Here is a 115,343-nt window from a genome sequence, read left to right on the forward strand (position 1 = left end):
GCCACGGGTCCGGTCAACCCCAGCCCCAAATCGAGAAACGCCGAATAGGTACCGAGCGCCGATCCCTGATCCTGCTGCTGTACCCGCTTCACCGCTTCCACGCCCAGCGCCGGGAACACCAGCGAGAAACCGCCGCCGGTGAGGAAGGCGCCAATATCCACCAGCCAGCTGCTGTCCGCCTGCCAGATCAGCAGCAGACCAGCGCCCTCCAGCACGAAGGAGATCAGCGAGACCTGCAGCCCGCCGAAGCGCGTGATATAGCGCCCGCACGCCAGCCGCACCAGCACGAAGCCGAGGCTGAACAGCGTCAGCGCGAACGCCGCGCCGCTCCAGTCGCGACTGGCAAAATAGAGGGTAATGAAGGTGGAGATCACGCCAAAGCCGATGGTGCCAAATCCCAGCGCCAGGCCAAACAGCCAGACGCGGCTGACCACGCGATGAAACGGAATGCGCACGCCGGCGCTGACGCTGACCGCCGGCTTGCCGGAGGCCATCCAGAAGCCGATCGCCCCCATCAGCGCGACCAGACCGGCAAAGCCGCTGATGCCAAAAATCTGATTCAGCAGCACGCCCAGCGGCGCACCAATCGCCATGGCAAAGTAAGTCGCGACGCCGTTCCACGAAATGACTCGCGCGGTTTGCCGCGGGCCGACAATATTCATGCCCCACAGCGTCGAGCCGGTACTGCTAAAACTTTCCCCGACGCCGAGGAACAGCCGCCCCAGCGCCAGCAACGTCAGGCTCAGCAGCGGCGCACCGCTGCACAGCGCGGCAATGATCGACAGCACGCCGCTCATGCCGCAGCACACCAGCCCCATCATCACCACGCGTTTCGGGCCGTAGCGATCGGCCAGCCGGCCAGAGTGCGGGCGACTGAGCAGCGTGGCGAAATATTGCAGACTGATGATCAGCCCGGCGATAAACGAGCTGAAGCCCAGCTGGTTATGCACAAACCCCGGCAGCACCGCCAGCGGCAACCCGACGGACAGGTAGCAAAAGAAGGTGAAAACGATGACGGAGAGGATGCGTTTATTTAACTGAGCATTACTCAGTACAGCGGCGTCAGACATGGAAGATGGCGTCAGAAACGTGGTGAAAGCGAAGGTTCACTATACCGGTTAGCAGACTAAGGATCGCGGCTTTTTTTGTTATAAAACATGGCGGCAGCGCACACTTTCACCGGGTGATCGCTGGCGTGCCGTCAAAGCAAAGGACCTGGCGGTTCAGGTGCGACCGCTCAGGTTCAGATGCAGGACACCTGGGCCATGCGTGCGGCATGGCGTTCGATGGCGCTGGCGATCTCGGCGGAGACACGCAGCGTGCGGATCTCGCTGAACAGGCCGTCGGCCTCTTGGTAGGCTTTGCGCAGATAGCCCAGCCACTGCTTGATGCGCGCAACGTGGTAGTTGCCGGTATCACCCTGCTTTTCCAGCTGGGTGTAGCGCAGCAACAGCTCAACCACCTGCGACCACGGCATCGGGGCTTCGTTGTACTTCACCACGCGCCCCAGGTTAGGCACATTGAGCGCGCCGCGCCCGAGCATGACCGCGTCGCAGCCGGTAATGCGCAGGCAATCCTGCGCATCCTGCCAGTTCCAGATTTCGCCGTTGGCGATCACCGGAATTGTCAGACGCTGGCGAATCTCACCAATCGCCTGCCAGTTGATGCTCTCTGCGCGATAGCCGTCCTCTTTGGTCCGGCCATGCACCACCAGCTCGCTGGCACCGGCCTGCTGCACCGCATCGGCGATCTCGAAACGCCGCGCGCCCGAATCCCAGCCGAGCCGCACTTTCACCGTGACCGGCAGATGAGCGGGCACCGCCTCGCGCATCGCTCTGGCACCGCGATAGATCAGCTCCGGATCTTTCAGCAGCGTCGCACCGCCGCCGCTGCCGTTTACCAGCTTCGACGGGCAGCCGCAGTTGAGGTCAACGCCCCACGAGCCCAGCTCCACCGCGCGTGCGGCGTTTTCTGCCAGCCACTCAGGATACTGGCCCAGCAGCTGCATGCGCACGCGCGTACCGGAGGGCGTCCGGCTGTGATGGTGCAGTTCCGGACACAAACGATAGAAGGATTTTACCGGCAGCAGCTGATCGACCACGCGTAAAAACTCAGTGACGCACAGGTCATAGTCATTCACGCCGGAGAGCAGTTCACGTACCAGCGAATCCAGTACGCCTTCCATGGGCGCCAGTAAAACCCGCATACCGTTACGCGTTCCCGTTGCTCTTCGCTGCCGGACGACGTGAGCGCGCCGGTTTACCCGCGTTGCCTGCCGCCGGGCCGTTGTTGCCCGGACGACGCGGTGCACGCGCCTCGCCCTGTGGACGCGCGCCGCCGTTACCGGCGCTGGCACGCTGACCATTGCCGCCGCTGCGGCTGCGCGGTGCGTCAGCACCCTGCCCCGGCGCGCGGCCCTGGCCACGTCCGCGCGGCTGCTGCTGACGGCCATTCTGAATCGGCTCCGCCTTGATGCTCGGGTCCGGCTCAAAGCCCGGCAGCGCAATGCGCGGAATTTCCCGCTTCAGCAGGCGCTCGATATCACGCAGCAGCTTGTGCTCGTCCACGCACACCAGCGACAGCGCAGCACCGGTGGCCGCGGCACGACCGGTACGGCCGATGCGGTGCACGTAATCTTCCGCCACGTTCGGCAGCTCGTAGTTGACCACGTGCGGCAGCTCTTCGATATCCAGACCGCGCGCGGCAATATCCGTTGCCACCAGCACGCGAATGCCGCCGGTTTTGAAGTCGGCCAGCGCACGGGTACGCGCGCCCTGGCTCTTATTGCCATGGATCGCGGCGGCAGTGATGCCATCTTTGTTGAGCTGCTCAGCGAGGTGGTTAGCACCGTGCTTGGTGCGGGTGAACACCAGCACCTGCTGCCAGTTGTCGCGACCAATCATCAGCGACAGCAGTTCCCGTTTGCGCTTCTTATCGACAAAATGCACCTGCTGCGACACCTGCTCGGAAGCGGTGTTGCGGCGTGCCACTTCCACCTGTTCCGGGTTGGTGAGCAGTTTTTCCGCCAGCGCTTTGATCTCGTCTGAGAAGGTGGCAGAGAACAGCAGGTTCTGCCGTTTGGCCGGCAGTTTTGCCAGCACGCGGCGAATATCGTGGATGAAGCCCATGTCGAGCATGCGATCCGCTTCGTCCAGCACCAGGATTTCCACCTGCGACAGATCGACCGCATTCTGGTGCGCCAGATCGAGCAAACGCCCCGGCGTGGCGATCAGTACATCGACGCCGCCGCGCAGTTTCATCATCTGCGGATTAATGCTGACGCCGCCGAACACCACCAGCGAACGCATATTGAGGTACTGGCTGTATTCACGTACGTTTTCGCCAACCTGCGCTGCCAGTTCACGGGTTGGAGTGAGGATCAGCGCACGTACCGGACGGCGACCGCGCGCCGCTGCCGGTTTTTCTGACAGACGCTGCAGCAGAGGCAGCGTGAAACCGGCGGTTTTACCTGTGCCGGTCTGGGCGCTCGCCAGCAGGTCACGACCGGCCAGCACCACGGGAATCGCCTGACGCTGGATTGGCGTCGGTTCACGGTAGCCCTGTTCTGCTACCGCACGCAAAATATCGGCATTCAAGCCGAGAGAGTCAAAAGACATGCAGGTGTATTACTCCGAACCGCCCTGATCGCGCTGCGCGATGTAGTTTTCAGGGGGGATATGACGCAGCCTCAAGGCCTGCGTGTGAAAAGGGCACAAACTACCATGCGTAAGAGCGGCAGTGTAGCAGCTTTCCGCAAGAACCGCGACCAGCAAAACGTGAGGGTGATGGGCCGCTGCGCGTTAGCGCATAAAAAAGGAGCCGCAGTGGGCTCCTCTTTTCTTGCTGGCACGTCCGCTTAGCTGCGTTTTTTCTGCACGCGCTGCGGTGGCTCTTTGGCCAGCAGCGACACCAGCGCCGGGCCCACCAGCATTACCACGCCCAGACAACCAATCAGCAGATTGTTGTGAATGAAGCGTGAAATCAGGAACAGCGTCAGCATCGCCGCGCCGAAGTAGTATGTCGTCGTTACTTCTTCCAGAGAGTCACCAAAGCGGCGCAAACGGGCACTACGCTGCAGGGCCAGCATGGTGATAAACACCAGCGCATAAGCTGCCACCAGGGTACTGCTCACTTCGACCAGTGCCTTATGTTTCCAGCCCCACACCAGCGCCGCGATCACCAGCAGGTGGGTCGCAATATGCAGGCAGGTTTGACCGGTAACAATCTGAACACGATTAGACCATTTCATTCTCTTCTCCTGGCAGACCCAACAGGTCGCCCAAGTGTATCTGACCGCAGCCAGACGGATTTCCTCAATGTAAAGCAAATTTCGGATAACACCCTAATTTTCTGTCTCCAGCACCACCCATTTGTGACAAAGACTACACTTTGTTCTGTTGATGATGAAAAGGAGCGCGTCGCAGTATGCCACAAAACACGCAAGGATCTTCATTTAAAGTCCTGACGATCAATACCCATAAGGGGTTCACCAGCTTTAACCGTCGCTTTATCCTGCCGGAACTGCGCGACGCAGTGCGCGCGACTTCGGCGGATATCGTCTTTTTACAGGAGGTGATGGGCACGCACGCCATCCACTCCGCACACATTGAAAACTGGCCGGAAAATTCGCACTACGAATACCTTGCCGACACCATGTGGCACGATTTCGCTTACGGCCGCAACGCGGTCTATCCCGAGGGCCATCATGGCAACGCGATACTGTCACGCTTTCCGATCACCGAATACCAAAACCGCGATATTTCTGTCGCCGGCAGTGAGAAACGCGGCATGTTGCATTGCCAGATTAGCCTGCCGGATCGGCCGGAACCGATTCACACGTTATGCGTGCACCTCGGCCTGAAAGAGAAGCACCGTCTGGCGCAGATGCGCATGATGTGTGAACTGATTGAGTCGCTGCCACCGGATGCGCCCCTGGTGGTGGCCGGCGATTTTAATGACTGGCAGGTACGCGCTAATCGATTCTTACAGCGCGGAGCCGGTCTGCAGGAGGTGTTTAGCATGAAAAACGGTCGCCCGGCGCGCACCTTCCCGGCGCGCTTTCCGCTGCTGCGTCTCGATCGCATCTATATCCGAAATGCGTCGGTGAGCCAGCCGTGGGCGCTGCCGGTGAAACCCTGGTCACATCTGTCCGATCATGCCCCGCTGGCCGTGGAGATCTTTCTATGAATTTCAGCTGGCGCGAAGGTAACCAGCTGCGGCTGCTGGAAAATGGCGATCAATTCTTTCCGCGCGTCTCCGGCGCGATTCAGCGCGCCCAGCGTACGCTGCTGCTGGAGACGTTTATCCTGTTTGAAGATGAGGTCGGTAAGGCGCTGCACCGCGATCTGCTGGCCGCCGCGCAGCGCGGTGTTAAGGTGGAAGTGATGGTGGATGGCTACGGCTCGCCGGATCTTTCCACCCAGTACATTAACAGCCTGACCGAAGCAGGCGTGCGCTTTATCTATTACGATCCGCGCCCGCTGGTGATGGGCATGCGCACCAACGTGTTCCGCCGTCTGCATCGCAAAATCGTGGTGATTGATGAGGAGATTGCGTTTGTCGGCGGTATCAATTTCTCCGCCGAGCACAACACCGATTACGGGCCGGAAGCCAAGCAGGATTACGCCGTGGAGGTGAAAGGGCCGGTGGTGCTGGACATCGCACGCTATGTACAGCAGGCGATCGGCAGCGAACAGGTAACGCGCCGCTGGTGGGGCGCGCGCTCCCAGCGCCTGGCGGTGAACGCCCTGCCCGGCGATGCGCAGGTGCTGTTTGTCTACCGCGATAACGATGAGCACCGCGATGACATCGAACAGCACTATCTTGATATGCTGCGCAAGGCGAAGCAGGATGTGATTATCGCCAACGCCTACTTTTTCCCCGGCTATCGCCTGCTGCGGGAAATGCGCAGCGCGGCTCAGCGCGGTGTGCGCGTGCGGCTGATTGTGCAGGGTGAACCGGACATGCCGATTGTCAAAGTCGGCGCCGAGCTGCTGTACAACTATCTGGTGGATGCTGGCGTTGAAGTGTACGAGTACTGCCGCCGCCCGCTGCATGGCAAAGTGGCGGTACAGGATCAGCAGTGGTCAACGGTCGGTTCCAGCAACCTCGACCCGCTCAGCCTGTCGCTGAATCTCGAAGCCAACCTGATTATCCACGACCACGCCTTCAACCAGACGCTGCGCGATAACCTTGAGCAGCTGCTGGCTGCGGACTGCGTGCGCGTCGATGAAGACAAGCTGCCGCCGCGCACCTGGTGGCAGCTGACCAAAAGCGTCGTCGTGTTCCATTTCCTGCGCCATTTCCCGGCCATCGCCGGCTGGCTGCCTGCCCATACGCCCCATTTGTCTCAGGTCGATCCGCCGGTGCAGCCGGAAATGGAAACCCAGGACCGGGTTGAAGCCGATAACGAAGGAGCGAAACCCTGATGAGCAAAAAGAACCCGCGCTGGCAGTTAGCGAAAAAAATCCTTACCTGGCTGTTCTTCATTGCGGTGATCGTGCTGCTGGTGGTTTACGCACGCAAGGTGAACTGGGAGGACGTGTACAAGGTCATCGTCGGCTATAACCGCTACGTGGTGCTGAGCGCCGCTGCGTTAGTGGTGGTGAGCTACCTCACCTACGGTCTGTACGATTTGATTGGCCGCGCCTACTGCGGGCATAAGCTGGCGAAACGTCAGGTGATGCTGGTGTCATTCATCTGTTACGCCTTTAACCTGACACTGAGCACCTGGGTGGGCGGTGTGGCGATGCGCTATCGCCTCTATTCGCGCCTCGGCCTGCCCGGCGGCACTATCACGCGCATCTTTTCACTGAGTATTGCCACCAACTGGCTCGGCTACATTTTGCTTGGCGGCGTGGTGTTTGTCTCCGGCATGGTGCCGATTCCGCCCGGCTGGTTCATCGGCGAAGGCACGCTACGGGTGATTGGTGCGGTCCTGCTGGCGATGGTGGCGGTTTATCTGTGGGCCTGTGCTTTCGCGAAGAAGCGCCGCTGGACGGTGAAGGGCCAGCATCTGCAACTGCCCTCGCTGCGCATGGCGCTGTTTCAGTTTGCCGTTTCCTGCGCCAACTGGATGGTGATGGGCACCATTATCTGGCTGCTGCTGGCGCGTGAAGTGGATTATCCCATCGTGCTGGGGGTGCTGTTAATCAGCAGTATTGCCGGGGTGATTATTCATATTCCGGCGGGCATTGGCGTGCTGGAAGCGGTGTTCCTCGCGCTGCTCAGCGGCCAGCATGCTTCGCACGGTGAGATTATCGCCGCGCTGCTGGCTTATCGCGTGCTCTATTTTATTCTGCCGCTGCTGCTGGCACTGGTGCTGTATCTGTGGCTGGAGAGCCGCGCCAAGCATTTACGGCAGAAGAATGAGCGCAAGATGGCGGCACGATAAGGCGTGCCAGGCGCAGGCTGAATAACGCGTAATACATCACGCCGCTACGGAGAAGGTGAAACGGGCTGATAAGTACAGACCGTTCACCTCGCCGTAGCGGCGCGATTATTTTCACAGCCTTAATGGCTGGTTACTCTTAGCGACGATTACCGAAAATCCGCAGCAGCATCAGGAACAGGTTGATGAAGTCGAGATACAGCGTCAGCGCGCCCATGATGGAGAAGCGGCGCAGATTCTCTTTATCGTTAACATCAATGCCCTCACCGATGGCTTTCAGCTTCTGCGTGTCATAAGCCGTCAGGCCCACAAACACCACCACGCCGATATAGGTAATCGCCCACATCAGCGCCGGGCTTTTCAGCCAGAAGTTCACCAGCGACGCCAGCAGAATGCCGATCAGCGCCATAAACAGCAGGCTGCCGAAGCGGCTCAGGTCGCGTTTGGTGGTGTAGCCGTAAAAGCTCATGGCACCAAACATGCCCGCGGTAACGAAGAAGGTACTGGCGATCGACGAGTAGGTATAAACAAGGAAAATACTCGCCATTGTCAGCCCGGTCAGCGCGGAATAGAGCATAAACAGCCCGGTCGCCACGGCGCCGCTCATGCGCTGCACCATGCCGGAAAGCACGAATACCAGCGCCAGCTGCACGATAATCAGGCCGAAGAAGGTGATGCGATTGGCAAACACCAGTTCCATGACGGCAGGCGTGCGCGCGGCAAACCACGACACAAATGCCGTCAGCAGTAAACCGCAGGTCATCCAGCCATACACCTGCGCCATATAGGTTTGCAGCCCGGTCGACGCCTGCTGCACGATTGAACCATTACGTGGATATCGATCCATGATGCACCTCTTTAAAAGTTACTGATAACGTCAGTGTGAAGTGTACACCACCGATCGTCAACGGCGCGTCATACACTGCTGATATCGCCCGTCAACCCGCTGGGCAAACCACGCGGTGGTGAGATTACGGGTAATTTTCGGGCTCTCCAGCTTAATGCCCGGCAGCACTTCGCGCGGCAGACGTTTTCCCGCCATCTTATCGGCGAGGATAAAGGTCTGTTTCCACAGCGTGCTGTCGCTGAAGCTTTCGCTGTCGCCCTTCTCCAGATCGCGGCGAATTTCCCGCGGGCTCATGTCCAGCTGCTTCGCCAGCGTGCGCACCGCCAGTTCGGTGGCGCTCGCCTGTTCGCTGCCGTAGCGGATCAGGTCGCCGTCCAGCGCCAGTTTGATGCCGCTGGCACGCGCCACCGCAGCCTGGAACGCGGCGTTGCGGCTGGCGTACCAGCCGGCGTTGAAGTCGGCGAAGCGATACAGCGGCTGGCTGTAGTCTACCGGATAGCCCAGCAGGTGCAGCGTGCCGAAGTAGATACCGCCGCGCCGGCTAAACACTTCGCGCCGGATTGAACCGTCAATCGGGTATGGATAGCCCTGCGCATGCGCTTCGGCAAAGGCAATGCTGACCTGCATCGGCCCGCCGGTGTGGATTGGGTTGAGATTACCGAACAGCTTCTGCCCCATCGGCACCATATCGATAAAGTCATCGAAAATGGCGCTCAGCTCTTTCTCGCTGTGCACCTTATCGAGACGTGCCGCGTAGCTCTCGCCGTTGGAGGACTTGATCAGTAGCGCGGTGCGCACCAGAAACGCCGGCACGTGCACGCTGGCGGCGCGGCGGTCAATTTCCGCCCAGGCGATTTTTGGCAGACCCGGCACGGTGGCATCGGCGCTGAAGTTAGATTCCTGATCGGTCACGGCGATTACCGCGCAAATGTTGCTGGCGCTGGCGTCGATGTGCTGCACGCGCAGCGCGGTATAGATGTCGTCGGCCCAGGCCGATTTTTGCGTCACGTGCGCGGGCAGCAATTGCTGGATTTGCGCTTTCACATCAGCGGGCTGGCGAGCCGGCAGCTGCGGCTCCTTTTTGGTGCTGCATCCGGCCAGCACCAGCGCAGCCAGCAGCGCTGCGCCGCGTAATATCGTGGTGGTGTTCATCCTGCTCCCTGATAAGCCAGCAAAAACCGTACCTTACCGTTTTCGTGGTCTGGCGGCTATCGGCGCGGGCGGATTTTGCGCGCTAGTTCCAGCGTTCAGCGGCCTGGTGGTCGCTGTCGCGGGCATCGACCCAGCGATCGCCCTGCGCGGTGGCTTCGCGCTTCCAGAACGGCGCGCGGGTTTTCAGGTAATCCATGATGAATTCACTGGCGGCAAAGGCGCTGCCGCGATGGGCGCTGCTGACGCCAACGAACACGATCTCATCACCGGGGAACAGTTCGCCTACGCGATGAATCACCGTCACCTGCTGCAGCGCCCAGCGCTGACGCGCATCCGCCACAATCTCCGCCAGCGCTTTTTCCGTCATGCCGGGATAGTGCTCCAGCGTTAGCGCAGCCACGCTGTCGCCGAGATTGTGGTTGCGGACTTTGCCGGTGAAGGTGACGACCGCGCCGTCGCTGTCATGCGCCGCCAGCAGCGCATACTCGTCGCCAACATTAAACGGCGCGCTGCCGACGCGAATTCGGGTTGTCATGCTCAGCCTCCGGTAACCGGCGGGAAGAACGCCACTTCATCGCCGGCGCGCAGCGGATGATTCATCGGCACCAGCGTCTGATTCACCGCCGCCAGCAGCTTGCCGGACTCCAGCGCCAGCGCCCAGCGATCGCTTTTCTGCGCCAGCGCAGCGCGCAGCGTGGCGACGTCAGCATACTCTGCCGCCAGATCCAGCGTGGCGGTGCCGGTCAGTTCCCGCACCTGGGCAAAAAACAGCACCTTAATCATGGCGCACCGCCTGGAAATCACCGGATTTACCGCCGCTTTTGCTCAGCAGCCGCAGCTGGTCGATGACGATATCTTTCTGCACCGCTTTGCACATGTCGTAGATGGTCAGCGCCGCGACCGACGCGGCGGTCAGCGCTTCCATTTCCACGCCGGTTTTGCCGCTCAGGCGACAGCGCGAGGTAATGCGTACGCGGCTGTGCTCCGGCTCAGCCACCAGCGTCACCTCGACTTTGCTCAGCATCAGCGGATGGCACAGCGGAATCAGTTCCCAGGTACGCTTCGCCGCCTGGATGCCGGCAATGCGTGCGGTGGCGAAAACATCGCCTTTGTCATGGCTGCCGTCGAGGATCATTTGCAGCGTGGCCGGCTGCATCAGCACCAGCGCTTCCGCCTGCGCTTCTCGCACGGTGTCAGTTTTGCCGGAGACGTCCACCATGTGGGCTTCGCCGGCCGCGTTGATATGGGTTAACGAGGACATGCTTATAACTTCTTCAAATGTGAGACAAAATTACACGGACGCGTACGCGCATCCAGCTGGGCTTCAATGATCCGCTCCCATGCGCTGCGGCAGGCACCGGTTGAGCCCGGCACGGCAAACAGCAGCGTCTGGTTGGCCAGACCGGCCACCGCGCGTGATTGCAGCGTCGCGCTGCCGATCTCCTCGTAGGAGATCATGCGAAACAGTTCGCCAAAGCCGTCAATTTCGCGATCCAGCAGCGGCAACAGCGCTTCCGGCGTACTGTTTTTACTGTTAAAGCCGGTGCCGCCGTTAATCAGCACCACCTGCACATCTTCACTGGCAATCCAGCGCGACAGCGTGGCGCGGATGCGATAACGGTTGTCCGGGACGATGGCGTGATCGACCACCTGATGCCCGGCTTCGGTCAGCGCCTCACGCAGATAGTCGCCAGAGCTGTCACTGCTGGCGTCGCGGCTGTCAGAGACGGTCATCACCGCCGCATTTAAGGCGACAAAATCGCCGGAAGGTTTACCCATGGCCGTAACTCCTGTGTTTAGCCACCAATGAAGGAGAGGTTCTGCGTGATGCCGGTATTGCCCTGATGCAGGAAATGCGTCTGCTTTTTCTGCCCGAGGCTCTGAGCGATGCGCGCCTGCAGCTCGGCCTGCTGATCGTCGGAGGCCAGCAGATCGCGCAGCGGCACGCCGCCGTCGCCAAACAGGCACAGATGCAGGTTACCGATCGCCGATACGCGCAGGCGATTACAGCTGGCGCAGAAATCTTTTTCATACGGCATGATCAGGCCAACTTCCCCCTGATAATCCGGATGGCGGAACACCTGGGCCGGGCCATCACTGCGGCCGCGCGGCTGGCGCTGCCAGCCCTGCATGATCAGCTGATCGCGGATCACCTCGCCGGACACATGATGAAGGCGGAACAGATCGCCGCCCTCGCCGGTTTCCATCAGCTCGATAAAGCGCAGCTGAATCGGCCGGGTGCGGATCCACGCCAGAAAGGTCTCCAGACTGTGGCTGTTGACGTCGCGCATCAGCACGCTGTTGACTTTGACGGTGCTGAAACCGGCATCAAAGGCCGCATCAATCCCCGCCATGACTTCATGGAACTTGTTCTGCCCGGTAATGGCGTGAAACTGCCGTGCGTCGAGGCTGTCGACGCTGACATTGATATGGGTGAGGCCTGCCGCACGCCAGGCGCCGACGTCGCGCGCCATGCGGTAGCCATTGGTGGTCATGGCGATCTGGCGGATTGCCGCGTTGTCGCGCACGGCGGCAATGATATCGGTGAAGTCGCGCCGCATCGAGGGTTCGCCGCCGGTCAGGCGCACTTTTTCGGTGCCCGCCGCCGCAAAGGCACGCGTCACGCGACGAATCTCATCCAGCGAGAGAAAACTTTTGTTGTGCACGCCGTTCGGCCGGTAGCCGTCGGGCAGGCAGTAGGTACAACGGAAGTTACACACATCCGTGACCGACAGGCGCAGATAATAAAAGCTGCGCGCATAGGCATCTGTAAATTGTGGCACCTGAACACCTTTCCAAAGTACGGGAGATGCAGTCATTTCTTTCTGCACCCTGGCAGCTCGCGGCTGCGGCCAGGCATCCATATCACACGACTTAGGAACGCAAGGCTTGGGAGTCTGTTGTCATTGTGGACAACACGGTTAAAGCAAATGGTAGCGCGATTTGACGCTCGCATCCATCGGCATTTATCGCTATATATATTGATACATAACGTTATTTCACCGCATTTTCGCGACAGGATACGGTAAAATGCGCGACAGATATTGATACACATCAGTTGAACGCCGTCTGCACCGCACGTGCGGCGTTTTAAGGAGCAGCATGAATCGTACCCTGGCAGATTTAGATCGCGTGGTGGCACTCGGCGGCGGCCACGGCCTTGGCCGCGTGATGTCGGCGCTGGCGCCGCTGGGCTCACGCCTGACCGGCATCGTCACCACCACCGACAACGGCGGATCCACCGGCCGCATACGCCGTTCAGAAGGCGGCATTGCCTGGGGCGACATGCGCAACTGCATTAATCAGCTGATCACCGAACCCAGCGTGGCCTCTGCCATGTTCGAGTATCGCTTTACCGGCAACGGCGAACTGGCCGGGCATAATCTGGGCAATCTGATCCTGAAAGCGCTCGATCATCTCAGCGTGCGTCCGCTGGAAGCCATCAACATTATCCGCAACCTGCTGAAGGTGGATGCGTTTCTGATTCCGATGTCAGAGCAGCCGGTGGACCTGGTCGCGCAGGATAGCGAAGGCAATATGGTGTACGGCGAAACGGCGATTGACGAAATGAAGCAGGCGCCGGAAGAGCTGATGCTGCACCCCAATGTGGTGCCGACGCGTGAAGCGCTGGACGCCGTCGCCGAGGCTGATTTGATCCTGATTGGTCCCGGCAGCTTTTACACCAGCCTGATGCCGATTCTGCTGATGGAGGAGATGGCACGCGCGCTGCGCCGGACGCCCGCCACCATGGTGTTCATCGGAAATCTCGGGCGCGAACTGAGCCCGGCTGCGGCCAGCCTGACGGTCGCCGACAAGCTGGCGATGATGGAAAAAGCCATTGGCAAACGGGTGATTGACGCCGTAGTGGTCGGCCCGTCAGCAGACACGCGCGGCGTCACTGAGCGGTTGATCGTGCGCGAACCGCTGGAAGCCGCCGATATCCGCTATCGTCACGACCGCCAGCTGCTGCGCCGCGCGCTGGAACATGCCATTCAGGCGGTTTAGCCGGCGCGCAACGCGACCGCCGGCTTCACATTAAGAGGCGGCGATAAACAGTTCACGTAGCTCGTGCAGCTGGTCGCGCACCCGCGCGGCCTCTTCGAACTCCAGGTTCTGCGCGTGCTGCTGCATCTGCCCTTCCAGCTCGTGAATCTTCTTCTGCATGGCCTGTGGCGTGAGCGCCAGATAGCTGGCCTCAGCTTCGGCGGCAGTGCGTGAAGCCGTTTTACCTTTGCCGCGCGTTTTCACCACGTTTTTGCCCAGCTCAAGAATATCGGTGATTTTCTTGTTCAGGCCCTGCGGCACAATGCCCCGCTCTTCGTTATAGCGCTGCTGCTTCTCGCGGCGGCGCTCGGTCTCTTCCATCGCCCGCGCCATCGACGGCGTGATCTTATCCGCGTAGAGAATCGCTCTGCCGTTGACGTTACGCGCCGCGCGTCCAATGGTCTGAATCAGCGAGCGCTCGGAGCGCAGGAAGCCCTCTTTATCGGCGTCCAGAATCGCCACCAGCGACACTTCCGGCATATCCAGCCCTTCGCGCAGCAGGTTGATCCCCACCAGCACGTCAAACTCCCCGAGACGCAGATCGCGAATGATCTCCATACGCTCAACGGTATCAATGTCGGAATGCAGATAGCGCACCTTCTCGCCGTGCTCTTCAAGATACTCGGTGAGGTCTTCGGCCATGCGCTTGGTCAGCGTGGTAACCAGCACGCGCTCGTTGATTTCGACGCGCTTGCGGATCTCCGACAGCAGATCGTCGACCTGGGTCGCCACCGGACGCACCTCAAGAATCGGATCGAGCAGACCGGTAGGCCGCACCACCTGATCGATAACGTCGCCGCCCGATTTCTCCAGCTCGTAGTTACCTGGCGTGGCCGAGACATAAATGGTCTGCGGTGCCAGCGCTTCAAACTCTTCAAAGCGCAGCGGACGGTTGTCCAGCGCCGACGGCAGGCGGAAACCGTACTCCACCAGCGTCTCTTTACGCGCGCGGTCACCGCGATACATGCCGCCAATCTGCGGAATAGTCACGTGGGATTCATCGACCACCAGCAGGCCATCCGCCGGCAGGTAATCAAACAGCGTCGGCGGCGGCTCGCCCGGTCCGCGCCCGGAGAGATAGCGCGAATAGTTTTCAATGCCCGAGCAGTAGCCGAGTTCGTTCATCATTTCGAGGTCAAACTGGGTGCGCTGGGTGATGCGCTGCTCTTCCAGCAGTTTGTTGTTCTCCAGCAGCACTTTGCGCCGCACCGCCAGCTCATCCTTGATCTCTTCCATCGCCTGCAGAATACGCTCGCGCGGCGTCACGTAGTGCGTTTTCGGGTAGATGGTGAAACGCGGAATCACCGAGATCACCTGGCCGGTCAGCGGGTCGAACAGCGACAGGCGCTCAACCTCTTCATCAAACAGCTCTACACGCAGACCAATGTCATCGGATTCCGCCGGGAAGATATCGATCACTTCGCCACGCACGCGGAAGGTGCCGCGCTGGAAAACCTGATCGTTGCGGGTGTACTGCAGTTCGGCGAGGCGGCGCAGGATGCTGCGCTGGTCGATGATCATGCCGCGCGTCAGATGCAGCATCATTTTCAGGTAGAGATCGGGATCGCCCAGGCCGTAGATGGCAGAAACCGATGCCACCACAATCACGTCGCGGCGCTCCAGCATCGCTTTAGTGGCAGAGAGACGCATCTGCTCGATGTGCTCGTTTACCGCCGCATCTTTCTCAATGAAGGTATCCGAACTAGGAACGTAGGCTTCCGGCTGATAGTAGTCGTAGTAGGAGACGAAGAACTCGACGGCATTATCCGGAAAGAACTCTTTCATCTCGCCATACAGCTGTGCCGCCAGCGTTTTATTCGGTGCCATTACCATGGTCGGCCGGTTGAGATCGGCAATGACGTTGGCGATAGTAAAGGTTTTTCCTGAACCGGTAACCCCCAGCAGCGTCTGGTGCGCCAGTCCATCCTCCAGCCCTTCTTCAAGGCGACGAATCGCCTCAGGCTGATCGCCTGAAGGTTTGAAAGCGGAGTTGAGTTTAAAGGCTTTACTCATGGTATTACGGTTCCTGCTGAAGAAGTCGGCGGGCAGGCTGGTAATTCTACTCTGCTATGGCGATTTTGCCAGAAAAAAATACTGGATATAATTACAGATATGCTGCACGATGATGGGGAGATGCCGCGATTCGCTTCAGCGTAATTTATGCGGTAATCCGGAAGCGTTTGTTGCGCAAGGTTATCCCCAGACGAGCAACGCTTTTAACAATTGTCAATAGAGCGTCATTAAATTGCAGTCTGATGACAAGCCAGACAATTCTCAGGCTTGCTTTTAAATAACCTGCTGATTTAAAAGAGATTGGCTCAAAAGCCCAGTTTCGCAGCATTATGTATGCAACCCGCGTATTTCCTCGCTTGCGCCCGGTTTTCAGTCGCTAATGCACAAGGTTATCCACAGGAATAGTGGATAACTGAATCCAGCCCCACGTCCATCGGCTGTGTATAATTTTCCCCTCGCTTATCCTGCCGTGCGAAAAAATTTTTTTTGCGATTATTTTTCCATCATCCCGTGCGGCTTTAACTATTCTTTTGGCGTACCCCATCGTGCCGTAACGGGAAAAAGCCCAGCGTTAAGGCCACTTATTTCTTCAGTCCCTGCCTTATGACAGCACAGATGCACCAGAAACGTTAAGCAGTCAGCACCGTCAAAGTGCAGGCGAGTTATTACTGTGGGCAATTGTTAAGCTTTTCTCATCAATTATGGCGAGTTTCGCTGCCTTTTTCCCCGGTTGAGGTTGCTTTGGCGGATCTGGCCTGGGAATTGCAGTGAATTAACGGTGGAGTGACGAGTCCATGCCGGCAGGATGAACAAGCGCCGCCGGCGACAGCAGTGTCCCAATAGCCATTGTGCATGACTGTATGCCAGACGACACAGAGCGGGAGCATTCAGGCGAATAATCTGGAAGGAGAATGTCAGATGCTGAGTTTACGTTCGGTGAATCAATTTTACGGTCAGAACCATATTTTATGGGATGTGGATCTCGATCTGCCGCCAGGCACCTGCACCGGCGTGCTGGGCAGCCCGGGGATGGGCAAAACCACGCTGGTGAACTGTATTATGGGTCGCCTGCCCATTAATAGTGGATCGATGACCTGGCAGGAAGACGGCGCGCCGCCGGAAAACCTGCTGCTGCAGCCTGCTGAGCAACGCGCGCGCATGGGCATCGGCTACGTACCACAGGGACGCCACATCTTTTCCCAGATGAGCGTGGAAGATAACCTGCTGATTGCGCTGATGGCGGCACAGGACGATCGCAGCCGCGCCATTCCCGAGATGGTGTTCGATCTGTTTCCGGCGCTATACTCGCTGCGTCATCAGCGCAGCGGCGAACTGCCGATGGATCAGCAGCAGCAGCTGGCCCTGGCGCGCGCGCTGGTGCTGCAGCCGAAACTATTGATCCTCGATGAACCCACCGAAGGCATGTCGCCGTGGCTGGAGGAGGAGATGGGGAATCTGATTCGCCGCCTGAACCGCGACTATGGCCTGACGATTCTGCTGCTGGAACAGCATGTGTCGTTCATTCGCCGCGTGGCAGACTATTTTCTGCTGCTGCATCGCGGCCGCAACGTGGCGCAGGGCAGCGTGGCGCAGCTGGATGATGTCACGGTGAGTAAGTGGTTAACGGCCACCTAGCGTCGGTAGCGTGCGGCGCAGGGTGCTGCGCCGCCGCGCCATTTACTGTGGCAGGGTAAGGTAACGGCCGCAGTCGGCCTGCTGTGCCGCACTGCTCAGCCACGGAATCTCCCCGAGGAAAGGGGCTGCAATGCGCTGCTGCAGCGTTGTCAGATATTCCGCATGTCGCTTGCCCGGCGGCTGAATGTCGTTGGCAATCCAGCCCGCTAAGCGTAAACCGCGCGCTGTAACCGCTTCCGCCGTTAGCATGGCGTGGTTGATGCAGCCGAGCTTCACGCCCACCACCAGAATCACCGGCAGCTGCTCAGCGGCGACCCAGTCGGCATAGGTTTGCGTTGCGGACAGCGGCGTGAACCAGCCGCCTGCGCCTTCCACCAGCACCCAGTCAGCCTGCTGCTCCAGCGCGCGCAACCCAGCGGAGAGCTGCGAAAATTCAATCGGCCTGCCCTCTTCCGCGCTGACGATATGCGGCGACGTCGGTTCGATGAACGCCAGCGGGTTTACCTGCTCATAGCTCAGCGCCAGGCTGCTGTAGCGCTGCAGCGCCAGCGCGTCGCTGTTGCGCACGCCGTCGGGCGTGATCTCGCAGCCGGAGGCCACCGGTTTGTAGCCAGCAGTGCGTAATCCCGCAGCGCTGGCCGCCTGCAACAGAGCGCCGCTGGCGACTGTTTTGCCCACTTCGGTGTCAGTTCCGGTAATAAACCAGCGTGTCATTTTTGTAAAACTCCATACATCAGGTGATAACTGAGACGATAGCCGTGCGCATCCTGCGGCCAGTGCTGCTCCAGCTGCGCCAGCTGCGGGCGCGTCAGCAGGGCCGCGTGTCGCCCATCGTGCAGGTGCGTTGCGCCGATGCCTTTCAGCGAGCGCATGGCGCTCAGCGCACTGGGGAAGTGCAGCGTGACGATCTGCGTCTGGCTGCGCAGCGGCAGGCCCGCGGCAGCCTGGGCAAAGGCATCGCCGCTGAGGAAGCGATTGGCGTGACGCCGACCATCGATCTGCGCCCACGCCTGGTGCACCTCCTGCAGCGAGCCGTCGAGCAGCGTCGAGAACAGCACGCTGCCGCCCGGGCGCGTCACGCGCAGAAACTGCTGCAACGCGGTGCGCAGATCGCTGCTCCATTGCACCGCAAGGTTGCTCCAGACGCCGTCGACGCTGTTATCTGCCAGCGGTAACTGGTCGATATCGCCCTGTAAATAGTCGTGCGCCGAGTGCTGTTCGCGTGCCGCCTGCAGCATCGCCGGTGACAGATCCAGCGCGCAAACCTGGCGACCGCGATCTCGCCAGTAGCGGCTGAACCAGCCGGTGCCGCAGCCGGCATCCAGCAGCTGCGGGCCAAATCCGGCTGGCGCCAGAGCCAGCAGCGCCTCGCCGCTCTGGCGCTGCAGCTGAGCATGCTGTTCGTAGTGCGCGGCCGCCCGGCCAAACGCCTGCGCCACCGCCTGTTTATTCACCTGCAGCGTCATACAGTGCCTCCAGCAACGCGTCGATATCTTCGGGATGATGCGCGGCGGTGAGCGTAATGCGCAGCCGCGCGGTACCCGGCGGCACCGTCGGTGGCCGGATCGCGCTCACCCAGCAACCGGCCTGCGCCAGCCGCTGTGACAGCGCCAGCGCGGCACGGTTTTCGCCAACGATCAGCGGCTGAATGGCGCTGTCAGAGGCCATCAGCTGCCACGGCAACTGCGCCGCGCCCGCGCGAAAGCGGGCAATATTTTGCTGCAACCGCGCGCGCAGCGCGTCGCCCTGCTGGATCTGCTGCAGTGCCGCCAGCAGCGCACAGCACTGCGCCGGCGGCATGGCGGTGGAATAGATTAAATGGCGCGAGAACTGCTCGACGTAATCTGCGGTGGCGTCATCACACAGCAGCGCGGCGCCGCTCACGCCAAATCCTTTACCAAAGGTCACCACCAGCAGCTCCGGTTTCACCTGCTGCTGCCAGCAGCTGCCGCGCCCCTGCTCACCGGTGACGCCAATGCCGTGCGCATCGTCCACCAGCAGCCAGCCGCCCGCGCGCCGGGTTTCGGCGGCAAGTTCAGCCAGCGGCGCACTGTCGCCATCCATGCTGAATACGCCCTCGGTCACCACCAGCGTGCCGCCTTCCGCGCGCGTCGCCAGCAGCTTCGCCAGGCTGGCCGGCTGGTTGTGGGCAAAACGGCGCAGCGTTGCCGGACTGTGGCTGGCGGCATCCAGCAGGGAGGCGTGCGCCAGTTTGTCAGCGATAATGCGATCCGACTTTTGCGCCAGCAGATGGATCACTGCCTGGTTGGCGGCAAAGCCGGAGATAAACAGCAGCGCGCGCGGGTAGCCGAGCCAGGACGCCAGCTGCTGCTCCAGCTGCGCATGGTGACGGCTGTAGCCGGTAACGTGGCCGGAAGCGCCGGCACCGACGCCCGCCTCGCGCACGCCCTGCTGCCAGGCGGCCATCACCGCCGGATGCTGGCTCAGCCCGAGGTAATCATTGCTGGAGAAGTGGCGATAGCGCTGCCCGTCGAGGGTAATTTCACGCACGCTGTTGTGCTCAATGCGCCGCCGCTGCCGCCAGCCGTCGGCGGCACGCTGCGCCGTCAGCGCCTGCGCAATACGTTCAGACCACATTTACACGGCCGCGTTATAGAACTGCGCGCTGTCGGCGTGCAGCAACTGCTCGCTGAGCTGATGCTGCTGTTCGTTATCGCCTGCCGTCGTGGCGGTGTGCTCCGGATTCAGGCCCAGCTTGCGGAACAGGATCAGATCTTTGTCCTCTTCCGGGTTCGGCGTGGTCAGCAGCTTGCAGCCGTAGAAAATCGAGTTGGCACCCGCCATGAAGCACATCGCCTGGGTCTGTTCGCTCATCTGCTCGCGACCGGCCGACAGGCGCACGTGCGAGGTTGGCATCATGATGCGCGCCACGGCAATGGTGCGGATAAAGTCGAACGGCTCGACGTCATCGTTATCCGCCAGCGGCGTGCCTTTGACTTTCACCAGCATGTTAATCGGCACGCTCTCCGGCGGCGTGGGCAGGTTGGCCAGTTGCACCAGCAAACCGGCGCGGTCGTTGACCGTTTCGCCCAGCCCGACAATGCCGCCCGAGCACACTTTGATGCCGGCGTTGCGCACTTTATCCAGCGTATCAAGACGTTCCTGATAAGTACGGGTGGTGATGATGCTGCCGTAAAACTCCGGCGAGGTGTCGAGGTTATGGTTGTAAAAATCGAGCCCGGCGCTGGCCAGCCGCTGCGCCTGATCGTGGTCGAGCGTGCCCAGCGTCATGCAGGTTTCCATGCCCATGGCTTTCACGCCCTGCACCATCTGCTCCAGATACGGCATGTCGCGCTCGTGCGGGTTTTTCCACGCCGCGCCCATGCAGAAGCGGCTGGAGCCGGCTGCTTTGGCCTTGCGCGCCGATTCCAGCACCGCTTCCACCTCCATCAGGCGCTCGGTTTCCAGCCCGGTTTTATAACGCGCGCTCTGCGGACAGTATTTACAGTCTTCCGGACAGGCGCCGGTTTTGATCGACAGCAGCGTGCTGACCTGCACCTGACGCGGGTCGAAGTGCTGGCGGTGCACCTGCTGTGCTTCAAACATCAGCTCGAGAAAAGGTTTATCAAACAGCGCCTGAGCCTGAGCCAGTGTCCAGCGATTAGCCATTGCTTACTCCAAAAAAGGGGGTTCATCCTGACGATTAACGTGGTTATACTTGTAAACTAAATCTTTTCAAAATGGTTTACAAGACAGATGTTCACACAGGATGACCTCCGCTTTGACCGCCAGCATATCTGGCATCCTTACACCTCAATGCGCGATCCGCTGCCGTGCTACCCGGTGGTGGCCGCGCACGGCTGCACGCTGCAGCTGGCCGATGGACGTGAGCTGGTCGACGGCATGTCGTCGTGGTGGGCAGCGATCCACGGCTATAACCATCCGCGCCTCAATCAGGCGTTGCAGCAGCAGATGGCGCAGATGTCACACGTGATGTTCGGCGGCATCACCCATCCGCCAGCCGTGGAGCTGAGCCGCCAGCTGATCGCCATGACGCCCGAGGCGCTGGAGTGCGTGTTCCTCGCCGATTCTGGCTCGATCGCCGTCGAAGTGTCGATGAAAATGGCGCTGCAGTACTGGCTGGGACGCGGAGAGACGCGGCAGAAATTCCTCACGCTGCAGCGCGGTTATCACGGCGATACGTTTGCCGCCATGTCGGTCTGCGATCCGGAAAACTCCATGCACAGCCTGTGGCGCGGCTACCTGCCGGAGCATCTGTTCGCCCGCGCGCCGCAGTGTGGCTTTGACGATGACTGGGATGACAACGATATTGCCGATTTCGCCCGGCTAATCGAGCAGCACCATCGCAGTATCGCCGCGGTGATCCTCGAACCTATCGTGCAGGGTGCCGGCGGCATGCGTTTCTACCATCCACGCTATCTGCAACAGGTGCGGACGCTGTGCGATCGCTACGGTTTATTGCTGATCGCCGATGAGATCGCCACCGGCTTCGGCCGCAGCGGCAAGCTGTTTGCCTGCGAACACGCCGGCATCACGCCGGACATTTTGTGTCTCGGCAAGGCGCTGACCGGCGGCACCCTGACGCTCTCCGCCACCCTGACCACGCGCGACGTCGCCGATACCATCAGCCGCAGCGCGGCGGGCTGCTTTATGCACGGTCCGACGTTTATGGGCAATCCGCTGGCCTGTGCGGTGGCAGTCGAAAGCCTGAAGCTGATCAACGAAGGGCACTGGCCGGCGCAGGTGGCGGCGATTGAACAGCAGCTGCGTGCGGAACTGCTGCCGCTGCGCGACCATCCGATGGTGGCGGATGCGCGCGTGCTGGGGGCGATTGGCGTGATTGAGACCCATCAGCCGGTGAACATGGCGGCGCTGCAGCAGTTCTTCGTGGAACGCGGCGTATGGATTCGCCCGTTCGGTAAGCTGATTTACCTGATGCCACCTTATCTGATTTCTGCCGCACAGCTGACGCAGCTGACGGCGGCGCTAAGCGCTGCACTGGCGGTGGACGGCCACTTTCAGCCCTGACACCGCTGGCACTCGCCGCCATTTTCCACCATCATGGAAAGCAGTACACAACAGGAAAGGAGAGATCATGCGCGTAGTGAGCCAGGATTTTAACGATGGCGATAAAATGCCCGAGCGCCACGTGTTTAACGGCATGGGTTACCAGGGCGATAATCTGTCGCCGCACCTGGCATGGGATGAAGTGCCGGCCGGCACCAAAAGCTTTGTGGTGACCTGCTACGATCCGGATGCCCCGACCGGCTCCGGCTGGTGGCACTGGGTGGTCGCTAATATTCCGGCTGAGGTGACCGTGCTGTCACAGGGCGCCGGTTCCGGCGTGGCGGAACTGCCAGAGGGTGCCATTCAGACGCGTACCGATTTCGGCCAGAGCGGTTACGGTGGCGCAGCGCCGCCGCAGGGCGAATCGCATCGCTACATCTTTACGGTGCATGCGCTGGACGTGGAGAAAATTGAGGTGGACGAAGGTGCCAGCGGCGCGATGGTCGGCTTCAACGTGCACTTCCACGCGCTGGCCAGCGCATCGATCACGGTGACATACGCCTGATTACATAAGGTGCGCATCGCTGCGCACCCCAGCAGAGGTCGCCGTAGATGGCGACCCTGCATGACCGAATAGTGTTCCTCAGTCCAGCGCGTGAATCACTACCCACATCGGCCCCTGACCCACGGCGTAACGCGCCAGCGGTTGCAGCAGGCCACGCTCGCCGATGCGATAGACTTCAATGTGATGCGATTTCTGCCCCGCCGCCACCAGATACTGACCGCTGCCATCAATGTTAAAGCCACGCGGCTGAGTTTCGGTCGGCTGATAACCTTCAATCGTCAGCACCGAGCCGTCCTCACTGATACTGAACACGGTCAGCGTGCTGCTGGTGCGGTCACAGGCATACAGGAAGCGACCGTCCGGGGTGATATGGATATCCGCTGCCCAGCGCGTATCGCTGAAGCCCGGCGGCATGATATCAAGACTCTGCACGCGCTCGACCTGGCCGTTAACATTGTTCAGTGCCCAGACGTCGACGGTACTGTCCAGTTCGTTAACCACATAGCCATAGGCACCGTTCGGGTGGAACGCCATATGACGCGGGCCGGCGCCTTCTACGGTGGTCACCTGTGGCTGCGCGCGCGGTGCCAGCGTGCCGTCGGCCTGCAGCTGATACAGGCAGATGCGATCCTGCTTTAGCGCCGGTACAAACAGCGTCTGGTTGCTGAGGTCGATATTCGCCGAATGGCAGCCTTCCAGCCCGTTAATTACCTGCAGCGGCGCCTGCGGCAGGCCGTCGCTGCCAATCGGGCTGATGCTGACGCAGGCATCGTTATAGGAGCCGCAGAACAGATAGTTGCCCTGGCGGTCGGTAGAAATGTGAGTCGGGCTGCCCGGCAGCGGCGCTTCACCGGCCAGGCTTAACGTACCGTCGGCCGCAATGCGGTACGCCAGTACGCGAAAATTCGGACGCACGCCGACATAGAGAAAATCTTTCTTCGGGCTCACCACCATCGGCTGCACCTGGCCGGCCACATCCGTGACCTGCAATAACGTCAGTGCGCCATCTTCCTGCATTTGCCAGGCGTGGATCTGCTGGCTCTCGGGACTGGCGGTATACACGACTTGTTTCATGCGTTTTCCTTATTCGCTGCCTGATGAAAAACAGTAACTGTAGCGCGTTTCACCGCCGCGCGCTGGGCTGATTTGTGCCCTGCTTTTTGTCTCAGGGCCGCTGGCGGGTGTAGACTTAATGCTTTGCTAACTCCGGACGGAAAGTGTAATGAGCTACCGCGTAATCGCCCTTGACCTCGACGGCACCCTGCTAACCCCAAACAAAACCATCCTGCCAGAATCCCTTGAAGCCTTAGCCCGCGCGCAACAGGCTGGCGTTCAGGTGCTGATCGTCACCGGTCGCCATCACTGCGCGATTCACCCGTTTTATCAGGCGCTGCAGCTGACAACGCCCGCCATCTGCTGTAACGGCACGTACCTGTACGATTACCAGGCGCAACGGGTGCTGGCGGCCGATCCGCTGGAGAAAAGTCAGGCGGCGCGGGTGATTGAGATGCTCGATCAGGAGAATATTCACGGTCTGCTGTATGTCGATGATGCGATGCTGTACCAGGAAGCGACCGGCCATGTGACGCGCACCCTCAACTGGGCGCAGTCGCTGCCGAAAGCGCAGCGCCCGCTGTTTGTACAGGTGCCGAGTCTGGCGCAGGCGGCACACGACGCGCAGTCGATCTGGAAATTTGCCCTGTCGCATCCGGATACCCGCGCGCTGCAGCAGTTTGCTGAACGCACCGAACGCGAGCTGGGTCTGGCGTGTGAATGGTCGTGGCACGATCAGGTCGATATCGCTCAGGCCGGCAACAGCAAAGGCAAACGCCTGGCGCAGTGGGTGGCGAGCCAGGGTCTGAGCATGCAGGACGTGCTGGCGTTTGGCGACAATTACAACGATCTTAGCATGCTGGAGCAGGCCGGGCTGGGCGTGGCGATGGGCAATGCCGATGACGCCATCAAAGCACGCGCGCGCAAAGTGATCGGTACCAACCTTGAGCCGGGCATTGCGCAGGTGATCTACCAGGAAGTGCTGTAACGCCAGGCTGATCGCGGCACAAGGTATCTGTAGGGTGACCGGAAAAAAGCGCGCCGCTCCAGAGGGTGCAACGGGTGATTACTGCAGCGGTACATGGCACATCCGGCAGCGGCGCGATTAATCGCGCTGATCCGCAGACCGGACGTACCGCGCTGTCGTCCGGTTTGTGTTACGCGGTAATCGACACGCTCTTGATCTGCGCATACAGCCACTGATCGGGCCGGATATTCAGCTCGTCGCGCGCCCACGGTGAAATGCGCGCCCACAGCTCGCTGACGCCGATGCGCAGCTTCACTTCGACCTGGTCGTCAAGCTCCAGCAGCTCCACCACCTGCGCCGGTAAAATATTGCGGATCGAGGTATTTTGCGGCGGCTGCAGCGCCAGCGACACGTCCGCCGAGGCGATACGGATGCGCAGTACGCTTTTCACCGGCTGATTCACCCGGCTGACCCAGATGTGCTGATCGCCAAGCGACAGCGCGGTCATCGGGTAATCCGGATGCTGCTCCAGCACCTGCACGCGCAGCACACTGCTGCGCTCGGCCGCCGGCAGCCAGGGCCGCATCGCGCTGCTGCCCCACACTTTTTCCAGCGCGCCGAAGGCTTTGACGTTACCGTTATCCAGCACCAGCACCTGATTCGCCAGCTGGACAATCTCCTCCAGGCTGTGGCTCACGTACAGCAGCGGAATCTCCACCTGCTTCGCCAGCTTCTGCAAATAGGGCATCAGCTCGCGCTTGCGTGGCAGATCGAGCGACGCCAGCGGTTCGTCCATCAGCAGGATATCCGGCGCGCTCAGCAGCGCCCGGCCCATCGCCACGCGCTGCTTTTCGCCACCCGACAGCGAGGCCGGATAGCGATCCAGCAGCGCGTCCAGTCCCAGCAGCGTCACCAGCGCCCCGAACTGCGCTTTCATTTTGGGCGCCATGCCATACTGCAGATTGCCGCGCACGCGATAATGGGGAAACAGGCGCGCATCCTGAAACACGTAGCCGATGCGGCGTTTTTCCGGCGGCAGATTGATGCCGCTGTCGCGGTCAAACAACAGACGATCGTTAAGCGCAATCTGGCCGCTCTGCGGCTGCGTCAGGCCGCTGATAGCATTGATTAATGAGGTTTTTCCTGCCCCGGACACGCCAAAGATCGCGGTGATGCCGCTGGCCGGAATTTCCACATCGACGTTGAGCTGATGCTCACCGAGCTGTTGCGCAATGTTGATTTTCAGCATCAGGCCGCTCCCAGCCGCTTGCGGCCCCAGCGCGCCAGCAGCTCTGAGGCCACCAGCGACAGCAGCGCCAGCGCAATCGCCACCGCGCACAGCCGCGCCGCAGTGCCTTCCGCGCCGGGCGTTTCAATCAGGGTAAACATGGCTGACGGGATGGTGCGGGTTTCGCCGGGAATGTTGGAGACAAAAGTAATGGTGGCACCAAACTCGCCGAGCGAGCGGGCAAACGCCAGCACGGTGCCCACGATGATGCCCGGAAAAGTCAGCGGCAGCGTGATGGTGAAAAACACCCGCCAGCGGCCCGCGCCTAAGGTCCGCGCCGCCTGCTCCAGCCGGCTGTCTACCGCTTCCAGTGCCAGACGAATGGCGCGCACCATCAGCGGAAACGCCATCACCGCGGAGGCCAGCACCGCACCGCGCCAGCTGAAGGCGAAGGTGATACCGAACCAGTCATATAGCCAGCTGCCAATCAGACCGCGCCGTCCCAGCGTCAGCAGCAGCAAATAGCCCACCACCACCGGCGGCAGCACCAGCGGCAGGTGAATCAGGCTATCGAGCAGGGTTTTGCCGGGAAAGCGACAGCGCGCCAGAATCCAGGCCATCAGGATGCCAAACGGCAGGCTGCACAGCACCGCCACGCAGGAAACTTTCAGGCTGAGGAACACGGCCTGCCATTCGGGATCGCTCAGTATCATCTCTTCGGCGTAAATCCATACTGTTTAAACACGGCAGCGGCATCCGGCCCCTGCAGATAGTCATAGAAGGCCTGCACCGCTGCGTTCTGGTGATCGCTGACCACCGCCATCGGGTACTCTACGGGTTTGTGACTCGCTTCGGGGAAGCGTCCGACCACCTGCACCTTATCACTGGCTACCGCGTCGGAACCGTACACGATGCCATACGGCGTTTCGCGGCGTTCCACCAGCGCCAGCGCGGCACGCACGTTGTTAGCCGGTGCGAGCCGTGAAGCCAGCGTGTCCCACGCGCCCAGCTTTTGCAGCGCTTCTTTGGCATAAATACCTGCCGGCACGTGATCCGGATCGCCCACCGCCAGGCGCTCGCCCTTAAGCAGGTTCTGCCATTGGGTCTGCGCATTGATGGTCACCGGCTGCGCGTTAGCGCTTTTTGCCGCCACCAGCACCAGATCATTGCCCAGCAGCGTGTGACGCGTACTGCCGATCACGCTGTTTTTCGCCGCTGCATCGTCCATCCACTGCTGATCGGCAGAGATAAACAGATCCGCCGGGGCGCCCTGCTCGATTTGCCGCGCCAGCGTCGACGAGGAAGCGAATGAGGATACCACTTCAACGCCGCTTTTTTGCTGATATTGCGTGGCAATCTGCTGCATCGCGTTGGTCAGCGAGGCCGCAGCGAACACAGTAATTTTCTCCGCCGCCAGCGCCTGACCCGACAGCGACACGGTGACCACGGCCGCGGCCGCCCAGTGATAAAGCGTATTTTGCATAGAGAACTCCAGGTTACGTTATATAGTTGATAATACAACGCGAGCCTGAAAGCTGTCATGAGCTTTATATCGGCAAAAACGGCGGGAAGTTAAGGGCAAAACGCCCGCAGCGTGCGGGCGTTAAAAATCAGTGGTGTGAGCTATTGGCGGGACGGTCGTCGCGGCGGCCAAATTTAGAGATGACGTTAAAGACTTCACCCAGGCCGTAAATCAGACCCAGCATAATCGCCATCACGATGGGCACCATGATGATGGCGACCGCCAGGCTTTTTAACAGTTCCAGCATGGAAACCTCGCGCAAAGAGTAAAAAAGTGATTGTAACGGCTGGAGAAAAAAAGGCACTGCCCTTTTCGTGCTTTTACTTTAGGCCTTACAATTGGCGCATTCACCTAAGGAGCTGACATGCAGGCAGAACTCTCTCTTCACATCCGTCTTCAGCAGAAACTGTTTGCCGATCCGCGCCGTATCGAACTGCTCAGGCGCGTGCAGGAAACCGGCTCCATCAGCCAGGGCGCCAGACTGGCGGGCATCAGCTATAAAAGCGCCTGGGACGCCATCAATGAGATGAATCAGCTGGCGGATCAGACGCTGGTCGAACGCGCGACCGGCGGCAAAGGCGGCGGCGGTGCCCGGCTGACGCGCTACGGCGAGCGATTGATTCAGCTGTTTCAGCTGATGGAGCAGATCCAGCAAAAAGCCTTTGACGTGCTGCAAAACGACAGCCTCCCGCTCGACAGCCTGCTGGCGGCGATCGCCCGCTTTTCCCTGCAAACCAGCGCGCGCAACCAGCTGTTTGGCACGGTGCAGGCGCGCGATCGTCAGCAGGTGCAACAGCACGTTGAGGTACTGCTGAACGACGGCGTGACGCGCCTGCAGGTGGCCCTGACCGAACGCAGCGCGGAGCGGTTGCAGCTCGACAGCGGTAAAGAGGTGCTGGTGCTGATCAAAGCGCCGTGGATCCGCCTGACGCATGACGCCGCAGAGGGCGATAATCAGCTGCCGGGCCTTGTCCACACCATCGAACCCGGCGAGACGCAGAGTGAAGTGCTGATTGCGCTGACGGGCGGTGAAATGCTGTGCGCCACCGTCCCCAGCCAGGTGCTTCGCCAGCATAATCTGCAGCCCGGCAGCGCCGTGACCGCCTGTTTTAATGCCGAACACGCCATTATCGCCACACTGCTCTGATCTGGCCGCCATGATTTGACTTCATTTCGCTGGCTCGCTACAACTGAGCGACTTGATGCAGAAAACGGAACAAATCATGGCCTCATTGCAAATTTCGCAAGGCATATTTCACCTGAGCGATAGCCGTACCTTGACCCTGCCGGACTTAACCCTGCACAGCGGCGAAAGCTGGGCCTTTGTCGGTGCAAACGGCAGCGGTAAATCCTCGCTGGCGCGCGCGCTGTCCGGCGAGCTGACGGCGGCAAAGGGCGAGCTGCGGCAGGATTTTCAGCGCCGCACCCGTCTGTCGCTGGAGCAGCTACAACAGCTGGTGACGCAGGAGTGGGAGCGCAACAACACCGATCTGCTGAGTGAAGGCGAAGATGACACCGGCCGCACCGCACTGGAGATCATTCAGGATGAAGTAAAGGATGAGGCGCGGGCGCAGGCGCTGGCCCAGCAGTTTGACATCAGCGCTTTACTGACTCGCCGCTTCAAATACCTTTCTACCGGCGAAACGCGCAAAACGCTGCTGTGTCAGGCGCTGATGGCGCAGCCAGATTTGCTGATCCTCGACGAACCTTTTGATGGTCTGGATGTGGCATCGCGCGCCAGTCTTGCCGATACGCTGCATCAGCTGCATCGCGACGGCTACACCGTGGTACTGGTGCTGAACCGCTTTGACGATATTCCGGATTTTGTCCAGCAGGTCGGCGTGCTGGCGGAGTGCACGCTGACGCACGTGGGCGCGCGCCAGGCGATTCTCGCCGAAGCGCTGGTGGCGCAGCTGGCGCACAGCGAACGCCTGCAGGGCATGGCGCTGCCGGAGCCGGACCAGCCGGATCAGCTGCCGCAGCTGGCGGCAGATGCGCCGCGCGTTATCCTGCGCAACGGCGTGGTGTCGTATAACGATCACGCGGTGATCGACGGCCTGAACTGGCAGGTCAATCCCGGCGAGCACTGGCAGATCATCGGCCCCAACGGCGCGGGTAAATCGACCCTGCTCAGCCTGGTCACCGGCGATCATCCGCAGGGCTACAGCAATGATTTAACGCTGTTTGGTATTCGGCGCGGCAGCGGTGAAACCATCTGGGACATCAAGCAGCATATCGGTTACGTCAGCAGCAGCCTGCATCTGGATTACCGCGTCAGCTGTAACGTGCGTACGGTGATCCTCTCAGGCTTTTTTGATTCGATCGGTCTGTATCAGGCGGTATCGGATCGGCAGAAAGCGCTGGCGCGCCAGTGGCTGGCGCTGCTTGGCATGGACAATGCGCTGGCCGATGCTCCGTTTCATAGCCTGTCGTGGGGCCAGCAGCGGCTGGTGCTGATTGCGCGCGCGCTGGTGAAGCACCCGACGCTGTTAATCCTGGATGAACCGCTGCAGGGGCTCGATCCCATTAACCGCCAGCTGGTGCGCCGCTTTGTTGATGTGCTGATCGGCGAAGGTCGTACCCAGCTGATGTTTGTTTCCCACCACGCCGAGGACGCGCCGCAGTGCATCACCCACCGCCTGAGTTTTGTAAAACAGGGCGCGGGCTATGCTTATCAGCAGGAGGCGTTGCGTTAGTTTTCATTGATGAGCGGGTCGCCATCCATGGCGGCCCGGCGATAACAGTACGCACCTGACAGATTTCCTTCCCTAAAAATGTAACCGCTACCACTAGCCTGCCGCATTATTCAGCAAACGCTGCGCATAAACCCACAAAATGAGAATCGTCACCTTGTGTAAACGATACCATTTATCCAGACTGGATCACGCTTTCAGCGCCACCGTTATGCTACGTTGAAGGCAGTGATTTTCTTCTGTTTGCCGATTACCAGGACTTGTTATGCAAAAATTTAACCCGGTCGATCATCCGCATCGCCGCTATAACCCGTTGATCGATCAATGGGTGCTGGTGTCACCGCATCGCGCCAAACGTCCGTGGCAGGGTGCGCAGGAGACGCCGGCGCTGGAGCAATTGCCCGCACACGATCCGGACTGCTTCCTGTGCGCCGGTAACACCCGTATCACCGGCGACAAAAATCCCGACTACAAAAGCACTTACGTATTCACCAATGACTTCGCCGCGCTGATGACCGATACGCCGGACGCGCCGCAGAGCGATGATGTGCTGATGCGCTGTGAAGGCGCGCGCGGTACCAGTCGGGTGATCTGCTTCTCGCCAGATCACAGCAAAACCCTGCCCGAACTGCCGCTGCACAACTTGCAGGATATCGTGCGCACCTGGCAGGAGCAGACCGCCGAACTCGGCCAGCACTATCCGTGGGTGCAGGTGTTTGAAAACAAAGGCGCAGCGATGGGCTGCTCAAATCCGCATCCGCACGGTCAGGTGTGGGCCAACAGTTTTCTGCCGAATGAAGCGCAAAAAGAGGATGACAACCAGCGCCGCTACTTTGCTGATAAAGGTACGCCGCTGCTGGTGGATTACGTAGCGCGCGAACTGCAGGACGGCAGCCGTACCGTGGTTGAAACCGATCACTGGCTGGCGGTAGTGCCGTGGTGGGCGGCCTGGCCGTTTGAAACCCTGCTGCTGCCTAAAACGCACGTGAAACGCATTACCGATCTCAGCGAGGCGCAGCGCACCGATCTGGCGCTGGCGCTCAAGCAGCTCACCAGCCGTTACGACAATCTGTTCCAGTGCTCGTTCCCCTATTCGATGGGCTGGCACGGCGCGCCGTTTAACGGCGAAGCCAACGATCACTGGCAGCTGCACGCGCACTTCTATCCCCCGCTGCTGCGCTCCGCGACGGTACGAAAATTTATGGTTGGCTACGAAATGCTGGCCGAGAGCCAACGTGATTTAACGGCGGAACAGGCAGCAGAACGTCTGCGCTCTGTCAGCGCTATCCATTTCCGCGAGGAACAATAAATGTCTTTAAAATCGATCACTCAACAGGTTTTCGCTGACACCTTCGGCTATGCGCCGAGCCACAGCATTCAGGCACCGGGCCGGGTGAACCTGATCGGCGAGCATACCGATTACAACGACGGCTTCGTGCTGCCCTGCGCCATTGACTATCAGACCGTGATTGCCTGCGCCCGCCGCGACGATCGCCAGGTGCGCGTGGTGGCAGTGGATTACGACAATCAGCAGGATAGCTTCTCGCTGGATGCGCCGATTGAGCCGCTCAGCGAACCGATGTGGGCCAATTACGTGCGCGGCGTGGTGAAACATCTGCAGCAGCGCGACGCCAGCTTTGGCGGCGTGGATATGGTGATCAGCGGCAACGTGCCGCAGGGTGCCGGTCTCAGCTCGTCCGCCTCGCTGGAAGTGGCGGTGGGCACCGTGTTCCAGCAGCTGTATCAGCTGAAGCTCGACGGCGCAGCAATTGCCGTTAACGGGCAGGAAGCGGAGAACCAGTTTGTTGGCTGCAACTGCGGCATCATGGATCAGCTGATTTCAGCGCTCGGCCAGCAGGATCACGCCATGCTGCTGGACTGCCGCACGCTGGGCACGCGCGCCGTATCCATGCCGGAGGATGTCGCGGTGGTGATCATCAACTCGAACTTCCGCCGTAATCTGGTGGGCAGCGAATACAATACCCGCCGCGAGCAGTGCGAAACCGGTGCGCGCTTCTTCAACAAAAAGGCGCTGCGCGACGTGACGCTGGAGGAGTTTGCGGCGGCAGAACAGCAGCTCGATCCGCTGGTGGCCAAACGCGTACGTCACGTGATCACCGAAAATGCCCGGACGCTGGAAGCGGCGGACGCGCTGAGCAGCGGCGATCTGCAACGCATGGGTGAGCTGATGGCCGCCTCGCACGCCTCAATGCGCGACGATTTTGAGATTACCGTCGCGCCCATCGACCAGCTGGTGGAGATCGTCAAAGCGGAGATCGGCCCGCGCGGCGGCGTGCGTATGACCGGCGGCGGCTTCGGTGGCTGTATTGTCGCCCTGATGCCAACCGATCTGGTCGATCAGGTGAAAGCGGCGGTGGCGCAGCAGTACGAAGCGCAGACCGGCATCAAAGAGACCTTTTACGTGTGTAAAGCCTCAGCAGGAGCCGGCCAATGGTAAGCGACGTCAACTCTCATGCGCCGGACGGCCAGCCGTGGCGCATCACCGTGCTGCGCAACCGCAACGGCATGGTCGCCACCTTTATGGACTGGGGCGCCACCTGGCTGTCGGCGCGCGTGCCGATGCAGGACGGCAGCGTGCGCGAAGCGCTGCTCGGCTGCGCCACGCCGTCCGACTATCTGCATCAGGATGCTTATCTCGGTGCCACCATCGGGCGTTACGCGAACCGCATCGCCTTCGCTGAGCTAAAGCCACTTAACCGGCTGCTGGCGGCCAATCAGGGTCCGCACCAGCTGCATGGCGGGCCGCAGGGTTTCGACAAGCGCCGCTGGCAGATCCTCAGCCAGAGCGACAGCGAAGTGCACTATCGTCTTGATTCGCCGGACGGCGACCAGGGCTATCCCGGCAATCTGATTGCCGATGTAATTTATCAGCTCGATGACGATAACTGCCTGTCGATTCGCTATGAAGCGCAGACCGATCAGGCCTGTCCGGTCAACCTGACCAACCATGCTTACTTCAACCTTGATGCGCATCATGGCGACGCGCGCCAGCATCGCTTACAACTGCAGGCCGATCGTTATCTGCCGGTGGACAGCGCAGGCATTCCCAATGCGCCGCTGAAAGCGGTGGACGGCACCAGCTTTGATTTCCGCCAGCCGAAACGCGTGGCGGATGAGTTCCTGGCCGACGACGATCAGCGCGCGGTAAAAGGTTACGATCACGCGTTTCTGCTCACCACCGCCGGTGACAGCAGCCAGCCTGCTGCGCAGCTGTGGTCAGCGGACGACAAACTTAGCGTGAGCGTGTTCACCGCCGCGCCGGCGCTGCAGTTCTACTCCGGCAACTATCTGGAGGGAACGCGCGCCCGTGAACAGGGCAGCTATACTGCTTTCCAGGGCATCGCTCTGGAGAGTGAGTTTTTACCGGATTCGCCCAACCATAGCGAGTGGCCGCAGCCTGATTGCTGGCTGCAGCCCGGCGACACATGGCACTCCGTGACGCGTTATCGCTTCACCCCGCACTAAGCGCCGGTTGAAAAACGCGCACTGCGGTGCCGACAGGCTTACGCCGTGCGCTGTTTTCCGCTATGGTATGGCGCTATCAGTGTGCCGCTGAAATCAGCGGCCGCAGCCGGTTTCTATCATCATCGAAACATTAAGCATTAAGGAGTAAAGCTATGGCCGTAACTAAGCTGGTTCTGGTGCGCCACGGCGAAAGCCAGTGGAATCAGGAAAACCGCTTCACCGGATGGTACGACGTGGATCTGTCCGACAAGGGTCGCACCGAAGCCAAAGCAGCCGGTCAGCTGCTGAAAAAAGAAGGTTTCGTGTTTGATTTTGCCTACACCTCAGTGCTGAAGCGTGCCATCCACACTCTGTGGAACGTGCTGGATGAGCTGGATCAGGCCTGGCTGCCGGTCGAGAAAACCTGGCGTCTGAACGAGCGTCACTACGGTGCGCTGCAGGGTCTGGACAAAGCGGAAACCGCCGCCAAATACGGCGACGATCAGGTGAAACAGTGGCGCCGCGGCTTTGCCGTTACGCCGCCAGAGCTGGATCGTAACGACGAGCGTTTCCCGGGCCACGACCCGCGCTACAAATCCCTGACCGACGCGCAGCTGCCGACCACCGAAAGCCTGGCACTGACCATCGATCGCGTGATCCCATTCTGGAACGAGAGCATTCTGCCGCGCATCAAGAGCGGTGAGAAAGTGATCGTTGCCGCGCACGGTAACTCACTGCGCGCGCTGGTGAAATACCTCGATAACATGAGCGAAGATGAGATCCTCGAACTGAACATCCCAACCGGCGTACCGCTGGTGTATGAGTTCGACGAGAACTTCAAGCCAATCAAACATTACTATCTGGGTGATGCCGACGAGATCGCAGCGAAAGCCGCCGCCGTTGCTAACCAGGGTAAAGCGAAGTAAGTTCACGCTGAAACGCAAAAGGCCAGACGCGAGTCTGGCCTTTTTTTATGCCGTGCGCTGCCGTTAGCCGCGACGGGTTTTGATCGCCTGCGCCAGCTGACGCAGCGCTTTTTCCGTGTCGTCCCAGCCAATACAGGCGTCGGTGACGCTCTGGCCGTACACCAGCGGTTTACCGCTGTCGAGGCTCTGGTTGCCTTCCACCAGGTGGCTCTCAATCATCACGCCGGTAATCGCCTGCTCGCCGCCAGCAATCTGCTGTGCCACGTCTGCGGCCACCACCATCTGACGCTGGAACTGCTTGCTGCTGTTGGCGTGGCTGAAATCGATCATCACCTGTGGACGCAGGCCCGCTTTTTCCAGCCCGGTTTTCACCGCCGCAACGTGCTCCGCACTGTAGTTTGGCTCTTTGCCGCCGCGCAGAATGATGTGGCAATCTTCATTACCGCTGGTTTCGACAATCGCCGAATGACCATATTTGGTGACCGACAGGAAACAGTGCGGCGCGCTGGCAGCGCCGATGGCATCGATCGCCACTTTGATGGTGCCGTCGGTACCGTTTTTGAAGCCGACCGGACAGGAGAGCCCGGAGGAGAGCTCGCGGTGCACCTGCGATTCGGTGGTGCGCGCACCAATCGCGCCCCAGCTCATCAAATCCGCCATGTATTGCGGCGTGATCATGTCGAGGAACTCACCGGCAGCCGGCAGTCCGGTGTCGTTGATATCCACCAGCAGCTTACGCGCCAGGCGCAGGCCGTCGTTAATCTGGAAGCTACCGTCCATGTAAGGATCGTTGATCAGCCCTTTCCAGCCCACCGTGGTACGCGGTTTTTCAAAGTACACGCGCATCACCACTTCCAGCTCACCCTTCAGCTCCTCGCGCAACGTCAGCAGGCGAGCGGCATACTCTTTGGCTGCCTGCGTATCGTGGATGGAGCATGGCCCAATCACCACCAGCAGGCGGTCATCTTCACCGTGCAGAATGCGGTGAATGGCCTGGCGGGCCTGGGCAACGGTTTGAGCAGCGTTATCGGTGGCGGGGAATTTTTCCAGCAGCGCAACAGGGGGCAATAACTCTTTGATCTCTCTGATGCGTAAATCGTCGTTCTGGTAATCCATACTTATTCCATTCAAATTTCTGGCCCTGCGTACGCCGGGCGCAACCCGTCCAATGTATCCCTTCAGGCACCAGGTGTAAATTATGTCCTGTGCGCCAATGGCTCGCTCAGATTTGCATTTATTCGTTTATGAACTAAGCTTTTTAAACGTAAGCACTGAGGAATGAGGTGCTTTCGCTATTTATATTCATGCCGAACACTCATGACGGAATTAAATTCCGTCGCGGCACGCTTTTTTCGTCAAACAGCACCAGCGGGTGTCACGCGGCAACTATCCATTTATTACAGGAGCATAATGATGAATAAGTTTGCATTGATTTTTCTGACGGCAGCGATGACTTTGGGCAGCGGCGCAGCACTGGCTGCAGATAACAACAACGGCCAGGCGAATGCGTCAGCAGAAGCCGGCGCAGCCGCAGGCGGCGCGAAAGAGAATCTGCCGCCAAATAATGTCGATAATAGCAACATTAATAACGGCAGCATGAACACCAACGGTGCCGCGACTTCTGGTACCAGCTCCGGCAATATGTCGGCCAGCCAGGAACACAAAAATACCATGTGTAAAGATGGTCGCTGCCCGGATATGAATAAGAAAGTTGAAACTAAGGAAGGCGGTGGTCACGTTAAACACAAAACTGACGGCACCACGCAGTAATCCACGCGGAGCGTGATGCAGGGCGAGCTTCGGCTCGCCCTGTTGTTTTTCCCCTGCTCTATTTCCGCTATGCTAACGCTATGAAATTCACAGGAACTGTTTCATGGCTTCGCTGCTGCTTATCGATGATCACCCGTTAGTTGAAGTCGCGCTGGAAGCGGCCTGCCTCAACGCCCCCATTCCGTTACAGCTCTACGCCGCCGGCGACGAAGCTCAGGCGCGCCTGCTGCTGCAACAGCATCCTATTGACCTGATTGTGCTGGATATCGGCCTGCCGGACAGCGATGGTCTGGAGCTGCTGCGCCGTCTGCGCGCGCGCCATCAGCAGTGTCCGGTGCTGATTTACTCGGCCCAGCAGAGCCGCCACACGCTGCTCAGCGCCGCTTCGTTCGGCGCGGCCGGCTATGTGGTGAAGAGTCAGAGCATGGCGCAGCTGCTGAGCGCGATTCTGGCGGTGCTGGGCGGCCAGCAGGCGTTTCCGCCGCTGCCGGAGCGCATCGCGCTGCCGCTTACCGAGAAAGAGCAGCAGATTGTCGCGCTGCTGGTGCGCGGGCTGTCGAATATTCAGATTGGCGAACAGCTGCACATCAGCAACAAAACCGTCAGCACGCACAAGAAAAATATCCTTGAGAAGACCGGCGTGCAGTCGGTGGTTGAGCTGGCAGAACTGTGGAAAGCGCAGCAGTGACACGCTGGCTGCCGTTGCTTTTCCTGCTGTTTAGCCTGCTGGCGCGCGCCGGGCTGCAGCCCGCCAGTAGCGTGATGCTGCCCGCCATGATGCCCGCGCCGCACGCCGAGCCGTGGCCGGGACCGGTGCTGCGCGTGGCGGTGCCGGCGCAAAATAGCGCGCCCTGGGCAATGCGCATTGGCGATCGCATCTGGGGCATTGATGCCGACTATCTCAGCGCCCTCAGCCAGCTGAGTGGCAGCGCATTCAGCCTGCACGGCTACCCTGACTTTGCCGCCCAGCTGGCGGCGCTGCAGCGCGGCGACGTGGATATGGTGCTGAGCACCCGCCAGCGCAATCTGCCCGCCGACGTACTGACCAGCGATAGCTGGTTCACCAGCCCGATGCGCATCTACCGCAATCGTGACAATCAGCGCGCGGTGATGTTCAACAGTGACAACGCTCAGCTGACCATCGCCGCCGACACGCTGGCGCAGCTGCCGCAAAACTTTGCACATCGCCACCGCTGGCAGACGCTGCCCGGCAATTTACAGGCGCTGTATGCGCTGCTGAACCAGCAGAGTGACTATCTGGTGGCCGATGAAGCCAGCGCCGGTTTCCTGCTCAGCCAGCTGCAGCAGGGACAGATTTATCAAATCACTGCCGATCCCGGTGCCGGCGAGCTGTCGCTGCGCGCACTAACGCGCGATCCGGCGCTGATTGCCTGGCTCAACCGCCAGCTGCGTTTGCTGCCAGCGGAGTTCAGCAATCGCGTGCAGCAGCGCTGGAGTCCGCCGCTGCTGCGCTATCAGGATACGCAAACCCTGATGCTGACGGGCGCAGAGAAACAGTGGCTGGCGCAGCAGGATGCCATCCCTTATGCCGCCGAGAGCGATAACGCGCCGTGGAGCTATCGCGATGCCAGCGGCAACGCGCGCGGCTTCGGTATTGACCTGCTTAACGCCCTGAGCCAGAGCACCGGCCTGCGTTTCACGCCGCGCTGGGTCAATAATCCGCAGCAGGCCGCCAGTCTGTTGCAGCAGCAGCAGGTGATGCTCAACCTGTTACAGCCGCTGTACGGGGACGATGCTAACCGCACCGCGCTGCCAGTGTGGCGCGCCATCTGGGGCATTTACACGCTGTCCGACAGGCAGCCGATGGACTGGTCCGCGCTGCACGCTCAGCGCGTCGGCGTGCTGCGTGGCGATCTGGCGCAGCGTCTGCTTCCGGCTGAGATCGCGCCCCAGCTGTTCGACGATCGCGCCCAGCTGTGGCAGGCCCTCAACACTGGCCAGATTGATGCAGTGGTGGATAACGTGCTGTCGGCGCGCTGGCGCATGGCCAGCCATGAGGGCAACCGCGTGCATCTCGCGTTTGTGGCCAGCGATATCGCCTGGCCGCTGGCGCCGCAGGTGAGCGCACAGCAGCCGCAGCTGAGCGCCCTGCTCGACCATGCGCTGCAGCAGATTCCGGCGGATACGCTGAACCAGATGCGCGTCAGCTGGTCGCAGCCGCCGCAGCCCGGCACCACCATGACGATGCGCAATGTGCCGCTGCTGATTTTGATTGCGGCCGCCGTGATCATCCTGCTGTTGCTGGTATTGCTGCTGCGCCGCTATCTGCAGCAGCGGCGTGAGCGGTTACAGCGCGAGCAGGCGGAGCGCGCCAACGCCGCTAAAAGCCAGTTTCTCGCCACCGCCAGCCACGAGCTGCGCACGCCGATGCAGGCGATTCTCGGTCTGCTGGAGCTGGAGCAGCAGCAGCATCCGAGCGCGCGGCTCGATCTGATGCACAGCAGCGCACGGTCGCTGATGACGCTGCTGAACGATTTGCAGGATCATGCGCGCATTGAGAATCACAGCTTCCGCCTGACGCCGCGCCCGCTCGATCTCAGGTTGTGGCTACAGCAGCAACAGCAGTTTTACCACCCGCTGATGCGCGATGGCGGGCCACAGCTGCACGTAGCGGCGCTGACCCCGCTGCCGGCCAGCGTGATGCTCGACAGCGATCGCCTGCAGCAGGTGGTGAACAATCTGGTGGCCAATGCGCTGAAATTTACCCGCCACGGCGAAATCCGCCTGACGCTGGCGGTCACCGGGGATATCGCGCTGACGGTGAGCGACAGCGGCAGCGGCATTCCGCTCAGCGAGCAGGCGCAGCTGTTTGAACCGTGGTATCAGGCGCCGTCGGGCAAGCGCCATGCGGTGCAGGGCAGCGGCCTCGGGCTGTTTATCTGTCGCGAGATTGTACAGCGCATGGGCGGCACGCTGTCGCTGGACTCCGCACCGCAGCAGGGCACCACGGTGAGCGTGCGCCTGCCGCTGGAACCCTGTGCGGCGACGGCGACAGATGACGCCACGCACTGGCCACACTATCCGCAGCTGCGCGTGGCGATTGTCGACGATCACCCGACCAATCTGCTGGTGATGCAGCAGCAGCTGGCAAGCTTTGGCATTACTGCGGCGGTGTTTGAGGATGGCCGCGAACTGCTGCGGGCCGATGCGCAGCAGCCGTTTGATGTGCTGTTTATCGACCAGATGATGCCACGCCCGGATGGCCTGACGCTGCTGCGCATCCTGCGCCGCCGTCAGCGCCAGCGCGTGCAGCCTGCGCTGCGCATACTGTGCTCCGCCGACGTACAGCTGCTGAAACTGCCGCTGCAGGCGCACGAAGCGCAGCTGGTCAAGCCGGTGACTCTGCGGGATATTGCACCGCTGCTGGCGCAGGCGGTGCGCGATCCGTTGCAGGTGTTGCCGGACAGCCTGCAGATTCTGGCGCAGCACAATCCGGCTTTCATCCCGCGTATTTGCCATACCCTGCAGCGTACGCTGCAGCAGGATCATGATGCGCTGCTGCAGGCGAGCTCGGCCGCAGACTGGCCCCAGCTGGCGCGCGCGGCGCACCGCCTGAAAGGCAGCTGGCTGATGCTCGGCATTGACGACGTAGCCGCCCGCTGCCAGCAGCTGGCCGACGCGGCAAAACAGCATCAGCCTGACCGTGACAATCTCAATTTACTGATATCATTAACGAACAGGCTACTTAACCAACTGGAACGTTATGGCACACACTCATTCTCACAGTGAGCACGGCGGCAACCGCACGCGTCTCGCCGCCGCGTTTGGCGTCACCGCGCTGTTTATGGTTGCCGAGGTCATCGGCGGGCTGGTGTCCGGTTCGCTGGCGCTGCTGGCCGATGCCGGACATATGCTCACCGACGCCGCCGCGCTGCTGATGGCGCTGCTGGCCGTGCAGTTCGCCCGGCGCAAACCGAATGCGCGTCACACTTTTGGCTTACTGCGTCTGACCACGCTGGCAGCGTTTGTGAACGCCATCGCGCTGCTGGTGATTACCGTCCTGATCGTCTGGGAAGCGCTGCGCCGTTTTTACCAGCCCGAGCCGATTGAAGGCGGGCTGATGCTCGGCATCGCCATTGCCGGCCTGCTGGCGAATCTGCTGTCATTCTGGCTGCTGCACCGCGGCAGCGAAGAGAAGAATCTCAACGTGCGTGCTGCCGCGCTGCACGTGCTGGGCGATCTGCTGGGTTCGGTGGGCGCAATCGTGGCGGCGGTGATCATCATGCTGACCGGCTGGACGCCGATCGATCCGATTCTGTCGCTGCTGGTGGCGTTGCTGGTGGTGCGCAGCGGCTGGGCGCTGCTGCGCGAGAGCCTGCACGAATTGCTGGAAGGCGCACCGACGCATATCGACGTGGATAAGCTGGCGCGGGCGCTGACGCGTCACATTGATGAAGTGCGCAATGTGCATCATGTGCATGTGTGGCAGGTGGGCGAAAAGCCGGTACTGACGCTGCACGTACAGGTGATTCCGCCGTACGATCACGACGGCCTGCTGCGACGTATTCATCAGTATCTGCACCAGCATTATCAGATTGCCCATGCCACGGTGCAGATGGAGTATCAGCCCTGCGTCGGCCCGGACTGCGAGTTATGCGAGGAGAGCGGCACGCAGCACGAGCACGCAGCGCTGGAAGGCCACGCGCATCACCACCACTAATGGGACAGCGCGCGCGAACCTTGTTCCCGTGCGCTCTGCATCCACAGGCGCGTGCCGTTCAGCGCGATCAGCGTCAGGATGGCGTACTCCAGCGCCATGGCATATACGCCCTGACGCGCAAAGATCATCACGCTGATAACGTTGATCACCACCCACAGCAGCCAGTTCTCGACGTATTTGCGCGTCATCAGGATCATCGCCACAATCGACAGCACCATCATGCAGGAATCCCAGAACGGGAAGGCATCTGGCTGCAGCTGCGGCATCACCACGTTAAGGCCGAGCGACTGCATCAGACCCACCGCGGTGCGCGTGAGGAAAGCAAATACCGGGTCGATATAGCGCGTCATCAGCGCAATGGCGATTACGCAGGCGGCGCCCCAGCCGATGGCTTTCGGCAGCGGCAGCCAGCGGATTTTCAGCGCCGCTTCATGGCTGCTGGTCTGCCGGCTCCACGCGTACCAGCCGTACACATTGGCAACAAAGAAGAACAGCTGCAGCAGCAGGCTGGCATACAGCTGAATCTGAAAGAAAATCACCGCAAACAGCGTGACGTTAATCAGCCCAAACAGATAGTTGATAATTTTTTCCTGGCTGGCGAGCCAGATACACAGCAGGCCGGCCAGCGTACCGATCGCCTCAATCCATGACAGATCGTAGCCGCCGACGCCAATCGGAATATGAACCAGAATATTGTGTGTGCTAAAGAAGTCCATCATCTGCACCTGTATGAAAACCGCCTCAGGCGTTCCCTTTCAGCGTAAGTTTGAGTTGTGCTGCAAAGTCTAGCATGCGGTTGAGCGGCAGTAACGCCGCCTGACGCAGCGCCGCATCGACGTGAATTTCATGCTGCGCGCCGCCGTGTGCCAGCCCTTCAGCGATAGCCTGCAGGCCATTCATCGCCATCCACGGGCAGTGCGCGCAGCTGCGGCAGGTCGCTCCTTCGCCCGCGGTGGGCGCTTCCAGTAACTCTTTATCCGGTACCGCCTGCTGCATTTTGTAGAAGATGCCGCGATCGGTCGCCACAATCATCTGCGGATGCGGCAGCGTTTTGGCGGCCTGAATCAGCTGGCTGGTGGAACCGACCGCATCGGCCAGTTCGACAATCGCCTGCGGTGACTCCGGGTGCACCAGCACCGCCGCGTCAGGATAGAGCGCTTTCATGCGCTGCAGCGCCTGGGTTTTGAACTCATCATGCACGATGCAGGCGCCCTGCCAGCACAGCACATCAGCGCCGGTTTGCTGCGTAACGTAACGGCCCAGATGGCGGTCCGGTGCCCAGATAATTTTCTCACCGCGACTGTCGAGATATTCAATCAGCTCAACCGCAATGCTGGACGTCACTACCCAATCGGCGCGTGCTTTTACCGCTGCCGACGTGTTGGCATACACCACTACAGTCCGATCCGGATGCGCATCGCAGAAGCGGTTAAATTCGTCAATCGGGCAACCAAGGTCAAGCGAGCACTCTGCCTGCAGCGTGGGCATCAGCACGGTTTTTTCCGGGCTAAGGATTTTGGCGGTTTCGCCCATGAAACGCACGCCGGCCACCAGCAGCGTTTGCGCCGGATGCTGGCTGCCAAAGCGTGCCATCTCAAGGGAATCCGCCACGCAGCCGCCGGTCTCTTCGGCCAGCGCCTGGATTTCCGGATCGGTGTAGTAATGCGCCACCATCACCGCATCGCGTGCTTTGAGCAGACGTTTAATTTCTTCGATGTAACCGGCTTTTTCCTGCGGGCTGAGGCGCGCCGGTTTCGGCGGGAAGGGATAAATGGCGCTTTCAGCATCAAACATTGCATTCATGACACGGCTCTCGTTTTATCGATTTAACAAAATCGCCCATCAGGACGATGATGCGGCATTAAATCCGCCATCGTGTTTTATATGCTAAACACAATAGCGGATTACACCGAGCCTGTCGTGTGATTTTTATGCGGGAAGTACCAGCTGCGCGCCGGCTTGCGCCTGTTGTGGGCTTTCCAGCTCAAGCAGAAACGCTTTTACCGCCAGGCCGCCTGCAAAGCCGGTGAGCTTACCGTTGCTGCCGATAACGCGATGACAGGGCGCCATGATCGACAACGGATTTTTACCGTTGGCAGCGCCGACGGCGCGTACCGCTTTCGGGTTGCCGATCTGCTCCGCGATTTGCAGATAGCTGCGGGTTTCACCAAACGGAATGGTGAGCAGCGCCTGCCAGACCTTTTTCTGAAACGCAGTGCCAACGGTGTCGTAAGGCATGTCAAACTGCTGACGCTCGCCGGCAAAGTACTGGCGCAGCTGGCGTTCGGCCTCACAGAGAATCGGATGCTGGTCGTTACGCGCGATCGGTTTCAGCGGCACGCGCTGCGCCCCTTCGTTTTCCCATAAAATGGCTGACAGACCGCGATCCGTGGCAATGAGCGTCAGTTCTCCGACGGGCGTGGTAATGATTTTAGCGTGATACATGTTGCACCTCCGGCGTGGGCTATGCGGATGATTATCGCACTTTTGCGCGGCGAAACTGGCTGTTTTCGGCCATGAGCATAAACTGGTTAGCTGTCCGAAAGCAGCCAGTTTTCCATCCGCACCTGCGCGACGATGGTGTTTATTTGCCGGAGACGATGATGTTAGATCCTGAAATTGCCTATCAGGCGCTGACGGCGCGCGACAGCCGTTTCGACGGGGTGTTTTTTGTCGGCGTGACCTCCACCGGTATTTACTGCCGTCCGATCTGTCCGGTGAAAGCGCCGATGCAGAAAAACTGCCTGTTTTTCACCAGTGCCGAAGCGGCTGAAAAGGCGCACTTTCGCCCCTGCCTGCGCTGCCGTCCCGAGCTGGCACCTGGTTCGGCACCGGTCGATAGCCATCATCGCATCGCCGACCGGCTGATTCGCCGTATCGAAGAAGGCTTACTGGAAGAACAGGAGACGCTGGCTGAGATCGCCAGCGAGTTTGACCTGAGTGAACGCCAGCTAAGACGGGTGATTCAGCAGGAGCTGGGCGTGTCGCCACTTGAACTGCGGCAAACCCGGCGCATGCTGCTGGCGAAGCAGCTACTGACTGAAACCGCATTGCCGGTGACCGAAATTGCCTATGCCTGCGGTTTTCGCAGCCTGCGCCGTTTTAACGACGTGTTTCAGGCTCGCTATCGCATGACGCCTTCGCGTCTGCGTAAGCAGATTCAGACGGAAGCCCTGAATGGTGAGCAGGAGAGCGCCGAACTGCGCCTTAGCTATCGGCCTCCTTATGACTGGGACGCCATCCTCGATTTCCTGCAACAGCGCGTGATGAAGCAAGTCGAGTGGGTCAGCGAGGGCGTTTATCATCGTACTGTGGCGCTCGGTCAGTGTCGTGGCTGGGTACGCATTAGTCATTTGCCGGAGAAGCAGGCGCTGAAGGTGCAATTTACCACCACGCTGACGCCGGTGCTGCCTGCCCTGCTGCGCCGTTTGCGCGATCTGTTTGATCTGGATGCCCAGCCACAGCGCATCAGCGAGCAGCTCAGCCAGGATCCGCTATTAGCTGCGAGTCTGGCACGCTATCCGGGTTTGCGCGTTCCTGGTGCGTTTGACGGCTTCGAGCTGGCGGTCCGCGCCATCCTCGGCCAGCAGGTGACGGTGAAAGCCGCGACGACGCTGAGCAGTCGCGTGGCGGAGCGTTTTGGCGCACCCCTCACCACACCGTGGCCTGCGCTCTCCCGCTTACCGCCAGAGGCCGAATCACTGGCTGCTGCCACCCTCGATGATATCGCCAGCCTCGGCATTGTGAGCGCCCGCGCGCAGGCGATCCAGGCACTGGCCGCGGCCTGTGCCTCAGGAGCGCTGCGCTTCAATGGTGCGGTTAATCCGGACGTGGTGCAGCAGCAGTTGCTGGCGCTGAAGGGGGTCGGGCCATGGACAGCGAGTTATATCGCCATGCGCGCCCTGCGCTGGCCGGATGCCTTCCCGAAAGAGGACATTGCGATCCGCAATAATCTCGGCGGCGTGAGCGCAAAGGTCGCAGAGCAGATGTCGCAGGTGTGGCGCCCATGGCGCAGTTACGCGGTGCTGCATATCTGGAAGAGCCTGACGCCGGATAAGGTAAAAAAGTAGATCAGCTTGAAACCTTGCAGCCAGCCGAAAGAACCGGGCGGTTCCGTAAAGTCGCCGTAAATACGTCCCTGTAGGCTCTGCCGGCGGTTTACTCGCCTCATCCCTGAGGCTCGCCCACTTTGTGGGCCAACGCTACGCGTTGTTCAAAAATGCTCCCGGCATTTTTGTCCATGCGCCGGAAGCTTTACTCCACCGCCCCGTACCCTTCGGCTTCATGTTAACTCTCTGCGCCTTGCTGAAAGCGCTGCAAAACTACAGCAGCTGAAATGCCTGACAGCCAGAAAAGGCGGGGGCGGAGGAGCGAAGCGTCCGAGCCATGGATGGCGAGGCCGATCCACAGGGATGTGAGATTCCTTTGTGATCCGCCCCGCCTTATCTGGCCTGAGTACGATCTCAAAGCAACATACCGAACTTCGTAAAAAAGCAAAAAGGCGCCTTTAGGGCGCCTTTCTACATAACTGGTGGGTCGTGCAGGATTCGAACCTGCGACCAATTGATTAAAAGTCAACTGCTCTACCAACTGAGCTAACGACCCGCTCGGGAAGTGGCTTACAACTTTCGACTTGATGGTGGGTCGTGCAGGATTCGAACCTGCGACCAATTGATTAAAAGTCAACTGCTCTACCAACTGAGCTAACGACCCATCAAGGTTGTGAAGCAAACTGAAGTGACATCAAAACTGAACGGTTGAGATGGTGGGTCGTGCAGGATTCGAACCTGCGACCAATTGATTAAAAGTCAACTGCTCTACCAACTGAGCTAACGACCCATCTTCAGTGCTGCCGATACTTGTTAAGATATGTCCCGGCAACGGCGGCATATATTACTGATTTAGCGGGAGGGCGCAACCCTTATTTTCCGCTAAATGTCTCAACTGCTTACCTTTCATGCGGCAAGACCAGAAATCAGACGAAATCCGGTCTTAACTGCAGCAATTACATCGCAGCGAGCCGTTTTTGTGCCTGCTTAGCAGACTCAGAGTTAGGGAACTGTTTGATCACCTGCTGGTAGACCGCTTTCGCTTTCGCTGTATCGTTCTTCTCCTGCATGATCACCCCAACCTTAAACAGCGCTTCCGCCGCTTTTGGCGATTTCGGGTAGTTTTTAACTACAGTGGCAAAATAGTAGGCCGCATCGTCCTTTTTGCCTTTGTTGTAAAACAACTGACCCAGCCAGTAATTGGCATTCGGCTGATAGGTGGAGTCCGGATACTTCTTCACCCACGCCTGCAGCGCAGTAATCGCCTGGTCGTACTGTTTCTTCTCAAGAATCAGCGCGACGGCAGCATTGTAATCGGTGTTGGCATCGCCGGTTTGTGCGGGTGCAGCGGCAGCCGTATTGCTGCTCCCCGCATCAGCGTTTCCCGCTGCGGCACCAGCTGCTGCATCAGCACCACCGCTGGCCTGCGCACCATTACTGCTGCTCAGACTGTCGATCTGCTGATAAAGCTGCTTCTGCCGCTCAATCACCTGATTAAGCTGATAACTGTTCTGCTGGATCTGCCCGCGCAGCGAATCGATATCGCTTTGGTTATCACTCATCTGCTGCTGCAACTGCTGCAGAAGCTGAGCCTGGGCATTGGAGATACGTTCAAGAGTGGTGACACGGTCTTCGACCGAGCCTGAGCCAACGCTACTGATTGACGCCTGGGCATTAGCGGCCCAGGGGGCCGCTACGCCAACCAGTAACGACAGACTCAACAGATGAAGTCTGAAGTTACTAATCATGTGATTCTCTTAGTAAACCAGTACGGCACGACGGTTTTTAGCGTAAGCCGCTTCGTCGTGGCCCAGTACAGCAGGTTTCTCTTTACCGTAAGATACGATAGACATCTGGTCAGCAGACACGCCTTTACCCTGCAGGTACATTTTAACGGCGTTAGCACGACGTTCGCCCAGGGCGATGTTGTACTCTGGGGTGCCGCGCTCATCCGCGTGACCTTCGATGGTCACTTTGTAAGATGGGTTGCTGCGCAGGAAAGCAGCGTGCTGATCCAGCATCTGAGCGTATTCAGACTGCACGTCATACTTGTCCAGACCGAAGTAAACGATGTTGTTCTGCTGCAGCTGCTGCATCTGCAGACGCGCCTGCTCGTCAGAAGACATGTTGCCGTTCTGGCCAGCGCCAGCGCCGTATGCACCGTCAGCACCCATACCGGTCTGATCGTTGTTGTTGTTTTTGTGAGAGCTACATGCAGCTACCGCGATAACCGGCAGAGCCAGCATCAAACCCTTCAGCACTTTGTTCAGTTGCATTTCTTTATCCTATTATTTTGTTTGCCATACATTTTACTCCCCCGCCAGGCGAGGGAGCGATGCATCACAGATACGGCGACCAGGCAGGGAATTTGACCTGTCCATCAGTTGCCGGAAGACGCGCTTTGAAACGCCCATCGGTTGAAACCAACTGCAACACGGAACCCATCCCCTGAGTAGAGCTATAGATTACCATCGTGCCGTTAGGAGCCAGACTTGGCGTCTCATCCAGGAACGTGTCCGTTATTGTCTGAACGGCTCCCGTTTCCAGATCCTGTTTGGCGACGTGCTGCGCGCCACCGGCGCTGCTGATCATCACCATCGTTTTACCGTCAGATGACACATCCGCATCCTGGTTCTGAGCCCCTTCCCAGGTAATGCGCTGTGGCGTTCCGCCGTTAACGTTAACTTTGTAAATCTGTGGCGCACCGGCCTGATCCGAAGTGTAAGCCAGCGTCTGGCTGTCCGGGAACCAGGTAGGTTCGGTGCTGTTGTAGCGGCCATCGGTCACCTGACGCGTCTGACCGGAGGCCAGATCCATCACGTACAGGTTCAGGCTACCGGTTTTCGACAGGGCGAAGGCCAGCTTAGAGCCGTCCGGCGAGAAGGCCGGCGCACCGTTGTGACGCGGATAAGAAGCCACCTGACGGATAGCGCCGTTGGCCAGCGTCTGCACCACCAGCGCCGATTTACCGCTTTCGAAGGTCACGTAAGCCACTTTGCTGCCGTCTGGCGACCAGGCCGGTGACATCAGCGGCTGCGGCGAACGGTGTACCACAAACTGGTTGTAACCATCGTAGTCAGACACGCGCAGCTCGTACGGGAACTGACCACCGTTGGTCTGCACCACATAGGCGATACGGGTACGGAACGCGCCTTTGATACCGGTCAGCTTCTCAAACACTTCATCGCTGGCGGTATGTGCAGCATAGCGCAGCCACTGTTTGGTGACTTTATAGGAGTTCTGCGCCAGCACAGTACCCGGTGCGCCACCGGTATCCACCAGCTGATAAGCCACCTGGTAGCTGCCATCGGCGTTCGGCGTAACCTGCCCGACGACCACGGCATCAATACCCAGTGCGCTCCACGCGGCAGGCTGAACTTCCTGTGCGCTGGTCGGCTGCTGTGGCAGACGAGAGCGATCCAGCGGGTTGAATTTACCGCTGTTACGTAAGTCTGCTGCGACGATGCCACCAATATCTTCGGGTGCAGCGCCCGGACCGGCCCACTGGAACGGCACCACACCAATTGGGCGCGCGGTATTCACGCCCTGCGTAATTTCAATGCGTACTTCCGCGTGCAGCATCGCTGCCCACAGCAGTACAAAAAAACCTAAGGTTACACGAAGTGCCTGCTTCATCTTATCTCCCTTATCTGAACCTGAGTTCATGATAATTCGCACAGTTCCTGAAAAAACACGAGTACTCATAGAGTACGGCAAGCTAACCTTAGTTCAACCTGCCGTACGTTACTGCATTATTCTGGTTTGAAACGCATCGGTGCGTTCTTAAACACTTCATATACGGCCTGCGAAGGCGGCTTTGGAATGCGTGCCTGCTTCGCTGCGGTAATCGCCGCCTGACACAGCGCCGGATCGCCGCCTTCAGCTTTCACGTCAATCAGCAAACCATCCGGTGCCAGTTTAATCCGCAGATCGCAGCTTTTACCGCGATACAGATCGGCATCGTAGAAGCGGCTCTGAATCGCACTGGTGATCTGACCCAGATACGCATTCACCTCAGCACCTGAGGCACCCGCCTTCTTCTGATTGCCCTGACCTGCCGCCGCGCCACCACCGGAAGCGGCACCGCTTTTCGGCGCATTCTTACCGGAAGAGAGACCGCCTAACAGATCATCCACATCGCTCTCGTTCTTCGCCGCTTCGGCAGCCGCTTTCTTCTTCGCCTCGGCGGCCGCTTTAGCTTTGGCCGCCGCATCCGCTTTGGCTTTGGCTGCTGCCTCAGCTTTCGCTTTGGCTTCGGCGGCCGCTTTCTCTTTCGCGGCTTCCGCAGCTTTCTCTTTGGCTTCCTGTGCAGCTTTGGCTTTTGCATCTGCCGCGGCCTGAGCTTTGGCTTCTGCCTCCGCTTTGGCTTTTGCTTCAGCTGCGGCTTTCGCCTGCTGCGCGGCTTTCTCTTTCGCCGCTTCGGCTGCGGCGGCTTTCGCCTGCTCTTCCGCTTTCTTCTTCGCGTCGGCAGCGGCCTGCTTCGCCTGCTCTTCCGCTTTGGCTTTCGCGTCCGCTGCGGCCTTCGCCTGAGCATCGGCCTGCGCTTTGGCATCGGCTTTGGCTTTCGCTGCGGCCGCTTCTGCAGCTTTCTGCTGCTCCTGCGCCTGCTTCGCTGCTGCTTCAGCCGCCTTCTGCTGCTCTGCCTGCTGCTTCGCCTGCTCTTTGGCTTCCTGCTGCGCCTGCAGACGCTCTTTTTCCAGCTCTTTCAGCCGCTGCTGTTCAGCGGCCTGTTTCTGCTGCAACTCTTCCGCCTGCTGCTGTGCCTGCTTCTGGCGCTGCTGCTCGGCGCGCTGACTATCACTCTGCTGATTCTGCTGACGGTTATACTGCTCAACCACCGCGCCAGGATCGACCATCACCGCGTCGATATCACTGCCGCCACCGCCGCCGCTGGCTTCGATATGTTCGTTAAACGAGCTCCAAATCAGCAGGGCGATCAGCACGATGTGCAGAATCACCGAAATGATTATCGCGCGTTTTAACTTCTCGTTCTGCTCGGTTGCCTTCGACACTCTCGGTTCCCAAAAACGGTTCGCGTTAAATCGGCTGCGTCATCAAACCGACGGATTTCACGCCAGCCTGATGCAACAGGTTCAGCGCCTTGATGATTTCGTCGTAAGGCACATCTTTCGCCCCACCAATCAGGAAGACCGTCTTCGGATTGGCTTCAATACGGCGCTGCGCTTCGCTCACCACCTGCTCCGGCGGCAGCTGCGTCATACGATCGTGATCCACCACCAGGCTGTACTGCCCTACCCCGGCCACTTCCACGATCACCGGCGGATTATCGTCGCTGGAAACGGTTTTCGAATCGGTTGCGTCCGGCAGGTCCACTTCCACGCTCTGCGTAATAATCGGCGCGGTTGCCATAAAGATGAGCAGCAACACCAGCAGCACGTCCAGCAGCGGAACAATGTTGATTTCCGACTTAAGGTCGCGACGCCCGCGACCACGGGTTCTGGCCATCGTTTACCTCGACTTACTTGCTGTTGTCAGTAGAGAAAGCCTGACGATGCAGGATGGCGGTGAACTCTTCCATAAAGTTGTCGTAGCCCTGCTCCAGCTTGTTCACGCGCTGGTTCAGACGGTTATACGCCATAACGGCAGGAATAGCCGCGAACAGACCGATTGCGGTGGCGATCAGCGCTTCGGCGATACCGGGCGCAACCATTTGCAGTGTGGCCTGTTTCACCGCACCCAGTGCGATAAAGGCATGCATGATCCCCCACACCGTACCAAACAGACCGATATACGGGCTGATGGAACCGACGGTGCCAAGGAATGGGATATGATTTTCCAGCGCTTCCAGTTCACGGTTCATCGAGATGCGCATGGCGCGACCGGCCCCTTCGACCACCGCTTCCGGCGCATGGCTGTTGGCGCGGTGCAGGCGGGCAAACTCTTTGAAGCCAGAGTAGAAAATCTGTTCGGACCCGCTCAGCTCGTCACGGCGCGCCTGGCTCTCCTGATAGAGACGCGACAGCTCGATACCGGACCAGAACTTGTCCTCGAACGCCTCGGCCTCACGCCCCGCCGCGTTAAGAATGCGGGTGCGCTGAATGATGATTGCCCAGGAGGCAATAGAAAAGCCGATCAAAATCAACATGATAAGTTTGACCAGAAGGCTTGCCTTCAGGAACAAATCAAGAACGTTCATGTCAGTCACTGCTTGAACTCCGCGACAATAGACTTGGGAAGCGCAATCGGCTTCATTAGATGTGGGTTGATGCAGGCAATCAGGACGTCTGCTTCATTGAGCACTTTGCCTTCAGCATTCACGATACGCTGCGAGAACGTCATGGTTGCGCGCGTCATTGCTGTCACTTCGCTCTGGATCTCCAGAAGGTCGTCGAGACGTGCCGCGGCAATAAAGTCCACCGTCATGCGCCGTACCACAAAAGCCACCTGCTCTTCCAACAGGGCCTGTTGATTGAAATGGTGCTGGCGCAACATCTCGGTACGTGCTCGTTCATAAAAAGCAAGATAGCTGGCGTGGTAAACCACACCACCGGCGTCAGTGTCTTCGTAATAGACCCGAACCGGCCAGCGAAACAGCGTTGTACTCACTCTACATCCCGGTCTCATTTTAAACGTTGCTACTATACGCAAGTGAGATCGGCTTGGGAATGGTCCGCCAGAGCCAGGAGAAAATAATTATCAGACGTTAACAACTGGAAGGATTTTTGGGAGATTTCCTGACCAACCGCTGACAAAAACTCACGTCAGCAGCGGTAAAACAGCCCTTGCGGGCTGAGACAGAACTTAATGGTAGAACCAGTAAATTCCCAGCGCCAGCACGATCAGCGCCGGCAGCGGGGCAAATAGCGCCTGCCAGCGGGCGCGCTGTGGCCGGAAACCGGTGCCGTGAATCACGCCGCTGCACACCGCCCAGATTAACAATAATCCGTGCCAGATAGCGAGCTCACTGGTGCGTGCGGCAAAGCGCGCCGGCTGCCAGATGACGCATCCGGCCAGCCACAGCGCCAGAATCAGTGAAAGGGCCCGTAGCGGGCCCTTATCCATCAGACGATACAGCGTCTGTATCAGGCTGCGCATCAGAGCTTGTCGTCCTGCGCGCCGCCCTCTTCCACATGCTCGATCGCCAGTGCCGTGACCACGCCAAACGCACAGGCCAGCAAGGTGCCAAGAATCCAGGCAAAATACCACATGCTTAATCTCCTCAATCAGTACAGGGAGTGCGTATTGCGCTCAATGTGTTCTTTGGTGATGCGGCCATACATCTTGTAGTAACACCAGCTGGTGTAAGCCAGAATAATCGGCACAAAGATGATGGCAGCCACGGTCATGATCTGCAGCGTCAGCAGGCTGGAGGTCGCGTCCCACATGGTCAGGCTGGTGCCTGGCACGGTGCTGGATGGCATGATGAACGGGAACAGCGCAATGCCCGCCGTCATAATGACGCACGCCAGCGTCAGCGAAGAGAAGATAAACGCCCATGCGCCCTTCTCCATGCGCGAACACAGGATGGTCAGCAGCGGCAGCAGCGCGCCGAGCAGCGGGAACAACCACAGCACCGGCATCTGTTCAAAATTGACCAGCCAGGCACCAGCTTCACGCACCACATCTTTACCCAGCGGGTTAGACGCCGCGTGATGATCGATTGCGCTTTTCAGCACATAGCCATCAATGCCGTACTTCACCCACACGCCAGCCAGTACAAAGCCCACCAGCATCACCAGCGCGCTGATTTGCGCCGCGGTGCGGGAACGCAGGTGCAGTTCGCCGCTGGTGCGCATCTGCAGGTAAGTCGCGCCCTGGGCCAGAATCATCGCGACGCTGATCACCCCAGCCAGCAGGCCAAACGGATTAAGCAGCTGGAAAAAATTACCGGTGTAGAACAGGCGCAGGTACTCATCAGCATGGAACGGCACACCCTGCAGCAGGTTACCGAACGCCACGCCAATCACCAGCGGCGGCACAAAGCTACCGATGAAGATGCCCCAGTCCCAGGCACCGCGCCAGCGCATATCTTCAATCTTCGACCGGTAATCAAAGCCGACCGGACGGAAGAACAGCGAGGCCAGCACCAGAATCATCGCCACGTAAAAACCGGAGAACGCGGCGGCATAGACCATTGGCCAGGCGGCGAACAGCGCCCCGCCGGCAGTGATCAGCCAGACCTGGTTACCGTCCCAGTGCGGCGCGATGCTGTTAATCATGATGCGACGCTCGGTATCGGTGCGACCGAGGATGCGGGTCAGCATTCCCACGCCCATATCGAAGCCGTCGGTGACGGCAAAACCGATCAGCAGAATGCCAATCAGCAGCCACCAGACAAAACGCAACACTTCATAGTCAAACATGGTCGCTCTCCTTATCCGCGCGCCGGTTGAGTCACAGCTTGTACTGTTTCATGGTGATAGCGGCCGGTTTTCAGGCTGCTTGGACCAAGGCGGGCAAATTTGAACATCAGATACATCTCCGCCACCAGGAACACGGTATACAGGCCGCAGATCAGGATCATCGAGAACAGCAGATCGCCGACGGTCAGCGACGAGTTAGCCACTGCGGTTGGCAGCACCTCACCAATCGCCCACGGCTGACGGCCATATTCAGCGACAAACCAGCCAGCTTCGACGGCAATCCACGGCAGTGGAATACCGTACAGCGCCGCTTTCAGCAGCCAGCGATTCTTACCGATGCGGTTACGAATCACGCTCCAGAACGACAGCGCAATGATGCCCAGCAGCAGCACGCCACACAGCACCATGATGCGGAAGGCGAAATAGAGTGGTGCCACGCGCGGAATGGAATCCTGCGTTGCCTGCTGGATTTGCGCTTCCGTGGCGTTCGCCACGTCCGGGGTATAACGCTTGAGCAGCAGACCGTAGCCGAGATCCTGTTTATGCGTCTCAAACTCACTGCGCACCGCCGGATCTTTACTGCCGGCACGCAGCTCGTTCAGCAGCGCATAGGCTTTCATACCATTACGGATGCGCACTTCATGCTGCGCCAGCAGATCTTTCAGGCCGGTGACCGGCGTATCGACAGAACGGGTGGCGATCAGGCCGAGCAGATACGGGATCTGGATGGCGTACTTGTTCTCCTGCGTCGCCTGATCCGGCACGCCAAACAGCGTAAAGGCCGCTGGCGCCGGCTGGGTTTCCCATTCGGCTTCGATGGCGGCCAGCTTGGTTTTCTGCACGTCGCCCATTTCATAGCCGGATTCGTCACCCAGCACGATGACCGATAGCACGGCAGCCATACCGAAGCTGGCAGCGATCGCAAAGGAGCGTTTAGCAAACGCGATGTCGCGCCCTTTCAGCAGATACCAGGCGCTGATGCCCAGAATGAACATCGCTCCGGTGGTGTAGCCCGCGGCCACGGTATGCACAAATTTCACCTGCGCCACCGGGTTCAGCACCAGCTCGGAGAAGCTCACCATCTCCATACGCATGGTTTCGAAATTGAATTCGGAGGCGATCGGGTTCTGCATCCAGCCGTTCGCCACCAGGATCCACAGCGCGGACATATTCGAGCCGAGCGCCACCAGCCAGGTCACCGCCAGGTGCTGCACTTTACCGAGGCGATCCCAGCCGAAGAAGAACAGGCCGACAAAGGTGGATTCAAGGAAGAACGCCATCAGGCCTTCGATGGCCAGCGGCGCACCGAAGATATCGCCGACGTAGTGGGAGTAATAAGACCAGTTGGTACCGAACTGAAATTCCATGGTCAGGCCGGTGGCCACACCCAGCGCAAAGTTGATACCAAACAACTTGCCCCAGAATTTGGTCATATCTTTATAAATCTGTTTTCCCGACAGGACATAGACCGTTTCCATGATCGCCAGTAAAAACGCCATACCGAGCGTTAAGGGCACGAACAGGAAATGGTACATCGCCGTCAGGGCAAACTGTAAACGCGACAGCTCGACAATATCTAACATGATGACTCCTTGCTCCTCGCATGAACTCATCCTGCGAATAACAACCACAAACAGCGGGCAGTGCGATGCAGAATAAGGTCAGGAACGACTGATTATTGATTCCAGTTTTGTTACCGACAGCACAATGCGTACTGCGGCCCGAAGTGAGCGAGTAACAGTGGTGAAAATTCCCCGAAAAACCGATCGCTTCAGCCTGTTTCGAGCAGGAGTAAGATGAGGAGGCGACAGAATTGATATGACAACGCCTGGCACAAACTCCTGATAAATGATGAAAAAGACTGAATTGATGCAGCGCAATTTATACCGGTTGGGTTGCTTTTAGCCAGCGGTAAAGTTTGCTATATATCGCCTTTTATTGATCTGGATTAAGACAATAATTTTCCAGATATGTAGTGTTAGAGTTGTTGTTAATTAGTTGTCATAAATCGATAGCGCAATTAAGAAAACAATTACCTTTCCCGTAATTATTTAACCTCTGTGCCAGCCAGACGCCTGGACGCTGACGGGAAAAAGCACGCCTCTTTGCCCTTCTTTACTCAACGACAAAGTAAGCATAGCCGCAGAAAATGTTGCCGTTACGTTTTTACTGCAAATGTGTGAGGACAGCTAATGGCCGTGCATGACAGCCATAAAAAAAGCCACCCGCAGGTGGCTTTGTTCTTTCAGCAGCAAAATCTTATTTCGCTGGCAGTACCGCTTTCACCGCGTCGCCGATATCGGCCAGGCTGCGCACGGTTTTCACACCGGCCGCTTCCAGTGCAGCAAATTTCTCATCGGCGGTGCCTTTACCACCGGCAATGATGGCGCCGGCGTGGCCCATACGCTTGCCTTTCGGCGCCGTTACGCCGGCGATATAGCCGACGACAGGCTTGGTCACGTGCTCTTTGATGAACGCCGCGGCCTCTTCTTCAGCGCTGCCGCCGATCTCACCGATCATCACGATCGCTTCGGTCTGCGGATCGTCCTGGAACATTTTCAGGATGTCGATGAAGTTGGAGCCTGGGATCGGGTCACCGCCGATGCCCACACAGGTGGACTGGCCGTAGCCGATGTCGGTGGTCTGCTTAACCGCTTCATAGGTCAGCGTACCGGAACGTGACACGATACCCACGCGGCCTGGCTGGTGAATGTGGCCCGGCATGATACCGATCTTACATTCGCCTGGGGTGATCACACCCGGGCAGTTCGGGCCGATCATGCGCACGCCTGCTTCGTCCAGCTTCACTTTCACCGTCAGCATATCCAGCGTCGGGATACCTTCGGTGATGGTGATGATCAGTTTGATGCCCGCGTCGATCGCTTCCAGGATACCGTCTTTGCAGAACGGTGCCGGCACGTAGATCACGGTAGCGGTGGCGCCCGTGGCTTCTACTGCTTCACGCACGGTGTTAAACACCGGCAGACCGAGATGGGTGGTGCCGCCTTTACCTGGCGTCACACCGCCAACCAGCTGCGTACCATAGGCCAGCGCCTGCTCAGAGTGGAACGTTCCCTGGCCACCGGTGAAACCCTGGCAAATGACTTTGGTGTTTTTGTCGATCAGAATGGACATTATTTACCCTCCGCAGCAGCGACAACACGCTGTGCTGCGTCTGTCAGGCTGGTTGCTGCAATGATGTTAAGACCGCTGTCCGCCAGTTTCTTCGCGCCCAGCTCGGCGTTGTTACCTTCCAGACGTACCACGACCGGTACGTTGACACCCACTTCAGCCACAGCACCGATGATGCCGTCTGCGATCAGGTCGCAGCGCACGATGCCGCCGAAGATGTTAACGAATACCGCTTTCACAGCATCGTCAGACAGGATGATTTTGAAGGCTTCGGTAACGCGCTCTTTGGTTGCGCCGCCGCCAACATCAAGGAAGTTTGCAGGCTGACCACCGTGGTGTTTCACGATGTCCATGGTGCCCATCGCCAGACCGGCGCCGTTGACCATACAGCCAATGTTGCCTTCCAGCGCGACGTAGTTCAGTTCCCACTGCGTCGCGTGGGCTTCACGTGGGTCTTCCTGGCTTGGGTCGCGCATTTCACGCAGCTCTGGCTGACGGAACAGGGCATTGCCATCGGCACCCAGTTTGCCATCCAGACAGATCAGGTCGCCCTGTTTGGTGATCACCAGCGGGTTGATCTCAACCATCGCCAGGTCGCGCTCCAGGAACATGGTCGCCAGACCCATGAAGATTTTGGTGAACTGGCTGACCTGCTTGCCGGTCAGGCCCAGTTTGAATGCCAGCTCGCGGCCCTGGTATGGCTGCGGGCCGGTCAGCGGATCCAGCGCCATTTTGTGGATCAGGTGCGGGGTTTCTTCCGCTACTTTCTCGATTTCCACGCCGCCTTCGGTTGACGCCATGAAGATCACGCGACGGGTAGCACGGTCAACCACCGCACCCAGATACAGCTCCTGGTCGATGTCGGTCGCCGCTTCAACCAGGATCTGGTTTACCGGCTGGCCATTGGCGTCAGTCTGATAGGTCACCAGACGTTTGCCCAGCCAGTTTTCAGCGAAAGCACGAATGTCTTCTTTACTGTTAACCACCTTCACACCGCCCGCTTTACCGCGGCCACCGGCATGAACCTGACATTTCACCACCCACGGACCCGCGCCAATTTTCGAGGCGGCTTCTTCGGCTTCACGTGGCGTGGTGCAGGCGTAGCCAGTCGGTGCTGGCATACCATACCGTGCAAACAGCTGCTTCGCCTGGTATTCGTGTAAGTTCATGATGTTCTATCCATTCAGATCTAAACAGGGTTAATTTGGGCGCGCCTCGTGCCAGCGCGCCCGGCGAAAATCAGACATCCAGCAGCAGACGCGCCGGATCTTCCAGCAGCTCTTTCACCGCGACCAGATAGCCGACAGATTCACGACCATCGATCAGACGGTGATCGTAGGAGAGCGCCAGATACATCATTGGCAGCACCACCACCTGACCATTCACCGCCATTGGGCGATCTTTGATGGCGTGCATCCCCAGAATCGCGCTCTGCGGCGGGTTGATGATCGGCGTAGACATCAGCGAACCGAACACACCACCGTTGGTGATGGTGAAGTTACCGCCGGTCAGTTCTTCCACCGTCAGCTTGCCGTCACGGCCTTTCACCGCCAGCTCTTTAATTTTCTTCTCGATGTCGGCCATGCTCAGCGCATCAACGTCTTTCAGCACTGGCGTCACCAGACCACGCGGCGTTGAGACCGCGATGCTGACATCGAAATAGTTGTGGTACACCACATCATCGCCGTCGATCGACGCGTTGACTTCCGGGAAGCGTTTCAGCGCTTCGACCACCGCTTTGATGTAGAAGGACATAAAGCCCAGACGCACGCCGTGACGCTTCTCGAAGGCATCGCCGTACTGCTTGCGCAGATCCATGATCGGCTTCATGTTGACTTCGTTGAAGGTGGTCAGCATTGCGGTGCTGTTTTTCGCTTCCAGCAGACGCTCGGCCACGCGCTTGCGCAGACGGGTCATTGGCACGCGCTTCTCGCTGCGGTTGGCGACTGCCTGCGGAGCCGCATCGGCTGCCGGTGCCGCTTTCGCGCCGTCGGCTTTCTTCGCCAGATGTTTTTCCACATCTTCGCGCGTCAGACGGCCGCCAACACCGGTGCCTTTAATCTGGCTGGCGTCGAGGTTGTTTTCCGCAATCAGGCGGCGCACGGCCGGGCTGAGCGCGTCATTGCTCTCTTCTTCCAGAGATGCAGTCTGACGCTGTGCAGGCGTAGACTCCTTGCTTTCCACTTTCGCCGTGGTCTCTTTCCCGCCGCTGTTACCTTCCTTCAGACGGCCCAGAATCTGGCGCGATGTTACGGTGGCGCCTTCGTCTTCCAGCACCGCTTCCAGCACACCGTCAGCGGCGGCAGGCACTTCCAGTACCACTTTGTCAGTTTCGATCTCGACCAGCACTTCGTCGCGGTTCACAGAGTCGCCGGGTTTTTTATGCCAGGTGGCTACCGTGGCGTCCGCTACGGATTCAGGCAAATCGGGAACGAGAATTTCTACGCTACTCATTTTCTTTCCTTTTAATTAACCAAGGTTCAGCGCGTCATTGACCAGGTCTTGCTGCTGTTGTTGATGAACGGACATATAGCCCACGGCCGGTGAAGCAGAAGCCGGACGGCCTGCGTAACGCAGTGACGCACCAAATGGAACCACTTCGCGGAAATGATGCTGACTGCAATACCATGCGCCCTGGTTCAGTGGCTCTTCCTGACACCAGACGAAATCCTGAACATGGGCGTAATTCTTCAGCGCTTCCTGCACCGCTTTGTGCGGGAACGGATAGAGCTGTTCGATACGTACGATGGCGACATCGGTCTGTTCGTTCTTACGACGCTGCTCCAGCAGATCGTAATAAACTTTACCGGAGCACAGCACCACGCGTTTCACCTGCTGCGGATCGAGATCGTCGATCTCACCAATCGCCGGCTGGAAGCTGCCGTTAGCCAGCTCGTCCAGGCTGGACACCGCCAGCGGATGACGCAGCAGCGACTTCGGCGACATGACGATCAATGGACGGCGCATACCGCGCAGCGCCTGACGACGCAGCATGTGGTAGACCTGCGCTGGCGTTGATGGCACGCAGACCTGCATGTTCTGCTCAGCACACAGCTGCAGATAGCGCTCGAGGCGCGCAGAGGAGTGCTCCGGACCCTGCCCTTCGTAGCCGTGCGGCAGCAGCATCACCAGACCACACATGCGGCCCCATTTCTGCTCGCCGGAGCTGATGAACTGATCGATCACCACCTGAGCGCCGTTGGCGAAGTCACCGAACTGCGCTTCCCAGATGGTCAGCACGCGCGGCTCGGCGGTGGCGTAACCGTATTCGAACGCCAGTACCGCTTCTTCCGACAGCACCGAATCCCACACCTTGAACTGACCCTGACCGTTATGGATATGGTGCAGCGGGGTGTAAGTCGAACCGTTCTGCTGGTTGTGAATCACCGCGTGACGGTGGAAGAAGGTGCCGCGGCCGGAGTCTTCACCCGACAGGCGCACCGGAATGCCTTCGTCCACCAGCGTGGCGTAAGCGAGGTTTTCCGCACCGCCCCAGTCGAACAGCTTGTTGCCTTCCGCCATCTCTTTGCGGTCGTTGTAAATCTTGGCAACGCGCGACTGCACTTCCACCGCTTCCGGAATGCTGCTGATGCGGCGCGCCAGCTCCTGCAGACGTTTCATGTCCACGGTTTCCGGGTAGCTCTCATCCCACTCGTGGTTGAGGTAGGGAGACCAGGTGAACGAGTGCAGGCTCATCGGACGCCATTCCGGCACCACGCACTCGCCTTCATCCAGCGCATCCCGGTACAGGTTTACCAGCTCGGTGGCATCTTCCTGCGTGGCCACGCCTTCGCTTTCCAGCTGATCGGCGTAGATTTTGCGCGGCGTCGGATGCTTTTTGATTTTCTGATACATCAGCGGCTGGGTGGCGCTAGGCTCGTCGGCTTCGTTATGGCCGTGACGGCGGTAGCACACCAGGTCGATGAACACATCGCGTTTGAAGGTGTTGCGATAATCCAGCGCCAGACGGGTAACAAACGCCACCGCCTCCGGATCGTCCGCGTTGACGTGGAAGATCGGTGCCAGCACCATTTTGCCGATGTCGGTGCAGTACGGGGTAGAACGCGCATCTTTCGGATTCGAGGTGGTGAAGCCCACCTGGTTGTTAATCACGATGCGCACGGTGCCGCCTACTTCGTAACCGCGAGCCTGCGACATGTTCAGGGTTTCCTGCACCACGCCCTGGCCAATAACCGCGGCGTCACCGTGAATGGTGATCGGCAGTACTTTGTTGCTGCCCGGCTCCGCCAGACGATCCAGACGCGCACGCACCGAGCCCATGACTACCGGGCTTACAATTTCCAGATGCGACGGGTTGAACGCCAGCGCCAGGTGCACCAGGCCGCCTTCGGTTTCCACGTCTGACGAGAAGCCCATGTGGTACTTCACGTCACCGGTACCGAGGTGCTCTTTGTGCTTGCCGGAGAACTCGTCGAACAGATCCTGCGGTTTTTTACCCAGCACGTTGATCAGTACGTTGAGACGGCCGCGGTGCGCCATACCCAGCACCACTTCACGCGTGCCGCTCTTGCCGGCGTGGCGAATCATTTCGCGCAGCATCGGTACCAGCGCATCGCCGCCTTCCAGCGAGAAGCGTTTGGCACCCGGGAATTTCGCGCCGAGGTATTTTTCCAGGCCCTCTGCCGCCGTCAGCTCTTTCAGGAAACCTTTTTTCTCGTCCGCGCTGAATGACGCATGGCCCACCACCGATTCCAGACGCTGCTGAATCCAGCGCTTCTCTTCGGTGTTGTTGATGTGCATGTACTCTGCACCAATCGAACCACAGTAGGTCTGCTGCAGTGCGGCATAAAGATCGGCCAGCTTCATGGTCTCTTTGCCAATGGCGAAAGAGCCTACGTTAAAGCTTTCCTGAAAATCGGCGTCGGTCAGATCGTGGAAGGCCGGATCGAGATCCGCCACGCGCTCCTGCTTCCACAGGCCGAGCGGATCGAGGTTAGCGTGCTGATGGCCGCGGAAGCGGAACGCATTAATCAGCTGCAGCACTTTAACCTGTTTGGAATTAGCGGCCGGATCGGTGACTGTGGAGGTGTAGCGGGTGGCGTCTTTCGCCAGGCGGCGGAAGTATTCACGCGTCGTGGAGTGAAACTGCTCAGGTTTCACACCGGTGCCCGGCAGCTGCTGGAACATCGAGCGCCACACTTCATCAACAGAGTCAGGATCGGTCAGGAAATCCTCATAGAGTTGCTCTATGTAGGACTGGTTCGCGCCGGCCAGCCAGGAGGAGTCCAGCCAGGGTTTCATCGCGCTGTTCTGCATTGTGATCCCTTAAGCATTAATCTGCTTTTTTGAGGTTTCATTTGTTGCCGCTTACGCGGCTTGCCGTAGTGAGTTCAGCGATACGAACCTGTGCGCAACCGGCGCCTGGCCCGTAAGGGAACCTTTATAAGCGTGGTCAGTACCGCGCTTATAGAGGCTTCCGTAAACGATCGGGAACCTGGGTTCCCGATCGTGACTTCCGTTTGTTACGCCCCGCGCTGCAGCAGCATCGACTTAATATGGCCGATGGCGCGCGTTGGGTTTAAGCCTTTCGGGCACACGCTCACACAGTTCATGATGCTGTGACAGCGGAAAACACTGAAAGCATCATTCAGATTGTCGAGACGCGCATCGGTTTCGGTGTCGCGGCTGTCAATCAGGAAGCGGTACGCCGCCAGCAGGCCGGCCGGACCGATGAACTTGTCCGGATTCCACCAGAACGACGGGCACGACGTGGAGCAGCAGGCACAGAGAATACACTCGTACAGGCCGTCCAGGTGCTCACGCTGCGCAGGCGTTTGCAGATGCTCGCGCGCTGGCGGATTTTCCCCATTATTCAACAGGAAAGGCTTAATCTTCTCATACTGAGCATAGAATTGTCCCATGTCCACCACGAGGTCGCGGATTACCGGCAGACCGGGCAGCGGACGGATAACAATCTTCTTGCTGCCATTGCCCAGTGCGGAGACCGGCGTGATACACGCCAGGCCATTTTTACCGTTCATGTTGAGGCCATCGGAGCCGCACACGCCTTCACGGCAGGAGCGACGGAAGGCCAGTGTAGGATCCTTTTCTTTCAGACGGATCAGCGCGTCCAGCAGCATCATGTCGCGACCATCTTCCGCTTCGAGGGTGTAATCCTGCATGCGCGGTTTGTCATCGACTTCCGGGTTGTAACGATAGATAGAAAATTCGAGTCTCATGATGATCTCCGCAATTAGTAAGTACGCGCTTTCGGCGGGAAGGCCGCACGCAGTTTCGGTTGCATGTTCACCTCACGGCGCGTCATGCTTTCCGTTTGCGGAACATAGAGGCTGTGGCACAGCCAGTTGGCATCATCACGCTCCGGGTAGTCGAAGCGGCTGTGAGCGCCACGGCTTTCGGTGCGGAAGTTGGCCGCTACCGCGGTGGCGTAAGCGGTTTCCATCAGGTTATCCAGCTCAAGGCATTCGATACGCTGGGTGTTGAAGTCCGGTGAACGATCATCGAGACGCGCGTTTTTCAGGCGCTCACGAATCTCTTTCAGCTCGGCCAGGCCTTCACGCATCGCATCCCCTTCACGGAATACCGAGAAGTTGTTCTGCATGCAGCGCTGCAGCGCCTTGCGGATTTCAACCGGGTCTTCACCGGTGGTGTTGTTTTCCCAGCGGTTGAAGCGGGCCATCGCCGCGTCGATTTCATCTTCGGTGGCGTCGCGCAGTTCGCCCTGCTCAGCGATACACTCCATCAGATGAACACCGGCCGCGCGGCCGAATACCACCAGGTCGAGCAGCGAGTTGCCGCCAAGACGGTTTGCGCCGTGTACCGAAACGCAGGCAATTTCGCCTACCGCGAACAGGCCCGGAATCACTTCATCTTCGCCCTGCTCGTTAACGCGCAGCGCCTGACCGGTCACGCGGGTCGGCACGCCGCCCATCATGTAGTGGCAGGTCGGGATAACCGGAATCGGTTCTTTAATCGGGTCGACGTGAGCAAAGGTGCGCGACAATTCGAGGATGCCCGGCAGACGGGATTCCAGCACTTCAGCGCCCAGATGGTCGAGTTTCAGTTTGATGTGTGGACCCCATGGGCCGTCGCAACCGCGACCTTCACGAATTTCCACCATCATTGAACGCGCCACCACATCACGGCCCGCCAGATCTTTGGCGTTCGGCGCGTAGCGCTCCATGAAACGCTCGCCATGCTTGTTCAGCAGATAGCCACCTTCACCACGGCAGCCTTCGGTCACCAGCACACCCGCCCCGGCGATGCCGGTTGGGTGGAACTGCCACATCTCCATATCCTGCATTGGCACGCCGGCACGCAGCGCCATGCCGACGCCGTCACCGGTGTTGATGTGGGCGTTGGTGGTGGACTGATAGATACGGCCAGCACCGCCGGTCGCGAGGATAGTGGCTTTGGCTTTGAAGTAGACCGTTTCACCGGTTTCGATGCAGATGGCGGTACAGCCGACGATCGCGCCGTCAGCGTTTTTCACCAGATCCAGTGCATACCACTCGGAGAAGATGGTGGTTTTGTTTTTCAGGTTCTGCTGATACAGCGTATGCAGCAGGGCATGGCCGGTACGGTCGGCAGCAGCAGCGGTACGCGCCGCCTGCTCACCACCGAAGTTTTTCGACTGACCACCAAACGGACGCTGATAAACGCGGCCGTCATCAAGACGGGAGAATGGCAGGCCCATGTGCTCCAGCTCCAGAATCGCTTCCGGACCGGTTTTACACATATATTCGATCGCGTCCTGGTCACCGATGTAATCGGAGCCTTTGACGGTATCGTACATGTGCCATTCCCAGTTATCTTCGTGGGAGTTACCCAGCGCCACGGTAATCCCGCCCTGCGCCGATACGGTGTGGGAACGGGTTGGGAACACTTTGGATAACAGAGCACAGCTCTGGCCCGATTGGGAGATTTGCAGCGCGGCGCGCATACCCGCACCACCTGCGCCGATCACCACGGCATCAAATTCTCTGACTGGCAAACTCATTTACACCCCCCACACCACAACAGTTCCATAAATTGCATACGACAACAGCGCGACCACAATCACCAGTTGCAACACCAGACGCGTTGCCAGCGGTTTCACGTAGTCGGTCAGGACCTGCCACATGCCAATCCAGCCGTGGACCAGAATCGAGAACAGCGTCAGCAACGTGAACACTTTGGTAAAGGAGGAAGCGAAAAAGCCGCGCCAGACGTCATACGTCAGCGTGCCGGTCATCACGACAAAACCGAGGATGTAGAGAATGTAGAGCGTAATTAAGATTGCAGCAGCACGCAGTAACAGCCAGTCATGGATACCGTTGCGTCCTAATGCAGAAGCATTGCTTACCATACGAGGACTCCAGCCAGAATTGAGAGCACGACAGTGATAACAAAAACCGCTTGCGCGGTACGGGTTCCCACCTGCAGGGTTTCTGCCGTAAAACCGAAGTCGGCCAGCATGTGACGAATGCCGCTTGCTGCGTGATATGCCAGCGCGGTCAGAATGCCCCACATGATGAATTTGGCGAAGAAGCTATCCATGATGGATGCCGCTTGCTGGAAACCTTCCGGAGAAGAGAGGGAGAGACCCAGTAACCAGAGCAGAATTCCGAGAGCGACAAAGGTAATCACGCCGGAGACGCGGTGGAGAATGGACGATATTGCAGTAACGGGAAACCGGATCGTCGAGAGATCCAAGTTAACAGGTCTTTGTTTTTTCACGGTTTTGCCCACACAGCTCTTTTTTATTTTGCTTCCTCCGGTCCTGAGTTACAGAAGAGCACAGTGCGTGTTCGGACTGCAACCGCCACCAAAATAGCAACATCCAGTGTTAAGTGAAGCGGGTAAAACGCTGGGTGGCTCCTGGTGTCAGGGTATTCCGGAGACCTGGCGGCAGTATAGGAGGATCACATTCTGATTACAATTCCCCTACAATCTCTTTGGTCACATTTAAGCTGAACAGTGATCCGCCTCACGTATTTTACAATTTATACATTTTTAATTATCTGATTTGACAACAGATCAACATTTCAGTTACAAACGAACGCACTAAAACCCTATGATGCATAAAAGTTATGGGGATACACTTTCCCCTAAGCTCAAGTTATGTAACATTGCCTTTACGAGCAATACAAACCGTCAGGTTATTGGTTACCAAGAAGTTATGTCGTGACAGGATCTTTAACATCCACGATGTGCAGCGCGTCATGCCCGGACACCACCGATTGGCTTTACACATTTCGCTCCGTAACCTTGCAGCATGAACGTTACCGCTGAGTGATGCTGTGAAGATTCTGTTTTAGCCTAAGTCGTGCGGGTTGCAACAAGGCAGTAAGCGTGCAAATGATGGGCGTTTACGCAAGTAAATGACCGCACTGCGCGCGCGCAGCCAGTGTAGCGGCGGCCCGAAAATACGGCGGGTAAACGCAACATGATGACTGTTCTGGTGTCTAAGATCCTTACCTACTAAGGCGCTATGGAGACGAAAAATGACAGATAAAAAAGTGACGCTAACCCTACAAGATAACAACTCCGTGGAACTGGATGTGATGCAAGGCACGCTGGGACAGGATGTTGTTGATGTCCGCGCCCTTGGCTCAAAAGGCCTGTTCACCTTCGACCCCGGTTTTACCTCTACGGCGTCCTGCGAATCAAAAATTACCTTTATTGATGGTGATGAAGGGATTTTGTTACATCGCGGTTTCCCCATCGATCAGCTGGCTACCCACTCAAACTATCTGGAAGTGTGCTACATCCTGCTGAACGGCGAAGCCCCAACACAGGCGCAGTACGACGAGTTCCGCACCACCGTAACCCGTCACACCATGATTCACGAGCAGATCACCCGCCTGTTCCACGGCTTCCGTCGTGATTCACACCCGATGGCGGTGATGTGCGGCGTGACCGGCGCGCTGGCCGCCTTCTATCACGATTCATTAGACGTGAATATTGAACGTCACCGTGAAATCGCCGCCTTCCGCCTGCTGTCAAAAATGCCGACCATGGCCGCGATGTGTTACAAATACTCCATCGGCCAGCCGTTTGTGTATCCGCGTAACGATCTCTCCTATGCCGGTAACTTCCTGCACATGATGTTTGCTACGCCGTGTGAAGAGTACAAAGTGAACCCGGTGCTGGAACGCGCCATGGACCGTATCCTGATCCTGCACGCTGACCACGAACAGAACGCATCAACCTCTACCGTGCGTACCGCCGGTTCTTCCGGTGCCAACCCGTTTGCCTGTATCGCCGCCGGTATCGCCTCGCTGTGGGGACCTGCGCACGGTGGTGCCAACGAAGCCACGCTGCGTATGCTGGAAGAGATCAGCACCGTGGATCACATCCCGGAATTCGTGCGTCGCGCCAAGGATAAGAACGATTCGTTCCGTCTGATGGGCTTCGGTCACCGTGTGTATAAGAACTATGACCCGCGCGCGACCGTGATGCGTGAAACCTGTCATGAAGTGCTGAACGAGCTGGGCATGAAGGACGACCTGCTGGAAGTGGCGATGGAGCTGGAGCACATCGCGCTGAACGACCCGTACTTTATCGAGCGCAAACTCTATCCGAACGTCGATTTCTATTCCGGCATCATTCTGAAAGCGATGGGCATTCCGTCATCAATGTTTACCGTGATCTTCGCGATGGCGCGTACCGTTGGCTGGATTGCGCACTGGAAAGAGATGCACGACGAAGGCATGAAGATTGCCCGCCCACGTCAGCTCTACACCGGTTACACCGAGCGCGAATTCAGCTCGGCGCTGAAAAAATAACAATCAGGGCGGGTTATCCCGCCCTTTTCTTTTTTAGCATCCCACAGAAGTTCATGCTATATCGTGCAGAGCCCTGCCTGGCTGAGCCCCGTTTCAGGCGTCCTCGCGCCGCTGACGCGGTACCTTCACATCCTTCGTCAGTCTGACGGACCGCCGTCGACGGGACATCCTGTCCCGGCTCCGGCTTTCGCCCGCATCCATGCGGTCTCATCCTGACTTCCTCATGCTGTTCAGCGCTGCGGATTGCCTGCCCCGGGGCTCAGCCAGTCAGTGCATTAGCTCTGGTGCAGTTTGCCGCAAGACGATGATGGCCTGTCTCATGCCTCGTCTAATAGTGACCAAAACTCAATGCTGACAGCCCGGACACCAGTAAAACGGTCGTGATGACAGTACGCCTTTCTCAATGACGGTGCCGCAGCGCCGGCACTTTTTGCCCTGACGGTGAAACACCTCGAAACGAAACGCTGCCTCTTCGTGATACTTCTTCATGCTGCCACGCATCTGATAAGACAAACGCGGCACCGCCAGCATGGCGTGGCTCAACGCATCCAGCTGCTGGTCGCTCAAATCCTGTGCACGATGCTGCGCCAGCAAACCGGCGTGCCATAAAATCTCGACGCGCAGATAGTTGCCGAGCCCGGCGAGAAATGCCTGATCCAGCAACAAACCGCTGAACTGGCGGCGACGAAAACGCGGCGACAGCAGCCGCTCGCGCACCTCTTCCACCGTCAGCGTAGCGTCCAGCACGTCCGGTCCGACGCGTTGCAAAAACGGATGCGCGCCGAGCGTATCTGCGTTCAGCAGCTCAATATCCGAAGCGCTATACAGCAAAATTGCCCGGTCGGCATTACCCAGCCGCACGCGCAGCTGGCGCGAAGTATTGGGCTCAGTCCCGCTCGGCACCACACGCCACACACCGTACAGCTGATTATGGCTGTACAGCGTCAGCCCGTTGGAGAAGTGCGTCAGCAGTGCCTTGCCGCGCGTTTCAAAGGCGTCGATGGTTTCCCCCATCAGCGCCGGTTCGTAGGTCTTCAGCGCCGGAAAAGCAAACCACACCTCGGTCAGAGGCTTGCCCACCATTGCCGCTGCAAGTTGATCCGCCGCGCGGCGGATCTCCGGTCCCTCTGGCATAACCGCTCCTGATTAATGGGTTGCGCCGCCCACTTCGCGAATGTCTTTCTCTGTGCTGAGAATCACCTGCAGCGACGTTTCCAGCGCCTGGATCACACTGGCGGTCGACATACTCGGTGCGCCAGGATGCTGCGCCGCCTGCTGCGGCATATACGGGATATGCACGAAACCGCCGCGTGCTGCGCTGCCTGTGGTCTGCAGCCAGTGCAGCAGGTGATACATGACGTTATTACAGGTAAACGTCCCGGCGGTTTGCGACACCGAAGCCGGAATCCCCACTTCGCGCAGTGCCGCGACTATCGCTTTGATCGGCAGCGTGGAAAAATAGGCCGCCGGTCCCCCGGCGACAATCGGCTGATCGACCGGCTGCTGCTGGTCGTTATCCGGAATACGCGCATCGTTCACATTAATCGCCACGCGCTCTACGCTGATATCGCTGCGCCCGCCAGCCTGGCCGACGCACAGCACGCGGTGCGGCTGCAGCTCTTCCAGCGCGGTGGTCAGCACCTGGCCGCAGCGGGCGAATACCACCGGCAGCTGGCGCACCACAATCCGCGCGCCGCCGAACTCCCGACCATCAAAGCTGCGCACCGCTTCCCACGACGGATTAATGCGCTCGCCGCCAAACGGCTCGAACGCCGTCATTAACACCGTTTTCATCGCAACCTCACAGGAACATCAGGAAATAAAGCAGGAAAATATTTACCAGTAACAGTAGCACACCGGTTGGCACCTGAGCCTTGATCACCGCATTGCGGTCCGGCAGCTCCAGTAAACGTGCCGGAACGATATTGAAGTTGGCAGCCATCGGCGTCATCAGCGTGCCGCAGTAACCGCAGAACATGCCGATCGCCGCCATCACCGCCGGATTGCCACCGTGCTGCAGCACCAGAATCGGAATACCGATGCCGGCGGTGACAATCGGAAACGCCGCAAACGCGTTGCCCATCACCATGGTCAGCAGCGCCATGCCCAGCGCATATACCGCCACCGCAATCAGCCGGTTATCCACCGCCAGATAGTGTTCGGTCAGATGCGAAATCGCCGTGCCGACGCCGGCGCTGGTAAACAGCAGGCCGAGCGTGGCGAGGATCTGCGGCAAAATAAACGCCCAGCCAACCGCATCCAGCAAACGCCGCGTCTCCTGCATCGACTGCAGCGGCTTCTCGTGGGTAAACTTCAGCGCAATCAGCCAGCCCAGCACGCAGCCAATCATCATCGAAAACAGCGTGACCAGCGTCGAATGATTGCCCGGGCCAAATACCTTATCCTGCAGACCGGGAATATGATTGAACGCCAGCACGCCAATCACCGTCACCAGCGGAATTGCCAGCGCCGGCAGGAACAGCTTATTGCCGAGACGCTGCGCGCTCTGCTGCTTCTGTTCATCGCTGCGCTGATGATAGCGACCGAGGCGCACGCCGCCGAACCCGGCAATCAGCGCCATGACCACTACCGCCGCGCCCACCGCAATATGCAACCAGCGACGTCCCAGCTCCGCATCACCGGCCCACTGCCCCATCAGTTGATAAGCACCGTCACCAATCAGGAAAATCAGACCGTACAGCGCCCAGAATAAACCGGTGGTAAAACGGCGCGGGTTGCCGCTATCGCGCCATGACAGCAGCGCGACAATCAGCAGGATCGCCCCGGCCAGCCACATCAGATACTGTTGCTGAAACATCACTCACCTCCTTTTGCGCGCAGCGCCTGCTGGTTGAGCGCGCCCAGCTCACGCGACAGCTGACGGTCGAGCCGCACCAGTCGCGCAGCATGAATCAGGAACGCACACAGTGCGGTCGGAATGCCCCACAGCGCGATGTGCAACGGTTCGGTGCTGATGCCCGCTGACTCCTGCATAAAGTTGTGCATAAAAATGATCGCGCCGAAGGCCACGAAAATATCTTCACCGAAGAACAGCCCGACGTTATCGGTAGCCGCCGACATGGCGCGCAGCCGCTGACGAATCTCCGGTGATACGCTGCCGTAACGGTTTTCAGTAGCACCTTCGGCCATCGGCGCCAGCAGCGGACGCACCATCTGCGGATGCCCGCCCAGGCTGGTCAGCCCCAGCGCCGCAGTCAGCTCACGCACGAACAGATAGACGATCAGTAAACGGCCGGCGGTGGCGGTTTTGATCCGGGCGATCCACGTCTGCGCCCGCTCTTTCAAACCGTGGCGCTCCAGCAATCCGATGACCGCCAGCGGTAACAGCAGGATCAGCGGCAGATTACGGGTATTGAGAAAGCCGGAACCGAGCTTCTCCAGAATATCGCCGAGCGGCATATGCGCCGCCAGCCCGGTGACAAAACCGGCAACAATCACCACCAGCACCGGGTTGAAGCGCAGCACAAAGCCGAGCACAATCGCGGCAATGCCGAGTAACGGCCAGAGATTGACCACGTTATCCATGTTTTCCCCTCGTCAGAAATAAAAAGCCCGGCAACAGGCCGGGCTAACAGTCAATGATCAGGCGCTGGTGACAGCAATCTGATTTGTCGCAAAAGCGGCGCGCAGCGTGCGGGCGAATTCCAGCGCATGGGCGCCATCGCCGTGCAGACAGACCGTCTGCGCATTCACCGCTACCCATTCACCGCTGACGCTGCGCACCTGACGCTGCTGCACCATGGTGAGCGTCTGCGCCAGCGCCTGCTCAGCCTCTTCGATTAACGCCCCCGGCTGGCTGCGCGGCACCAGCGCGCCACTGGCCAGATAGCCGCGGTCAGCAAACACTTCTTCGCGCGTACGCAGACCATGATGCGCGGCGGCGGCAATTGAGGCGCTGCCCGCCAGGCCAACCAGAATCAGCGCCGGATCGACGGCTTTCACCGCGCGCGCAATCGCATCCGCCAGCGCTGCATCCGCCGCCGCCTGGTTATACAGCATGCCGTGCGGCTTCACGTGCACCAGCTTCGCCCCTTCACTTTCGGCGAGGCTTTTCAGGGCACCAATCTGGTAGATCACCTGCGCGTAGACGGTTTCCGGCGGCAGCTGCATGGCGGTCCGGCCAAAATTTTCCCGGTCGGGAAAGCTCGGATGCGCACCAATCGCCACGCCATTGGCGCTGGCCCAGCGCACCGACTGCAGCATGGTTTCGGCATCGCCGGCATGGAAACCGCAGGCGATGTTGGCCGAGCTCACCAGTTCCAGCAGGGCCCGATCGCTGGCACTGCCTTCACCGAGGTCGGCGTTAAGATCGATCTTCATGAGCAAGCCCCCAGGCTATCTGATCAAGCGAACGTTGCTGCTGCTGTTTGGCCAGCAGCGCCTCCTCCAGCGTGCAGCGGATGAAGTGAATCGGTTCTCCCAGACGAATCTGCGCCAGCTGATAGAGATCGGCTTCGATGACGCAGGCAATACGCGGATAGCCGCCGGTGGTTTGCGCATCGGCCATCAGCACAATCGGCTGACCGTTCGGCGGCACCTGCACCACACCCGGCACCAGGCCGTGCGACAGCAGTTCACGTGCGACACTGCGCTGCAGTGGACTGCCCTGCAGCCGGTAGCCCATGCGGTTACTTTGCGGGCTGAGCTGCCACGGGTTACGCCAGAATGCGTCCTGCGCGTCGTGGGTAAATTCGTTGTATTCCGGCCCCGGCAGCGCGCGGATGCGGTTGCCCCACAGCAGCTGCCGGACGCCAGCCTGATGGCTGAAGCGGCGCGTCGGCTTGCCCAGCGGCAGCTGATCGCCATCCTGCAGTTTACGCCCCTGCCAGCCGCCAAAGGCCGCTTTGAGATCGGTGCTGTGTGAGCCCAGCATCGCATCGATGGCGAAACCGCCGTTCACCGCCAGATAGCTGCGCATACCGCGCGTGGGCATGGACAGACTCAGCACCTGGCCTTTTTTCACCGGCAGACGCCAGCCGGTCCACACCGGCTGGCCATCCAGTTCGGCGCTGCAGCTGGCACCGGTCAGCGCAAACCAGCCGTCGCGACGAAACTCCGCTTTGAACTGACCGAGCACAATTTCCAGCACCGCGCTGTTTTCCGCATTGCCGACCAGCATATTGGCCGTGCGCATTGAAGGCTCATCCAGTGCGCCGCTCAGGCTGATGCCGTATTGCCGCCAGCCGTGGCGGCCGCGATCCTGCACCGAGGTCATTAATCCGGCACGCAAAATGTTTAACATACGCCCTCCCGTTGTGGCACGAAGCGGACGCTGTCGCCGGGACGCAACAGCGTCGGCGGCTGCTGTTGTGGATCGAACAGGTTGAGCGGCGTGTGGCCAATCAGCTGCCAGCCACCGGGCGCGGCCAGCGGATAGATGCCGGTCTGGCTGCCGCCAATGCCCACCGAACCGCCAGGCACTACCAGCCGGGGCTCGGCGCGACGCGGCGTGTGCAGCCGCTCATCCAGCCCGCCGAGATAAGGGAAACCCGGCTGAAAGCCAATGAAATAGACCACGTAATCCGCGCTGCTGTGCAGCTCCACCACCTGTTGCGAGTTCAGCTCCGCCGCACGGGCGACCTCCGCCAGATCCGGTCCGCCCGCGCCGCCATACACCACCGGAATTTCCACCTGACGCGGCTCGGCCAGCAGCACCTCGCTCTCTTCCCACCAGCGCTGCAAACGCTCGATAGCATCCAGCGCTTTCAGCTGCGGATCGCGCAGCAGCAGCGTCAGGTTATTCATGCCCGGAATCACTTCCGCGATCTGCTCATTCTGCTGCAGCCGCTGGCACAATCCCCAGATGCGCTGCTGGCTGACGAGCGAAACCGGCGGTTCCAGCTCCAGCACCACCGCCCGCTCACCCAGCAGATAACAACGTGCTCGTTGCAAAACCCACCTCCCGGTCATTAATTAAACGCGCCGTGACCGCAGTGACGGCGCGCCTCAGGGCATTCGCTTATGCGAAAAGTCAATAAGTTATGCGAAAGTGAAGGAGATGTGTCAACTGATTTGCGCCCGGCACGTGTTTTCCGGGCGCATAAGCGAGGCGGTCAGGCGGGGTTGTCGATATCGATAAAAGTCACATCCAGACCATGCTGGCTGGCGAGCCACTCACCGAGCGCTTTGATGCCGCCGCGTTCGGTGGCGTGATGCCCGGCAGCAAAGAAATGCAGCCCCTGTTCACGGGCGCTGTGGATGGTCTGCTCAGAAACTTCACCGCTGATAAAGGCGTCAACGCCAAAGGCGGCGGCCGCATCGATAAAGCCCTGGCCGCCACCGCTGCACCATGCCACCCGGCGAATCAGCGCCGGAGCATTATCACCGCAGTGCAGCGGCTGGCGTCCAAGGCGCGCCGCGATTTTTTCCGCCAGCGCCGGACCGCTTAGCGGCTTAGCCAGCTCGCCCCAGGGCACCAGCGGCTGAATTTCACCTTTGACGTCGATATCAAACAGCGTGGCCAGCTGGGCGTTGTTGCCCAACTGTGGGTGAGCATCGAGCGGCAGGTGCCAGCCGTACAGGTTGATGTCATTGGCCAGCAGCGTGCGCAGACGCTGGCGCTTCATCCCTTTAATTACCGGCGCTTCGCTCTTCCAGAAGTAGCCATGGTGCACCAGTATCGCATCGGCCTGGCGTTTTACCGCCTCATCCAGCAGCGCCTGACAGGCCGTCACGCCGGTGATTACACGGCGCACCTGCTCACGCCCCTCAACCTGCAAACCGTTGGGCGCATAGTCGCTGAAGGCACTGGTGTTGAGTTGCTGATTGACGATCTGTTCTAACTCGAAATTGTTCATAACGGCTCCGTGACCGCCTCAGGCTGCGCTGCGCGCGCGCTCGAAGGCGTCTAATGTCTTTTTACGTGCCGCCTTATGTTCCACGATTGGCGCCGGATAATCGAGTTTCTTGTTATTTTTCTCTGCCCAGGCGTGCGGTTGATGGATGGCGCTGTCCGGCACGTCTTGCAGCTCCGGCAGCCACCGGCGGATAAACTCGCCCTGCTTATCAAAGCGCTCGCCCTGGGTCGTCGGGTTGAAGATGCGGAAGTAAGGCGCAGCGTCGGTGCCGGTCGACGCGGCCCACTGCCAGCCACCGTTGTTAGCCGCCAGATCGCCGTCAATCAGCTGCTGCATGAAATAGCGTTCACCCTCGCGCCAGTCAATCAGCAGATCTTTCACCAGAAAGCTGGCGGTGATCATGCGTAACCGGTTGTGCATCCAGCCCAGCGTATTGAGCTGGCGCATCGCTGCGTCAACAATCGGATAACCGGTTTTGCCCTGCTGCCAGGCGGTAAGGTGTTGCTCATTCTGTTGCCAGCTGACGTTGCGCGTCCAGTCGACAAACGGCTGATGCTTACACAGCGCCGGAAAGGCCACCATCAGGTGACGATAAAATTCGCGCCAGACCAGTTCATTCAGCCACACCAGCGCGCTGCCGTTGTTCAGCGCCTGCGGATGCTCCTTCAGAATGCGATGCAGGCACTGACGCGGCGACAGCACACCAATCGCCAGATATGGCGACAGGCGGCTGGTGCCGTCAATCGCCGGCATGTCGCGCTGCTGGTCATATTTTTCCACCCGCTGCTGAGCAAACTGGCGCAGCTGCTTCAGCGCCGCCTCTTCTCCGGCGGGGAACCAGGTTTCGTCGAATTTTTCCACAGGATAATCGAATGCCGCTATTTTCTTGCCGGCGGCCACGGGTGCCCCGGCGCGCGCTTTTGGTGCGTGATGGCACTCTGGCAGCCCCTGTTGCAGACGCCGGATAAACGCTTTGCTGAACGGCGTGAACACTTTGAACATGCTGTTGCTGCCGGTCTGTACGCTGCCCGGCGGTAACAGCAGGCTGTCATCGAATCCCTGGCACACTACGCCCTGTTGATCGAGCTGCTTCTCAACCGCAGCATCGCGCTGGCGCTCATTGATTTCATACTGATAGTTGTAAAACAGCGCATCCACCTTGTGCTGCTGGCAGAAGGTCGCCAGATAGTCGACCGACGCGGCGAAGTCATCGCACTGATGATAGTGCAGCTTAATACCGCGTTCTGCCAGCGACTGCTGCAGCAGGCACAGATTTTGGTGGATAAAAGCCGCCTGTTTGGGGGCCATGCTGTGTTGCTGCCACTGGCCGGGCGTGGCGATGAACAGCGCCAGCACCTCGGCCTGACTGTCGCGGCAGGCCGCGGCCAGTGCGCTGTTATCATTCATGCGCAAATCGTTACGCAGCCAGACTAAGTGAGTGCTCATAACGCTCCGTGTTTACTGGCCGTAGCGCAGACGCAGCGCTTCCGGGTAGGGATCGAAATAACGCTGCTGCGCCAGCCACGGGTGCGGGAACTCTGCCATGTAATGTTTCAGCATGGTGATGGGGGCCAGCAACGGCTGCACACCGCGACGGTAGCGGTCGATCAGCTGCGCCAGCTCCTGACGCTGCGGTGAACTCAGCTTCGGCCGGAAATAGCCCTGTACGTGCATCAGCACATTGGTGTGATTACGACGCGACGCCAGGTGCGACATCAGGTGCATCAGACGGTTACGGTATTCAAAGGCGTACGCATCCAGTGACTCCCACTGTTCCATTGCCGCGACAAACCGCCCCATTTCGCGGTACTCATCCTGCGCATGCGACAGCAGCAGTAATTTGTAGCGACTATGGAAGGCAATCAGCTTGTGGCGCGTCAGCCCGCTGCGCCACATTTCGTTGAACTCATGCAGCGCATAGACGCGCCCCATGAAGTTTTCGCGGATCGCATCATCGTGCAGGCGTCCATCCTCTTCCAGCGGCAGCCACGGTAGCTCTTTCTGCAGGAACGAGGTGAACACGCCGGTGCCGGCTTTGCGATTGTTGTTAGTGTCAGGCTCGTAGACGCGCACGCGCTCCAGTCCGCAGCTCGGCGATTTGGCACACAGGATGTAGCCGCACAGATGGTGCAGCGATTTAACGCGCTCCGCAGACCAGCGGGCCATGTCGTCGGTCAGCTCTTCCCCGCCGTCTTTACTGAAACACAGGTGGATCTGATCGTCGCTCTGTTTGACCAGCCGCAGCGCCGGGCGCGGCGTCGGCAGACCGATGGCCATTTCCGGGCAGACAGGTTCGAAGCGCACAAATGGCGCGAGCTCGTCAGTTGCAAAGGCAAAACGCTTGTGGCCGCCATCGAATCGGACGCTATCCCCGAGCAGGCAGGCACTGATACCTACAGGAATTTTCTCGCTCATACTTGTACAACCTCCAAAATCTTGTAGAGGTTTAAGTGTAGCTGAAATGCCGCGAGATAACAGCGGGACAATGCGTTTGTCGCACCACTTTAAGATAAAAAAACCCGGTGCCTCGAGCGAGGTCACCGGGTTATCACCGCGAAGCCGGGCGTTACCAGTAGATACCGCCTGCCGCTTCCGATTGCGCCAGCCAGACTGGTTTGGTGCTGGTTTTGCACCACATGCGGTGCAGATAACTGTAGAAGCGCGCGCGATCCTGGCGGAACAGCATCACTGGCAGCGCCAGTACGCCAATCAATACCACCAGCACACGGCGCAGCACAATTTTGGCGAGTGGATATGCCTGATACATCAATGCCTCCTCGTGGTAAATTTTGCTTTGAAATGTGATCTGCCTCAGATATTACGCCTGGTTGTGTAATTTTACTACTCATCCGACCACTATTTTGATCTTTTTTCAGCCATTCCCTGGCCGGGATGAAAGGAAGTTACATTTTTGTAAAATTTTGGATCACAGCGAGTTACTGAGATCGTGACGGACGCCGTCGCGGTTTATTGTTAAAGTAATGCGTTAACCTTATTTGCCGCAGGAGTCAGCGTGACGACCATCTTGATTGTCGAAGATGAAAAGGAGATTCGCCGTTTCGTGCGCCTGGCGCTGGAGAGCGAAGGCCTGAAGATTGTGGAAGCGGAGCAGTTGCAGCGCGGCCTGATTGAAGCGGCTACGCGCAAACCGGATTTGGTGATTCTCGATCTCGGTTTACCGGACGGCGATGGCAATGCCTTCATCCGCGAAGTGCGGCAGTGGAGCAGCATGCCGGTGATTGTGCTGTCAGCGCGCAGCGACGAGCAGGATAAAATAGAGGCGCTGGATGCCGGCGCTGACGACTATCTCACCAAGCCGTTTGGCATCGGCGAACTGCTGGCGCGGGTGCGCGTAGCGCTGCGCCGCCATCAGCGCAGCCAGCCGGAGCCGCTGGTACAGTTTGGCGAGGTGAGTGTCGATCTCGCCGCGCGACGCGTGCTGCGCAGCGGTGAAGAGGTACATCTGACACCGACCGAATTTCGCCTGCTCAGCCTGCTGCTGAATAACGCCGGCAAAGTGCTGACCCAGCGCCAGTTGCTTAACCAGGTGTGGGGGCCCAACGCCGTGGAACACAGCCATTATCTGCGCATCTATATGGGACACCTGCGGCAAAAGCTGGAAGCCAACCCCACCCAGCCGACGCACCTGCTGACAGAAACCGGCATCGGCTATCGCTTCATGCCATAAAAAAAGGCCGCAAACGCGGCCTTCTTCACGCAGGATGCCCTGTCAGGCGTTTTTCAGCACTTCACTGACAATTTCTACCGCTTCTTTCTCTATCTGCTGGCGATGCTCAGCGCCGAGGAAGCTTTCACAATAGATTTTGTAGGCGTCTTCCGTGCCGGACGGACGCGCGGCAAACCAGCCGTTTTCAGTCATCACTTTCAGACCACCAATCGAGGCGCCGTTGCCCGGTGCCGCGGTCAGACGTGCGGTGATCGCGTCGCCCGCCAGCGTATCGGCGCTGACCATTTCAGGTGACAGCTTCGACAGCGCCGCTTTCTGCGCAGAAGTGGCAGGTGCCTGCAGACGGTTGTAGCTTGGCGCACCAAAACGCGCGGCCAGCTCATCATAGTGCTGCTGCGGATTCTTACCGGTAACCGCAGTGATTTCCGCCGCCAGCAGACACAGGATGATGCCGTCTTTGTCTGTTGACCAGGCGGAGCCGTCGAAACGCAGGAACGAGGCGCCGGCGCTCTCTTCGCCGCCAAAGCCAAAGCTGCCGTCGAACAGACCATCCACGAACCATTTGAAGCCGACCGGGACTTCCACCAGCTTGCGACCAATGTCGTTCACCACGCGGTCAATCATCGCGCTGGAAACCAGCGTTTTACCAACGGCCACCTCTTTGCCCCACTGCGGACGGTGCTGGAACAGGTAGTTGATCGCTACCGCCAGATAGTGGTTCGGGTTCATCAGACCGGCGGGCGTGACGATGCCGTGACGGTCGTAATCCGGATCGTTACCGAAGGCCAGATCGAACTTATCTTTATACGCCAGCAGACCGGCCATCGCGCACTCGGACGAACAGTCCATGCGCACCACGCCATCTTTATCCAGATGCATGAAGCGGAACGTCTGGTCGATGGCATCATTGACGATGGTCAGATCCAGCTGGTAGTGCTCAGCAATGCGCTGCCAGTAGGCCATGCCGGAACCGCCGAGCGGATCGACACCGATTTTCAGGCCGGCTTTCTGGATTGCCGGGAAGTCAATCACCTGCGCCAGACCTTCAACGTATGGCTGGATCAGATCCTGCTCAACGATGTGGCCACTGGCCCACGCCTGATCCAGCGCCAGACGCTTAACCTCTTTCAGCTCACCTTTGATCAGCTGATTCGCGCGATCTTCCACCACTTTGGTGACGTTGGTGTCAGCCGGTCCACCGTTCGGCGGATTGTACTTGATGCCACCGTCTTCCGGCGGGTTGTGCGACGGGGTAATCACGATACCGTCCGCCTGCGCGCCGCCGCGCTTGTTGTGCTCCAGAATGGCGTTGGAGATCGCCGGCGTCGGCGTATAGCCGTTGTCCTGCTGCACAATCACATCAACGCCGTTAGCGGCCAGCACTTCCAGCACTGACAGGATCGCCGGCTCAGACAGCGCATGGGTGTCTTTACCTACGTAGCACGGGCCGGTGATGCCGTTCTTTTTACGCTCTTCAGCGATCGCCTGCGCAATCGCCAGAATGTGTACTTCGTTGAAGCTATGACGTCCCGCGCTGCCGCGGTGGCCGGAGGTGCCAAATTTCACCGCATGGTCCGGGTTCGCCGCATCCGGCTTCAGGACGTAGTACTGCGAGGTTAATTGTGCAACGTTAATCAAATCGCTCTGCTGGGCAGGTTGCCCGGCACGGGGGTGATTGGCCATTGGCGCTTCTCCCTGACGCTTCGGTTTAAATGGTGCCGCAAACTTTCTCTGCCAGTTCCTGCGGGAACTGCATGGCGAGCATGATGTGTTCCACCATGCTGCATTTACGACCTGTATTGGTATTGGTGATCACCCAGTACGGCGTGCCGGGCACGTGCTTCGGCTTAGTATGGGTGCCATTTTGCAACAGCGTGTGCTCATCACCCGCGAAGTAAACGCGGGTGCGGCCCTGCAGTGAAGCAGTGGCATCAGCAAAGGCTGCCGGATCAAGACGATAAAGCGTTGACAGGATCAGCATGAAGCGATTAACCGCTTTCTTCTGCTCCGCATACTCGTCAGACAGCAGCAGCTCACGCACGGCGCGCACGCGATCCTGAGGCCGCGCTTCGCTGCGTGCAGCCGGTGATTCTTTTACCGCCGCATTCGCCGCTGGCGCAGCGGATGCGCTCTGGCCGGCAGTGAATTTCAGCATACGGCGCAAAATGTCCGAGGCGCTTTCACCAATGTGCTGCGTGTGGCTGGCAATATAACGGTAGAGTTCTTCGTCAACTTCAATCGTTTTCATCTTTTTCCGTGCGATTCTGGCAAATGGCAGAACCACGCTACTTTGCAAAGGCCTTAACAAAATCCGGTCGTGCAAAATGTGAGCGGGCTCTAACATAAGGATTATAAAGTTAAATCCGCGACAGCCGGTAGCGCTGGCATCGTTTACGGGCAAAAGTCGGAATATGCCCTAATGCCTGACCGCCTGGCGCCGGGACAGGTGAATCCATGATACCCTAAGCCCAGGTCTCAACCGAAAGAACTTTAGCCATGATTTTGAACGCCCGTCTGCAAACTGAACAATCTGCCCCTGATGCCCAGCCCATTCTGTTAATTCATGGCCTGTTTGGTAGCCTGGATAACCTCGGCGTACTGGCGCGCGGCGTGCGCGATGCACGGCCCACGCTGCAGGTGGATGTCCGTAACCACGGCCTGTCACCGCGCAGCGAAGAGATGCACTACGCTGCGCTGGCGCAGGATATAGTCGACACGCTGGATGCGCACCACATCGAACGGGTCGATGTTATCGGCCACTCAATGGGCGGCAAAATTGCCATGGCGCTGAGCGCCGTTGCGCCCGAACGGATTGGCAAAATGGTGCTGATCGATATCGCGCCGGTGGATTACCAGACGCGACGCCATGATGAGATCTTCGCGGCGATCCGCGCGGTCAGTGCAGCTGGCGTCACGCGCCGCAGCGCTGCGGCCGACGTGATGCGTGAGCACGTGCGCGAAGAAGGCGTGATTCAGTTCATTCTGAAATCTTTCCATGAAGGCGAATGGCGCTTCAACGTGCCGGTGTTATGGGACAATTATCCGGTGCTCTCCGGCTGGCAGGAGGTGCCCGCGTGGCCTCATCCGGCGCTGTTTATTCGCGGCGGTGATTCACCCTATCTGGACAATCAGCACCGTGATGCGCTGCTGCGCCAGTTCCCGCAGGCGCAGGCGCACATTATCAGCGGTGCTGGCCACTGGGTGCATGCCGAAAAACCCGATGCCGTGCTGCGCGCGGTGCGCCGCTTTTTTAACCTGTAAAAGCAAAAGCTTGCTACGGGCGGTTTAGGGTTGGCGTCGCGCCGGGCGCTGGAGTATGATGTCGCGCTAAAAATTTGCCGCGGATGCTTTTTTCGCCGCGGTCGGGCCGATAAATGTTTAAATCGCGCAGCGCCTTTCCGCCGTTCGCGCCCACGCAGTTTCACAAACCATGGCAAAAGAACAGACAGATCGTACCACGCTCGATCTCTTCGCAGACGAGCGGCGTCCCGGTCGCCCTAAAACCAGTCCGCTGTCGCGTGATGAGCAGCTGCGCATTAATAAGCGCAACCAGCTGAAGCGCGACCGGGTGCGCGGCCTGCGCCGCGTTGAGCTGAAAATGTCCAGCGAAGCGGTCGACGCGCTTAATACGCTGGCCGAGCAGCAGAACATCAGCCGCAGTGAACTGATTGAACAAATGCTGCTGGCGCAGCTCAAACTGGCGTAACGTGCGCAGACCGCACGCTGGAACACAAACTCAGCGCTTTACACATTCCGCGCTTTTCGCCGGTCTGCTATCATTCGCATAACTGTGTCGTCTTCTGACTTACTTTCACAATCAGGATTTAAGAGGTTACTCACTCCATGGCAATCGTAGGCATTTTCTTCGGCAGCGATACCGGCAACACTGAAAACATTGCAAAAATGATCCAGAAACAACTGGGTAAAGATGTCGCCGAAGTGCATGACATTGCTAAGAGCACCAAAGAAGATCTCGAAGCATTCGATATTCTGCTGCTGGGTATTCCGACCTGGTACTACGGTGAAGCCCAGTGCGACTGGGATGACTTCTTCCCGACGCTGGAAGAGATTGATTTTAACGGTAAGCTGGTGGCGCTGTTTGGCTGCGGCGATCAGGAAGATTACGCCGAGTACTTCTGTGACGCGATGGGCACCATTCGCGACATCATTGAGCCAAACGGCGCAGTGATTGTGGGCCACTGGCCAACCGAAGGTTACCACTTCGAAGCCTCTAAAGGTCTGGCAGACGACAAACACTTTCTCGGCCTCGCCATCGATGAAGATCGTCAGCCTGAACTGACTAACGAGCGCGTCGACAAATGGGTTAAGCAGATCTTTGACGAGCTGCAGCTGCAGGCGATCATCGAAGCCTGATGCTTTCCTGTCCGATGTGGGCGCTGGCTCACATCGGGCAATGGAATTACCTATAAAAATAATAGCTACGGTTTTTTAACTTTTTCCCTCAATTCTGTAGAATACCCGCAACGGTCATCTGCTTATTCCTCGGGCATCAGACTGAGACTGCGCGAAAAGGAACATCGATCTGCACGATCCCGCTGAGGTTCACGACATTTCTCCTTACAGCATCCGGGGAATTGTCCGCCGCAGCCGGTTTTCATTTCGCAGGCTGAGCTCTATAATGAGACGCAAATGAGAATGCGCGTTGACCACACATTCAAGGCCTTTGCGCCGTAAGTGACTAGCAAAGTAACAGGACAATATCCGCATGACTGACAACAACTCCGCATTGAAAAAGGCTGGCCTGAAAGTCACGCTGCCCAGACTGAAGATTCTGGAAGTGCTTCAGGGACCCGGACCCGAGTCCCATCATGTCAGTGCGGAAGATTTGTACAAACGCCTGATCGACATGGGCGAAGAGATTGGTCTGGCGACGGTATACCGTGTTCTGAACCAGTTTGACGACGCCGGCATCGTGACGCGTCATAACTTCGAAGGCGGGAAATCCGTGTTCGAACTGACCCAGCAGCATCACCATGATCACCTGATTTGCCTCGACTGCGGCAAAGTGATCGAGTTTAGCGATGAATCTATCGAAACGCGTCAGCGTGAGATTGCAACACGCCACGGTATCAAACTCAGCAACCACAGCCTGTATCTGTACGGCCACTGTGCGCTGGGAGACTGCCGCGAAGACGAGACGCTCCACGATCAGTAATTGAATATGCTATGCAGTATAAAAAAACCGGTGCCAGGCACCGGTTTTTTTATGGCTGCGTTCAGGCGACCAGCGTTTCCTGCAAATAGCGCCAGCGCGGAACAGGCGTGCTGCAGTCCAGCACCGCCAGCGAAATGCGGGTCTGGTTATTGCCGTTAAGCATTTGCAGTTCGTGATACTGAATGGTCACTTCCTGCTGCTGCTGGGAAATGATGGCATGCTCACTGGTGGCGATTCGCATCCCTTCCCGCTGCCCGTGCAGTTTGCGAAACAGGGTTTCAGTGTCATTGAGATCGAGCTGTTTGCCTTGCGGCGTCACCATTTTGAAGTCGGGATGAAAGTGCGACAGCAGCAGGTCCATACTGTCATCGCTGCCTTCGGCCTGATTAAAAATACGTTCGATAAGCTGATGTAAAACCACCACGCTATGTTTGGCTTCCAGAGCGAGACTTGTCATTTTTCTTCCTTCGCTAACCCGCACAGCAACATTTAAGAGCGCATAGCCTACCTGAAAATAATGATTTCACACGGGTAAATTAGTTAATTTTATTAAAGTCAGATTAGTCGTAATCGCGCGCGATTACTGTTTTTTGTCTGGTTCAGCATAATCGATTCCCGTTTGCAGATAACGGGCAATAAAAAAGGGCGATTGCTCGCCCTTTGCTGATCATATCGTGCTATCAAGCAGTAAAATTATTCGCCGATTTTTGCCCAGGTATCACGCAGACCCACGGTGCGGTTGAACACCAGTTTCGACGGCTGCGAGTACACGCTGTCAGCGCAGAAGTAACCTTCGCGCTCAAACTGATACGGTGCCAGCGCACTGGCGGCACGCAGACCCGGCTCAACGAAGCCCTGTTTGATCTCCAGCGAGTTCGGGTTGATGGTGGTGAGGAAATCCTCGGCCGCGCCCGGGTTTGGCACGCTGAACAGACGATCGTACAGACGGAATTCGGCAGGCAGCGCGTGAATCGCCGACACCCAATGGATAACGCCTTTCACCTTGCGGCCATCGGCCGGATCTTTGCTCAGGGTGTCGACATCGCAGGTAGCGTAGATGCAGGTAATGTTGCCGGCTTCATCTTTCGCCACGCGCTCGGCACGAATGACATAAGCGTTGCGCAGACGAACTTCTTTACCCAGCACCAGACGTTTGTACTGCTTGTTGGCCTCTTCACGGAAGTCGGCGCGATCGATCCACACCTCACGGCTGAACGGCACCTCACGCGTGCCCATCTCCGGCTTGTTCGGATGGTTCGGCATGCTGATGATTTCTTCATGCCCGGCCGGCAGGTTCTCGATCACCACTTTCAGCGGATCCAGCACCGCCATGGCGCGCGGCGCGTTCTCGTTGAGGTCGTCACGAATGCACGACTCCAGCGACGCCATCTCAACAATGTTGTCCTGCTTGGTCACACCGATACGGCGACAGAATTCGCGGATTGACGCCGCGCTATAGCCACGACGGCGCAGACCGGATACGGTCAGCATGCGCGGATCGTCCCAGCCTTCAACAATCTTCTCGCTCACCAGCTGTGTCAGCTTACGCTTCGACATCACCGCATATTCCAGATTCAGGCGCGAAAACTCGTACTGACGCGGATGCACCGGAATAGTGATGTGATCCAGCACCCAGTCGTAGAGACGACGGTTGTCCTGGAACTCCAGCGTACACAGGGAATGGGTGATGCCTTCCAGCGCATCGGAGATGCAGTGGGTAAAGTCGTACATCGGATAGATGCACCACTTGTTGCCAGTCTGGTGGTGTTCGGCAAATTTAATGCGGTACAGCACCGGATCGCGCATCACAATAAAGCTGGATGCCATGTCGATTTTGGCACGCAGGCAGGCTTTGCCCTCTTCGAAGCCGCCATCACGCATCTTCTGGAACAGCGCCAGGTTCTCTTCCACGCTGCGATCGCGATACGGGCTGTTTTTGCCCGGCGCGGTTAGCGTGCCGCGGTATTCACGGATCTGCTCTGGCGACAGCTCGTCAACGTAGGCCAGGCCTTTGTTGACCAGCTCAACCGCGTAGTTGAACAGTTGGTCAAAGTAGTCAGAGGAGTAACGAATGTTGCCGCTCCACTCAAAGCCCAGCCATTGCACATCATTCTTGATCGATTCAACGAACTCCATATCCTCTTTGACCGGATTGGTGTCGTCGAAACGCAGGTTGCACTGCCCCTGATAATCTTGTGCGATACCAAAGTTCAGGCAGATCGATTTTGCATGGCCAATATGCAGGTAACCATTGGGCTCAGGCGGGAAACGGGTATGCACACTGTTGTGCTTACCGCTCGCCAAATCTTCGTCGATGATCTGACGAATAAAGTTCGTTGGGCGGGCTTCAGCCTCACTCATCTCAAAATCCTCAAAACAATAGCGGGTGATTTGTACCACGAAGTAACGGAGTATGATCCACAAAGCGCTGAAGGGAAACAACCGTTTGTTGGTCGTTTTAAAACAAAAAAGGCAGGAATTGCTTCCTGCCTTCAGTGACGATCAAAACGTGTTAATTTTTGACTTCGTACAGCGGGGTAACACCTGCCACCACGGTACCGCCTGCCAGCAGATTCAGACCAGCAAAATCATCGCTGTTGCTGACCACCACCGGGCTGATCATCGAACGCGCATTGGCGTTGAGGAAGTCCAGATCCATTTCGAGGATCGGCTGGCCCGCTGTGACGGTTGCGCCCTCTTCCACCAGACGGGTAAACCCTTTACCTTCCAGCGCGACGGTATCGAGACCCATATGCACGACAATCTCGACGCCATTTTCGGCTTCAAGGCAGAATGCATGGTTGGTGTTGAAGATTTTCACCACGGTGCCCGCTACCGGCGCGACGACAGTTTTATCGCTCGGTTTGATCGCCAGGCCATCGCCTACCGCTTTGCTGGCGAAAGCTTCATCCGGCACGTTTTCCAGCGCGACCACTTCGCCACTGACCGGTGCCAGCAGTGTTGCAATCACCTTTTTCTCGCTGTTGCGCACGGCCTGGGGCTGAGCAGCAGCAGGCGCAGCGGTGGTTGCCGCAGCAGGTGCCGCTGCACCGGCCACCGGACCTTTGCTCAGTACGGTTTTCATCGCGGTCGCAATGCTTTCGGCTTGCGTACCAACAATGATCTGCACGCTCTGCTTGTTAAGGCGGATCACGCCAGAAGCACCGAGGCGTTTAGCTACACTCTCATTCACCTGCGCAGAGTCTTTCACATTCAGACGCAGACGGGTGATGCAGGCGTCGATGTTGGTCAGGTTGTCAGAACCGCCTATCGCACCGATATAGCGACGCGCCAGTGATTCGGTTTCGCTCTCACCGTTGCTGCTGTGATCAACGTTGACGTCGTAGCCGTCTGTCTCATCACCGGCAGCCAGCTCGCGGCCCGGCGTCAGCAGGTTGAATTTCTGAATGGTGAAGCGGAACACCACATAGTAGATGACGAAGAACACCAGACCCTGCGGGATCAGCATCCACCAGTGTACCGCCAGCGGGTTACGCGTCGACAGCACCATGTCCACCAGACCGGCACTGAAACCGAAACCGGCAATCCAGTGCATGCTGGCAGCGATGAAGACCGAAATACCGGTCAGCACGGCGTGGATGACATACAGCACCGGTGCCACAAACATGAAGGAGAATTCCAGTGGCTCGGTGATGCCGGTGAAGAAGGCGGCGAATGCCGCTGCCAGCATGATACCACCGACTTTAGCGCGGTTTTCCGGACGTGAGCAGTGATAGATTGCCAGCGCCGCACCCGGCAGACCGAACATCATGATCGGGAAGAAGCCCGCCTGATAGCGACCGGTGATACCCGGGATGCCGGTACCGTTGGCGATAGACTGCGCGCCGCCCAGGAATTTCGGAATGTCGTTGATGCCTGCCACGTCGAACCAGAACACCGAGTTCAGCGCGTGGTGCAGGCCAACCGGAATCAGCAGACGGTTAAAGAAGGCGTACACGCCCGCACCGACCGAGCCCAGTTTCTGGATGTGCTCACCAAAGCTCACCAGACCGCCGAAAATGATCGGCCAGACGTACATCAGGATAAAGGCGACCACAATCATCAGGAAGGAGACCAGGATCGGCACCAGACGGCGACCGCTGAAGAACGACAGCGCCTTAGGCAGCTCAACGTGGCTGAAGCGGTTATAAACTTCTGCCGAGAGAATGCCCACCAGGATGCCGACAAACTGGTTATTGATTTTACCGAAGGCGGCAGGCACCTGCTCCACCGGCATTTTCTGAATCATGGCCACCGCGGCGGGTGAACACAGGGTCGTAACCACGAGGAAACCTACAAAGCCGGTTAATGCCGCTGCACCGTCTTTATCTTTTGACATGCCGTAAGCCACACCGATGGCGAACAGCACGGACATATTGTCGATGATGGCAGAACCCGATTTGATCAGCAGTGCTGCCAGCGCATTGCCTGCGCCCCAGCTGTCCGGATCGATCCAGTAACCTACCCCCATCAGGATTGCCGCTGCCGGCAGGGTCGCTACCGGCACCATAAGCGCGCGGCCGACCTTTTGCAGATATCCTAAAATACTCACCTTATTCTCCCCCTATGAGACTGGCGTTTTGCCGTGATGCGGGTTGATTTTATTATCCCGGCACCCGGTACCTTGATGACACACTTCACCACGAGGCGCAGTGTAAAGATAAATTAATTCGCCTCGCAAATTAAAACCAGTGTAACTGTGACTTTAATCACCAAAGTGGACGTTTTTCACTGCGAAATGCTAGCCACCACCACAAACTTATTTTATGATGAAAAATATCAGGTCGCACTTTTCCAACGCCGCGAGCGCGCAAACGGGTTACCCTATAAGCAGCCAGCTGCAGCAGTAAACGCGACCCTAACTTTCCAATCTTAACTGAGGTGAAGACATGAGACTGATCCCTTTGGCCACACCGACCCAGGTGGGTAAATGGGCTGCACGCCATATCGTTAATCGCATCAATGCCTTTAAACCCAGCGCAGACCGTCCCTTTGTGCTGGGACTGCCAACCGGCGGTACGCCGCTGGAAGCCTACAAGCACCTGATCGAGATGCATAAAGCGGGCCAGGTTAGTTTCAAACACGTGATCACCTTCAATATGGATGAGTATGTCGGTCTGCCGAAAGAGCATCCGGAAAGCTATCACAGCTTTATGTACCGTAACTTTTTCGATCACGTTGATATTCAACCAGAAAATATCAATCTTCTGAATGGCAATGCCGAAGATATTGACGCAGAATGTCGCCAATACGAAGAGAAGATCCGCGCACTGGGTAAAATCCACCTGTTTATGGGCGGCGTCGGCAACGATGGCCACATTGCGTTCAACGAGCCGGCTTCTTCGCTCTCTTCCCGCACCCGCATTAAAACCCTGACGCACGACACCCGTGTGGCGAACTCGCGTTTCTTCGACGGCGATGTTGATCAGGTGCCTAAATATGCCCTGACCGTGGGCGTCGGCACGCTGCTGGATGCGGAAGAAGTGATGATTCTGGTGACCGGCCACGTCAAAGCCCAGGCGCTGCAGGCGGCGGTAGAAGGTAACGTCAACCACATGTGGACCATCAGCTGCCTGCAGCTGCACCCGAAAGCGGTGGTGGTGTGTGATGAGCCAGCCACCATGGAACTGAAAGTGAAAACCGTGAAATATTTCCGCGAAATGGAAGCGGAAAATATGAAGGGTGTGTAACAACACGTTGTAGAAAGCCTGCTGTTAAGCGCAGCAGGTTCAGCCGGGAGAAGAGATGATGTACGCATTAGTTAACGGCCGGATTTTTACCGGTCATGAAGTTCTGGACAATCACGCCGTGGTGATTGCCAATGGCCTGATTGAGCGTGTCTGCCCGCGCGATGCGCTGGACGCCGCGATTCCACAACAGGATGTGGCTGGTGCGTTCATCGCTCCCGGATTTATCGACCTGCAGCTCAACGGCTGCGGCGGCGTGCAGTTCAACGATGACATCAATGCCCTGAGCGTGGAAACGCTGGAGATCATGCAGCGTGCCAATGAAAAATCCGGCTGCACCAGCTATTTACCGACGCTGATTACCAGCAGTGATGAACTGATGAAGCGCGCGATTGAAACCATGCGCGCTTACCTGGCGAAGCATCAGAATCAGGCGCTGGGCCTGCATCTGGAAGGTCCGTGGCTGAATAAAGAGAAGAAAGGCACTCACAATCCGCAGCTGATTCGTCTGCCGGATGCGGAGCTGGTGGATTTCCTGTGCGCCAACGCTGACGTCATCACCAAAGTTACGCTGGCACCGGAAAATGCGGGCAGCGCAGTGATTCGCCAGCTGCGTGACGCCGGAATTATTGTGTCGTCCGGTCACTCCAATGCTACCTATGCCGAAGCCAAAGCGGGCATCAGCGCGGGCGTCACCTTTGCCACCCACCTGTATAACGCCATGAGCGCCTTTAGCGGTCGTGAGCCAGGTCTTATCGGTGCGCTGTTTGATTCGCCTGATGTATACTGCGGCATTATTGCAGACGGTTTACATGTCAATTACGCTAACGTGCGCAATGCAAAACGAATCAAAGGCGACAAACTGGTGCTGGTGACCGATGCCACCGCGCCAGCCGGTGCGTCGATTGATCAATTCATTTTTGCAAGTAAAACAATATACTATCGCGACGGCCTGTGCGTAGATGAGAACGGTACCCTGAGCGGATCTGCGCTGACGATGATTGAAGCGGTGCAGAATAGCGTGGAACATTGTGGTATCGCGCTGGACGAAGCGCTGCGCATGGCGACCCTGTATCCGGCAAGGGCAATGGGTGTGGAAAAGCAGTTTGGTACGGTGGAAGCAGGAAAAGTCGCCAACCTCACTGTCTTTACCCGCGATTATCAAATCACTAAGACGTTCGTCAACGGAGACAACGTCCTCAGCGAGTAAGTACTGAATGACCACTGGCGGCCAGACTCAAATAGGAAATGTCGATCTTGTCAAACAACTTAACAGTGCAGCTGTTTACCGGCTGATTGATCAACAGGGGCCGATTTCGCGTATTCAGATTGCCGAACTCAGCCAGCTTGCGCCCGCCAGCGTCACCAAAATTACCCGTCAGCTTATCGAACGCGGCCTCATCAAAGAGGTGGAGCAACAGGCCTCCACCGGTGGGCGCCGCGCCATCTCCATCATCACTGAAACACGCCATTTTCACACTATCGGCGTACGGCTGGGGCGCAATGACGCCACGCTGACGCTGTTCGATCTCAGCGGAAAATCGCTGGCGCAGGAAGATTATCCGCTGCCGGAGCGCACGCAGGAGACGCTGGAAAACGCGCTGTTCAACGCCATCAGTGCCTTTATGAGCGCGCACCAGCGTAAAATTCATGAGCTGATCGCCATTGCAGTTATCCTGCCAGGCCTGGTCGACCCGATTAACGGCATCATTCGCTATATGCCGCACATCGCTGTCAGCCACTGGCCGCTGGTCGCCAGCCTGAAAAAACGCTTTAACGTCACCAGTTTTGTCGGGCACGATATCCGCAGCCTGGCGCTGGCTGAGCACTATTTCGGTGCAAGCCGCGACTGTGCAGACTCCATTCTGGTGCGTTTACATCGCGGAACCGGCGCCGGCATCATCGCGAACGGCCACATTTTTCTCGGCAGCAATGGCAACGTAGGTGAGATTGGCCACATTCAGGTCGATCCGCTCGGCGAACGCTGCCACTGTGGCAACTTTGGCTGCCTCGAAACCATCGCCGCCAACGGCGCGATTGAGAACCGCGTGCGCCACCTGCTCAACCAGGGTTATCCCAGCAGCCTGACGCTGGATGATTGCCAGATGCCGCAAATCTGCCGCGCCGCCAATCAGGGCGACGCGCTGGCCTGCGAAGTGATCGAATACGTTGGCCGCTATCTCGGCAAAGCGATCGCTATCGCCATTAACCTGTTTAACCCGCAAAAAGTAGTGCTGGCCGGCGAAATTACCGATGCCGATAAAGTGCTGTTCCCGGCGATTGAGGGCTGCATTAACACCCAGGCGTTGAACGCGTTTCGCAAAAATCTGCCCGTGGTGCGGTCAGAGCTTGACCATCGTTCGGCAATTGGCGCTTTCGCGCTGGCAAAACGCGCTATGCTGAATGGCATTCTGCTGCAGCACCTGCTGGAAGAATAATAGAAAGCCTGCCGGCTGGCAGGCCCGACCGGAAGCCATCTATGACCATCAAAAGCGTAATCTGTGACATCGACGGCGTGTTGATGCACGACAATACCGCCGTGAAAGGCGCAAACGAATTCCTGCAGCGCATTCTGGAAAAAGAGATGCCGCTGGTGGTACTGACCAACTATCCGTCACAAACTGCGCAGGATCTGGCCAACCGCTTTGCCAACGCCGGGGTCGACATCCCGGATTCGGTGTTTTACACCTCCGCCATGGCCACCGCGGATTTCCTGCGTCGTCAGGAGGGCAAAAAAGCCTACGTGATTGGTGAAGGCGCGCTGATTCATGAACTGTATAAAGCCGGTTTTACCATCACTGACGTCAACCCGGATTTCGTCATCGTCGGCGAGACGCGATCGTTTAACTGGGAGATGATGCATAAAGCCGCCTTCTTTGTGGCCAACGGTGCACGTTTTATCGCGACCAATCCTGATACCCACGCACGCGGCTTTGTGCCGGCCTGTGGCGCGCTCTGTGCCGGTATCGAAACCATTTCCGGCCGCAAACCGTTTTATGTCGGTAAGCCCAGCCCTTACATCATGCGCGCCGCACTGAATAAAATGCATGCGCATTCAGAAGAGACGGTGATTGTGGGCGATAACCTGCGCACCGATATTCTGGCTGGCTTCCAGGCCGGTCTGGAAACCATTCTGGTGCTGTCCGGCGTCTCTACGCTGAGCGATATCGACGCCATGCCGTTCCGTCCGGACTGGATCTACCCTTCCGTGGCTGATATCGACCTGTTCTGATTAGCGTCATGCTGTCTGCTTATGGCCCTGCTCGCCGTTACGGTGTGCAGGGCTTTTTTATCTGTCTGGCATACCACTGTGATTCAGCCGCTGACGCGGCCTCATCGGTTGCGCACAAAACCATCACTTTTGATGATTCATTAGATGACATCTAATTTAATAGTTATTTTATTGAATAAAATTCAACATTACTTCACAACAACAATCTTTTTATCAGTATTTGGTGATTTCGCTTGCGTTACCACCATCAATTAGCGCATTTTCTTATACATCACGCAGCGCAGGCTGCCGGACAAACAAGTCAATAACATCGCCACAGGGTGAGATCAGGAGTCAGTTATGTGTTCGATTTTTGGTGTGCTGGATCTGAAGACCGATCCTGTTGAACTGCGCAAGAAAGCGCTGGAATGTTCGCGTCTGATGCGTCACCGCGGCCCGGACTGGTCAGGTGTCTTCGCTGATGAGAAAGCCATTCTGGTGCACGAGCGCCTGTCCATCGTTGACGTGAACAACGGCGCCCAGCCGCTGTACAACGCGGATCACACCCACGTACTGGCTGTAAACGGCGAAATTTATAACCACCAGGCGCTGCGCGCGGAACTGAGCGATCGCTACGCCTTCCAGACCGGTTCAGACTGCGAAGTCATCCTCGCGCTGTATCAGGAAAAAGGCCTCGACTTCCTCGACGATCTTCAGGGCATGTTCGCCTTCATTCTGTGGGACAGCGTCAAACAGCAGTATCTGATTGGCCGCGATCACATCGGTATCATTCCGCTCTATATGGGCAACGATGAGCACGGCAACCTGTATGTTGCTTCTGAAATGAAAGCGCTGGTGCCGGTGTGCCGCAGCATCAAAGAATTCCCGCCGGGAAGCTACCTCTCCAGCACCGATGGCGAAATCCGTCGTTACTGGCAGCGTGACTGGATGGATTTTGCTGCCGTGGCGCAAAACACCACCGATGCCGCTGGCCTGAAGCACGCGCTGGAAGAGTCAGTGAAGAGTCACCTGATGTCAGACGTACCGTACGGCGTGCTGCTGTCCGGCGGACTCGACTCTTCCATCATCTCTGCGGTAACTAAGCGCTTTGCCGCCAAACGCGTGGAAGATCAGGACAAGAGCGATGCGTGGTGGCCGCAGCTGCACTCCTTTGCCGTCGGTCTGGAAGGATCGCCGGATCTGAAAGCGGCGCAGGCGGTGGCCGATCACCTCGGTACCGTGCATCATGAAATTCACTTCACCGTGCAGGAAGGTCTGGATGCGATCCGCGATGTGATTTACCACATCGAAACCTACGATGTGACCACCATTCGCGCGTCGACACCGATGTATCTGATGTCGCGTAAAATCAAAGCGATGGGCATCAAAATGGTGCTGTCAGGTGAAGGGGCGGATGAAGTGTTTGGCGGTTACCTCTACTTCCACAAGGCACCGAACGCTCAGGAGTTCCACGAAGAAAACGTGCGTAAACTGCTGGCGCTGCACATGTTTGACTGCGCGCGCGCTAACAAAGCGATGTCGGCCTGGGGCGTGGAAGCACGTGTGCCATTCCTTGATAAGAAATTCCTTGATGTCGCGATGCGCATCAACCCGGAAGACAAAATGTGCGGCAGCAACGGCAAGATGGAAAAACACATTCTGCGTGAATGCTTCTCCTCTTACCTGCCGGAGAGCGTGGCATGGCGTCAGAAAGAGCAGTTCTCCGATGGCGTAGGCTACAGCTGGATTGACACGCTGAAAGAAGTGGCGGCGAAGCAGATTAGCGAGCAGCAGCTGGCGACCGCGCATTTCCGCTTCCCGCACAACACGCCAACCTCGAAAGAAGCGTATCTGTACCGCGAGATCTTTGAGGAGCTGTTCCCACTGCCAAGCGCGGCAGAGTGCGTGCCGGGCGGTCCATCCGTGGCCTGTTCGTCGGCGAAAGCCATTGAGTGGGATGAAGCGTTTAAATCGATGGACGATCCGTCTGGTCGTGCGGTAGGCGTGCATCAGTCAGCGTACAAATAAGCATTTTCTTTATGCGTATAAGGGGCCCATTGTGGCCCCCTTTTCTTGCATCTGACGCGGATACGATCGAAAATTGCCGAATAAATCATCAGCCTGGTTACAAGCCAGACAAACAGGCGCGTTAAGGCAAAAAACGGCAAAAAATTTGTTGACGCTACAAAGCTCAATACGCATAATGCGCCCCGCAACGCCGATGAAGGTAACGCGAAAAAAGATGGCTACGTAGCTCAGTTGGTTAGAGCACATCACTCATAATGATGGGGTCACAGGTTCGATTCCCGTCGTAGCCACCATCTTTTTGCGGGAGTGGCGAAATTGGTAGACGCACCAGATTTAGGTTCTGGCGCCGCAAGGTGTGCGAGTTCAAGTCTCGCCTCCCGCACCATTTCAGTCTTCGGCAGCCGGATGGGGTATCGCCAAGCGGTAAGGCACCGGTTTTTGATACCGGCATTCCCTGGTTCGAATCCAGGTACCCCAGCCAATCCGATGCACTCTCGTGGATACGAGTCGACGAATGGGATATCGCCAAGCGGTAAGGCACCGGTTTTTGATACCGGCATTCCCTGGTTCGAATCCAGGTATCCCAGCCATCATCGGGTGCAGTAAAGCAGTACAATCTGGCTACGTAGCTCAGTCGGTTAGAGCACATCACTCATAATGATGGGGTCACAGGTTCGATTCCCGTCGTAGCCACCAAACAAATTGGGGTGTCGCCAAGCGGTAAGGCAGTGGATTCTGATTCCACCATTCCGGGGTTCGAATCCCTGCACCCCAGCCATACAAAGACAATTTGACCAAACACCTATTGGGGTGTCGCCAAGCGGTAAGGCACCGGATTCTGATTCCGGCATTCCGGGGTTCGAATCCCTGCACCCCAGCCAAATTGCACAACAGGCCCGCTTTTGCGGGCTTTGTTGTTTTTGTCGTTCCTGAATTTCACGCCTTATACAACAGATGGCGCCGCCACGATTGCGGCGCCCGGTGAGTTTACAACCCCAGCGCGTAACGCAGCACCTGACGCTTGAGCACGCCAGCATTCTCTGCCGCAATCAGTCCAAGGTTACGCACCACACGCAGCGGCGGCAGCGCGTTGCTAAAGGCGAAGTAGAACAGATCCATACCGCCCTGCATCAGCAAATTATCTTTGTAGCGCTGACGGTGATAACGCTGCAGAACCGGCAGCGATGACCAGCGCTGCGCCTGGCTGCGCGCGTCCACCAGCGTATCAATCAGCGCATCCACATCGCGGTAGCCGAGATTAACCCCCTGCCCGGCCAGCGGATTGATGGTGTGTGCAGCATCACCGACCAGCGCCAGGCCCGGCAGCACGTAGCGCGTGGCATGGCGGCGCACCAGCGGGAACGACGCCGCGTTCTTCACCTGGAAGCGGCCGACGCGCGCCGGGAAGTTGGCCTGTATTTCTTTGGCCAGCTGGCTGAGCGGCAGATTTTGCAGCTGACGGATCCGCGCCGGCGCGTCGTACCACACCAGCGAAGCGTGGCGTTCGAACAGCGGCAGAAACGCGCGCGGTCCATCCGGCGTAAATTGCTGCCAGGTGGCATCGCCGGCCTCGTGTTCACACTCAACGCTGATTAGCATGCAGGATTGCGCATAGTTCCAGCCGCGCACGCCGATACCCGCCAGCTGGCGCACGCGCGAATTAGCACCATCGGCCCCCACCACCAACTGGCTATCCAGCGTGCTCCCGTCATCCAGCTGCAGCTGCCAGCCGCCGCTGTGCGCTTGCAGCGCCTGCAGTGAGGCCGGACACAGTAGCGTTACGCCATCCTGCTGCATCTGCTCCCACAGCGCGCGCTGCAGCACGCTGTTTTCCACCATATAGCCCAGCTCGGGAATGCCCAGTGCAGCCGCGTCAAAGGTGACGTGCGCGCTTTGCCACTCCCAGGTTTCCAGCTTGCGGTAGGGCGCGCTGCGCATCGCCTGGACACGCGGCCAGACATTGAGCTGGCGCAGCAGCGCCACCGATGACGCACCAATGGCGGAGATGCGTATATCCGGCGCCAGGCTGGCGTCAAACGCGGCCGGCTCGGCACGTTCAATCACCGCCACGCGAAACTGCTGCTGCGCCAGACCACAGGCCAGCGCGGCACCGACCATGCCGCCGCCCACTACCACCACATCAAACTGTGAATCCTGCATCGACTCTTATCCTTCTGATTGCCGTGACGCCTTGCGGCAGCACTCTATGTGGCAAAGTGTACCGGAAATTTACCGCACCAGCAGAAAAGCCCTGCTAATCTTGTGCTTCAGCCGTGCATGTTTAACGCACCTGTCGCGTGAAATATAACCGGGCATCATGCCCAAAATAATTCGTGCGCCGGGAAAGCGGCAAGCAAGGATCATCCCGGGAGCTTACATCAGTAAGTGACCGGGAGAGCCGCGCGCAGCCAACGCACCTGGCGTGTGAAATATAACCGGGCATCATGCCCTAAATAATTCGTATGCCGGGAAGGCGGCAAGCAAGGATCATCCCGGGAGCTTACATCAGTAAGTGACCGGGGGAGCCGCGCGCAGCCAACGCACCTGGCGTGCGAAGTATGACGGGCATGCTGGTCACACCCGCGCCAAAGCATTACAATACGCGCCCTGCACTTCTCTGCTCAGAATCAATGGCTAGTTCAATGACCAAAAAACTGCATATCAAAACCTGGGGCTGTCAGATGAACGAATATGATTCATCGAAGATGGCTGACCTACTGAACAGCACGCACGGCTATACCCTGACGGAGGAAGCCGAAGACGCAGACGTTCTGCTGCTGAATACCTGCTCCATCCGTGAGAAGGCGCAGGAAAAAGTGTTTCACTTGCTGGGACGCTGGAAGAAGCTGAAGGCGAAGAATCCTGAGCTGATTATTGGCGTGGGCGGCTGTGTGGCTTCGCAGGAGGGCGATAAAATTCGCCAGCGCGCGCAGTGCGTGGACATCGTTTTTGGCCCGCAGACGCTGCATCGTCTGCCGGAGATGATTAATCAGGTGCGCGGCAGCAAGAGTCCGATTGTTGACGTCTCGTTCCCGGAAATCGAAAAGTTTGATCGCCTGCCGGAGCCGCGCGCTGAAGGTCCGACGGCTTTTGTCTCGATCATGGAAGGCTGCAATAAATATTGCACTTTCTGCGTGGTGCCTTATACGCGCGGCGAGGAAGTGAGCCGTCCCTGCGATGACATCCTGCTGGAAGTTGCCCAGCTCGCAGCGCAGGGCGTGCGTGAAGTGAATCTGCTGGGGCAGAACGTCAACGCTTATCGCGGCGCGACCTTTGACGACCAGATTTGTACCTTTGCCGAGCTGCTGCGTCTGGTGGCCGCGATTGACGGGATTGACCGGATTCGTTTCACCACCAGCCATCCGATTGAGTTCACCGACGACATCATTGACGTTTATCGTGATACGCCGGAGCTGGTGAGCTTCCTGCACCTGCCAGTGCAGAGCGGTGCCGATCGTATTCTGACGCTGATGAAGCGAGCGCACACTGCGCTGGAGTACAAAGCGATTATCCGCAAGCTGGTGGCCGCGCGCCCGGATATCCAGATCAGTTCAGATTTCATCATTGGCTTCCCGGGCGAAACCCAGCAGGATTTCGAGCAGACCATGAAGCTGATCGGCGAAGTTAATTTCGACACCAGCTTCAGCTTTATCTATTCGGCGCGTCCGGGTACGCCAGCGGCCGATCTGCCGGACGACGTGCCGGAAGAGGAGAAGAAGCAGCGTTTGTACATTTTGCAGGATCGCATCAATCAGCAGGCGATGGCATGGAGCCGCCGCATGCTTGGTACCGTTCAGCGTATTCTGGTGGAAGGCACCTCACGTAAGAATGTGATGGAGCTGACCGGCCGTACCGAAAACAACCGCGTGGTCAACTTTGAAGGCGACGTGCGCATGATCGGTAAATTTGTTGATGTTGAAATCGTCGATGTTTATACCAATTCGCTGCGTGGCGTAGTGGTTCGCACCGAAGAGGAGATGGGCCTGCGCGTCGCGGAGAGTCCGGCATCGGTGATTGCGCGTACGCGTAAAGAGGATGAGATCGGCGTGGGCCTGTATCAACCTTGAGACCGCGATTACTGAGCGACAGCGCACAACGCGCTGTCGCCTGTTTCATCCCGCAGCCCTTGCTTTCCGCAGCTGCCGCCCAAATATCTCCCCTGAAGCTTGCGCCCGGGCGCGACCCCATAAATAATTCCGTAAAGATGCTGACGCCTGGCGTGCGGTATCTGCTATTTCTTTCAACTGGCCCTGAGTGACCCAAAGGATTCATTTGAATATCGAAACTCGTGAAATCGCCCTTGAACCGGCAGACAATCGTCGACTGATGAGCCTGTGCGGTCCGTTTGATGACAACGTTAAACAGCTGGAGCGCCGTCTGGGCATTGAGATTAATCGCCGCGACAACCTGTTTAAGCTGGTCGGCCGCGCGCTGAGTGTCGAGGCGGCCGCCAATATTCTGCGTTCGCTGTACGTTGATACCGCGCCGGTGCGCGGCCAGATCCCGGACATTGAACCGGATCAGATCCATCTGGCGATCAAAGAGAGTCGCGTGCTGGAACAGACGGCCGATAGCGTGCCGGAGTACGGTAAAGCGGTAAACATCAAGACCAAGCGCGGCGTGATTAAACCGCGTACGCCAAACCAGGCGCAGTACATCGCCAATATTCTCGATCACGACATCACCTTCGGCATTGGGCCGGCCGGGACCGGGAAAACCTATCTGGCGGTCGCCGCCGCGGTGGATGCGCTGGAGCGGCAGGAGATTCGCCGTATTCTGCTGACGCGTCCGGCGGTCGAAGCCGGCGAAAAGCTCGGCTTCCTGCCCGGCGATCTCAGTCAGAAAGTCGATCCTTACCTGCGTCCGCTGTATGACGCCCTGTTTGAAATGCTGGGCTTCGAGCGCGTCGAGAAGCTGATGGAGCGCAACGTGATTGAAGTCGCGCCGCTGGCCTACATGCGCGGCCGTACGCTGAACGACGCATTCGTGATTCTCGATGAGAGCCAGAACACCACCATCGAACAGATGAAGATGTTCCTGACGCGTATCGGCTTCAACTCCAAAGCGGTGATTACCGGTGACGTGACGCAGATTGACCTGCCGCGCAGCACCAAATCCGGTCTGCGCCACGCCATCGAAGTGCTGGCCAATGTGGAAGAGATCAGCTTCAACTTTTTCCACAGCGAAGACGTGGTGCGTCATCCGGTGGTCGCACGCATTGTTAATGCTTATGAAGCCTGGGAAGAAGCGGACCAGAAACGCCGTGATAAACTGGCGGAAGAGCGTAAGCGTGAAGCACAGGCGGCACAACCTGCCAGCCAGCCGACGCCGCAGGAGCCTTCATGAGCACGGTGATTTTAGATTTGCAGTTAGCGTGTGCCGATGAAAACGGCCTGCCCGCAGAAGCGGCGTTTCAGCGCTGGCTGGAGGCGGCGGTCACGCCGTTTCAGCCTGAGAGCGAAGTCACGATACGGCTGGTCGATGAAGCGGAGAGTCATGAGCTTAATCTGACTTATCGCGGCAAAGATAAGCCGACTAACGTGCTGTCGTTCCCGTTTGAAGCTCCGCCGGGCATTGAGCTGCCGCTGCTGGGCGACCTGATTATTTGTCGTCAGGTTGTTGAGCAGGAAGCGGCCGAGCAGGGCAAAAGCCCTGAAGCGCACTGGGCACACATGGTGGTTCACGGCACGCTGCATCTGCTGGGTTATGACCATATTGAAGACGAGGAAGCTGAAGAGATGGAAGCGCTCGAGACCGAGATAATGCTTGCTCTTGGCTATCCCGATCCGTACATTTCGGAAAAAGAAGACGCCTGAACCGCCGGTTCAGGACATTGCGCTGCTGGCGAGGATGCCGGCAGTTCCTTTCCCTCATTCGAGAGAACTAAATAAAAACGCCATGAGCGACGACCATTCTCAAAACAACGACGCACCCAGTAGTAAAAAGGGTTTTTTCTCCCTGTTAATCAATCAGCTTTTCCACGGCGAACCCAAAAACCGTGACGAACTGCTGGGGCTGATCCGCGATTCTGAGCAAAAAGAGCTGATCGACCAGGACACCCGCGACATGCTGGAAGGGGTGCTGGATATTGCCGAACAGCGCGTGCGCGACATTATGATCCCGCGCTCGCAGATGATTACCCTGAAGCGCAACCAGAGCCTTGAAGAGTGCCTGGCAGTGATTATTGAATCTGCCCACTCGCGCTTCCCGGTAATCAGCGAAGATAAAGACCATGTTGAAGGCATTCTGATGGCGAAAGATCTGCTGCCGTTTATGAGCAGCAGCGCCGAGCCATTCAGCATGGAAAAAGTGCTGCGCCCGGTCGTGGTGGTGCCTGAGAGCAAGCGCGTCGATCGCATGCTCAAAGAGTTCCGCTCGCAGCGCTATCATATGGCGATCGTCATTGATGAGTTCGGTGGTGTCTCCGGACTGGTGACCATCGAAGATATCCTGGAGCTGATCGTCGGCGAAATTGAAGACGAATATGACGACGAAGAAGATCGCGATATCCGCCAGCTCAATCGCCACACCTATACGGTGCGTGCGCTGACGCCGATTGAGGATTTCAATGAGGTATTTGGTAGCGATTTCAGCGATGACGAAGTCGATACCATTGGCGGTCTGGTGATGCAGGGATTCGGCCATCTGCCGGCGCGCGGTGAAAGCATCGACATTGAGGGTTACCAATTCAAAGTTGCGATGGCTGACAGCCGCCGTATCATCCAGGTGCATGTGAAAATTCCGGAAGACTCTCCGCAACCGCAACTGGAAGACGAATAATTTTATGGCATTAGCCTCTCTCTACTCGCAGCAGCGGGTTCGCCTGCTGCTGGCGTTAATTCTGGGTGCCGCGGGCACCCTTTCCTTTTCCCCGTATGATTTCTGGCCCGCCGCCCTGCTCTCTCTGGCCGGTTTGCAGCTGCTGTTGCTGGATCGCCGCAGCGCGCAGGCGGCAGGCATCGGTTTTGCCTGGGGCTTTGGCCTGTTCGGCAGCGGCATCAACTGGGTGTACGTCAGCATTGCGACGTTTGGCGGCATGCCCGGCCCGGTCAATGTGTTCCTGGTGGTGCTGCTGGCCGCCTATCTGGCGCTCTACCCGCTGCTGTTTGCCCTGCTGCTGAACCGCTTCTGGCCACGGGCCACGCTGTGGCGCATGGCGCTGGCGGCACCGGCGCTGTGGCAGGTCACCGAGTTTCTGCGCGGCTGGGTGCTGACCGGCTTTCCGTGGCTGCAGTTTGGCTACAGCCAGATCGATGGGCCGCTGAAAGGCCTGGCACCACTGGCTGGCGTGGAAACCATCACCTTCCTGCTGATGGTGATTGCCGGCCTGCTGGCCTCGGCCTGCTACCACCGCAGCGTGAAAAACCTGATTATCGCCGTCGCGCTGCTGCTGCTGCCGTGGCCACTGCGGATGCTGCAGTGGTATCAGCCGCTGCCGCAGCGCAGCGTCAATGTGGCGATGGTGCAGGGCAATATTCCGCAGTCGATGAAGTGGGATCCGCAGCAGCTGCTGACCACGCTGCGCGTCTATACCGCATACAGCAAGCCGTTTATCGGCAAAGCGCCAATCATCATCTGGCCGGAGTCGGCAATTACCGATCTGGAGAGTAATCAGCAGCCGTTTCTGCATGCGCTGGATGACGAACTGCGCGCGCGCGGCAGCACGCTGATCACCGGCATTGTTGATTCGCGCGTGGAGAGCGATAACCGCTATCACGATTACAACTCGGTAATTGTGCTGGGCGGCGCGCAGCCTTACAGCTATCAGAGCCGCAACCGCTACCAGAAAAACCATCTGGTGCCGTTTGGCGAGTTTGTGCCGCTGGAAGGTCTGCTGCGTCCGCTGGCTCCGTTCTTCGACCTGCCGATGTCCTCGTTCAGCCGAGGCGCCTACCTGCAGCCGCAGCTGAAAGTGGCGGGTTACAACCTCACCAGCGCCATTTGCTATGAGATCGTGCTGGGCGAACAGGTGCGCGCCAACTTCCGTCCGGACACCAACTTCCTGCTGACGGTATCGAACGATGCCTGGTTCGGTCATTCGATTGGTCCGTGGCAGCATTTCCAGATGGCACGCATGCGTGCGCTGGAGCTGGGTCGCCCGCTGCTGCGCTCAACGAACAACGGTGTTACCGCAGTGGTGAATGCGCAGGGAGACGTGGAGAACATCATCCCGCAGTTCACCCGCGAAGTGCTGAGCGCAACAGTCACGCCTGCCAGCGGGGAAACGCCGTATGCACGCGTCGGTATCTGGCCGGTATGGCTGCTGACGCTGGCCGGCATCGTGCTGGCGATTTTACGCCGCCGCGCCTGATATCCCGCCTTCTCTCACCAGGCGAAGCGCAGGCTTCGCCTTTTTTCTGCGCAGTTTTCCGCTCCCTTTATCCTCAGTCACCGCCACTTTCTGCTGCCTTTTTACCCGCTCTCCGCGTACTGGCACGATCATTGCTAATTATTTCAGTGGTTTTAGCAACATCCGTGATTTGTCAGCGTAATGCCCTGTTTGCGCACCATTATCTGGCACCGAAGCGCACTTAATTGGCGCAGAGGCTGTTTTTTGCCTCTTATTGGTGCGGAGCGGCTCGCAAAAAACAAACTTTTTTGTTTCATTACGTTAACAATTCGCTATGTTAATCACTATCCTGCGCGCAGTTGCGCTAAGGGATAATTAAAAAAGCAGCAGGAAATACACACAACATCACAATCTGCGCAGTTTATGTTCTGCGCAACATTCACACGAAGGAGTAGGAACATGCAGATTCGCAAAGTGGCATTATCGCTTCTGCTGTTGGGCGCAGCAGCGGGCGCGGCCCAGGCGGAAGATCTCACCGGCACCCTGAAAAAAATCAATGATAGTGGCGTGATTGTCGTGGGGCACCGTGAGTCATCCGTTCCCTTTTCTTACTACGACAACCAGCAGAAAGTGGTGGGCTATTCGCAGGACTACTCCAACGCCATTGTTGCCGCCATCAAAGCGAAACTGAATAAGCCGGATCTGCAGGTCAAAATGCTGCCGATCACCTCACAAAACCGTATTCCGCTGCTGCAGAACGGCACCTACGATTTCGAGTGTGGCTCGACCACCAATAACGTAGAACGTCAGCAGCAGGCGGCGTTCTCTGACACCATCTTCATCATCGGTACGCGTCTACTGGTGAAAAAAGGTGGCGACATTAAAGATTTCGCCGATCTGAAAGGCAAAACCGTGGTCGTCACCTCGGGCACCACCTCTGAGATTCTGCTGCGCAAGCTGAATGACGAGAAGAAAATGGATATGCGCATCATCAGCGCGAAAGATCACGGTGACTCGTTCCGCACGCTGGAAACCGGTCGCGCAGTGGCCTTCATGATGGATGACGCGCTGCTGGCCGGTGAACGTGCCAAGGCGAAGAAACCGGATAACTGGGAAATCACTGGCACGCCGCAGTCCAAAGAAGCCTACGGCTGCATGCTGCGTAAAGACGATGCGCCGTTTAAACAGCTGATGGATGACACCATCGCCAAAGCGCAGACATCGGGTGAAGCCACCAAATGGTTCGATACCTGGTTCAAACAGCCAATTCCGCCGAAGAACCTGAACCTGAACTTCGAGCTGTCTTCTGACATGCAGGCGCTGTTTAAAGCACCGAACGACAAAGCACTCTGAATTAACAATGAAAACAAGGGCGGCACTGCTGCCCTCTCGATTGCTGAACACGCGGTGCGGACAGACAGACTGTAACAGGCCGTTCCCCTGAAGCAGGACACAAGACACCGCTCAACAATCTTATGGGTAGCCTCGCTACCCTTTTTTTACCGGAGCTCGTTATGGGTATCGATTGGAACTGGGGCATCTTTTTACAGCAGGCTCCGTTCGGCAATACGACTTACCTCGGCTGGCTGTGGTCCGGATTTCAGGTGACCGTCGCGGTCTCCTGCTGCGCCTGGATTATCGCCTTCCTGGTAGGTTCCTTCTTTGGCATTCTGCGTACCGTGCCTAATCGCTGGTTGTCCACCATTGGCACCTGCTACGTGGAGCTTTTTCGTAATATCCCGCTGATCGTGCAGTTCTTCTTCTGGTATCTGGTGGCGCCAGAACTGGTCGGGGAGAAGCTCGGCATGTGGTTTAAGGCTGAACTGGACCCGAACATCCAGTTTTTCCTCTCTTCAACCATCTGTCTCGGTCTGTTCACCGCCGCACGCGTGTGTGAGCAGGTGCGCGCCGCGATTCAGTCGCTGCCGCGCGGCCAGAAAAACGCCGGTCTGGCGATGGGCCTGACGCTGCCGCAGACCTACCGCTACGTGCTGCTGCCTAACGCCTACCGCGTGATTGTGCCGCCGATGACCTCGGAAATGCTTAACCTGGTGAAGAACTCCGCCATCGCCTCTACCATCGGTCTGGTCGACCTGGCGGCGCAGGCGGGCAAGCTGCTGGATTACTCGGCGCATGCCTATGAATCTTTCACCGCTATCACCCTGGCCTACGTCGGTATTAACCTGGTGATCATGCTGATTATGAGTCTGGTAGAACGCAAAATCCGCCTGCCCGGCAACCTGGGAGGCAAATAATGTACGATTTTGACTGGAGTTCGATTCCGCCCAGCCTGCCCTATCTGCTGAACGGCATGATCATTACGCTGAAAATCACGGCGGTGGCGGTGGTGTTTGGCATTATCTGGGGCACCATTCTGGCGGTGATGCGTTTGTCCGCGTTCGCCCCGATCCGCTGGTTCGCCAAACTGTACGTGAACCTGTTCCGCTCGGTACCGCTGGTGATGGTGCTGCTGTGGTTCTATCTGGTGGTTCCCAGCTTCCTGCAGCAGGTGCTTGGGCTGTCGCCAAAAACCGATATCCGCCTGATCTCCGCCATGGTGGCGTTTGCGCTGTTTGAAGCCGCTTACTATTCGGAGATTATCCGCGCCGGTATCCAGAGCATCTCGCGCGGTCAGTCCAACGCGGCGCTGGCGCTGGGTATGACGCAGTGGCAGTCGATGAAGCTGATCATCCTGCCGCAGGCGTTCCGCGCCATGGTGCCGCTGCTGCTGACGCAGGGCATCGTGCTGTTCCAGGACACCTCGCTGGTGTATGTGTTAAGCCTGGCGGACTTCTTCCGCACCGCGTCCACCATCGGTGAACGTGACGGTACCCAGGTAGAAATGGTTCTGTTTGCCGGTCTGGTCTACTTTGTGATCAGCCTGAGCGCTTCGCTGTTGGTAAGTTATCTGAAAAGAAAAAGGACGGTTTAAATGATTAGCCTGAAAAATGTTTCTAAGTGGTATGGGCACTTTCAGGTGCTGACCGACTGCTCCACCGAAGTGAAGAAAGGTGAGGTAGTGGTGGTCTGCGGACCGTCCGGCTCGGGTAAATCGACGCTGATTAAAACGGTGAACGGGCTGGAGCCTGTGCAGCAGGGCAGCATTCAGGTGAACGGTACCGAGGTGAACAACAAAAAAACCAATCTCGCCCAACTGCGCAGCAAAGTGGGCATGGTGTTCCAGCACTTCGAACTGTTCCCGCATCTCAGCATCATTGATAACCTGGTGCTGGCGCAGGTGAAAGTGCTGAAGCGCGACAAAACTGCCGCGCGCGACAAGGGCCTTGCCCTGCTGAAGCGCGTGGGTCTGGCGGCGCATGCGGAGAAATTCCCTGGTCAGCTGTCTGGCGGTCAGCAGCAGCGCGTCGCCATCGCCCGTGCGCTGTGCATGGATCCTATCGCCATGCTGTTCGATGAACCGACTTCCGCACTGGATCCGGAGATGATCAACGAAGTGCTGGACGTCATGGTGGAATTAGCCAACGAAGGCATGACGATGATGGTGGTGACGCACGAGATGGGCTTTGCACGCAAAGTGGCGAATCGTGTCATCTTTATGGACGAAGGGAAGATCGTTGAAGATACCAACAAGGATGACTTCTTCAGCAATCCGCAGTCCGACCGCGCCAAAGACTTCCTCGCGAAGATCCTGCACTGATACTCACCATTCTGGCGGTCCACGGACCGCCAGCGTCAGGGCTTATCTTGCCCCTCCTGCCCTTCACCAAAATCGATATATTGCTGCTGTGATGCGCACCATTAAGCTTCATCATCGCGGTAACTAAATGCGCGCATACCGCCGCACCTGTTTTTTACGGCAGAAGGGATCCTGAACTAAGCCGGACGTCACGCGGCAGGGATGCCGCGTGTCGAGGCACGCAGGGATGCGGGTTTTGCCGATCCGGGCGTGTTCAGGTTCCCTTCTGACAGTCCGCACGCCTTCAGCAGCAATACTTTTTTTGCTTCATAGCACGGTGATAATTCAGGGCTCAAACGGCTGACGCTGGAACTGATCGTGGCCGCATTCCGGGCAGCGCGTCAGGCTCTCCGGGGTGTAAATCGCCCGGGTAAAGCCGCACTTTTCACACACCAGGTTACCCAGCCCCACCACTTCGCCGCTCTGATACACGCCGTGATGCCGCAGATCATGAAACACTTCACGCCACTCCAGCTGGCTCTTATCGGTGATATCGGCCAGCTCTTTCCACAGGCTTTCACGAATCACCCGCAGAAACACTGAATCGCCGAGCGCTTCGCTGGATTCCTGATAGCTGAGCGCGAACTCGTGCAAATCGCGCCGCACCGCGCGCATGACCTCGTCGACTTCGGCGGTGGTCAGCGTCTGTTTCTGCAGCAGCGCACTACGCGCCTCGGCGACCAGTGCGTCGACATCACGCTCGCCACGCTCCAGCCGCTGGGTTAATGCTGCTACCGTTGCACGATACTCCTGCGCCACATTATTCATTTTGTTCTCCTTTCCGCTGCGGATGCTGAGTTAAGTTTAGCTGCTTTGCCATATTTGCTGCGCTTAGCGCAGAGGAAATCGCAAAAGGGTGAAAGCGCTGGCGCATTCCGCACAAATCACGCCGCCGGAGGGCGTCAATTGTTGTTGAGGGGCGGCCTTATGGGTATGCTATGCGGATCAAAAGTGTTTAAAAAACGATTTCACAAGGACCACAGGCAGCCATGCAAGAGCAATACCGCCCGGAAGAGATAGAATCCCGCGTCCAGCAGCACTGGGACGAAAACGAAACCTTCAAAGTGACCGAGCAGGAAGGCAAAGAGAAATACTACTGCCTGTCTATGCTGCCCTATCCTTCTGGCCGCCTGCACATGGGCCACGTGCGTAACTACACCATTGGCGATGTAATTGCGCGCTACCAGCGCATGCTGGGCAAAAACGTCCTGCAGCCGATTGGCTGGGATGCCTTTGGCCTGCCCGCCGAAGGGGCGGCGGTGAAAAACAACACTGCGCCAGCGCCCTGGACCTACGACAACATCGAATACATGAAAAACCAGCTGAAACTGCTGGGCTTCGGCTATGACTGGAGTCGCGAACTGGCGACCTGTCAGCCTGAGTATTACCGTTGGGAACAGTGGTTCTTCACCAAACTGTACGAAAAAGGTCTGGTCTACAAAAAAACCTCCGCGGTCAACTGGTGCCCGAACGACCAGACCGTACTGGCGAACGAACAGGTGATCGATGGCTGCTGCTGGCGCTGCGACACCAAAGTCGAACGCAAAGAGATCCCGCAGTGGTTCGTGAAAATCACCGATTACGCCGAAGAGCTGCTCAACGACCTCGATAAGCTGGAAGACTGGCCGGAGCAGGTCAAGACCATGCAGCGCAACTGGATTGGCCGTTCTGAAGGTGTCGAGATCACCTTTGACGTGGCCAACAGCGCGGAAAAAGTCACGGTTTACACCACCCGTCCGGACACCTTCATGGGGGCAACCTATGTCGCCGTGGCAGCCGGTCATCCTCTGGCACGCCAGGCTGCCGTCAACAACCCGGCGCTGGCTGACTTCATTGCTGAATGCAGCAACACCAAAGTCGCCGAAGCGGACATGGCCACGATGGAGAAGAAAGGCATGGCCACCGGCCTGCACGCTATCCATCCGCTGACGGGCGAGGAGATTCCGGTCTGGGTCGCTAACTTCGTGCTGATGGAGTACGGCACCGGTGCCGTGATGGCCGTACCGGGTCATGACCAGCGCGACTGGGAATTCGCCACCAAATATGATCTCAACATCAAGCCGGTGGTACTCAACCTCGACGGTACCGCGCCGGATATCAGCGCCGCAGCGATGACCGAAAAAGGCACGCTGTTCAACTCCGGCGAGTTTGACGGTCTGGACCACGACGCCGGCTTCAATGCCATCGCCGATGCGCTGGCGGCCAAAGGCGTCGGCGTGCGTAAAGTAAACTATCGCCTGCGCGACTGGGGTGTGTCACGCCAGCGCTACTGGGGTGCGCCAATTCCGATGGTGACGCTGGAAGATGGCACCGTAATGCCAACGCCAGAAGATCAGCTGCCGGTAATTCTGCCGGAAGACGTGGTCATGGACGGTATCACCAGCCCAATCAAAGCCGATCCGGAGTGGGCGAAAACCACCGTCAACGGTCAGCCGGCGCTGCGTGAAACCGACACCTTCGACACCTTTATGGAATCATCGTGGTACTACGCGCGTTACACCTGTGCGAACTACAACGAAGGCATGCTGGATCCGGCGGCAGCGAACTACTGGCTGCCGGTCGATCAGTATGTGGGCGGTATCGAACACGCCATCATGCACCTGATGTATTTCCGCTTCTACCACAAGCTGCTGCGCGACGCGGGCCTGGTCAACTCTGACGAGCCGGCCAAACGTCTGCTGTGTCAGGGCATGGTACTGGCTGACGCCTTCTACTACGTCGGCGCCAACGGCGAGCGCAACTGGGTTTCTCCGGTTGACGTTAACGTCGAGCGCGACGAAAAAGGCCGCATCACCAAAGCCATCGACAATCAGGGCCGCGAAGTGATCTACGCGGGCATGAGCAAAATGTCGAAGTCCAAAAACAACGGCATCGACCCGCAGCTGATGGTTGAGCGCTACGGCGCAGATACCGTGCGCCTGTTCATGATGTTTGCCTCCCCGGCGGAAATGACGCTGGAGTGGCAGGAGTCAGGCGTGGAAGGCGCTAACCGCTTCCTGAAACGCGTATGGAAGCTGGCGTACGATCACGTGGCTAAAGGCGCGACCGTGGCGCTGGATGTCAACGCGCTCAACGATGAGCAGAAAGCGCTGCGTCGCGATCTGCACAAAACCATCGCCAAAGTGGCGGATGACATCGGCCGTCGTCAGACCTTCAACACCGCGATTGCGGCGATCATGGAGCTGATGAACAAACTGCTGCGCGCGCCGCAGGAGAGCGAACAGGATCGCGCCCTGATGCAGGAAGCGCTGGTCGCCGTAACGCGCCTGCTCTATCCCTTCACCCCGCACGCCAGCTACGTGCTGTGGCAGGCACTGGGTGGCGAAGGCAGCATCGACGACGCCAGCTGGCCGGTTGCCGATGAAGCAGCAATGGTAGAGGATTCGCTGCTGGTGGTGGTGCAGGTCAACGGTAAAGTGCGTGGTAAAATTACCGTGGCGCCGGATGCGACGCAGGAGCAGGTGCAGGCGCGTGCGGCACAGGAGCATCTGGTGGCGAAATATCTGGATGGCGTCACCCTTCGTAAAGTGATTTATGTCCCTGGCAAACTGCTTAACCTGGTCGTAGGTTAAGTTCAGGAGGAACTGTGCGACAACTCGTTATCAGGCTGTTTGTCCTGCTGGCAGTGCTGGTCACTGCCGGCTGTGGTTTTCATCCGCGCGGCACCACGCAGGTGCCACCGGAAATGAAAACGCTGATCGTCCAGAGCGGCGATCCGTATGGCCCGCTGGCGCGCACCGTGCGTCAGCAGCTGCGCATCAACGATGTCAAAATCGTTGAAGACAGCAAAGCGGCCAGTGCGCAATACCCGACGCTGCGTCTCGGCGCGGAGAGCCAGGGACGCGATACCGCGTCGGTATTCATCAGCGGCACCACCGCCGAATACTCGCTGGTGATGACCGTCAGCGCGCAGGTGTTGCTGCCGGGTAAAGGCATTTATCCGATCAGCACCACGGTGTACCGTTCGTTCTTCGACAACCCGAACGCCGCGCTGGCGAAGGATGCCGAGCAGGATATGATCGTGCAGGAGATGCGTCAGCGTGCCGCCGAGCAGCTGGTACGTAAGCTGCTGACGGTACACGCCGCGCAGGAGAGCAACAAAGAGACGCTGCCGCAACCTGAAGTGATTGCGCCAGGCGCGGACTCACCGGAAGTGCCCTCCTCGTCAGCCACCAGTCTGCAATGATCAGGATCTATCCTGAACAACTGCGCGCGCAGCTTCGAGAGGGGCTGCGCGCCTGTTATTTTCTCACCGGTAATGAACCCCTGCTGATTCAGGAGAGCGCAGATGCCATCCGCGCTGCCGCCGCTCAGCAGGGCTTCGACGAGCATTTTTCCGTCAGCGTTGATGCGCAGACTGACTGGGAGGCGATTTTCGCCAGCTGTCAGTCGCTGAGCCTGTTCACACAGCGCCAGACGCTGACGCTGCAGCTGCCGGAAAACGGCCCCAACGCCGCCATCGCCGAACAGCTGGTGAAACTGGCGGCGCTGCTGCACAGCGACATTATGCTGGTGCTGCGTATGGCGAAGCTGACCAAAGCGCAGGAAAACAGCGCCTGGTTCAAAGCGCTCAGCGCCAGTGCGGTGCTGGTGCCGTGCCAGACGCCGGAACAGGCGCAGCTGCCGCGCTGGGTGGCCGCCCGCGCGAAAGCCCTGCAGCTGAGTATTGATGACGCGGCAATTCAGCTGCTCTGCTACTGTTATGAAGGTAATCTGCTGGCGCTGGCCCAGGCGCTGGAGCGGCTGTCGCTGCTGTGGCCGGACGGCAAACTGACGCTGCCCCGCGTGGAAGAAGCGGTGAACGATGCCGCGCATTTCACGCCGTTTCACTGGGTTGATGCGCTGCTGGCCGGCAAGAGCAAACGCGCGCTGCACATTTTGCGTCAGCTGCAAAAAGAGGACAGCGAAGTGGTGATTCTGCTGCGCACGCTGCAGCGCGATCTGCTGACGCTACTGCAGCTGCAACGCCAGCAGGCGAAGCAGCCGCTGCGCACGCTGATGGATCAACAGCGTATCTGGCAGAACCGCCGTGCCCTGTTCACTGAAGCGCTGCAGCGACTGGATGCGCAACGGCTGCAGCAAGCGGTGCATCTGCTGGCTCAACTCGAACTGACCATGAAGCAGGACTACGGTCAGAATCTGTGGCCGCAGCTGGAGACGCTGTCGTTGCTGCTGTGCCATCGTGATTTTCCGCTGGGTTTAACTGATGTCTGACCTTTATGCGCTGTTTGGCGGCACCTTCGATCCCATTCATTTCGGGCATCTGCGTCCGGTCACCGCGCTGGCGCAGCAGGTTGGCCTGCAAAAAGTGACGCTGCTGCCAAACAACGTGCCGCCGCACCGGCCACAGCCGGAAGCCAGCGCACAACAGCGCGTGGCGATGCTGCGCTGCGCCATTGCCGATCGTCCGCTGTTTGATATCGACACGCGCGAGCTGACGCGCACCACGCCGTCATGGACGGTGGACACGCTGGAAACCCTGCGCGCCGAGCGCGGTGCACAACAGCCCCTGGGGTTTATCATCGGTCAGGATTCTCTGCTAACGTTAGGAAAATGGCATCGCTGGCAGGAACTGCTGTCGCTGTGTCACCTGCTGGTTTGTCAGCGTCCAGGCTACGCCGCGCAGATGGCTACGCCAGAGATGCAGCAGTGGCTGGATGCGCACCGCGCGCATGAAGTGCAGCAGTTGCATCGCGCACCGGCAGGCCACATCTGGCTGGCCGATACGCCGCTGTTCGACATTTCTGCCACTGAGATTCGCCAGCGCCGCCATCATGGCCTGGACTGCGCCGATCTGCTGCCAGCGGCGGTGATCGACTACATCGATCGCGCGGGCTTATATCGCGATTGATCGCCGCGTGCTATACTGCGCCGCTTCATTTTTGGCTGCGTTTTCCGGGGCATTCAGCCTGCCCATAATCACCTGTTTTTAAGGGGAACCTTTTGCAAGGCAAAGCACTCCAAGAGTTCGTTATTGATAAGATTGATGATCTCAAAGGCCAGGACATCGTTGCGATTGATGTGCAGGGCAAATCCAGTATCACCGATTGCATGATTATCTGTACCGGGACCTCCAACCGTCACGTCTCCTCCATCGCTGACCATGTGATGCAGGAATCGCGCGCGGCTGGCCTGAAACCGCTCGGCGTCGACGGCAAAGCGGCTGCTGACTGGGTTGTGGTCGATCTCGGTGAAGTGATCGTGCACGTGATGCAGGAAGAGAGCCGCCAGCTGTACGAGCTGGAAAAGCTCTGGAGCTAAACGTTGAAACTGCAGCTTGTCGCCGTCGGCACCAAAATGCCCGACTGGGTTCAGACCGGTTTCATGGAGTACCTGCGTCGCTTTCCCAAAGATATGCCGTTTGAGCTGACTGAAGTGCCGGCCGGTAAACGCGGCAAAAACGCCGACATCAAACGCATTCTGGAAAAAGAGGGTGAAGCGATGCTGGCGGCGGTGGGCAAAGGCAACCGCATTGTGACGCTGGATATTCCCGGACAGCCGTGGGAAACGCCGCAGCTGGCGCAGCAGTTAGAGCGCTGGAAGCTGGACGGGCGTGATGTCAGCCTGCTGATTGGTGGGCCGGAAGGCCTGGCGCCGGCGTGTAAAGCGGCAGCCGAGCAGAGCTGGTCGCTGTCCGCGTTAACGCTGCCGCATCCGCTGGTGCGTGTGCTGGTGGCGGAAAGCCTGTATCGTGCCTGGAGTATTACCACCAATCACCCTTATCACCGTGAATAAACGCCTGACAACCTCCAGACAATAAACGCAGCGGATGAAATTACAGAGCAACGCTTTTCGCGATTACACTGCCGAACAGAAACTGTTTGTCCGCCGCGCCCTGGTGGCCTTTGTCGGCATCCTGCTGCTCTCCAGCGTGCTGGTGGTCAATCTGTATCATCTGCAGATCCTGCGCTTCGACGACTACAGCACCCGTTCAAACGAAAACCGCATCAAACTGGTGCCGGTCGCCCCCAGCCGCGGCATCATCTATGACCGCAACGGTGTGCCGCTGGCGCTCAATCGCACCATTTACCAGGCCGAGCTGGTGCCGGAAAAAGTCGATGACCTGAAGCAGACGCTGCAGGATCTGCGGCCGGTGCTGGATTTGACCGACGATGACATCGATGCGTTTGAAAAAGAGCGCAAGCGCTCGCGCCGCTTTACCTCCATTCCGGTCAAAACCGGCCTGAATGAAGTGCAGGTCGCGCGCTTCGCAGTGAACCAGTACCGCTTCCCGGGCGTGGAAGTAAAAGGCTACCAGCGCCGCTACTATCCTTACGGCCAGACGCTGACGCACGTGGTGGGTTACGTCTCGAAAATCAACGATCGTGACGTCAAGCGCCTTGATGAAGAAGGCAAATGGCCGAATTACGCAGCCACCCACGACATCGGTAAGCTCGGCATCGAAAACTATTACGAAGATGTGCTGCACGGCAAAACCGGTTACGAAGAGGTGGAAGTTAACAACCGCGGTCGCGTGATCCGTCAGTTGCATGAGCAGTCACCGCAGGCCGGACGCGATATCTGGCTGACCATCGATCTCAAGCTACAGCAGTACATCGAAACCCTGCTGACCGGCAGCCGCGCCGCCGTGGTGGTGAGCGATCCGCGCACCGGTGAGATTCTCGCGCTGGTCTCCACACCCAGTTACGATCCGAATCTGTTTGTCGATGGTATTTCGAGTAAAGATTATAAGGCGCTGCTCGGCGATGAGAACCGCCCGCTGTATAACCGTGCGCTGCAGGCATCGTATCCGCCAGCTTCCACGGTTAAACCTTATGTGGCGGTCTCAGCGCTCAGCGCCGGCGTGATCAACCGTAATACCAGCCTGTTCGATCCGGGCTGGTGGCAGCTGCCGGGCTCAGAAAAACGCTACCGCGACTGGAAAAAGTGGGGCCACGGTCGCCTCAACGTCACCAAATCGCTGGAAGAGTCGGCGGATACCTTCTTCTATCAGGTGGCCTATGACATGGGCATCGACCGCCTGTCGGAGTGGATGACAAAATTCGGCTACGGCCACCGTACCGGTATCGACCTGCCGCAGGAGAGCCCCGGTAACATGCCGACGCGCGAATGGAAGATGAAACGCTTTAAAAAGCCGTGGTATCAGGGCGATACCATTCCGGTCGGTATCGGCCAGGGCTACTGGACGGCGACGCCGGTGCAGATGAACAAAGCGCTGATGATCCTGATTAACGACGGCGTGATTAAAGTGCCACACCTGCTGCGCGCCACCCGTGAAGGCAACAGCATGGTGCCGTATCGCCAGCCGCCGGATGCGCCGATTGGCGACATTCACTCCGGCTACTGGGAGATCGCCAAAGACGGCATGTATGGCGTGGCCAACCGCGCCAACGGCACCGCGCATAAAAGCTTTGCCGATGCACCGTACAAGATTGCGGCGAAATCCGGTACCGCACAGGTGTTTGGCCTGAAAGAGAATGAGACTTACAACGCGCATAAAATTGCCGAACGACTGCGTGACCATAAGCTGATGACCGCCTTCGCGCCGTACGACAAGCCGCGCGTCGCCGTCACCATGATTCTGGAAAACGGCGGTGCCGGCCCGGCGGTGGGCACCGTAATGCGCCAGATTCTCGACCACATAATGCTGGGCGACAACAATACCGTGCTGCCAGAAGCCGCACCCATGCCGCCCGGTTACGAAGGTGAATAACGATGTCGATGAACGATAGTCCCCAGAAAAGAACGATCTGGACGCGTATCCATATCGACCCGCTGTTTATGCTGATCATCATCAGCCTGCTGGCCTACAGCGCCATTGTTATCTGGAGCGCCAGCGGCCAGGATCCGGGCATGATGGAGCGCAAGCTCGGGCAGATTGCCATGGGCACCATCATCATGCTGGTGATGGCGCAGGTGCCGCCGCGCGTGTATGAAAGCTGGGCGCCCTACCTCTACATTGTCTGCGTGATTTTGCTGGTGGCGGTCGATGCCTTCGGCCACATCAGTAAAGGGGCACAGCGCTGGCTGGATCTTGGTTTTGTGCGCTTCCAGCCGTCGGAAATCGCTAAAATCGCCGTGCCGCTGATGGTGGCACGCTTCATCAACCGCGATGTCTGCCCGCCGACGCTGAAAAACACCGGCATCGCGCTGGTGCTGATTTTCATGCCGACGCTGCTGGTGGCGGCGCAGCCGGACCTCGGTACCTCCATTCTGATCGCTGCCTCCGGCCTGTTCGTGCTGTTTCTCTCGGGCATGAGCTGGAAGCTGATTGGCGTGGCCGTGCTGCTGGTGGCGGCGTTCATCCCGATTCTGTGGTTCTTCCTGATGCACGATTATCAGCGCGACCGCGTGATGATGCTGCTCGATCCCGAGAGCGATCCGCTCGGTGCCGGTTACCACATTATTCAGTCCAAGATTGCTATCGGCTCCGGCGGACTGCGCGGCAAAGGCTGGCTGCATGGCACCCAGTCGCAGCTGGAGTTTCTGCCCGAACGTCACACCGACTTTATCTTCGCGGTGCTGGCGGAAGAGCTCGGCCTGGTGGGCGTCCTGCTGCTGCTGGTACTTTATCTGCTGCTGATCATGCGC

At 58.4% G+C, this 115,343-nt stretch carries 109 protein-coding genes, 10 tRNA genes and 1 riboswitch (2 of these 120 cut by a window edge); of the genes, 54 read left to right on the forward strand and 65 right to left on the reverse strand.

From position 1 onward, the window contains the following. From C1N84_RS12755 to C1N84_RS12770, 4 genes are all read right to left on the reverse strand, one after another. Positions 1–1,070, reverse strand: partial view of an MFS transporter gene (locus C1N84_RS12755; protein WP_021508482.1) — the 5' portion only. The gene continues 130 nt to the left of window position 1, outside the view; 1,070 of the gene's 1,200 nt are visible here — the first part of the coding sequence; its start codon is at positions 1,068–1,070; the stop codon falls past the left edge of the window. 173 nt (positions 1,071–1,243) lie between these two features. Next, positions 1,244–2,206, reverse strand: a complete 963-nt coding sequence (gene dusC, locus C1N84_RS12760; protein WP_058775305.1) for a tRNA dihydrouridine(16) synthase DusC — start codon at positions 2,204–2,206, stop codon at positions 1,244–1,246. A 4-nt stretch (positions 2,207–2,210) separates the two neighbouring features. Then, positions 2,211–3,617 carry an ATP-dependent RNA helicase RhlE gene (gene rhlE, locus C1N84_RS12765; RefSeq protein WP_021508484.1) on the reverse strand — a complete coding sequence of 469 codons (1,407 nt, stop codon included), beginning with the start codon at positions 3,615–3,617 and terminating at the stop codon, positions 2,211–2,213. A gap of 239 nt (positions 3,618–3,856) precedes the next feature. After that, on the reverse strand, positions 3,857–4,249 hold the full coding sequence (locus C1N84_RS12770) for a YbhQ family protein (RefSeq protein WP_021508485.1): 393 nt from the start codon (positions 4,247–4,249) through the stop codon (positions 3,857–3,859). A 176-nt stretch (positions 4,250–4,425) separates the two neighbouring features. Here C1N84_RS12770 and C1N84_RS12775 point away from each other — a divergent pair, with 176 nt between their 5' ends. The 3 genes from C1N84_RS12775 to C1N84_RS12785 are packed head-to-tail and all read left to right on the forward strand — an operon-like array spanning position 4,426 to position 7,393. Next, positions 4,426–5,187, forward strand: coding sequence for an endonuclease/exonuclease/phosphatase family protein (locus C1N84_RS12775; RefSeq protein WP_021508486.1), 762 nt, complete (start codon positions 4,426–4,428; stop codon positions 5,185–5,187). Further along, on the forward strand, positions 5,184–6,428 hold the full coding sequence (clsB, locus tag C1N84_RS12780) for a cardiolipin synthase ClsB (protein ID WP_136546855.1): 1,245 nt from the start codon (positions 5,184–5,186) through the stop codon (positions 6,426–6,428). The genes C1N84_RS12775 and clsB overlap by 4 nt, the downstream gene beginning before the upstream one ends. Next, a complete protein-coding gene (locus C1N84_RS12785) occupies positions 6,428–7,393 on the forward strand; it encodes a lysylphosphatidylglycerol synthase domain-containing protein (protein ID WP_058757844.1) in 966 nt (321 codons plus the stop codon). Before clsB ends, C1N84_RS12785 begins: the two co-directional genes overlap by 1 nt. 136 nt (positions 7,394–7,529) lie before the next feature. Here the strand turns inward: C1N84_RS12785 and C1N84_RS12790 are convergent, their stop codons facing one another. The 7 genes from C1N84_RS12790 to moaA form a co-directional block, all read right to left on the reverse strand. Further along, positions 7,530–8,237, reverse strand: a complete 708-nt coding sequence (locus C1N84_RS12790) for a Bax inhibitor-1/YccA family protein (protein ID WP_264441501.1) — start codon at positions 8,235–8,237, stop codon at positions 7,530–7,532. Positions 8,238–8,294: 57 nt separating this feature from the next. Next, positions 8,295–9,389: a DUF1615 domain-containing protein gene (locus tag C1N84_RS12795; protein WP_104187090.1), complete on the reverse strand. Its 1,095-nt coding sequence runs from the start codon at positions 9,387–9,389 to the stop codon at positions 8,295–8,297. 82 nt (positions 9,390–9,471) lie between these two features. Continuing rightward, positions 9,472–9,924, reverse strand: coding sequence for a molybdopterin synthase catalytic subunit MoaE (moaE, locus tag C1N84_RS12800; protein ID WP_021508491.1), 453 nt, complete (start codon positions 9,922–9,924; stop codon positions 9,472–9,474). Positions 9,925–9,926: 2 nt separating this feature from the next. Next, positions 9,927–10,172, reverse strand: coding sequence for a molybdopterin synthase sulfur carrier subunit (moaD, locus tag C1N84_RS12805; protein WP_058757846.1), 246 nt, complete (start codon positions 10,170–10,172; stop codon positions 9,927–9,929). Then, complete coding sequence (gene moaC / locus C1N84_RS12810; protein ID WP_058757847.1) at positions 10,165–10,650, reverse strand: cyclic pyranopterin monophosphate synthase MoaC; 486 nt, start codon at positions 10,648–10,650, stop codon at positions 10,165–10,167. The genes moaD and moaC overlap by 8 nt, the downstream gene beginning before the upstream one ends. Before the next feature lie 2 nt (positions 10,651–10,652). Further along, positions 10,653–11,168 carry a molybdenum cofactor biosynthesis protein B gene (gene moaB / locus C1N84_RS12815; RefSeq protein WP_021508494.1) on the reverse strand — a complete coding sequence of 172 codons (516 nt, stop codon included), beginning with the start codon at positions 11,166–11,168 and terminating at the stop codon, positions 10,653–10,655. A gap of 17 nt (positions 11,169–11,185) precedes the next feature. Continuing rightward, the gene (gene moaA / locus C1N84_RS12820; RefSeq protein ID WP_150058425.1) at positions 11,186–12,172 is read right to left on the reverse strand and encodes a GTP 3',8-cyclase MoaA; all 987 of its coding nucleotides are present in this window, start codon (positions 12,170–12,172) and stop codon (positions 11,186–11,188) included. Then, positions 12,161–12,297: riboswitch (molybdenum cofactor riboswitch) on the reverse strand. Its footprint overlaps the gene before it by 12 nt. A 194-nt stretch (positions 12,298–12,491) precedes the next feature. Here moaA and yvcK point away from each other — a divergent pair. Then, positions 12,492–13,394 carry a gluconeogenesis factor YvcK family protein gene (gene yvcK / locus C1N84_RS12825; protein WP_021508496.1) on the forward strand — a complete coding sequence of 301 codons (903 nt, stop codon included), beginning with the start codon at positions 12,492–12,494 and terminating at the stop codon, positions 13,392–13,394. 30 nt (positions 13,395–13,424) lie between these two features. Here yvcK and uvrB read toward each other — a convergent pair whose 3' ends face one another. Continuing rightward, positions 13,425–15,446, reverse strand: coding sequence for an excinuclease ABC subunit UvrB (gene uvrB / locus C1N84_RS12830; protein WP_021508497.1), 2,022 nt, complete (start codon positions 15,444–15,446; stop codon positions 13,425–13,427). Positions 15,447–16,364: 918 nt separating this feature from the next. Between uvrB and C1N84_RS12835 the strand changes: the two genes are divergently transcribed. After that, positions 16,365–17,081: an ABC transporter ATP-binding protein gene (locus tag C1N84_RS12835; RefSeq protein ID WP_021508499.1), complete on the forward strand. Its 717-nt coding sequence runs from the start codon at positions 16,365–16,367 to the stop codon at positions 17,079–17,081. A 42-nt stretch (positions 17,082–17,123) separates the two neighbouring features. Here C1N84_RS12835 and bioD read toward each other — a convergent pair whose 3' ends face one another. From bioD to bioB, 4 genes are read right to left on the reverse strand one after another with little or no spacing between them, the layout of a single operon-like run. Further along, entirely contained in the window at positions 17,124–17,795 is a 672-nt protein-coding gene (gene bioD, locus C1N84_RS12840) for a dethiobiotin synthase (protein ID WP_264441503.1), read from the reverse strand. Further along, positions 17,792–18,547: a malonyl-ACP O-methyltransferase BioC gene (gene bioC, locus C1N84_RS12845; RefSeq protein WP_159378354.1), complete on the reverse strand. Its 756-nt coding sequence runs from the start codon at positions 18,545–18,547 to the stop codon at positions 17,792–17,794. Before bioC ends, bioD begins: the two co-directional genes overlap by 4 nt. Next, positions 18,528–19,679, reverse strand: coding sequence for an 8-amino-7-oxononanoate synthase (gene bioF, locus C1N84_RS12850; RefSeq protein ID WP_088516312.1), 1,152 nt, complete (start codon positions 19,677–19,679; stop codon positions 18,528–18,530). The genes bioC and bioF overlap by 20 nt, the downstream gene beginning before the upstream one ends. Then, positions 19,680–20,711, reverse strand: coding sequence for a biotin synthase BioB (bioB, locus tag C1N84_RS12855; protein ID WP_058757850.1), 1,032 nt, complete (start codon positions 20,709–20,711; stop codon positions 19,680–19,682). An 87-nt stretch (positions 20,712–20,798) separates the two neighbouring features. Here bioB and bioA point away from each other — a divergent pair, with 87 nt between their 5' ends. Next, a complete protein-coding gene (gene bioA, locus C1N84_RS12860) occupies positions 20,799–22,091 on the forward strand; it encodes an adenosylmethionine--8-amino-7-oxononanoate transaminase (RefSeq protein ID WP_104092710.1) in 1,293 nt (430 codons plus the stop codon). Between the two features lie 67 nt (positions 22,092–22,158). Next, positions 22,159–22,635: a kinase inhibitor gene (locus tag C1N84_RS12865; RefSeq protein ID WP_222985568.1), complete on the forward strand. Its 477-nt coding sequence runs from the start codon at positions 22,159–22,161 to the stop codon at positions 22,633–22,635. A gap of 78 nt (positions 22,636–22,713) precedes the next feature. Here C1N84_RS12865 and pgl read toward each other — a convergent pair whose 3' ends face one another. Then, positions 22,714–23,709 (reverse strand): 6-phosphogluconolactonase, encoded by a 996-nt coding sequence (gene pgl / locus C1N84_RS12870; protein ID WP_166719983.1) that lies wholly within the window; start codon positions 23,707–23,709, stop codon positions 22,714–22,716. Positions 23,710–23,857: 148 nt separating this feature from the next. Between pgl and C1N84_RS12875 the strand changes: the two genes are divergently transcribed. Next, positions 23,858–24,676 (forward strand): pyridoxal phosphatase, encoded by an 819-nt coding sequence (locus C1N84_RS12875; protein ID WP_058769464.1) that lies wholly within the window; start codon positions 23,858–23,860, stop codon positions 24,674–24,676. Positions 24,677–24,845: 169 nt separating this feature from the next. Here the strand turns inward: C1N84_RS12875 and modC are convergent, their stop codons facing one another. The 4 genes from modC to C1N84_RS12895 all read right to left on the reverse strand — a co-directional run bounded on the left by modC (position 24,846) and on the right by C1N84_RS12895 (position 27,652). Next, entirely contained in the window at positions 24,846–25,904 is a 1,059-nt protein-coding gene (modC, locus tag C1N84_RS12880; RefSeq protein ID WP_021508508.1) for a molybdenum ABC transporter ATP-binding protein ModC, read from the reverse strand. After that, entirely contained in the window at positions 25,904–26,596 is a 693-nt protein-coding gene (gene modB / locus C1N84_RS12885) for a molybdate ABC transporter permease subunit (protein ID WP_021508509.1), read from the reverse strand. Before modB ends, modC begins: the two co-directional genes overlap by 1 nt. Beyond that, the gene (modA, locus tag C1N84_RS12890) at positions 26,593–27,366 is read right to left on the reverse strand and encodes a molybdate ABC transporter substrate-binding protein (protein ID WP_264441504.1); all 774 of its coding nucleotides are present in this window, start codon (positions 27,364–27,366) and stop codon (positions 26,593–26,595) included. Before modA ends, modB begins: the two co-directional genes overlap by 4 nt. Before the next feature lie 127 nt (positions 27,367–27,493). Next, a complete protein-coding gene (locus C1N84_RS12895) occupies positions 27,494–27,652 on the reverse strand; it encodes an AcrZ family multidrug efflux pump-associated protein (RefSeq protein WP_021508511.1) in 159 nt (52 codons plus the stop codon). Positions 27,653–27,769: 117 nt separating this feature from the next. Here C1N84_RS12895 and modE point away from each other — a divergent pair, with 117 nt between their 5' ends. The 6 genes from modE to gpmA all read left to right on the forward strand — a co-directional run bounded on the left by modE (position 27,770) and on the right by gpmA (position 34,489). Next, positions 27,770–28,552, forward strand: coding sequence for a molybdenum-dependent transcriptional regulator (gene modE / locus C1N84_RS12900; RefSeq protein ID WP_264441505.1), 783 nt, complete (start codon positions 27,770–27,772; stop codon positions 28,550–28,552). A 76-nt stretch (positions 28,553–28,628) separates the two neighbouring features. Beyond that, on the forward strand, positions 28,629–30,101 hold the full coding sequence (modF, locus tag C1N84_RS12905) for a molybdate ABC transporter ATP-binding protein ModF (RefSeq protein ID WP_058769850.1): 1,473 nt from the start codon (positions 28,629–28,631) through the stop codon (positions 30,099–30,101). A 262-nt stretch (positions 30,102–30,363) separates the two neighbouring features. Further along, the gene (gene galT, locus C1N84_RS12910) at positions 30,364–31,407 is read left to right on the forward strand and encodes a galactose-1-phosphate uridylyltransferase (RefSeq protein ID WP_264441506.1); all 1,044 of its coding nucleotides are present in this window, start codon (positions 30,364–30,366) and stop codon (positions 31,405–31,407) included. After that, on the forward strand, positions 31,408–32,556 hold the full coding sequence (gene galK, locus C1N84_RS12915; RefSeq protein ID WP_058775295.1) for a galactokinase: 1,149 nt from the start codon (positions 31,408–31,410) through the stop codon (positions 32,554–32,556). Continuing rightward, a complete protein-coding gene (galM, locus tag C1N84_RS12920; protein WP_058757860.1) occupies positions 32,550–33,584 on the forward strand; it encodes a galactose-1-epimerase in 1,035 nt (344 codons plus the stop codon). The genes galK and galM overlap by 7 nt, the downstream gene beginning before the upstream one ends. A 152-nt stretch (positions 33,585–33,736) precedes the next feature. After that, a complete protein-coding gene (gpmA, locus tag C1N84_RS12925; RefSeq protein WP_010616013.1) occupies positions 33,737–34,489 on the forward strand; it encodes a 2,3-diphosphoglycerate-dependent phosphoglycerate mutase in 753 nt (250 codons plus the stop codon). 63 nt (positions 34,490–34,552) lie between these two features. Here the strand turns inward: gpmA and aroG are convergent, their stop codons facing one another. Beyond that, complete coding sequence (gene aroG, locus C1N84_RS12930) at positions 34,553–35,605, reverse strand: 3-deoxy-7-phosphoheptulonate synthase AroG (RefSeq protein WP_021508517.1); 1,053 nt, start codon at positions 35,603–35,605, stop codon at positions 34,553–34,555. Between the two features lie 297 nt (positions 35,606–35,902). On the opposite strand from aroG, the gene C1N84_RS12935 reads away from it, so the two are divergent. The 4 genes from C1N84_RS12935 (at position 35,903) to zitB (ending at position 40,940) form a co-directional block, all read left to right on the forward strand. Continuing rightward, positions 35,903–36,259 (forward strand): YbgS-like family protein, encoded by a 357-nt coding sequence (locus C1N84_RS12935; RefSeq protein WP_088516301.1) that lies wholly within the window; start codon positions 35,903–35,905, stop codon positions 36,257–36,259. A gap of 103 nt (positions 36,260–36,362) precedes the next feature. Continuing rightward, complete coding sequence (locus C1N84_RS12940) at positions 36,363–36,947, forward strand: response regulator transcription factor (protein WP_238561071.1); 585 nt, start codon at positions 36,363–36,365, stop codon at positions 36,945–36,947. Next, complete coding sequence (locus tag C1N84_RS12945) at positions 36,929–40,009, forward strand: ATP-binding protein (RefSeq protein WP_264441507.1); 3,081 nt, start codon at positions 36,929–36,931, stop codon at positions 40,007–40,009. Before C1N84_RS12940 ends, C1N84_RS12945 begins: the two co-directional genes overlap by 19 nt. Further along, positions 39,984–40,940 (forward strand): CDF family zinc transporter ZitB, encoded by a 957-nt coding sequence (gene zitB, locus C1N84_RS12950; RefSeq protein ID WP_021508521.1) that lies wholly within the window; start codon positions 39,984–39,986, stop codon positions 40,938–40,940. Before C1N84_RS12945 ends, zitB begins: the two co-directional genes overlap by 26 nt. Here the strand turns inward: zitB and pnuC are convergent. From pnuC to C1N84_RS12965, 3 genes are all read right to left on the reverse strand, one after another. Further along, positions 40,937–41,656 (reverse strand): nicotinamide riboside transporter PnuC, encoded by a 720-nt coding sequence (pnuC, locus tag C1N84_RS12955; RefSeq protein WP_021508522.1) that lies wholly within the window; start codon positions 41,654–41,656, stop codon positions 40,937–40,939. The two genes, zitB and pnuC, sit on opposite strands and share 4 nt — an antisense overlap. Positions 41,657–41,681: 25 nt before the next feature. Then, complete coding sequence (gene nadA, locus C1N84_RS12960; protein WP_394541635.1) at positions 41,682–42,743, reverse strand: quinolinate synthase NadA; 1,062 nt, start codon at positions 42,741–42,743, stop codon at positions 41,682–41,684. Positions 42,744–42,869: 126 nt separating this feature from the next. Next, positions 42,870–43,385, reverse strand: coding sequence for a methylated-DNA--[protein]-cysteine S-methyltransferase (locus tag C1N84_RS12965; protein WP_021508524.1), 516 nt, complete (start codon positions 43,383–43,385; stop codon positions 42,870–42,872). Between the two features lie 158 nt (positions 43,386–43,543). On the opposite strand from C1N84_RS12965, the gene C1N84_RS12970 reads away from it, so the two are divergent. After that, a complete protein-coding gene (locus C1N84_RS12970) occupies positions 43,544–45,010 on the forward strand; it encodes an AlkA N-terminal domain-containing protein (protein WP_264443736.1) in 1,467 nt (488 codons plus the stop codon). A gap of 459 nt (positions 45,011–45,469) precedes the next feature. Here the strand turns inward: C1N84_RS12970 and C1N84_RS12975 are convergent. The 22 genes from C1N84_RS12975 to sdhC all read right to left on the reverse strand — a co-directional run bounded on the left by C1N84_RS12975 (position 45,470) and on the right by sdhC (position 65,157). Continuing rightward, a tRNA-Lys gene (locus C1N84_RS12975) sits at positions 45,470–45,545 on the reverse strand. Positions 45,546–45,577: 32 nt separating this feature from the next. Then, positions 45,578–45,653, reverse strand: a tRNA-Lys gene (locus C1N84_RS12980). Positions 45,654–45,703: 50 nt separating this feature from the next. Then, positions 45,704–45,779 (reverse strand) — tRNA-Lys (locus tag C1N84_RS12985). Positions 45,780–45,945: 166 nt separating this feature from the next. After that, on the reverse strand, positions 45,946–46,737 hold the full coding sequence (gene cpoB, locus C1N84_RS12990) for a cell division protein CpoB (protein ID WP_058757869.1): 792 nt from the start codon (positions 46,735–46,737) through the stop codon (positions 45,946–45,948). A gap of 9 nt (positions 46,738–46,746) precedes the next feature. Then, on the reverse strand, positions 46,747–47,265 hold the full coding sequence (gene pal, locus C1N84_RS12995) for a peptidoglycan-associated lipoprotein Pal (RefSeq protein WP_021508527.1): 519 nt from the start codon (positions 47,263–47,265) through the stop codon (positions 46,747–46,749). A 64-nt stretch (positions 47,266–47,329) separates the two neighbouring features. Next, positions 47,330–48,625, reverse strand: a complete 1,296-nt coding sequence (gene tolB, locus C1N84_RS13000) for a Tol-Pal system beta propeller repeat protein TolB (RefSeq protein WP_021508528.1) — start codon at positions 48,623–48,625, stop codon at positions 47,330–47,332. Between the two features lie 116 nt (positions 48,626–48,741). Beyond that, positions 48,742–50,001: a cell envelope integrity protein TolA gene (gene tolA / locus C1N84_RS13005; protein ID WP_238561074.1), complete on the reverse strand. Its 1,260-nt coding sequence runs from the start codon at positions 49,999–50,001 to the stop codon at positions 48,742–48,744. A 25-nt stretch (positions 50,002–50,026) separates the two neighbouring features. Next, positions 50,027–50,455 carry a colicin uptake protein TolR gene (tolR, locus tag C1N84_RS13010; protein ID WP_021508530.1) on the reverse strand — a complete coding sequence of 143 codons (429 nt, stop codon included), beginning with the start codon at positions 50,453–50,455 and terminating at the stop codon, positions 50,027–50,029. Between the two features lie 13 nt (positions 50,456–50,468). After that, positions 50,469–51,155: a Tol-Pal system protein TolQ gene (gene tolQ / locus C1N84_RS13015; protein ID WP_010616001.1), complete on the reverse strand. Its 687-nt coding sequence runs from the start codon at positions 51,153–51,155 to the stop codon at positions 50,469–50,471. Further along, positions 51,152–51,574 (reverse strand): tol-pal system-associated acyl-CoA thioesterase, encoded by a 423-nt coding sequence (ybgC, locus tag C1N84_RS13020; RefSeq protein WP_168714917.1) that lies wholly within the window; start codon positions 51,572–51,574, stop codon positions 51,152–51,154. The genes tolQ and ybgC overlap by 4 nt, the downstream gene beginning before the upstream one ends. A gap of 177 nt (positions 51,575–51,751) precedes the next feature. After that, a complete protein-coding gene (ybgE, locus tag C1N84_RS13025) occupies positions 51,752–52,045 on the reverse strand; it encodes a cyd operon protein YbgE (protein WP_058775290.1) in 294 nt (97 codons plus the stop codon). Next, positions 52,045–52,158, reverse strand: coding sequence for a cytochrome bd-I oxidase subunit CydX (gene cydX / locus C1N84_RS13030; protein ID WP_010615998.1), 114 nt, complete (start codon positions 52,156–52,158; stop codon positions 52,045–52,047). Before cydX ends, ybgE begins: the two co-directional genes overlap by 1 nt. A gap of 15 nt (positions 52,159–52,173) precedes the next feature. Further along, a complete protein-coding gene (cydB, locus tag C1N84_RS13035) occupies positions 52,174–53,313 on the reverse strand; it encodes a cytochrome d ubiquinol oxidase subunit II (protein WP_021508533.1) in 1,140 nt (379 codons plus the stop codon). A gap of 11 nt (positions 53,314–53,324) precedes the next feature. Further along, on the reverse strand, positions 53,325–54,896 hold the full coding sequence (cydA, locus tag C1N84_RS13040) for a cytochrome ubiquinol oxidase subunit I (RefSeq protein WP_058757874.1): 1,572 nt from the start codon (positions 54,894–54,896) through the stop codon (positions 53,325–53,327). Between the two features lie 676 nt (positions 54,897–55,572). Then, positions 55,573–56,448, reverse strand: a complete 876-nt coding sequence (gene sucD / locus C1N84_RS13045; RefSeq protein WP_021508535.1) for a succinate--CoA ligase subunit alpha — start codon at positions 56,446–56,448, stop codon at positions 55,573–55,575. Further along, entirely contained in the window at positions 56,448–57,614 is a 1,167-nt protein-coding gene (gene sucC, locus C1N84_RS13050; protein ID WP_006118458.1) for an ADP-forming succinate--CoA ligase subunit beta, read from the reverse strand. Before sucC ends, sucD begins: the two co-directional genes overlap by 1 nt. A 70-nt stretch (positions 57,615–57,684) precedes the next feature. Beyond that, positions 57,685–58,899 (reverse strand): 2-oxoglutarate dehydrogenase complex dihydrolipoyllysine-residue succinyltransferase, encoded by a 1,215-nt coding sequence (gene odhB, locus C1N84_RS13055; RefSeq protein WP_264441509.1) that lies wholly within the window; start codon positions 58,897–58,899, stop codon positions 57,685–57,687. Positions 58,900–58,914: 15 nt separating this feature from the next. Next, positions 58,915–61,722 (reverse strand): 2-oxoglutarate dehydrogenase E1 component, encoded by a 2,808-nt coding sequence (sucA, locus tag C1N84_RS13060; protein WP_021508537.1) that lies wholly within the window; start codon positions 61,720–61,722, stop codon positions 58,915–58,917. Between the two features lie 206 nt (positions 61,723–61,928). Further along, the gene (locus C1N84_RS13065) at positions 61,929–62,645 is read right to left on the reverse strand and encodes a succinate dehydrogenase iron-sulfur subunit (protein WP_021508538.1); all 717 of its coding nucleotides are present in this window, start codon (positions 62,643–62,645) and stop codon (positions 61,929–61,931) included. Positions 62,646–62,659: 14 nt separating this feature from the next. After that, on the reverse strand, positions 62,660–64,426 hold the full coding sequence (sdhA, locus tag C1N84_RS13070; protein ID WP_021508539.1) for a succinate dehydrogenase flavoprotein subunit: 1,767 nt from the start codon (positions 64,424–64,426) through the stop codon (positions 62,660–62,662). After that, complete coding sequence (gene sdhD / locus C1N84_RS13075) at positions 64,427–64,774, reverse strand: succinate dehydrogenase membrane anchor subunit (protein WP_021508540.1); 348 nt, start codon at positions 64,772–64,774, stop codon at positions 64,427–64,429. Continuing rightward, positions 64,768–65,157, reverse strand: a complete 390-nt coding sequence (gene sdhC, locus C1N84_RS13080; protein WP_021508541.1) for a succinate dehydrogenase cytochrome b556 subunit — start codon at positions 65,155–65,157, stop codon at positions 64,768–64,770. Before sdhC ends, sdhD begins: the two co-directional genes overlap by 7 nt. Positions 65,158–65,912: 755 nt before the next feature. On the opposite strand from sdhC, the gene C1N84_RS13085 reads away from it, so the two are divergent. Then, positions 65,913–67,196 (forward strand): citrate synthase, encoded by a 1,284-nt coding sequence (locus tag C1N84_RS13085; protein ID WP_021508542.1) that lies wholly within the window; start codon positions 65,913–65,915, stop codon positions 67,194–67,196. Positions 67,197–67,541: 345 nt separating this feature from the next. Here the strand turns inward: C1N84_RS13085 and nei are convergent, their stop codons facing one another. The 11 genes from nei to C1N84_RS13140 all read right to left on the reverse strand — a co-directional run bounded on the left by nei (position 67,542) and on the right by C1N84_RS13140 (position 76,781). Then, entirely contained in the window at positions 67,542–68,330 is a 789-nt protein-coding gene (gene nei, locus C1N84_RS13090; RefSeq protein ID WP_058769449.1) for an endonuclease VIII, read from the reverse strand. A 12-nt stretch (positions 68,331–68,342) separates the two neighbouring features. Next, entirely contained in the window at positions 68,343–68,990 is a 648-nt protein-coding gene (pcp, locus tag C1N84_RS13095; RefSeq protein ID WP_264441510.1) for a pyroglutamyl-peptidase I, read from the reverse strand. Positions 68,991–68,997: 7 nt separating this feature from the next. Further along, positions 68,998–70,014, reverse strand: a complete 1,017-nt coding sequence (locus tag C1N84_RS13100; RefSeq protein WP_264441511.1) for a DUF979 domain-containing protein — start codon at positions 70,012–70,014, stop codon at positions 68,998–69,000. Next, positions 70,014–70,742: a DUF969 domain-containing protein gene (locus tag C1N84_RS13105; RefSeq protein ID WP_021508546.1), complete on the reverse strand. Its 729-nt coding sequence runs from the start codon at positions 70,740–70,742 to the stop codon at positions 70,014–70,016. Before C1N84_RS13105 ends, C1N84_RS13100 begins: the two co-directional genes overlap by 1 nt. A gap of 57 nt (positions 70,743–70,799) precedes the next feature. Then, complete coding sequence (gene pxpA / locus C1N84_RS13110; protein WP_058769446.1) at positions 70,800–71,537, reverse strand: 5-oxoprolinase subunit PxpA; 738 nt, start codon at positions 71,535–71,537, stop codon at positions 70,800–70,802. Continuing rightward, complete coding sequence (gene pxpC, locus C1N84_RS13115; RefSeq protein WP_058757884.1) at positions 71,521–72,459, reverse strand: 5-oxoprolinase subunit PxpC; 939 nt, start codon at positions 72,457–72,459, stop codon at positions 71,521–71,523. The genes pxpA and pxpC overlap by 17 nt, the downstream gene beginning before the upstream one ends. After that, positions 72,453–73,109, reverse strand: a complete 657-nt coding sequence (gene pxpB / locus C1N84_RS13120) for a 5-oxoprolinase subunit PxpB (RefSeq protein ID WP_264441512.1) — start codon at positions 73,107–73,109, stop codon at positions 72,453–72,455. Before pxpB ends, pxpC begins: the two co-directional genes overlap by 7 nt. A 161-nt stretch (positions 73,110–73,270) precedes the next feature. Then, the gene (locus C1N84_RS13125; RefSeq protein WP_264441513.1) at positions 73,271–74,014 is read right to left on the reverse strand and encodes a type 2 GTP cyclohydrolase I; all 744 of its coding nucleotides are present in this window, start codon (positions 74,012–74,014) and stop codon (positions 73,271–73,273) included. A gap of 18 nt (positions 74,015–74,032) precedes the next feature. After that, positions 74,033–75,460, reverse strand: coding sequence for a deoxyribodipyrimidine photo-lyase (gene phrB, locus C1N84_RS13130; RefSeq protein ID WP_264441514.1), 1,428 nt, complete (start codon positions 75,458–75,460; stop codon positions 74,033–74,035). Positions 75,461–75,472: 12 nt separating this feature from the next. Continuing rightward, on the reverse strand, positions 75,473–76,429 hold the full coding sequence (locus tag C1N84_RS13135; RefSeq protein WP_394541636.1) for a YbgA family protein: 957 nt from the start codon (positions 76,427–76,429) through the stop codon (positions 75,473–75,475). A gap of 151 nt (positions 76,430–76,580) precedes the next feature. Beyond that, a complete protein-coding gene (locus tag C1N84_RS13140; protein WP_031279882.1) occupies positions 76,581–76,781 on the reverse strand; it encodes a YbfA family protein in 201 nt (66 codons plus the stop codon). Between the two features lie 246 nt (positions 76,782–77,027). Here C1N84_RS13140 and kdpE point away from each other — a divergent pair, with 246 nt between their 5' ends. After that, entirely contained in the window at positions 77,028–77,702 is a 675-nt protein-coding gene (gene kdpE, locus C1N84_RS13145; protein WP_021508554.1) for a two-component system response regulator KdpE, read from the forward strand. 42 nt (positions 77,703–77,744) lie between these two features. Here the strand turns inward: kdpE and pgm are convergent, their stop codons facing one another. Then, positions 77,745–79,385, reverse strand: coding sequence for a phosphoglucomutase (alpha-D-glucose-1,6-bisphosphate-dependent) (gene pgm, locus C1N84_RS13150; protein ID WP_264441515.1), 1,641 nt, complete (start codon positions 79,383–79,385; stop codon positions 77,745–77,747). Between the two features lie 25 nt (positions 79,386–79,410). Further along, the gene (gene seqA / locus C1N84_RS13155) at positions 79,411–79,950 is read right to left on the reverse strand and encodes a replication initiation negative regulator SeqA (RefSeq protein WP_264441516.1); all 540 of its coding nucleotides are present in this window, start codon (positions 79,948–79,950) and stop codon (positions 79,411–79,413) included. Positions 79,951–80,198: 248 nt separating this feature from the next. Between seqA and ybfF the strand changes: the two genes are divergently transcribed. From ybfF to fur, 4 genes are all read left to right on the forward strand, one after another. Further along, positions 80,199–80,963 (forward strand): esterase, encoded by a 765-nt coding sequence (gene ybfF, locus C1N84_RS13160; RefSeq protein ID WP_264441517.1) that lies wholly within the window; start codon positions 80,199–80,201, stop codon positions 80,961–80,963. A gap of 169 nt (positions 80,964–81,132) precedes the next feature. Further along, the gene (gene ybfE, locus C1N84_RS13165) at positions 81,133–81,408 is read left to right on the forward strand and encodes a LexA regulated protein (RefSeq protein WP_010616122.1); all 276 of its coding nucleotides are present in this window, start codon (positions 81,133–81,135) and stop codon (positions 81,406–81,408) included. Between the two features lie 137 nt (positions 81,409–81,545). Then, positions 81,546–82,076 carry a flavodoxin FldA gene (gene fldA, locus C1N84_RS13170; RefSeq protein WP_021508557.1) on the forward strand — a complete coding sequence of 177 codons (531 nt, stop codon included), beginning with the start codon at positions 81,546–81,548 and terminating at the stop codon, positions 82,074–82,076. A 352-nt stretch (positions 82,077–82,428) separates the two neighbouring features. Then, positions 82,429–82,878, forward strand: a complete 450-nt coding sequence (gene fur / locus C1N84_RS13175; protein WP_021508558.1) for a ferric iron uptake transcriptional regulator — start codon at positions 82,429–82,431, stop codon at positions 82,876–82,878. A 61-nt stretch (positions 82,879–82,939) separates the two neighbouring features. Here the strand turns inward: fur and C1N84_RS13180 are convergent, their stop codons facing one another. From C1N84_RS13180 to nagE, 3 genes are all read right to left on the reverse strand, one after another. Continuing rightward, positions 82,940–83,335 carry a hypothetical protein gene (locus C1N84_RS13180; RefSeq protein ID WP_021508559.1) on the reverse strand — a complete coding sequence of 132 codons (396 nt, stop codon included), beginning with the start codon at positions 83,333–83,335 and terminating at the stop codon, positions 82,940–82,942. 236 nt (positions 83,336–83,571) lie between these two features. Beyond that, on the reverse strand, positions 83,572–85,239 hold the full coding sequence (gene glnS / locus C1N84_RS13185) for a glutamine--tRNA ligase (protein WP_264441518.1): 1,668 nt from the start codon (positions 85,237–85,239) through the stop codon (positions 83,572–83,574). Between the two features lie 151 nt (positions 85,240–85,390). Beyond that, positions 85,391–87,424 carry an N-acetylglucosamine-specific PTS transporter subunit IIBC gene (gene nagE, locus C1N84_RS13190; RefSeq protein ID WP_031279883.1) on the reverse strand — a complete coding sequence of 678 codons (2,034 nt, stop codon included), beginning with the start codon at positions 87,422–87,424 and terminating at the stop codon, positions 85,391–85,393. Between the two features lie 343 nt (positions 87,425–87,767). Between nagE and nagB the strand changes: the two genes are divergently transcribed. The 12 genes from nagB to C1N84_RS13250 all read left to right on the forward strand — a co-directional run bounded on the left by nagB (position 87,768) and on the right by C1N84_RS13250 (position 94,685). After that, complete coding sequence (nagB, locus tag C1N84_RS13195; protein WP_031279884.1) at positions 87,768–88,568, forward strand: glucosamine-6-phosphate deaminase; 801 nt, start codon at positions 87,768–87,770, stop codon at positions 88,566–88,568. A gap of 58 nt (positions 88,569–88,626) precedes the next feature. Beyond that, the gene (nagA, locus tag C1N84_RS13200) at positions 88,627–89,775 is read left to right on the forward strand and encodes an N-acetylglucosamine-6-phosphate deacetylase (RefSeq protein ID WP_264443738.1); all 1,149 of its coding nucleotides are present in this window, start codon (positions 88,627–88,629) and stop codon (positions 89,773–89,775) included. 7 nt (positions 89,776–89,782) lie between these two features. Further along, positions 89,783–91,003 carry a DNA-binding transcriptional regulator NagC gene (locus C1N84_RS13205; protein WP_021508564.1) on the forward strand — a complete coding sequence of 407 codons (1,221 nt, stop codon included), beginning with the start codon at positions 89,783–89,785 and terminating at the stop codon, positions 91,001–91,003. A gap of 41 nt (positions 91,004–91,044) precedes the next feature. Then, positions 91,045–91,797 carry an HAD-IIA family hydrolase gene (locus C1N84_RS13210; RefSeq protein WP_021508565.1) on the forward strand — a complete coding sequence of 251 codons (753 nt, stop codon included), beginning with the start codon at positions 91,045–91,047 and terminating at the stop codon, positions 91,795–91,797. Between the two features lie 339 nt (positions 91,798–92,136). Continuing rightward, positions 92,137–93,804 carry an asparagine synthase B gene (gene asnB / locus C1N84_RS13215; protein WP_021508566.1) on the forward strand — a complete coding sequence of 556 codons (1,668 nt, stop codon included), beginning with the start codon at positions 92,137–92,139 and terminating at the stop codon, positions 93,802–93,804. Positions 93,805–94,020: 216 nt separating this feature from the next. Next, positions 94,021–94,097, forward strand: a tRNA-Met gene (locus tag C1N84_RS13220). A gap of 7 nt (positions 94,098–94,104) precedes the next feature. Continuing rightward, a tRNA-Leu gene (locus C1N84_RS13225) sits at positions 94,105–94,189 on the forward strand. A 21-nt stretch (positions 94,190–94,210) separates the two neighbouring features. Continuing rightward, positions 94,211–94,285: transfer RNA gene (locus C1N84_RS13230), tRNA-Gln, on the forward strand. Positions 94,286–94,319: 34 nt separating this feature from the next. Further along, positions 94,320–94,394, forward strand: a tRNA-Gln gene (locus tag C1N84_RS13235). 29 nt (positions 94,395–94,423) lie between these two features. Further along, positions 94,424–94,500 (forward strand) — tRNA-Met (locus C1N84_RS13240). Between the two features lie 7 nt (positions 94,501–94,507). Continuing rightward, positions 94,508–94,582, forward strand: a tRNA-Gln gene (locus C1N84_RS13245). 28 nt (positions 94,583–94,610) lie between these two features. Next, positions 94,611–94,685: transfer RNA gene (locus C1N84_RS13250), tRNA-Gln, on the forward strand. Positions 94,686–94,791: 106 nt separating this feature from the next. On the opposite strand, the gene ubiF is transcribed toward C1N84_RS13250, so the two are convergent. Then, positions 94,792–95,964: a 3-demethoxyubiquinol 3-hydroxylase gene (gene ubiF / locus C1N84_RS13255; RefSeq protein WP_394541637.1), complete on the reverse strand. Its 1,173-nt coding sequence runs from the start codon at positions 95,962–95,964 to the stop codon at positions 94,792–94,794. 482 nt (positions 95,965–96,446) lie between these two features. On the opposite strand from ubiF, the gene miaB reads away from it, so the two are divergent. From miaB to C1N84_RS13300, 9 genes are all read left to right on the forward strand, one after another. After that, a complete protein-coding gene (miaB, locus tag C1N84_RS13260) occupies positions 96,447–97,871 on the forward strand; it encodes a tRNA (N6-isopentenyl adenosine(37)-C2)-methylthiotransferase MiaB (RefSeq protein ID WP_021508568.1) in 1,425 nt (474 codons plus the stop codon). Positions 97,872–98,076: 205 nt separating this feature from the next. Next, positions 98,077–99,150: a PhoH family protein gene (locus C1N84_RS13265; RefSeq protein ID WP_058769440.1), complete on the forward strand. Its 1,074-nt coding sequence runs from the start codon at positions 98,077–98,079 to the stop codon at positions 99,148–99,150. Then, on the forward strand, positions 99,147–99,620 hold the full coding sequence (ybeY, locus tag C1N84_RS13270; RefSeq protein WP_010616134.1) for an rRNA maturation RNase YbeY: 474 nt from the start codon (positions 99,147–99,149) through the stop codon (positions 99,618–99,620). The genes C1N84_RS13265 and ybeY overlap by 4 nt, the downstream gene beginning before the upstream one ends. Positions 99,621–99,702: 82 nt before the next feature. Next, positions 99,703–100,584: a CNNM family magnesium/cobalt transport protein CorC gene (corC, locus tag C1N84_RS13275; RefSeq protein ID WP_021508571.1), complete on the forward strand. Its 882-nt coding sequence runs from the start codon at positions 99,703–99,705 to the stop codon at positions 100,582–100,584. Positions 100,585–100,588: 4 nt separating this feature from the next. Further along, positions 100,589–102,115, forward strand: coding sequence for an apolipoprotein N-acyltransferase (gene lnt, locus C1N84_RS13280; RefSeq protein ID WP_264441520.1), 1,527 nt, complete (start codon positions 100,589–100,591; stop codon positions 102,113–102,115). Between the two features lie 438 nt (positions 102,116–102,553). Next, the gene (locus C1N84_RS13285) at positions 102,554–103,447 is read left to right on the forward strand and encodes a glutamate/aspartate ABC transporter substrate-binding protein (RefSeq protein ID WP_021508573.1); all 894 of its coding nucleotides are present in this window, start codon (positions 102,554–102,556) and stop codon (positions 103,445–103,447) included. Between the two features lie 161 nt (positions 103,448–103,608). Further along, complete coding sequence (locus C1N84_RS13290; protein WP_021508574.1) at positions 103,609–104,349, forward strand: amino acid ABC transporter permease; 741 nt, start codon at positions 103,609–103,611, stop codon at positions 104,347–104,349. Next, a complete protein-coding gene (gene gltK / locus C1N84_RS13295; protein WP_021508575.1) occupies positions 104,349–105,026 on the forward strand; it encodes a glutamate/aspartate ABC transporter permease GltK in 678 nt (225 codons plus the stop codon). The genes C1N84_RS13290 and gltK overlap by 1 nt, the downstream gene beginning before the upstream one ends. After that, positions 105,027–105,752: an amino acid ABC transporter ATP-binding protein gene (locus tag C1N84_RS13300; RefSeq protein WP_058757895.1), complete on the forward strand. Its 726-nt coding sequence runs from the start codon at positions 105,027–105,029 to the stop codon at positions 105,750–105,752. It abuts the gene before it with no gap. 324 nt (positions 105,753–106,076) lie between these two features. Here C1N84_RS13300 and C1N84_RS13305 read toward each other — a convergent pair whose 3' ends face one another. Next, a complete protein-coding gene (locus tag C1N84_RS13305; RefSeq protein ID WP_264441521.1) occupies positions 106,077–106,559 on the reverse strand; it encodes a zinc ribbon-containing protein in 483 nt (160 codons plus the stop codon). Positions 106,560–106,780: 221 nt separating this feature from the next. On the opposite strand from C1N84_RS13305, the gene leuS reads away from it, so the two are divergent. From leuS to mrdB, 8 genes are all read left to right on the forward strand, one after another. Then, entirely contained in the window at positions 106,781–109,363 is a 2,583-nt protein-coding gene (leuS, locus tag C1N84_RS13310) for a leucine--tRNA ligase (RefSeq protein WP_058769436.1), read from the forward strand. A 14-nt stretch (positions 109,364–109,377) separates the two neighbouring features. After that, complete coding sequence (gene lptE / locus C1N84_RS13315) at positions 109,378–109,977, forward strand: LPS assembly lipoprotein LptE (RefSeq protein WP_021508579.1); 600 nt, start codon at positions 109,378–109,380, stop codon at positions 109,975–109,977. Further along, on the forward strand, positions 109,974–111,005 hold the full coding sequence (holA, locus tag C1N84_RS13320) for a DNA polymerase III subunit delta (RefSeq protein ID WP_021508580.1): 1,032 nt from the start codon (positions 109,974–109,976) through the stop codon (positions 111,003–111,005). The genes lptE and holA overlap by 4 nt, the downstream gene beginning before the upstream one ends. Further along, a complete protein-coding gene (gene nadD, locus C1N84_RS13325) occupies positions 110,998–111,642 on the forward strand; it encodes a nicotinate-nucleotide adenylyltransferase (protein WP_150360918.1) in 645 nt (214 codons plus the stop codon). The genes holA and nadD overlap by 8 nt, the downstream gene beginning before the upstream one ends. Before the next feature lie 92 nt (positions 111,643–111,734). Then, positions 111,735–112,052, forward strand: a complete 318-nt coding sequence (gene rsfS, locus C1N84_RS13330) for a ribosome silencing factor (RefSeq protein WP_021508582.1) — start codon at positions 111,735–111,737, stop codon at positions 112,050–112,052. A 3-nt stretch (positions 112,053–112,055) separates the two neighbouring features. After that, a complete protein-coding gene (gene rlmH, locus C1N84_RS13335) occupies positions 112,056–112,526 on the forward strand; it encodes a 23S rRNA (pseudouridine(1915)-N(3))-methyltransferase RlmH (RefSeq protein ID WP_058757899.1) in 471 nt (156 codons plus the stop codon). A gap of 34 nt (positions 112,527–112,560) precedes the next feature. Next, on the forward strand, positions 112,561–114,465 hold the full coding sequence (mrdA, locus tag C1N84_RS13340; protein WP_021508584.1) for a peptidoglycan DD-transpeptidase MrdA: 1,905 nt from the start codon (positions 112,561–112,563) through the stop codon (positions 114,463–114,465). A gap of 8 nt (positions 114,466–114,473) precedes the next feature. Further along, positions 114,474–115,343 carry the 5' portion of a peptidoglycan glycosyltransferase MrdB gene (mrdB, locus tag C1N84_RS13345; RefSeq protein WP_031279886.1) on the forward strand. The gene runs 243 nt beyond the window's last position, so the window shows 870 of its 1,113 coding nt (coding positions 1–870); the start codon lies at positions 114,474–114,476; its stop codon lies beyond the right edge, outside the window.

The organism is Pantoea sp. SGAir0418 (assembly GCF_043529865.1).

Coding starts and splice junctions, on each gene's coding strand:
- dusC (WP_058775305.1), bottom strand. CDS start 2,206: ATGCGGGTTTTACTGGCGCCCATGGAAGGCGTACTGGATTCGCTGGTA.
- rhlE (WP_021508484.1), bottom strand. CDS start 3,617: ATGTCTTTTGACTCTCTCGGCTTGAATGCCGATATTTTGCGTGCGGTA.
- C1N84_RS12770 (WP_021508485.1), bottom strand. CDS start 4,249: ATGAAATGGTCTAATCGTGTTCAGATTGTTACCGGTCAAACCTGCCTG.
- C1N84_RS12775 (WP_021508486.1), top strand. CDS start 4,426: ATGCCACAAAACACGCAAGGATCTTCATTTAAAGTCCTGACGATCAAT.
- clsB (WP_136546855.1), top strand. CDS start 5,184: ATGAATTTCAGCTGGCGCGAAGGTAACCAGCTGCGGCTGCTGGAAAAT.
- C1N84_RS12785 (WP_058757844.1), top strand. CDS start 6,428: ATGAGCAAAAAGAACCCGCGCTGGCAGTTAGCGAAAAAAATCCTTACC.
- C1N84_RS12790 (WP_264441501.1), bottom strand. CDS start 8,237: ATGGATCGATATCCACGTAATGGTTCAATCGTGCAGCAGGCGTCGACC.
- C1N84_RS12795 (WP_104187090.1), bottom strand. CDS start 9,389: ATGAACACCACCACGATATTACGCGGCGCAGCGCTGCTGGCTGCGCTG.
- moaE (WP_021508491.1), bottom strand. CDS start 9,924: ATGACAACCCGAATTCGCGTCGGCAGCGCGCCGTTTAATGTTGGCGAC.
- moaD (WP_058757846.1), bottom strand. CDS start 10,172: ATGATTAAGGTGCTGTTTTTTGCCCAGGTGCGGGAACTGACCGGCACC.
- moaC (WP_058757847.1), bottom strand. CDS start 10,650: ATGTCCTCGTTAACCCATATCAACGCGGCCGGCGAAGCCCACATGGTG.
- moaB (WP_021508494.1), bottom strand. CDS start 11,168: ATGGGTAAACCTTCCGGCGATTTTGTCGCCTTAAATGCGGCGGTGATG.
- yvcK (WP_021508496.1), top strand. CDS start 12,492: ATGAATCGTACCCTGGCAGATTTAGATCGCGTGGTGGCACTCGGCGGC.
- uvrB (WP_021508497.1), bottom strand. CDS start 15,446: ATGAGTAAAGCCTTTAAACTCAACTCCGCTTTCAAACCTTCAGGCGAT.
- C1N84_RS12835 (WP_021508499.1), top strand. CDS start 16,365: ATGCTGAGTTTACGTTCGGTGAATCAATTTTACGGTCAGAACCATATT.
- bioD (WP_264441503.1), bottom strand. CDS start 17,795: ATGACACGCTGGTTTATTACCGGAACTGACACCGAAGTGGGCAAAACA.
- bioC (WP_159378354.1), bottom strand. CDS start 18,547: ATGACGCTGCAGGTGAATAAACAGGCGGTGGCGCAGGCGTTTGGCCGG.
- bioF (WP_088516312.1), bottom strand. CDS start 19,679: ATGTGGTCTGAACGTATTGCGCAGGCGCTGACGGCGCAGCGTGCCGCC.
- bioB (WP_058757850.1), bottom strand. CDS start 20,711: ATGGCTAATCGCTGGACACTGGCTCAGGCTCAGGCGCTGTTTGATAAA.
- bioA (WP_104092710.1), top strand. CDS start 20,799: ATGTTCACACAGGATGACCTCCGCTTTGACCGCCAGCATATCTGGCAT.
- C1N84_RS12865 (WP_222985568.1), top strand. CDS start 22,159: ATGCGCGTAGTGAGCCAGGATTTTAACGATGGCGATAAAATGCCCGAG.
- pgl (WP_166719983.1), bottom strand. CDS start 23,709: ATGAAACAAGTCGTGTATACCGCCAGTCCCGAGAGCCAGCAGATCCAC.
- C1N84_RS12875 (WP_058769464.1), top strand. CDS start 23,858: ATGAGCTACCGCGTAATCGCCCTTGACCTCGACGGCACCCTGCTAACC.
- modC (WP_021508508.1), bottom strand. CDS start 25,904: ATGCTGAAAATCAACATTGCGCAACAGCTCGGTGAGCATCAGCTCAAC.
- modB (WP_021508509.1), bottom strand. CDS start 26,596: ATGATACTGAGCGATCCCGAATGGCAGGCCGTGTTCCTCAGCCTGAAA.
- modA (WP_264441504.1), bottom strand. CDS start 27,366: ATGCAAAATACGCTTTATCACTGGGCGGCCGCGGCCGTGGTCACCGTG.
- C1N84_RS12895 (WP_021508511.1), bottom strand. CDS start 27,652: ATGCTGGAACTGTTAAAAAGCCTGGCGGTCGCCATCATCATGGTGCCC.
- modE (WP_264441505.1), top strand. CDS start 27,770: ATGCAGGCAGAACTCTCTCTTCACATCCGTCTTCAGCAGAAACTGTTT.
- modF (WP_058769850.1), top strand. CDS start 28,629: ATGGCCTCATTGCAAATTTCGCAAGGCATATTTCACCTGAGCGATAGC.
- galT (WP_264441506.1), top strand. CDS start 30,364: ATGCAAAAATTTAACCCGGTCGATCATCCGCATCGCCGCTATAACCCG.
- galK (WP_058775295.1), top strand. CDS start 31,408: ATGTCTTTAAAATCGATCACTCAACAGGTTTTCGCTGACACCTTCGGC.
- galM (WP_058757860.1), top strand. CDS start 32,550: ATGGTAAGCGACGTCAACTCTCATGCGCCGGACGGCCAGCCGTGGCGC.
- gpmA (WP_010616013.1), top strand. CDS start 33,737: ATGGCCGTAACTAAGCTGGTTCTGGTGCGCCACGGCGAAAGCCAGTGG.
- aroG (WP_021508517.1), bottom strand. CDS start 35,605: ATGGATTACCAGAACGACGATTTACGCATCAGAGAGATCAAAGAGTTA.
- C1N84_RS12935 (WP_088516301.1), top strand. CDS start 35,903: ATGAATAAGTTTGCATTGATTTTTCTGACGGCAGCGATGACTTTGGGC.
- C1N84_RS12940 (WP_238561071.1), top strand. CDS start 36,363: ATGGCTTCGCTGCTGCTTATCGATGATCACCCGTTAGTTGAAGTCGCG.
- zitB (WP_021508521.1), top strand. CDS start 39,984: ATGGCACACACTCATTCTCACAGTGAGCACGGCGGCAACCGCACGCGT.
- pnuC (WP_021508522.1), bottom strand. CDS start 41,656: ATGGACTTCTTTAGCACACACAATATTCTGGTTCATATTCCGATTGGC.
- nadA (WP_394541635.1), bottom strand. CDS start 42,743: ATGAATGCAATGTTTGATGCTGAAAGCGCCATTTATCCCTTCCCGCCG.
- C1N84_RS12965 (WP_021508524.1), bottom strand. CDS start 43,385: ATGTATCACGCTAAAATCATTACCACGCCCGTCGGAGAACTGACGCTC.
- C1N84_RS12970 (WP_264443736.1), top strand. CDS start 43,544: ATGTTAGATCCTGAAATTGCCTATCAGGCGCTGACGGCGCGCGACAGC.
- cpoB (WP_058757869.1), bottom strand. CDS start 46,737: ATGATTAGTAACTTCAGACTTCATCTGTTGAGTCTGTCGTTACTGGTT.
- pal (WP_021508527.1), bottom strand. CDS start 47,265: ATGCAACTGAACAAAGTGCTGAAGGGTTTGATGCTGGCTCTGCCGGTT.
- tolB (WP_021508528.1), bottom strand. CDS start 48,625: ATGAAGCAGGCACTTCGTGTAACCTTAGGTTTTTTTGTACTGCTGTGG.
- tolR (WP_021508530.1), bottom strand. CDS start 50,455: ATGGCCAGAACCCGTGGTCGCGGGCGTCGCGACCTTAAGTCGGAAATC.
- ybgC (WP_168714917.1), bottom strand. CDS start 51,574: ATGAGACCGGGATGTAGAGTGAGTACAACGCTGTTTCGCTGGCCGGTT.
- ybgE (WP_058775290.1), bottom strand. CDS start 52,045: ATGCGCAGCCTGATACAGACGCTGTATCGTCTGATGGATAAGGGCCCG.
- cydX (WP_010615998.1), bottom strand. CDS start 52,158: ATGTGGTATTTTGCCTGGATTCTTGGCACCTTGCTGGCCTGTGCGTTT.
- cydB (WP_021508533.1), bottom strand. CDS start 53,313: ATGTTTGACTATGAAGTGTTGCGTTTTGTCTGGTGGCTGCTGATTGGC.
- cydA (WP_058757874.1), bottom strand. CDS start 54,896: ATGTTAGATATTGTCGAGCTGTCGCGTTTACAGTTTGCCCTGACGGCG.
- sucD (WP_021508535.1), bottom strand. CDS start 56,448: ATGTCCATTCTGATCGACAAAAACACCAAAGTCATTTGCCAGGGTTTC.
- sucC (WP_006118458.1), bottom strand. CDS start 57,614: ATGAACTTACACGAATACCAGGCGAAGCAGCTGTTTGCACGGTATGGT.
- odhB (WP_264441509.1), bottom strand. CDS start 58,899: ATGAGTAGCGTAGAAATTCTCGTTCCCGATTTGCCTGAATCCGTAGCG.
- sucA (WP_021508537.1), bottom strand. CDS start 61,722: ATGCAGAACAGCGCGATGAAACCCTGGCTGGACTCCTCCTGGCTGGCC.
- C1N84_RS13065 (WP_021508538.1), bottom strand. CDS start 62,645: ATGAGACTCGAATTTTCTATCTATCGTTACAACCCGGAAGTCGATGAC.
- sdhA (WP_021508539.1), bottom strand. CDS start 64,426: ATGAGTTTGCCAGTCAGAGAATTTGATGCCGTGGTGATCGGCGCAGGT.
- sdhD (WP_021508540.1), bottom strand. CDS start 64,774: ATGGTAAGCAATGCTTCTGCATTAGGACGCAACGGTATCCATGACTGG.
- C1N84_RS13085 (WP_021508542.1), top strand. CDS start 65,913: ATGACAGATAAAAAAGTGACGCTAACCCTACAAGATAACAACTCCGTG.
- nei (WP_058769449.1), bottom strand. CDS start 68,330: ATGCCAGAGGGACCGGAGATCCGCCGCGCGGCGGATCAACTTGCAGCG.
- pcp (WP_264441510.1), bottom strand. CDS start 68,990: ATGAAAACGGTGTTAATGACGGCGTTCGAGCCGTTTGGCGGCGAGCGC.
- C1N84_RS13100 (WP_264441511.1), bottom strand. CDS start 70,014: ATGTTTCAGCAACAGTATCTGATGTGGCTGGCCGGGGCGATCCTGCTG.
- C1N84_RS13105 (WP_021508546.1), bottom strand. CDS start 70,742: ATGGATAACGTGGTCAATCTCTGGCCGTTACTCGGCATTGCCGCGATT.
- pxpA (WP_058769446.1), bottom strand. CDS start 71,537: ATGAAGATCGATCTTAACGCCGACCTCGGTGAAGGCAGTGCCAGCGAT.
- pxpC (WP_058757884.1), bottom strand. CDS start 72,459: ATGTTAAACATTTTGCGTGCCGGATTAATGACCTCGGTGCAGGATCGC.
- C1N84_RS13125 (WP_264441513.1), bottom strand. CDS start 74,014: ATGAACAATTTCGAGTTAGAACAGATCGTCAATCAGCAACTCAACACC.
- phrB (WP_264441514.1), bottom strand. CDS start 75,460: ATGAGCACTCACTTAGTCTGGCTGCGTAACGATTTGCGCATGAATGAT.
- C1N84_RS13135 (WP_394541636.1), bottom strand. CDS start 76,429: ATGAGCGAGAAAATTCCTGTAGGTATCAGTGCCTGCCTGCTCGGGGAT.
- C1N84_RS13140 (WP_031279882.1), bottom strand. CDS start 76,781: ATGTATCAGGCATATCCACTCGCCAAAATTGTGCTGCGCCGTGTGCTG.
- pgm (WP_264441515.1), bottom strand. CDS start 79,385: ATGGCCAATCACCCCCGTGCCGGGCAACCTGCCCAGCAGAGCGATTTG.
- seqA (WP_264441516.1), bottom strand. CDS start 79,950: ATGAAAACGATTGAAGTTGACGAAGAACTCTACCGTTATATTGCCAGC.
- ybfF (WP_264441517.1), top strand. CDS start 80,199: ATGATTTTGAACGCCCGTCTGCAAACTGAACAATCTGCCCCTGATGCC.
- ybfE (WP_010616122.1), top strand. CDS start 81,133: ATGGCAAAAGAACAGACAGATCGTACCACGCTCGATCTCTTCGCAGAC.
- fldA (WP_021508557.1), top strand. CDS start 81,546: ATGGCAATCGTAGGCATTTTCTTCGGCAGCGATACCGGCAACACTGAA.
- fur (WP_021508558.1), top strand. CDS start 82,429: ATGACTGACAACAACTCCGCATTGAAAAAGGCTGGCCTGAAAGTCACG.
- C1N84_RS13180 (WP_021508559.1), bottom strand. CDS start 83,335: ATGACAAGTCTCGCTCTGGAAGCCAAACATAGCGTGGTGGTTTTACAT.
- glnS (WP_264441518.1), bottom strand. CDS start 85,239: ATGAGTGAGGCTGAAGCCCGCCCAACGAACTTTATTCGTCAGATCATC.
- nagB (WP_031279884.1), top strand. CDS start 87,768: ATGAGACTGATCCCTTTGGCCACACCGACCCAGGTGGGTAAATGGGCT.
- nagA (WP_264443738.1), top strand. CDS start 88,627: ATGTACGCATTAGTTAACGGCCGGATTTTTACCGGTCATGAAGTTCTG.
- C1N84_RS13205 (WP_021508564.1), top strand. CDS start 89,783: ATGACCACTGGCGGCCAGACTCAAATAGGAAATGTCGATCTTGTCAAA.
- C1N84_RS13210 (WP_021508565.1), top strand. CDS start 91,045: ATGACCATCAAAAGCGTAATCTGTGACATCGACGGCGTGTTGATGCAC.
- asnB (WP_021508566.1), top strand. CDS start 92,137: ATGTGTTCGATTTTTGGTGTGCTGGATCTGAAGACCGATCCTGTTGAA.
- ubiF (WP_394541637.1), bottom strand. CDS start 95,964: ATGCAGGATTCACAGTTTGATGTGGTGGTAGTGGGCGGCGGCATGGTC.
- miaB (WP_021508568.1), top strand. CDS start 96,447: ATGACCAAAAAACTGCATATCAAAACCTGGGGCTGTCAGATGAACGAA.
- ybeY (WP_010616134.1), top strand. CDS start 99,147: ATGAGCACGGTGATTTTAGATTTGCAGTTAGCGTGTGCCGATGAAAAC.
- corC (WP_021508571.1), top strand. CDS start 99,703: ATGAGCGACGACCATTCTCAAAACAACGACGCACCCAGTAGTAAAAAG.
- lnt (WP_264441520.1), top strand. CDS start 100,589: ATGGCATTAGCCTCTCTCTACTCGCAGCAGCGGGTTCGCCTGCTGCTG.
- C1N84_RS13285 (WP_021508573.1), top strand. CDS start 102,554: ATGCAGATTCGCAAAGTGGCATTATCGCTTCTGCTGTTGGGCGCAGCA.
- C1N84_RS13290 (WP_021508574.1), top strand. CDS start 103,609: ATGGGTATCGATTGGAACTGGGGCATCTTTTTACAGCAGGCTCCGTTC.
- gltK (WP_021508575.1), top strand. CDS start 104,349: ATGTACGATTTTGACTGGAGTTCGATTCCGCCCAGCCTGCCCTATCTG.
- C1N84_RS13300 (WP_058757895.1), top strand. CDS start 105,027: ATGATTAGCCTGAAAAATGTTTCTAAGTGGTATGGGCACTTTCAGGTG.
- C1N84_RS13305 (WP_264441521.1), bottom strand. CDS start 106,559: ATGAATAATGTGGCGCAGGAGTATCGTGCAACGGTAGCAGCATTAACC.
- leuS (WP_058769436.1), top strand. CDS start 106,781: ATGCAAGAGCAATACCGCCCGGAAGAGATAGAATCCCGCGTCCAGCAG.
- holA (WP_021508580.1), top strand. CDS start 109,974: ATGATCAGGATCTATCCTGAACAACTGCGCGCGCAGCTTCGAGAGGGG.
- nadD (WP_150360918.1), top strand. CDS start 110,998: ATGTCTGACCTTTATGCGCTGTTTGGCGGCACCTTCGATCCCATTCAT.
- mrdA (WP_021508584.1), top strand. CDS start 112,561: ATGAAATTACAGAGCAACGCTTTTCGCGATTACACTGCCGAACAGAAA.